This window comes from Actinoalloteichus sp. GBA129-24 (assembly GCF_001941645.1).
Taxonomy (GTDB): domain Bacteria; phylum Actinomycetota; class Actinomycetes; order Mycobacteriales; family Pseudonocardiaceae; genus Actinoalloteichus_A; species Actinoalloteichus_A fjordicus.
Genome location: NZ_CP016077.1, coordinates 2,238,380 through 2,353,722 on the forward strand (window position 1 = coordinate 2,238,380; position 115,343 = coordinate 2,353,722).

95 protein-coding genes, 1 tRNA gene and 1 CRISPR repeat array (1 of these 97 cut by a window edge) are annotated in these 115,343 nt (G+C 70.5%); of the genes, 49 read left to right on the top strand and 47 right to left on the bottom strand.

The genetic code is table 11. The annotated features are described in order from the left end of the window. On the top strand, window positions 1–140 hold the final stretch of the coding sequence (locus tag UA75_RS10150) for an Lrp/AsnC family transcriptional regulator (protein WP_075740023.1). 343 nt of this gene lie to the left of the window's left edge; only the last 140 of its 483 coding nucleotides appear in the window; its start codon lies beyond the left edge, outside the window; it ends in the stop codon at window positions 138–140. 92 nt (window positions 141–232) lie between these two features. Continuing rightward, window positions 233–844, top strand: coding sequence for a GNAT family N-acetyltransferase (locus UA75_RS10155; RefSeq protein ID WP_075740024.1), 612 nt, complete (start codon window positions 233–235; stop codon window positions 842–844). 174 nt (window positions 845–1,018) lie between these two features. Here the strand turns inward: UA75_RS10155 and UA75_RS31685 are convergent, their stop codons facing one another. Beyond that, window positions 1,019–1,903 carry a hypothetical protein gene (locus UA75_RS31685; protein ID WP_075740025.1) on the bottom strand — a complete coding sequence of 295 codons (885 nt, stop codon included), beginning with the start codon at window positions 1,901–1,903 and terminating at the stop codon, window positions 1,019–1,021. Between the two features lie 890 nt (window positions 1,904–2,793). Between UA75_RS31685 and UA75_RS10170 the strand changes: the two genes are divergently transcribed. From UA75_RS10170 to UA75_RS10180, 3 genes are read left to right on the top strand one after another with little or no spacing between them, the layout of a single operon-like run. Beyond that, complete coding sequence (locus tag UA75_RS10170; protein ID WP_083683084.1) at window positions 2,794–3,960, top strand: polyprenyl synthetase family protein; 1,167 nt, start codon at window positions 2,794–2,796, stop codon at window positions 3,958–3,960. Further along, the gene (crtI, locus tag UA75_RS10175; RefSeq protein WP_083683085.1) at window positions 3,953–5,527 is read left to right on the top strand and encodes a phytoene desaturase family protein; all 1,575 of its coding nucleotides are present in this window, start codon (window positions 3,953–3,955) and stop codon (window positions 5,525–5,527) included. Before UA75_RS10170 ends, crtI begins: the two co-directional genes overlap by 8 nt. Next, entirely contained in the window at window positions 5,524–6,519 is a 996-nt protein-coding gene (locus UA75_RS10180) for a phytoene/squalene synthase family protein (protein ID WP_075740027.1), read from the top strand. Before crtI ends, UA75_RS10180 begins: the two co-directional genes overlap by 4 nt. A 106-nt stretch (window positions 6,520–6,625) precedes the next feature. Here UA75_RS10180 and UA75_RS34905 read toward each other — a convergent pair whose 3' ends face one another. Further along, the gene (locus UA75_RS34905; protein WP_257787505.1) at window positions 6,626–6,760 is read right to left on the bottom strand and encodes a hypothetical protein; all 135 of its coding nucleotides are present in this window, start codon (window positions 6,758–6,760) and stop codon (window positions 6,626–6,628) included. A 186-nt stretch (window positions 6,761–6,946) separates the two neighbouring features. Between UA75_RS34905 and UA75_RS10185 the strand changes: the two genes are divergently transcribed. Together UA75_RS10185 and UA75_RS10190 are read left to right on the top strand one after the other, a co-directional pair. After that, window positions 6,947–8,248, top strand: coding sequence for an alpha/beta hydrolase (locus tag UA75_RS10185; protein ID WP_075740028.1), 1,302 nt, complete (start codon window positions 6,947–6,949; stop codon window positions 8,246–8,248). After that, a complete protein-coding gene (locus UA75_RS10190; protein WP_157434094.1) occupies window positions 8,235–9,791 on the top strand; it encodes an acyltransferase family protein in 1,557 nt (518 codons plus the stop codon). The genes UA75_RS10185 and UA75_RS10190 overlap by 14 nt, the downstream gene beginning before the upstream one ends. An 86-nt stretch (window positions 9,792–9,877) precedes the next feature. Here UA75_RS10190 and UA75_RS10195 read toward each other — a convergent pair whose 3' ends face one another. The 5 genes from UA75_RS10195 to UA75_RS10215 all read right to left on the bottom strand — a co-directional run bounded on the left by UA75_RS10195 (window position 9,878) and on the right by UA75_RS10215 (window position 14,729). Next, window positions 9,878–11,176: an L-fuconate dehydratase gene (locus UA75_RS10195; protein ID WP_075740030.1), complete on the bottom strand. Its 1,299-nt coding sequence runs from the start codon at window positions 11,174–11,176 to the stop codon at window positions 9,878–9,880. Further along, window positions 11,173–12,036 (bottom strand): fumarylacetoacetate hydrolase family protein, encoded by an 864-nt coding sequence (locus UA75_RS10200; protein ID WP_075740031.1) that lies wholly within the window; start codon window positions 12,034–12,036, stop codon window positions 11,173–11,175. Before UA75_RS10200 ends, UA75_RS10195 begins: the two co-directional genes overlap by 4 nt. 258 nt (window positions 12,037–12,294) lie before the next feature. Continuing rightward, a complete protein-coding gene (locus UA75_RS10205) occupies window positions 12,295–13,005 on the bottom strand; it encodes a GntR family transcriptional regulator (protein WP_075740032.1) in 711 nt (236 codons plus the stop codon). Window positions 13,006–13,242: 237 nt separating this feature from the next. Further along, a CRISPR array of direct repeats spans window positions 13,243–13,759; the repeat unit is 29 nt; unit sequence CGGCTCACCCCCGCTTGCGCGGGGCGGAC. Window positions 13,760–13,999: 240 nt separating this feature from the next. Further along, entirely contained in the window at window positions 14,000–14,305 is a 306-nt protein-coding gene (locus UA75_RS10210; protein WP_157434095.1) for a hypothetical protein, read from the bottom strand. After that, entirely contained in the window at window positions 14,298–14,729 is a 432-nt protein-coding gene (locus tag UA75_RS10215) for a hypothetical protein (protein ID WP_075740034.1), read from the bottom strand. The genes UA75_RS10210 and UA75_RS10215 overlap by 8 nt, the downstream gene beginning before the upstream one ends. A 374-nt stretch (window positions 14,730–15,103) precedes the next feature. Here UA75_RS10215 and UA75_RS10220 point away from each other — a divergent pair, with 374 nt between their 5' ends. Further along, complete coding sequence (locus UA75_RS10220) at window positions 15,104–15,778, top strand: CatB-related O-acetyltransferase (RefSeq protein ID WP_075740035.1); 675 nt, start codon at window positions 15,104–15,106, stop codon at window positions 15,776–15,778. Between the two features lie 91 nt (window positions 15,779–15,869). Here UA75_RS10220 and UA75_RS10225 read toward each other — a convergent pair whose 3' ends face one another. Next, window positions 15,870–16,631 carry a sulfite exporter TauE/SafE family protein gene (locus tag UA75_RS10225; protein WP_075740036.1) on the bottom strand — a complete coding sequence of 254 codons (762 nt, stop codon included), beginning with the start codon at window positions 16,629–16,631 and terminating at the stop codon, window positions 15,870–15,872. 82 nt (window positions 16,632–16,713) lie between these two features. Between UA75_RS10225 and UA75_RS10230 the strand changes: the two genes are divergently transcribed. Continuing rightward, window positions 16,714–17,655, top strand: a complete 942-nt coding sequence (locus UA75_RS10230) for a LysR family transcriptional regulator (protein WP_075740037.1) — start codon at window positions 16,714–16,716, stop codon at window positions 17,653–17,655. A gap of 333 nt (window positions 17,656–17,988) precedes the next feature. Continuing rightward, window positions 17,989–19,032 carry a ferric reductase-like transmembrane domain-containing protein gene (locus UA75_RS10240; protein ID WP_075740039.1) on the top strand — a complete coding sequence of 348 codons (1,044 nt, stop codon included), beginning with the start codon at window positions 17,989–17,991 and terminating at the stop codon, window positions 19,030–19,032. Between the two features lie 424 nt (window positions 19,033–19,456). On the opposite strand, the gene UA75_RS10245 is transcribed toward UA75_RS10240, so the two are convergent. Beyond that, a complete protein-coding gene (locus tag UA75_RS10245; protein WP_083683087.1) occupies window positions 19,457–21,172 on the bottom strand; it encodes a DUF6119 family protein in 1,716 nt (571 codons plus the stop codon). 258 nt (window positions 21,173–21,430) lie between these two features. Between UA75_RS10245 and UA75_RS10250 the strand changes: the two genes are divergently transcribed. The 8 genes from UA75_RS10250 to UA75_RS10285 all read left to right on the top strand — a co-directional run bounded on the left by UA75_RS10250 (window position 21,431) and on the right by UA75_RS10285 (window position 36,171). Further along, entirely contained in the window at window positions 21,431–23,149 is a 1,719-nt protein-coding gene (locus UA75_RS10250) for an N-6 DNA methylase (RefSeq protein WP_157434096.1), read from the top strand. A 28-nt stretch (window positions 23,150–23,177) separates the two neighbouring features. Continuing rightward, window positions 23,178–25,157: an N-6 DNA methylase gene (locus tag UA75_RS10255; RefSeq protein WP_404799971.1), complete on the top strand. Its 1,980-nt coding sequence runs from the start codon at window positions 23,178–23,180 to the stop codon at window positions 25,155–25,157. Then, the gene (locus tag UA75_RS10260; RefSeq protein ID WP_157434097.1) at window positions 25,154–26,431 is read left to right on the top strand and encodes a restriction endonuclease subunit S; all 1,278 of its coding nucleotides are present in this window, start codon (window positions 25,154–25,156) and stop codon (window positions 26,429–26,431) included. The genes UA75_RS10255 and UA75_RS10260 overlap by 4 nt, the downstream gene beginning before the upstream one ends. Continuing rightward, window positions 26,428–29,571, top strand: coding sequence for a type I restriction endonuclease subunit R (locus tag UA75_RS10265; RefSeq protein ID WP_075740043.1), 3,144 nt, complete (start codon window positions 26,428–26,430; stop codon window positions 29,569–29,571). The genes UA75_RS10260 and UA75_RS10265 overlap by 4 nt, the downstream gene beginning before the upstream one ends. 61 nt (window positions 29,572–29,632) lie before the next feature. Continuing rightward, window positions 29,633–31,249, top strand: a complete 1,617-nt coding sequence (locus tag UA75_RS10270; RefSeq protein ID WP_232237710.1) for a serine/threonine-protein kinase — start codon at window positions 29,633–29,635, stop codon at window positions 31,247–31,249. A gap of 157 nt (window positions 31,250–31,406) precedes the next feature. Next, window positions 31,407–33,554, top strand: coding sequence for an AIPR family protein (locus tag UA75_RS10275; RefSeq protein WP_075740044.1), 2,148 nt, complete (start codon window positions 31,407–31,409; stop codon window positions 33,552–33,554). A 498-nt stretch (window positions 33,555–34,052) separates the two neighbouring features. Further along, complete coding sequence (locus tag UA75_RS10280; RefSeq protein WP_075740045.1) at window positions 34,053–34,481, top strand: YciI family protein; 429 nt, start codon at window positions 34,053–34,055, stop codon at window positions 34,479–34,481. A gap of 346 nt (window positions 34,482–34,827) precedes the next feature. Further along, a complete protein-coding gene (locus UA75_RS10285) occupies window positions 34,828–36,171 on the top strand; it encodes an RNA polymerase sigma factor (protein WP_083690666.1) in 1,344 nt (447 codons plus the stop codon). A gap of 395 nt (window positions 36,172–36,566) precedes the next feature. On the opposite strand, the gene pcp is transcribed toward UA75_RS10285, so the two are convergent. Further along, window positions 36,567–37,229 (bottom strand): pyroglutamyl-peptidase I, encoded by a 663-nt coding sequence (gene pcp / locus UA75_RS10290; protein WP_075740046.1) that lies wholly within the window; start codon window positions 37,227–37,229, stop codon window positions 36,567–36,569. A gap of 137 nt (window positions 37,230–37,366) precedes the next feature. Beyond that, the gene (locus UA75_RS10295; RefSeq protein WP_075740047.1) at window positions 37,367–38,188 is read right to left on the bottom strand and encodes a DNA polymerase subunit beta; all 822 of its coding nucleotides are present in this window, start codon (window positions 38,186–38,188) and stop codon (window positions 37,367–37,369) included. Between the two features lie 381 nt (window positions 38,189–38,569). Between UA75_RS10295 and UA75_RS10300 the strand changes: the two genes are divergently transcribed. Then, window positions 38,570–39,853: a glycosyl hydrolase family 8 gene (locus UA75_RS10300; RefSeq protein ID WP_075740048.1), complete on the top strand. Its 1,284-nt coding sequence runs from the start codon at window positions 38,570–38,572 to the stop codon at window positions 39,851–39,853. 289 nt (window positions 39,854–40,142) lie between these two features. Here the strand turns inward: UA75_RS10300 and UA75_RS10305 are convergent, their stop codons facing one another. From UA75_RS10305 to UA75_RS10335, 7 genes are all read right to left on the bottom strand, one after another. After that, window positions 40,143–40,454 carry a winged helix-turn-helix transcriptional regulator gene (locus tag UA75_RS10305; protein WP_075740049.1) on the bottom strand — a complete coding sequence of 104 codons (312 nt, stop codon included), beginning with the start codon at window positions 40,452–40,454 and terminating at the stop codon, window positions 40,143–40,145. Between the two features lie 260 nt (window positions 40,455–40,714). Further along, window positions 40,715–42,169: a phosphatase PAP2 family protein gene (locus tag UA75_RS32700; RefSeq protein ID WP_075740050.1), complete on the bottom strand. Its 1,455-nt coding sequence runs from the start codon at window positions 42,167–42,169 to the stop codon at window positions 40,715–40,717. 666 nt (window positions 42,170–42,835) lie between these two features. Continuing rightward, on the bottom strand, window positions 42,836–43,159 hold the full coding sequence (locus UA75_RS10315) for a hypothetical protein (RefSeq protein WP_157434098.1): 324 nt from the start codon (window positions 43,157–43,159) through the stop codon (window positions 42,836–42,838). Window positions 43,160–43,380: 221 nt separating this feature from the next. Further along, window positions 43,381–44,235 (bottom strand): M23 family metallopeptidase, encoded by an 855-nt coding sequence (locus UA75_RS10320; RefSeq protein ID WP_075740052.1) that lies wholly within the window; start codon window positions 44,233–44,235, stop codon window positions 43,381–43,383. Between the two features lie 320 nt (window positions 44,236–44,555). Then, window positions 44,556–46,199, bottom strand: a complete 1,644-nt coding sequence (locus UA75_RS10325) for an amidase (RefSeq protein WP_083690667.1) — start codon at window positions 46,197–46,199, stop codon at window positions 44,556–44,558. A gap of 501 nt (window positions 46,200–46,700) precedes the next feature. Beyond that, complete coding sequence (locus UA75_RS10330; protein WP_075740053.1) at window positions 46,701–49,478, bottom strand: hypothetical protein; 2,778 nt, start codon at window positions 49,476–49,478, stop codon at window positions 46,701–46,703. Window positions 49,479–49,842: 364 nt separating this feature from the next. Beyond that, on the bottom strand, window positions 49,843–50,328 hold the full coding sequence (locus UA75_RS10335; RefSeq protein WP_075740054.1) for an Lrp/AsnC family transcriptional regulator: 486 nt from the start codon (window positions 50,326–50,328) through the stop codon (window positions 49,843–49,845). Window positions 50,329–50,446: 118 nt separating this feature from the next. Between UA75_RS10335 and UA75_RS10340 the strand changes: the two genes are divergently transcribed. Further along, on the top strand, window positions 50,447–51,067 hold the full coding sequence (locus UA75_RS10340) for a LysE family transporter (RefSeq protein ID WP_198042982.1): 621 nt from the start codon (window positions 50,447–50,449) through the stop codon (window positions 51,065–51,067). 201 nt (window positions 51,068–51,268) lie between these two features. On the opposite strand, the gene UA75_RS10345 is transcribed toward UA75_RS10340, so the two are convergent. Genes UA75_RS10345 through amrS form a run of 3 tightly spaced genes read right to left on the bottom strand, consistent with a single transcriptional unit; the run spans window position 51,269 to window position 54,299 of the window. Continuing rightward, complete coding sequence (locus tag UA75_RS10345; protein WP_157434100.1) at window positions 51,269–52,435, bottom strand: pyridoxal-phosphate-dependent aminotransferase family protein; 1,167 nt, start codon at window positions 52,433–52,435, stop codon at window positions 51,269–51,271. Beyond that, on the bottom strand, window positions 52,432–52,854 hold the full coding sequence (locus UA75_RS33775) for a cupin domain-containing protein (RefSeq protein WP_198044248.1): 423 nt from the start codon (window positions 52,852–52,854) through the stop codon (window positions 52,432–52,434). Before UA75_RS33775 ends, UA75_RS10345 begins: the two co-directional genes overlap by 4 nt. A 14-nt stretch (window positions 52,855–52,868) precedes the next feature. Continuing rightward, window positions 52,869–54,299, bottom strand: coding sequence for an AmmeMemoRadiSam system radical SAM enzyme (gene amrS, locus UA75_RS10355; RefSeq protein ID WP_075740057.1), 1,431 nt, complete (start codon window positions 54,297–54,299; stop codon window positions 52,869–52,871). Here amrS and UA75_RS10360 point away from each other — a divergent pair. The 3 genes from UA75_RS10360 to UA75_RS10375 all read left to right on the top strand — a co-directional run bounded on the left by UA75_RS10360 (window position 54,298) and on the right by UA75_RS10375 (window position 56,084). After that, window positions 54,298–54,669: a hypothetical protein gene (locus tag UA75_RS10360; protein ID WP_075740058.1), complete on the top strand. Its 372-nt coding sequence runs from the start codon at window positions 54,298–54,300 to the stop codon at window positions 54,667–54,669. The genes amrS and UA75_RS10360 overlap by 2 nt on opposite strands. Window positions 54,670–55,062: 393 nt before the next feature. Next, entirely contained in the window at window positions 55,063–55,416 is a 354-nt protein-coding gene (locus tag UA75_RS10370; protein WP_075740060.1) for a zf-TFIIB domain-containing protein, read from the top strand. Between the two features lie 8 nt (window positions 55,417–55,424). Continuing rightward, entirely contained in the window at window positions 55,425–56,084 is a 660-nt protein-coding gene (locus UA75_RS10375; RefSeq protein WP_075740061.1) for an AAA family ATPase, read from the top strand. 155 nt (window positions 56,085–56,239) lie between these two features. Here UA75_RS10375 and UA75_RS10380 read toward each other — a convergent pair whose 3' ends face one another. From UA75_RS10380 to UA75_RS10395, 4 genes are all read right to left on the bottom strand, one after another. Further along, on the bottom strand, window positions 56,240–57,532 hold the full coding sequence (locus UA75_RS10380; protein WP_075740062.1) for a hypothetical protein: 1,293 nt from the start codon (window positions 57,530–57,532) through the stop codon (window positions 56,240–56,242). Window positions 57,533–57,680: 148 nt separating this feature from the next. Continuing rightward, window positions 57,681–59,492: an ABC transporter ATP-binding protein gene (locus UA75_RS10385; protein ID WP_075740063.1), complete on the bottom strand. Its 1,812-nt coding sequence runs from the start codon at window positions 59,490–59,492 to the stop codon at window positions 57,681–57,683. After that, window positions 59,489–61,285: an ABC transporter ATP-binding protein gene (locus tag UA75_RS10390; protein WP_083683092.1), complete on the bottom strand. Its 1,797-nt coding sequence runs from the start codon at window positions 61,283–61,285 to the stop codon at window positions 59,489–59,491. Before UA75_RS10390 ends, UA75_RS10385 begins: the two co-directional genes overlap by 4 nt. A gap of 819 nt (window positions 61,286–62,104) precedes the next feature. Further along, window positions 62,105–62,962: an alpha/beta fold hydrolase gene (locus tag UA75_RS10395; protein ID WP_198042984.1), complete on the bottom strand. Its 858-nt coding sequence runs from the start codon at window positions 62,960–62,962 to the stop codon at window positions 62,105–62,107. Between the two features lie 198 nt (window positions 62,963–63,160). Here UA75_RS10395 and UA75_RS10400 point away from each other — a divergent pair, with 198 nt between their 5' ends. The 3 genes from UA75_RS10400 (at window position 63,161) to UA75_RS10410 (ending at window position 66,218) form a co-directional block, all read left to right on the top strand. Further along, on the top strand, window positions 63,161–63,505 hold the full coding sequence (locus UA75_RS10400) for an alpha/beta fold hydrolase (RefSeq protein ID WP_404799972.1): 345 nt from the start codon (window positions 63,161–63,163) through the stop codon (window positions 63,503–63,505). A gap of 473 nt (window positions 63,506–63,978) precedes the next feature. Beyond that, window positions 63,979–64,956 (top strand): glycosyltransferase, encoded by a 978-nt coding sequence (locus UA75_RS10405; protein WP_232237712.1) that lies wholly within the window; start codon window positions 63,979–63,981, stop codon window positions 64,954–64,956. Between the two features lie 32 nt (window positions 64,957–64,988). Continuing rightward, window positions 64,989–66,218, top strand: a complete 1,230-nt coding sequence (locus tag UA75_RS10410) for a glycosyltransferase (protein WP_075740064.1) — start codon at window positions 64,989–64,991, stop codon at window positions 66,216–66,218. A 20-nt stretch (window positions 66,219–66,238) separates the two neighbouring features. Here the strand turns inward: UA75_RS10410 and UA75_RS10415 are convergent, their stop codons facing one another. Next, on the bottom strand, window positions 66,239–67,135 hold the full coding sequence (locus UA75_RS10415) for a glycosyltransferase family 2 protein (protein ID WP_075740065.1): 897 nt from the start codon (window positions 67,133–67,135) through the stop codon (window positions 66,239–66,241). Further along, complete coding sequence (locus tag UA75_RS10420) at window positions 67,132–68,016, bottom strand: glycosyltransferase family 2 protein (protein ID WP_075740066.1); 885 nt, start codon at window positions 68,014–68,016, stop codon at window positions 67,132–67,134. Before UA75_RS10420 ends, UA75_RS10415 begins: the two co-directional genes overlap by 4 nt. A gap of 170 nt (window positions 68,017–68,186) precedes the next feature. On the opposite strand from UA75_RS10420, the gene UA75_RS10425 reads away from it, so the two are divergent. The 10 genes from UA75_RS10425 (at window position 68,187) to UA75_RS10470 (ending at window position 79,381) form a co-directional block, all read left to right on the top strand. Next, the gene (locus UA75_RS10425) at window positions 68,187–69,164 is read left to right on the top strand and encodes a UDP-glucuronic acid decarboxylase family protein (protein ID WP_075740067.1); all 978 of its coding nucleotides are present in this window, start codon (window positions 68,187–68,189) and stop codon (window positions 69,162–69,164) included. Between the two features lie 251 nt (window positions 69,165–69,415). Further along, a complete protein-coding gene (locus UA75_RS10430) occupies window positions 69,416–71,041 on the top strand; it encodes a carbamoyltransferase (protein WP_075740068.1) in 1,626 nt (541 codons plus the stop codon). Beyond that, window positions 71,038–72,693 carry an HAD-IIIA family hydrolase gene (locus UA75_RS34425; protein WP_075740069.1) on the top strand — a complete coding sequence of 552 codons (1,656 nt, stop codon included), beginning with the start codon at window positions 71,038–71,040 and terminating at the stop codon, window positions 72,691–72,693. Before UA75_RS10430 ends, UA75_RS34425 begins: the two co-directional genes overlap by 4 nt. Beyond that, window positions 72,690–73,760 carry a glycosyltransferase family 9 protein gene (locus UA75_RS10440; protein WP_075740070.1) on the top strand — a complete coding sequence of 357 codons (1,071 nt, stop codon included), beginning with the start codon at window positions 72,690–72,692 and terminating at the stop codon, window positions 73,758–73,760. The genes UA75_RS34425 and UA75_RS10440 overlap by 4 nt, the downstream gene beginning before the upstream one ends. Then, window positions 73,757–74,320, top strand: coding sequence for an SIS domain-containing protein (locus tag UA75_RS10445; protein WP_075740071.1), 564 nt, complete (start codon window positions 73,757–73,759; stop codon window positions 74,318–74,320). Before UA75_RS10440 ends, UA75_RS10445 begins: the two co-directional genes overlap by 4 nt. Beyond that, window positions 74,317–75,702 (top strand): PfkB family carbohydrate kinase, encoded by a 1,386-nt coding sequence (locus UA75_RS10450; RefSeq protein ID WP_075740072.1) that lies wholly within the window; start codon window positions 74,317–74,319, stop codon window positions 75,700–75,702. The genes UA75_RS10445 and UA75_RS10450 overlap by 4 nt, the downstream gene beginning before the upstream one ends. Before the next feature lie 23 nt (window positions 75,703–75,725). Then, complete coding sequence (locus UA75_RS10455) at window positions 75,726–76,415, top strand: SDR family oxidoreductase (protein WP_075740073.1); 690 nt, start codon at window positions 75,726–75,728, stop codon at window positions 76,413–76,415. After that, on the top strand, window positions 76,406–77,356 hold the full coding sequence (locus UA75_RS10460; protein ID WP_083690668.1) for a glycosyltransferase family 9 protein: 951 nt from the start codon (window positions 76,406–76,408) through the stop codon (window positions 77,354–77,356). Before UA75_RS10455 ends, UA75_RS10460 begins: the two co-directional genes overlap by 10 nt. After that, window positions 77,349–78,671, top strand: a complete 1,323-nt coding sequence (locus tag UA75_RS10465; RefSeq protein WP_075740074.1) for a UDP-glucose dehydrogenase family protein — start codon at window positions 77,349–77,351, stop codon at window positions 78,669–78,671. The genes UA75_RS10460 and UA75_RS10465 overlap by 8 nt, the downstream gene beginning before the upstream one ends. Window positions 78,672–78,928: 257 nt before the next feature. Beyond that, entirely contained in the window at window positions 78,929–79,381 is a 453-nt protein-coding gene (locus UA75_RS10470; protein ID WP_075740075.1) for a protein phosphatase, read from the top strand. Between the two features lie 281 nt (window positions 79,382–79,662). Here UA75_RS10470 and UA75_RS10475 read toward each other — a convergent pair whose 3' ends face one another. Together UA75_RS10475 and UA75_RS10480 are read right to left on the bottom strand one after the other, a co-directional pair. Beyond that, on the bottom strand, window positions 79,663–80,325 hold the full coding sequence (locus UA75_RS10475) for a histone deacetylase (RefSeq protein ID WP_075743648.1): 663 nt from the start codon (window positions 80,323–80,325) through the stop codon (window positions 79,663–79,665). Between the two features lie 97 nt (window positions 80,326–80,422). Beyond that, on the bottom strand, window positions 80,423–81,439 hold the full coding sequence (locus tag UA75_RS10480) for a tryptophan--tRNA ligase (protein WP_075740076.1): 1,017 nt from the start codon (window positions 81,437–81,439) through the stop codon (window positions 80,423–80,425). Window positions 81,440–81,682: 243 nt separating this feature from the next. Here UA75_RS10480 and UA75_RS10485 point away from each other — a divergent pair, with 243 nt between their 5' ends. Beyond that, a complete protein-coding gene (locus UA75_RS10485) occupies window positions 81,683–82,372 on the top strand; it encodes a RibD family protein (RefSeq protein ID WP_075740077.1) in 690 nt (229 codons plus the stop codon). A gap of 88 nt (window positions 82,373–82,460) precedes the next feature. Here the strand turns inward: UA75_RS10485 and UA75_RS10490 are convergent, their stop codons facing one another. Beyond that, window positions 82,461–82,880 (bottom strand): MerR family transcriptional regulator, encoded by a 420-nt coding sequence (locus tag UA75_RS10490; RefSeq protein WP_075740078.1) that lies wholly within the window; start codon window positions 82,878–82,880, stop codon window positions 82,461–82,463. A 364-nt stretch (window positions 82,881–83,244) separates the two neighbouring features. Between UA75_RS10490 and UA75_RS10495 the strand changes: the two genes are divergently transcribed. After that, entirely contained in the window at window positions 83,245–84,756 is a 1,512-nt protein-coding gene (locus UA75_RS10495; RefSeq protein ID WP_075740079.1) for a SulP family inorganic anion transporter, read from the top strand. Window positions 84,757–84,923: 167 nt separating this feature from the next. On the opposite strand, the gene UA75_RS10500 is transcribed toward UA75_RS10495, so the two are convergent. The 6 genes from UA75_RS10500 to UA75_RS10525 all read right to left on the bottom strand — a co-directional run bounded on the left by UA75_RS10500 (window position 84,924) and on the right by UA75_RS10525 (window position 89,620). Beyond that, window positions 84,924–85,328 (bottom strand): ArsR/SmtB family transcription factor, encoded by a 405-nt coding sequence (locus UA75_RS10500; RefSeq protein ID WP_075740080.1) that lies wholly within the window; start codon window positions 85,326–85,328, stop codon window positions 84,924–84,926. Then, window positions 85,325–85,771, bottom strand: a complete 447-nt coding sequence (locus UA75_RS10505; RefSeq protein WP_075740081.1) for an SRPBCC domain-containing protein — start codon at window positions 85,769–85,771, stop codon at window positions 85,325–85,327. Before UA75_RS10505 ends, UA75_RS10500 begins: the two co-directional genes overlap by 4 nt. A gap of 151 nt (window positions 85,772–85,922) precedes the next feature. Then, a complete protein-coding gene (locus UA75_RS10510; RefSeq protein ID WP_075743649.1) occupies window positions 85,923–86,906 on the bottom strand; it encodes an aldo/keto reductase in 984 nt (327 codons plus the stop codon). A gap of 211 nt (window positions 86,907–87,117) precedes the next feature. Continuing rightward, window positions 87,118–87,447: a hypothetical protein gene (locus tag UA75_RS10515; protein ID WP_075743650.1), complete on the bottom strand. Its 330-nt coding sequence runs from the start codon at window positions 87,445–87,447 to the stop codon at window positions 87,118–87,120. Then, window positions 87,447–88,139 (bottom strand): hypothetical protein, encoded by a 693-nt coding sequence (locus UA75_RS10520; RefSeq protein WP_157434101.1) that lies wholly within the window; start codon window positions 88,137–88,139, stop codon window positions 87,447–87,449. The genes UA75_RS10515 and UA75_RS10520 overlap by 1 nt, the downstream gene beginning before the upstream one ends. Window positions 88,140–88,492: 353 nt before the next feature. Beyond that, entirely contained in the window at window positions 88,493–89,620 is a 1,128-nt protein-coding gene (locus UA75_RS10525; RefSeq protein WP_075740083.1) for a S1 family peptidase, read from the bottom strand. Window positions 89,621–90,103: 483 nt separating this feature from the next. Here UA75_RS10525 and UA75_RS10530 point away from each other — a divergent pair, with 483 nt between their 5' ends. After that, window positions 90,104–90,772 (top strand): response regulator transcription factor, encoded by a 669-nt coding sequence (locus UA75_RS10530; RefSeq protein ID WP_075740084.1) that lies wholly within the window; start codon window positions 90,104–90,106, stop codon window positions 90,770–90,772. Between the two features lie 43 nt (window positions 90,773–90,815). Here the strand turns inward: UA75_RS10530 and UA75_RS10535 are convergent, their stop codons facing one another. Further along, a complete protein-coding gene (locus UA75_RS10535) occupies window positions 90,816–92,465 on the bottom strand; it encodes a histidine kinase (protein ID WP_075743651.1) in 1,650 nt (549 codons plus the stop codon). Window positions 92,466–92,776: 311 nt separating this feature from the next. Between UA75_RS10535 and UA75_RS10540 the strand changes: the two genes are divergently transcribed. From UA75_RS10540 to UA75_RS10555, 4 genes are all read left to right on the top strand, one after another. Continuing rightward, window positions 92,777–93,238, top strand: coding sequence for a universal stress protein (locus UA75_RS10540; RefSeq protein WP_075740085.1), 462 nt, complete (start codon window positions 92,777–92,779; stop codon window positions 93,236–93,238). 483 nt (window positions 93,239–93,721) lie between these two features. Further along, on the top strand, window positions 93,722–94,288 hold the full coding sequence (locus UA75_RS10545; RefSeq protein ID WP_198042986.1) for a universal stress protein: 567 nt from the start codon (window positions 93,722–93,724) through the stop codon (window positions 94,286–94,288). Window positions 94,289–94,537: 249 nt separating this feature from the next. Further along, window positions 94,538–94,945, top strand: a complete 408-nt coding sequence (locus UA75_RS10550; RefSeq protein WP_075740087.1) for a hypothetical protein — start codon at window positions 94,538–94,540, stop codon at window positions 94,943–94,945. Window positions 94,946–95,407: 462 nt separating this feature from the next. Continuing rightward, complete coding sequence (locus UA75_RS10555; protein WP_075740088.1) at window positions 95,408–95,977, top strand: TetR/AcrR family transcriptional regulator; 570 nt, start codon at window positions 95,408–95,410, stop codon at window positions 95,975–95,977. Window positions 95,978–96,082: 105 nt separating this feature from the next. Here UA75_RS10555 and recQ read toward each other — a convergent pair whose 3' ends face one another. After that, window positions 96,083–97,924 (bottom strand): DNA helicase RecQ, encoded by a 1,842-nt coding sequence (recQ, locus tag UA75_RS10560; protein WP_075740089.1) that lies wholly within the window; start codon window positions 97,922–97,924, stop codon window positions 96,083–96,085. Between the two features lie 81 nt (window positions 97,925–98,005). On the opposite strand from recQ, the gene UA75_RS32705 reads away from it, so the two are divergent. Next, the gene (locus UA75_RS32705) at window positions 98,006–98,179 is read left to right on the top strand and encodes a hypothetical protein (RefSeq protein ID WP_157434102.1); all 174 of its coding nucleotides are present in this window, start codon (window positions 98,006–98,008) and stop codon (window positions 98,177–98,179) included. 13 nt (window positions 98,180–98,192) lie between these two features. Further along, the gene (locus UA75_RS10565; protein WP_075740090.1) at window positions 98,193–98,480 is read left to right on the top strand and encodes a hypothetical protein; all 288 of its coding nucleotides are present in this window, start codon (window positions 98,193–98,195) and stop codon (window positions 98,478–98,480) included. Window positions 98,481–98,556: 76 nt separating this feature from the next. Here UA75_RS10565 and UA75_RS10570 read toward each other — a convergent pair whose 3' ends face one another. Then, entirely contained in the window at window positions 98,557–99,375 is an 819-nt protein-coding gene (locus UA75_RS10570; RefSeq protein ID WP_075740091.1) for a hypothetical protein, read from the bottom strand. Between the two features lie 165 nt (window positions 99,376–99,540). Between UA75_RS10570 and UA75_RS10575 the strand changes: the two genes are divergently transcribed. Genes UA75_RS10575 through UA75_RS10585 form a run of 3 tightly spaced genes read left to right on the top strand, consistent with a single transcriptional unit; the run spans window position 99,541 to window position 102,535 of the window. Then, window positions 99,541–101,343, top strand: a complete 1,803-nt coding sequence (locus UA75_RS10575) for a carbon starvation protein A (RefSeq protein WP_075740092.1) — start codon at window positions 99,541–99,543, stop codon at window positions 101,341–101,343. Further along, window positions 101,340–101,651, top strand: coding sequence for a cory-CC-star protein (locus tag UA75_RS10580; RefSeq protein WP_232237714.1), 312 nt, complete (start codon window positions 101,340–101,342; stop codon window positions 101,649–101,651). Before UA75_RS10575 ends, UA75_RS10580 begins: the two co-directional genes overlap by 4 nt. Further along, window positions 101,642–102,535, top strand: coding sequence for an ArsA family ATPase (locus tag UA75_RS10585; protein ID WP_075740093.1), 894 nt, complete (start codon window positions 101,642–101,644; stop codon window positions 102,533–102,535). Before UA75_RS10580 ends, UA75_RS10585 begins: the two co-directional genes overlap by 10 nt. A gap of 270 nt (window positions 102,536–102,805) precedes the next feature. On the opposite strand, the gene UA75_RS10590 is transcribed toward UA75_RS10585, so the two are convergent. The 3 genes from UA75_RS10590 to UA75_RS10600 are packed head-to-tail and all read right to left on the bottom strand — an operon-like array spanning window position 102,806 to window position 106,760. Continuing rightward, a complete protein-coding gene (locus UA75_RS10590; RefSeq protein WP_075740094.1) occupies window positions 102,806–104,914 on the bottom strand; it encodes an iron ABC transporter permease in 2,109 nt (702 codons plus the stop codon). 7 nt (window positions 104,915–104,921) lie between these two features. Next, window positions 104,922–105,893, bottom strand: coding sequence for an iron-siderophore ABC transporter substrate-binding protein (locus tag UA75_RS10595; RefSeq protein WP_075740095.1), 972 nt, complete (start codon window positions 105,891–105,893; stop codon window positions 104,922–104,924). A 27-nt stretch (window positions 105,894–105,920) separates the two neighbouring features. Further along, a complete protein-coding gene (locus UA75_RS10600; RefSeq protein WP_075743653.1) occupies window positions 105,921–106,760 on the bottom strand; it encodes an ATP-binding cassette domain-containing protein in 840 nt (279 codons plus the stop codon). A gap of 853 nt (window positions 106,761–107,613) precedes the next feature. On the opposite strand from UA75_RS10600, the gene UA75_RS10605 reads away from it, so the two are divergent. Continuing rightward, on the top strand, window positions 107,614–108,093 hold the full coding sequence (locus UA75_RS10605) for a hypothetical protein (RefSeq protein ID WP_075740096.1): 480 nt from the start codon (window positions 107,614–107,616) through the stop codon (window positions 108,091–108,093). 433 nt (window positions 108,094–108,526) lie between these two features. Here the strand turns inward: UA75_RS10605 and UA75_RS32710 are convergent, their stop codons facing one another. The 5 genes from UA75_RS32710 to UA75_RS10625 all read right to left on the bottom strand — a co-directional run bounded on the left by UA75_RS32710 (window position 108,527) and on the right by UA75_RS10625 (window position 114,976). After that, the gene (locus UA75_RS32710; RefSeq protein WP_075740097.1) at window positions 108,527–109,174 is read right to left on the bottom strand and encodes a cation:proton antiporter; all 648 of its coding nucleotides are present in this window, start codon (window positions 109,172–109,174) and stop codon (window positions 108,527–108,529) included. 390 nt (window positions 109,175–109,564) lie between these two features. Beyond that, window positions 109,565–112,297: a cation-transporting P-type ATPase gene (locus tag UA75_RS10615; protein WP_075740098.1), complete on the bottom strand. Its 2,733-nt coding sequence runs from the start codon at window positions 112,295–112,297 to the stop codon at window positions 109,565–109,567. Window positions 112,298–113,135: 838 nt separating this feature from the next. Continuing rightward, window positions 113,136–113,209 (bottom strand) — tRNA-OTHER (locus UA75_RS32715). Window positions 113,210–113,341: 132 nt separating this feature from the next. Continuing rightward, a complete protein-coding gene (locus tag UA75_RS10620; RefSeq protein ID WP_075740099.1) occupies window positions 113,342–114,142 on the bottom strand; it encodes a glycosyltransferase family 2 protein in 801 nt (266 codons plus the stop codon). A 21-nt stretch (window positions 114,143–114,163) separates the two neighbouring features. Further along, window positions 114,164–114,976, bottom strand: a complete 813-nt coding sequence (locus tag UA75_RS10625) for a GntR family transcriptional regulator (RefSeq protein WP_075743654.1) — start codon at window positions 114,974–114,976, stop codon at window positions 114,164–114,166. Between the last annotated feature and the right edge of the window lie 367 nt (window positions 114,977–115,343).

Genomic DNA, 115,343 nt, shown 5'->3' on the forward strand with positions numbered 1-115,343 from the left:
CCACGGCAGGCGCCGCCGACCTGCAACGCCTGGTGCTCGACGAGTTCGCCTCCCGTGACGAGGTCTCCCGCGTGCAGACCACCCTGATCTTTCAACAGTGGTCCGGCGGTCCGCTGCTGCCGCCTGCCGGATCGGCGTGACGCACCGCACCCCCCGGCGGGACCGGGATGTGGGGATCATGGCCTGACCCCGTCGTGACGGCCGTCGTGCCGTCCTCGTCAGAAGGAGCCGGATGAGCCGGATCGAGGTCGGACCGCCGCCGCTGCCGCAGCTCGACGCGCCATGGGAGGCCCGCTGGGCACGAGCCGAGGGACCCGACCTGGACCTGGTCCACGACTGGATGAACCGCGACCACGTGGCGGCGTTCTGGCACCAGGACTGGCCGAGGGAACGCTGGCGCGAGGAGTTGGCCGCGCAGTCTGCGGGTGACCACTCCCGCCCGGTGTTCCTGCTGTACGAGGGAAGTCCGCTGGCCTACCTGGAGGTCTACCGGGCGAGCCGAGATCGGCTGGCCGCGTGTTATCCGGTACAGCCCCACGACCTCGGGGTGCACGTCGCGATCGGCGACCGGCTCGCCACCGGGCGCGGACTGGGCCGGGCGCTGCTCGGCGCGGTCGCGCGCGGACTGCTGCGGGCCGACCCGGCCTGTGACCGAGTGGTCGCCGAACCCGACGTCGCCAACCCGGCCTCCGTTCGTGCCTTCCTCGCGGCGGGCTTCGTCGACCACGGCGAGATCACCCTGCCGGACAAGACGGCCGCCCTGCTGATTCACCCCCGCCGGCCCGAACCGCCCGCCGACCCCGACCGCGCCGAAGAGGCGACGGCCGCGCCGCCGGTCGCGTGACGCGCGGCGGCGCGGAACGGGCGTCGGAACGGGCGTCGGAACGGGCGTCGGAACGGGCGTCGGAACGGGCGTCGGAACGGGCGTCGGAACGGGCGTCGGAACGGGCGTCGGAACGGGCGTCGGAACGGGCGTCGGAACGGGCGTCGGAACGGGCGTCGGAACGGGCGTCGGCGATCAGTCGGGGAGATCGCCCGCTCGGAGCAACACCGAGGAGCGGGCGCCGATCCGAACGCGCTCCAGCGGCCGCAGCCCGGCGGGCAGTGCCACCCGGCGGGAACGGTCGACGAGGACGATCACGGCCGCCGGGGGCAGCGCAGGGCGCAGCGCGCGCAGCAGCGTCGTGACTCGAGCCGCCCTGGTCGCCTCCGCAGCGGCCGGATTCTCGGCGGTGCCGCCGGCGCGGTGCGGGCCGGGGCTGCGCGAGCCGGGGCTGTGCAGACCATGGGCGGCCGAGTCCTCGGAGGCAGGCCCCGCAGCCGTCGGGTCCGTCGCTTCGGCTCGCCCCTGCCAGTCGGTCTGCTCGCCGTAGGGCAGGTCCGTGATCACCAGGTCGACCGGGGGAAGTCCCGCCACTGCCGCCTGCGTCTCGGCCGGGTCCGTCGCGTCGGTGCGGCGGATGAGGGCGGGCAGGTCGCCGCCGCCCACCCGGAGCAGGCCGTCCAGCCTGCCTGCGGCCTCGGCGGCCTCGGCATAGGAGGGCTTGTCGAACTGCCCGGCCAGCTCCCGCAGCCGCGTCGCGCGGGCCCGCAGCCCCGCCGTGCTCAGCATGGCCAGGTTCTCGGTCGCCAGTTCGCAGGCTCGGGGATCGATATCGGAGGCGAGCACCGTGCCCAGTTCGCGGCGGTACAACAGCCCGAGGACGGTGAGCAGGTATCCGCTGCCGCACAACGGGTCCCACAGGGTCAGCTCGCGCCGATCCGGGAGCCACGCCCGTGCCCTGGCGAACAGCTCGACGGCCGGCCGGACCGGGAAGGCGGGAAAACCGGGCGCCGAGCGCAGCACCGATCCGCTCGCCAGGTCGGCGTGATCGGTCCGCTCGACGGCGAAACGGTAGGACACCGGGCACTCCCACTTCAGGCGGCCGACGACGAACCGGGCCGACGGCGTCGCGCCCAGCCTAGGACAGCGGCTCGACCTGCCTCCGGCTCGACCTGCCTCCGCCTCGACCCGATCCGACCGGGCCGATGCGACGCGGCGGGCTCCGGGTGCACCGCCTCGGGCCGAATCGTGCCGACCCCGGGCTTCTCGCCAAGATCACCGGGGCGGACCTAGACGACGATGCAGGCGATGGGCCCTGCTCGTCGTGCTGGCAGCCGTTGCGCCCCCCACAGCCGCCCGGCTGCCGCTCTGCCGCTGACGCACCCGCCGCACCCGCCGCACGTGCCGTCCCGGCCCGCCCGCGCGTGCCCGGCGGCGTGGCCGTCCGCGCACCAGACCGGAGGTGTCCCGGCCGACGAAGCGAATTCGTCCCGCATGATCCGCGACCACGTGCGCAAGCGCCGCAGCCGGACGTCGGTCCAGGCGGATCAGCATGGACACCGGCCGCGACGCAGTCAGCCCAGCCGGCGGCCGGAGGCCTTCGCCCGTCAGGCCAGCGGGCAGCGCCACATCATCAAGCGGTGCATGAACCGTCGCGAGCAGTGGCGCGGCATCGACACCTGCTACGCGAAGACCGGAACCAGCCGTCCCGCCGGGCTCCCCGTCGCCTCGCCTCCACCCGATCCGCTCGGTGATCCAGCCGAGAGTCCCTAGGACGCGGGCGGTCCGAGCCGGTGATTTCCCGGAACTACCCTGTGATGGTCCGGCTCGCCAGCCTCTCGGGCGGCGGCGCGCACCCCGAGAGCGGGGGCACGCTGCGTGGCCGTGTCACGGAGGCAGGCGTGCGACGGCGTCGGTCCGTGCCGCACGGCCCGTGCCGACACCACCCCCAGGTCACGAGGAGACGTGGCATGACTCGAACCGGTGACCACGCGGCCACGAGCGCCGAGCTGGGCGGACCCGAGGGCTCGACGACACCCGAGCCGGTGTTCCGGGCAGGCGACGCCGAGGTGGTCCGTGCCGTCGACGGCCATCTGGCTCGCTACCTGGCCGCCCGTCGAGCCGAGTCGCTCGCCCTCGACGACGACTTCACCGTGGAGCTGGTCGACCCGCTCGTCTCCTTCGTCCGCGACGGCGGCAAGCGAATCCGCCCGCTGTTCGCGTGGTGGGGCTGGCGGGCGGCAGGCGGCGCCGCGACCGGGGCCGAGGCCGACGCGGTGCTGCGCGCCGTCAGCGCGGTGGAGCTGGTGCACGCCTGCGCGCTGGTGCACGACGACGTGATGGACGGCTCCGACGTCCGCCGTGGGCGGCCCGCCGTGCACGTGGCCATGGAGTCGATGCACCGGGACGCCGGGATGCGCGGCGACGGTGCGAACTTCGGCCGGTCGGTGGCCGTCCTGGTCGGCGACCTGGCGCTGTGCTGGGCCGACGACATGCTGCACCAGTCCGGGGTGCCGCACGAACTGCTGCACCGCGCGGGCGCCGCGTGGCGGGCCATGCGCACCGAGATGATGGCGGGACAGTTCCTCGACCTGCGTACTCAGGCGGCGGGCAGCGAGTCGATCGAGGCCGCGCTGCGGGTGAACCTGCTCAAGACGGCGGGCTACACCGTGCAGCAGCCGCTGCGCCTCGGTGCGCTGCTGGGCGGCGCGGGCCACGACGTGACGACCGCGCTCCATGAGTACGGCGCCGATCTCGGCATCGCGTTCCAGCTCCGAGACGACCTGCTCGGCGTCTTCGGCGAGCCCGAGACCACCGGAAAGCCCGCAGGCGACGACATCCGCGAGGGCAAGCACACCGTGCTGGTCAACGAGGCGCTGCGGCTCGCCGATGCCGAGGGCCGTCCCGGCTCCGGTGCGACGCTGCGTGCCGCGCTCGGCGACGCCGACCTCTCGCCGCAACGACTTGTCGAGGTCAGGAGCCTGCTCGTCGAGTCGGGCGCGGTGGACCTCGTGGAGCGACGCATCGAGTCGCTCGCCGCCTCGGCGGTGGAGCGGCTGTCGACCGTCGACCTGCCGGAACCGGCCGCCGCCCGGCTGCGCACCCTGGCCGACGCGATGATCCGTCGTGATGTCTGAGCCTGCCCACCGTCGCCGCCGAGGCTGGGCAGGCACCCTGCGTCCGGAGCGTGGGATGAGCGGGCGGACCGACCATGTCGTGGTCGTCGGCGCCGGGCTCGCCGGGCTGTCCGCCGCGCTGCACCTGCTCGGCGCGGGCCGCCGGGTCACCGTCGTCGAGTCCGCGAGTCACCCGGGAGGCAGGGCGGGCCTGCTGGACGCGGCGGGCTATCGGGTGGACACCGGACCCACCGTGCTGACCATGCCCGAGGTCGTCGCCGACGCACTCGGCGCCGTGGGCGAGTCACTGGCCGACCGACTCGACCTGGTGCCACTGCACCCGGCCTACCAGGCACGCTTCGCCGACGGCAGCGCACTGGCCGTGCACTCCGACGCGGCGGCGATGGAGGCAGAGGTCCGCCGGTTCGCCGGGCCTCGGGAGGCGGCGGGCTACCGGCGACTGCGACGGTGGCTGACCGAACTCTACGAGGCGCAGTTCGACCGGTTCATCGCCGCGAACCTGGGCTCGCCGCTGGACCTGATGCACCCGGCGGCGGCCCGGCTCGTCGCGCTCGGCGGCCTCGGCAGGCTCGGACCTGCGGTGGGCAGGCACCTGCGGGATGAGCGGCTGCGGCGGGTGTTCTCCTTCCAGGCGCTGTACGCGGGTCTGTCGCCGCAGCGCGCCATGGCCGCCTACGGCGTGATCGCCTATCTGGACACCGTCGGCGGCGTGTGGTTCCCGAAGGGCGGCATGCGGGCCCTGCCCCGTGCCCTCGCCGACGCCGCCGCCGCACACGGCGCCGAGTTCCGCTACGACAGTCCGGTGCGTCGACTCGAGCGGGTCGGCGACCGGGTGCGTGCCGTGCACACCGATCAGGAGCGGATCGAGTGTGATGCGGTCGTGCTCACCCCCGACCTGCCCGTCGCCTACCGCCTGCTCGGCCGGACACCGCGTCGGCTCGTGCCGTTGCGTTGGTCGCCCTCCGCCGTCGTCCTGCACCTAGGGGTCGCGAGCGGGGCGCAGGCGGACCCCGCCCACCACGTCATCTCCTTCGGCGGGGCCTGGCGCCGAACCTTCCGCGAGATCATCGACGAGGGGCGGCTGATGTCGGACCCGTCGTTGCTGGTCACCCGGCCCACGGTGACCGATCCGACGCTGGCCCCGGACGGCCGTGAGCTGTTGTACCTGTTGGCGCCCGCCCCGAACCTGGCCGTCGGCCGCCAGGACTGGGCCAGGATCGGCCCGGCCTACCGTGACGAGCTGATCGCGGTGGCGACCCGGCGCGGCCTGCTCATCGGCGAGCCGGACATCGACCTGAACCATCTGGTCACCCCGCGCGACTGGGCCGAGGGCGGGCACGGCGCGGGCACGCCGTTCTCTCTCGCGCACACGCTGAGCCAGACCGGTCCGTTTCGGCCGGGCAATCGGGTGGCGGGCACGGTCAACGTGGCGCTGGCGGGCTCCGGGACGACCCCCGGCGTCGGCGTGCCGACCGCGCTGATCTCGGGCAAGCTCGCCGCCGCGCGCGTCACGGGCATCCCGGCGGGTCCCGGCCGCAGCAGGCAAGGACGGACGCACGGGCGATGAGCCGGGCCGAACTGGACGCGGCGGGAATCCGGGGCGCCGTGCTGCGGAACTCCTATGCACGGTGCCGGGCGCTCAACGCCCGCCACGGTCGCACCTACTTCCTTGCCACCCGGCTGCTGCGTCCCGACCAGCGGCCCGCCGTGCACGCCCTCTACGGCTTCGCCCGCTGGGTGGACGACATCGTCGACGAACCAGGAACGGTCGATCCCACGGCCCGGCTGCACCTGGTGGCCGACCAGACCGCCGCCGAGCTGGCCGCCGGACGCAGCGGCCATCCGATCCTGGCCGCGGTGGTCGACACCGTCACCCGTTACGGCATCGAGCACCACCTGATCACCGACTTCCTCGTCTCGATGCGCATGGACCTGACGGTCACCGAGTACGCCAGCGCCGCCGACCTGGCCGTGTACGTCCGGGGCTCCGCCGAGGTGATCGGCCTCCAACTGCTCCCGGTGTTCGGCACCGTCGGGGCGCGCGGCGCGGCGGCCCGCCATGCCGCCGCACTCGGCGAGGCGTTCCAACTGACCAACTTCCTCCGCGACGTCGGCGAGGACCTCGACCGGGGCAGGCTCTACCTGCCGCTGGACGAGCTGGCCGCCTTCGGCGTCGACCGAGACCGGCTCCTCTGGTGTAGGCGACTCGGGCGACCGGACCCGCGAGTGCGGCGGGCGCTGGCGCACTTCATCGCCCGCAATCGAGCGGTGTATCGGCGGGCGCTGCCGGGCATCCCGATGCTCGCGCCGGACGCACGGCCCTGTGTCGCCACCGCCGCCGTCCTCTACCAGGGCATCCTCGACGAGATCGAGGACTCCGACGTCGACGTCCTCCTGCATCGCGCCGTCGTCCCCCGCAGCAGACGACTCGCCGTGGTCGCACCGGCGGTCCTGCACAGCCTCGGCAGGCGGATGCGGTCCAAGGCAGCAGATCGCCTGCGCCGGACGCCGGGAACCGAGCGATCGGAGACGCCGCTGCCGGGAGCACGGCGGGCCTGACCACTCCGCGTTCTGCGCGGGCGTCGCCGACGGTCCGGGTGGGCTGGGCCGTCGCCTGTCGAGGCCTGTGCCGAGCCCGCGCGAGCTGCGTCCGCCGAAGACGGGCTCAGGCGCCCGCGCCCGCCTGACGATCCTGCCGGTACTCGGCCCGCCCGTCCTGGATGTCCGGAGCCGCCCACAAGTCCCCGCCGCCCACCAGCCCCGACCCGTGGTGGACCGCGTTCGGAGCGAGCCCCGCCACGTGTCCGCACCGCTGATCCGGCCGGCGACACCACCCCGTTACTACACCTGGCCCCACCCCGGCACGGGGGCAGGCCACCAGGGCTTCCGACTGGCTGTCGCCATGGTCATCGCACCGCGAGATTCCTAGATTTTCCCTTGTCAGAAGGTTGCGAATGCGGCACGGACGATCGGCACGGGGAAGATCATGAGAAACGCACGCGCTGGTGTGGTGACGCTGGTCCTCGCCCTGCTGCTGCCGTGGTGCGCGGGCTCGGCGACGGGGCCGGCACCGCTGCAGCCGCTGACGGGGGCAGCGGAATGGTCGCGACAGGTCGTCGACGGAGTGGCGACACCGGATCCCGAGTCGGCCGACCCGAGGGTCGTCGCCGAGTTCTTCGCGAGTCTGCGCCCGCAGCAGGCCGAGGAGCTCGCCGAGAGATTTCCCTTCGTCGTCGGCAATCTCGACGGCGCGCCCGCCACACTGCGGTACGCGGCGAATCGGCGGGCGCTCGCGCAGGAGCGAAGCAGGCTGCGTGCGGTCGCGGCCGATGTCGAGGAGTACGGGCCTGCCAGGGACTCGGCGCGGCACCTGGCGGCCGTCTACGGGCGTCTCGCCAGGGACGGCAGACCGATCCTCGTGTTCGACCCGCGCGGTCGGGGTCGCTATGCCGAGGTGCACGGTGACCTGGAACGCGCCGAGCACGTCGCCGTCATGGTCCCCGGCACGGGCATCACCCTGCGCTCCTTCGATCCCCGTTCCGACCACGTCGGCACGCCGGGGGAGATGGGCGCCGCCCTGTACGCGGCGCAGCGTGCGCTGACGACGGAACCGGCGACGGCGGTGATCGCCTGGGCGGGCTACGACACCCCGCAGGCCCTGGGCGTCGGCGCCGCGACCGCGACTCATGCCGAGGCCGGGGCGGTGCTGCTGAACAGGCTCGTCGAGGGTCTGCACGCCGCGCGGGCGGCGCTGGACGGGACGGCGGAGGGCGGCGAGGACAGCGCGTCGACGCCCGGCCGACCGGCCGCCCCGACAGCGTCTGCTCGCCCTTCTGCCGTTCGCCTCGCAGCAGACTCGGCGAACACGTCGGGGGCGGCCGCACCGCCCCTGCGGCTCGCACTGTTCTGCCACAGCTACGGATCGGTGGTGTGCGGCCGGGCCGCCGCAGGCCTCCCGGTGCAGGACGTCGTCTTCTTCGGCAGCCCCGGCGTCGGCGTGGACTCGGCGGACGAGTTGAACACCGACGCTCGCGTCTGGGCCGCGCGCGGGCCGCAGGACTGGATTCGACATGTCCCCAACGTCCGCCTGCTCGGCTTCGGACACGGTCGCGACCCGTCGTCGGCGGCCTTCGGCGCCCGGCGAGTCCCGGCCGCGCGCGTCGCGGGCCACGACGGCTACCTCCGGGGCGACAGCGACGCCGCCCGCTGGTTCACCCGCATCTCGCTCGGCCTCGCCGCCGAGCCGTACTCGCCGTCGAACAGGACGTGGACCGATGCCCAGATCTGATCAGACCGCCGCTTCGTTGCGGCCGTTGCGTTCCGATCGTCTCGCTTACTCGGCCGCGCCGCCGATCGCCCCGCCGCATCCGGCGGCGCGGCAGCGGTCCGGCTCGCACCCCGGCCGGGGACGGCCGCGCGGGCCGATGCTGCGCAGGAGGGCCGAGGCGATCGACGCCGCGACATCGCCGGAACGGGACCGCGTGATCGACGCCCTGCGCGCGCTGGCCATCGTCGGTGTCGTGCTCGGGCACTGGCTGGTCAGCGTGGTCGTGTTCGACGAGAACGGCCCGCACATCGCCAGCCCGTTGCAGCACATGCCCGCGCTCGCCCCGCTGACCTGGGTGTTCCAGCTGCTCGGCCTGTTCTTCTTCGCGGGCGGCTGGGCGAACGCGCGCAGTCTGCACCGAGCGGCGGGCCGCTCAGTGGGTACAGCGGCGGGCCGCTCGGTGGGTACAGCGGCGGGCCGCTCGGTGGGTACAGCGGCGGGCCGCTCGGTGGGTACAGCGGCGGGCCGCTCGGTGGGTACAGCGGCGGGCCGCTCAGTGGCTACAGCGGCGGGCCGCGCCGCGCCGCGCCACCGCGCCGCGAGGACTCGGGGACGGGCCTGCCTCGGCGGATGGGATCGAGTCGAGCCGGGATCGCCGCTCCGGAGCGCTTATCCGGGCTGGCTGCTCGGCCGCCTGCATCGGATGCTTCGACCCGTGGTGCTGTTGGCGGTGCTGGTGGCCGGTGGCCTCGGCGGGCTGGCGGCGGCGGGCTGGTCGGGCACGGACCTGTACACGGTCGGCCTGTTCGTGGTGAGCCCCTTGTGGTTCCTGCCGGTCTATCTGGGGTTGACCGCGCTCACCCCGCTCGCGGCGACGGCGGTCCGCCGCTGGGGCGCCTGGGCGGCGCTGGGCCCCGCCGTCGTGGTCCTGGTGCTGGACGTCCTGCGGTACGGGCCGTGGTGGGAGGTCCCCGCCTCGGTGGGGACCCCGAACCTGATCGCGGCGTGGCTGGTGCCCTATCTGCTCGGGATCGCGTTCGCCCAGGGCAGGCTGTCGACGGCGGCCGGACTGCGGATGCTGATCGCGGGCGTGCTGGCCTGCGCGGTGCTGATCCTGCTCGCGGACTATCCGGCGAGCATGACGGGCGTGACGGGCGCTGATCGGTCCAACATGGGGCCGCCGTCGCTGCTGGTGCCCGCCATGGCCGTGGCGCAGCTGGGTGTGGCCCTGCTGCTGTATGAGCGGCTTGCCCGACTGCTGCGGCGGCCGATGCTCTGGGCGTCGGTGGTCCTGCTGAATCTGGTGGCGATGACCGTCTACCTCTGGCACCAGACGGCCCTGCTGACGACCCAGCTCGGCACCCACGCGCTGGGCCTGCGCCTGCCCGCCCTCGACGGGGTGCCCGTCGACGCGGCGTGGCTGGCGGGCCGGATCGCCGTGTTCCCGGTGTGCGCGGCGGTGCTGGCGCTGTTGATCCTGCTGTTCCGCCGTTGGGAGCAGCGCAGCGCACCTCGCGTGCTGCACACCGAGCAGGCCGGAGCGTCCGTCCGCCCGGAGGCGTGAGTCTGCGCCGCGCCGTCGGATCGAGAGCGCGTGGTCACCGGGCCCGCCGGATGTGCGGTGCCGCACGGTGACCACGCGGCCTCGACTCAGCCCTCGGTGCGCCAGACCTCGCCGTCGGGGTGCGCGAATCGTCGGCGCGAGTCGGCGTGCATCTCCGCACCGGAACCGGGATCGACGGGCACCCGGTAGCGTCCGCGCTCCACCCGAACCGGGGTGACGAAGTGCTCGTGCAGGTGATCGACGTACTCGATCGCCCGCCCCTCCATCGAGCCGGACACCGCCACGAAGTCGAACATCGACAGATGCTGCACCAGTTCACACAGCCCGACGCCGCCCGCGTGCGGACACACCGGGACGCCGAACTTGGCCGCCAGCAGCAGGATCGCCACGTTCTCGTTGATCCCGCCCACCCTGGTGGCGTCGATCTGGAGGATGTCGACGGCCCCGGCTTGAAGAAGCTGTTTGAAGACCACCCTGTTCTGCACGTGCTCCCCGGTGGCGACCCGGATCGGCGCCGCGCCGGAGCGGATCGCCGCGTGACCGAGGATGTCGTCGGGCGAGGTCGGCTCCTCGATCCACCATGGACTGAACTCGCGGAGCCGACGCAGCCACGGCACCGCCTCGTCGACGCTCCACCGCTGATTCGCGTCGATGGCGATCCGCACGTCGGGCCCCACCGCCTCCCGCGCCACCCGCATCCGACGGACGTCGTCCGTCACCGAGGCTCCGACCTTCAGCTTGATCAGGTCGAAGCCGTCGGCCACCGCCTCGGCCGAGAGCCGCGCGAGCTTCTCGTCGTCGTAGCCGAGCCAGCCGGGAGAGGTCGTGTAGCCCGGATAGCCTGCCGCCTCGAGTTCGGCCAGCCGCTGCCCGCGACCGGGCTCGGCCGCCCGCAGGATCGCCAAGGCCTCCTCGCGGGTGAGCGCGTCGGTGAGGTAGCGGAAGTCGACGAGGTCGACGAGCTGTTCCGGGGTGAGCGAGGCGAGCAGCCGCCACACCGGCAGCCCGGCGCGCTTGGCGGCCAGGTCCCACGCGGCGTTGACCACCGCGCCGACCGCCATGTGCATGACGCCCTTCTCCGGCCCGAGCCAGCGCAGCTGCGAGTCCGAGACGAGCTCGCGAGACAGCCCGCCGAGATCGGCGCACAACTCCTCGACGTCCCGGCCGACGACATACGGCGCGAGCAGTGCGATCGCCGCGCACTGGACGTCGTTGCCCCGGCCGATGGTGAAGACGAAGCCGTGTCCGTCGGGCCCGTCGTCGGTGCGCAGCACCGCATAGGCGGCCGAGTAGTCCGGATCGGGATTCATCGCGTCCGAGCCGTCGAGTTCCCGCGAGGTGGGGAAGCGCACGTCAGAGACGTCGAGCGCGAGGACTCGGCTCATTCGGCGGTTCCCGATGTGACCATGACCTGGCGCTGTCGGCCCAGCCCGTCGATCTCGATCTCCACGACGTCCCCGGCGGCGAGATACGGGAAGCGACCGGACATGGCGACCCCCTCCGGGGTTCCGGTGTTGATGACGTCGCCGGGCTCCAGGGTCAGGAAGTGGCTCAGGTGCCAGACCAGGTGGGCGACGCTGAACACCATGTCCGAGGTGGAGGAGTCCTGCCGGGCCTCGCCGCCGACCCAGGACCGCAGGCGCAGATCCTGCGGGTCGGCGATCTCGTCGGCGGGTGCCAGCCACGGGCCGAGCGGGTTGAAGCCGGGACCGCACTTGCCCAGCGACCACTGGCCGCCGGACCGCTCCAGCTGCCACTCGCGCTCGGAGATGTCGTTGGACACCGTGTAGCCGGCGATGTGCGCGAGGGCGTCCTTCTCGCTGGCCAGCCTGCTGGCACGCCTGCCGATCACGACCGCCAGCTCCACCTCCCAGTCGGTGCGCGAGCTGTTCGGCGGGATCTCCACCGCGTCGTCCGGTCCGACGATCGTGTTGGGATGCTTGAAGAACAGGATGGGCTGGGCTGGCGGTTCGGCGCCGGACTCCCGCGCGTGGGCTGCGTAGTTCTGGCCGATGCACAGCACCGCCGTCGGCCGCGCCACGGGCGCGCCGACCCGCAGGCCCGTCGCGTCGAGCGCGGGCAGCGTCCCGGCGGCGAGCGCCTGCCTGGCGCGGGCGATGCCGTCGCCCGCGAGAAAGGCGCCGTCGATGTCGTCGGTGACCGGGGTCAGGTCGAAGACCGAGCCGTCGTCGGCTCGCAGGGCGGGACGTTCGGCCCCCACAGGACCGAGTCGAAGCAGCCGCACGGGTACTCCTCTCCTACCGCCGTGGCAGGCGGTCTGGACGATGTGGACGGTGTGTCTCTCGGCCTGGTGCCGGGCGATCTCCGCCCAGCGGCCGACGGACCCGCGCTCCTCGGCGGGGGCCAGGGCTCGGCGAGACGCGCCGGGACGCGGGTTCGTGGGACGGCGGGCGATCGGAGGCGGGCGCGGCGGCACGACTTCGGACGGGCTGTCGGTGCTCACCCGCCCGCTCCGATCCGGCGCGCGGGCGCCCGAGGCGCGTCACGGCGTGTCCCGACTCTCGACCAGCGGCCGCAGCCGGTCGTAGTAGGCCGCCTCCAGGTGGGCGCGCATGGCCGTCTCGGCCTCGGTCGGGTCGCCGCGCAGGATCGCCTCGGTCACCCTGCGGTGCTCCGCCACCGTCATCGTGCCCGCCCGGTGGTCGTAGTACAGCCGGAAGATGTGCAGGTGGCAGTGGGTCCGTTCGAAGGCCCGTCGGATCTGGCCGCTGCCTGCCAGCTCGGCGACGAGCAGGTGAAAGCGGGTGTCGTGCAGGGCGAGTTCCTGATAACGCGGGGAATCCGGCGTCGCGCAGGAGTCCATCTCGGCACGCAGCCGGGACTTCGGCCCCGTCCCGGCGGAGCGAGCCGCCTCCGAGGCCGCCCACGGTTCGATGAGCAGCCGGAAGCGGTAGAGGTCGTCCAACTGGTCGAGGGTGAGCAGCGACGTCGTCCGATAGCCGCGCAGCGGCTCCTTGACGAGGAGTTCGGCCGACTCCAGCCGGGCCAGCGCCTCGCGGACCGGGGTGGGGGAGACGGCAAGCGTGCGGGCGAGCCCGTCAATCGAGACCCTGGCGCCGGGGGCGATCGCGTGATCCATGATGAGGTTCTTGATCGTCTCGTAGACGTCGTCGACCAGGACGTTCCTGCGGCGACCCTGCGGCGCGGTCGTCGTCGCGGGACCGGGGTCGGTTTCTGCCGTGCCGACGGCCATCGTGCCTCCCGCGTCCGTGCGCCAGAGCCGCCTCGACGGCAACCCTTCGTCCTGCACCCTAGGCTGAGGCGGCCCGAAATCCTATAGGATTCGCCGACCGCCGGCCTCCTTCGGTCGAACTCGGAGCCTGGTGGGAGTCCCGCCCTCGGCGCACGGCCTGGAGTCCGAATCGGAGCCCGACGAGGATCGTCCTGCGGATCGGGCGGGATTCGGACGAGTCGGGACGGGCAGCGGTAACGGCGTACCCCGGCTTGCGCGGGGCGGACCACAGACACACCGAAGGCGCACCCGGCCTGGCCGGCTCACCCCCGCTTGCGCGGGGCGGACACTCGGGCGCTGTTCGCCGTGCCGCCGATCCCCGGCTCACCCCCGCTTGCGCGGGGCGGACATCACCGCGTGCGACAGACTCGGCATCCGCGACGGCTCACCCCCGCTTGCGCGGGGCGGACGGCGAGCCGAGCAGCACGGGCGTCCTGCACATCGGCTCACCCCCGCTTGCGCGGGGCGGACACCCGACGCCCGGACCCGCGCAGGAGTATGCCCGGCTCACCCCCGCTTGCGCGGGGCGGACTCGCGACGCGCGCGCAGCTTCGTCGGGCGGGTCGGCTCACCCCCGCTTGCGCGGGGCGGACACCTGCTCTACCTCCTGGACCACCTGCACCGGGGGCTCACCCCCGCTTGCGCGGGGCGGACCCACCGACCACGCCTGGGTCGTCACCACACCGGGGCTCACCCCCGCTTGCGCGGGGCGGACCCTTACCGACCTGCTCCTCTAGGAGGGCGTTATTGTTTTGTGATCATGGGGTGAGGCCTCCTGAGGGCACCTGGGGTCGCCGTGCCTGGGCGTCGGCCGGAGTCGCTCCGGCCGTGGTCGGCAGGTCATATGTCGCGCACCGGCGGGCATTCGGATGGCGAATCGCGCGTGGCGCTGTCAGGCGATCACGCGACGGCTCGACTCGCCGCTGGAGCGCGGGAGGGCTGAGCTTCGCCTGCCTCAGGCGGGCTTCGGTCGCGTCGTCGCCGGGACATGACCCGCGCGGGTCGCGGCCGCGCGCGGGAGGCCGCTGACCGAGGCGGCGGAATCGCGTTCCCGCCGGGTTCGCATCCGACTCCGGTCGGTGCGGCCCGCGAGATCCGTCGGCCCGCCGTCCGAAGTGGACGATCCAGGTCCGGCCGAGTTCCTGGCCAGCGCCGCGCGCAGGCCCGGCCTGCCGTCGGAGTGCTGCGCGCGCGGCGGATCGAACGCGGGGGTGTTCCTGGCCAGCGCGCGCACCAGGGCGCCTAGGAAACCTTCAGTCATCGTCGCCTCCAGTGCCTCGGTGAACGGTCAGTTCGCGGTGCGCCTCGGCTCGGACCCCGCTCAGGTCGGCGGTCTGCTGCTCGGATGATGTCGCCGCTTCCTCGGCGGCAGGCCCTGCCGGGACGGACGGCGGCGCGGCGGCGGGCAGTGCTCTGGTGATCTGCTCCACCAGCAGTGGAGCCGCCACCCCGATGGCCAGGGCGCCGAACGGGCCGCTGACCTGACCGGTGATCCCGGCGGCGGCGGCCAGCCCTGAGCCGACGCCCAGCCGGATCAGCACCGAGACCAGCAGCGGCAGCGGGCCCGGCTCGCCGGGAATCCGCCACGGCCAGTTCCCCGTCCGCCGGATCGCGCCCGAGAACTCCAGCCCTTCGACCGCGAAGCCGCCGAAGAGCCCCCAGACCGCGTACTCCCACCCACCCACCGTCCTAATGTAACGCTCGGTGTCCGATCATGAACCCGATACGTACCATGATAGGCCGCGATGTCGTCGGGACTGCCCTCCGTACGAGGGTCGTTTCTCCGGTGTGCGCAGCGATCGGATGATCTCCTCGCGCTCACGCAGCGTGGTCGTCACGGGAAGTGCGGACGTCCCGCGTCGTCTCGCCGCGCCGACTGCCTGTTCTTGCGGGCCTTGCGAGGTGCGGCAGCCGGTCTCGCCGGGTCCCTCGGCGGGTGGCGATCACTGACGCTAAACGCGAATTGAGTTGCATTTAACCGAGACGCCCTGCGACGCTGCGCATCAGCGGCGGAAGAGCCGTGTCGCCGGGGGCCGTGCCCGCAGAGAAGAGAGTCGCCATGCCCGCAATTCCCGACCCGACCGTGCTGCATCCGATGCCGGATCGGCCGAGCGTGGTGCTGCTGAAGCCGCTGATCGGCCCGAGCTATCGGATCGACGTCGGCGAGTTCACTTACTACCACCATCCGGAGCGCGCGCTGGACTTCGTGGAGCGCAACGTGCTCTACAGCCACGGCGCCGAGCGGCTGATCATCGGCCGATACTGCGCGATCGGCGCCGACACGCGATTCATCATGGCGGGTTCGGCCCACCCGGCCTCGGGGGTGTCGACCTTCCCGTTCACGATGTTCGGCGGCGAGTGGCTGGAACGGACCTTGGACGTGATCCTGGCGATGCCGCGCAAAGGCGACACCGTCGTCGGCAACGACGTGTGGTTCGGCTACCAGTCCACGGTGATGCCCGGCGTCCGCATCGGTGACGGCGCGATCATCGCCACCGGAGCCGTCGTCACCTCCGACGTGCCGCCCTATGCGATCGTCGGCGGGAACCCGGCCCGCGTCATCCGCCTGCGCTATGACGAGGCCGACGTGGCCCGGCTGACGGCGGCCGCCTGGTGGGACTGGCCGGTCGAACTGGTGACCGAGCACGCTCGCACGATCATGACGGGCACCCCCGCCGACATCGAGCGCATCGCGGCCGAGGCCGTGTCCTCTGCGCAGTCCGACGCGAGGTAGCCCGCCGGTCCGGCGACGGGCCGGGAACAGCGTGCTCGGCGTCGCGGCGTTGCCGGAGTCTCGGCGTGCTGGACGTTTCGGCGTGCTCCGCTCAGCCGCGCAGGAAGTACAGGATCGTCATGGTCACGGCGGTGACCAGGATGGTGCCGCGCAGGATGCCGGGCGGCAGCCTGCGGACGAGGTGCGCGCCGCCGTAGCCGCCCGCGACGCCGCCCACGAGCATCGCGAGCAGCGGGAGCGGATGGGCGAGGACGTCGGAGGCGACGAGGAAGAGCACCGTCGCGGTGGCGTAGACGGCGGAGAGCTGGCGGACCCGCATCGGATTGCTCTTCGCGACGTCCAGCCCCAGCCCGACACCCCACAGGGCCATCATCAGGATGCCTACGGCTCCGCCGAAGTATCCGCCGTACATCGCGAGGACGAACTGACCGATCAGGATCGGGCGCGGACCCAGGCGCAGCGTCCGTCCCGCCGCGTTCCGCAGCAGGGTCGACAGCCGACGGCCGAACGCCAAGACGACGGTCGCGAACGCCAGCAGCCACGGCACCGCGACGTCGAACGACTCCGACGGCAGCGCGAGCAGCAGCCCGGCGCCGATCGCACCGCCGACCATGCTCGTCACGGTGAGCGCGGTCGTGGAGGTGACACCGACGGGCACGACCTCCCGGCGATAGACCCAGGCACCGACGACGGCACCCGGCACGAGCGCGACGGTGGACGCGGCGTTCGCCGTGACGGGCGGCAGCCCGGCGGCGACGAGGGCGGGCAGTGCGAGGAAGGTCCCGCCGCCGCCTGCGGCGTTCAGCGCACCCGCCGCAATGCCCGCGAGCAGGAGGAAGACGATCTCGGCCACGCGCCGAGCATCACACCGCCGAGCGGGGCCCACAATGCGTCATCTCCGCAGTCAGGGTAAGGCTGTGCCATAGGCTGGGCTGGTGCGCTACGACCTGGGCGACCTCCGGCTCTTCGTCCACGTCGTGACGGAGGGCTCGATCACCGCTGGTGCCCGGCGGATGCCGTTGAGCCTGCCCTCGGCCAGCGCCAGGGTGCGCTCCCTGGAACGGCACGCCGGGGTCGAGCTGCTGATCCGGGAGCGCCGGGGCGTGCGTCCGACGCCCGCCGGGGCGACGCTGCTCCGACATGCCCGCGACGTGCTCGCCCAGACCGCGCTGTTGGAAGGTGCCGTCGCGGGCTACGCCCGGACCTCGGCCGCGCCGCTGGTGCTGCTGGCGGGCGGCTCCGCGATGCACCGCTTCGTGCCGCAGGCACTGGTCTCCTTCCTGCGTGCGCATCCGGACGTCGACGTCACGGTCTCGGAGTGCCCGACACCGCAGACCGTGCAGCGGCTCGCCGACGGTGCGGCGAACCTGGGCATCGTCCTGGACGACGAGGCCCGCGATCGAGGCCTGCGGACCGAACCGCTCGGCGACGACTCGCTGGTGGTGATCGGCCGGGCAGGCGGCGTCCTCGCCGGGCGCGGCACCCTCGCCTACCGCGAGGTCGCCGAGCATCCGCTCGTCGGGCTGGGCACGGACTCCTCGCTGCACCGCTGGATAGCGCAGCACGTCGGCCCGCCCGCGCCCGCCCCGCGCTACCGCACCCTCGTCGCCGACCTCGGCACCGTGATCGCCCTGGCCATGGCGGGAGTCGGACTCGCCGTCGTGCCGAGCCGGGCCGTCGCAGCAGGCACGCCGGTCGAGATGTGCGCGCTCCGGGACTCCTGGGCGCGACGCCGCCATCTGCTGTGCTGGGGAGCGGGCGCCAGTGCGTCGCCGGCTGCGGTGACGGCCCTCGCGGGCCACCTGCGCGCCGCGGCCAACGCAGGCGGGGACGAGCAGCCCGACCTCGGCGCGGCGGCGCGGTCCGCCGACCCGTGATCGCCGGGCTTGCCTGCGCCCCGGCCCCTCGCCGTCCTCGCGCCGGTCCACTCGATATGCCTGCCTTCGCCCCGTTCTCGTCGGTTCGGAAGCGCGTCGTCCGACCTGCCGGCGTCGACGGCATCCGGCGTCGGATCGACCGGCCCGACGCCGATCGCGGGCGCCTCGGCTCCCGCCTCGAATCGGGCCCGCCGTCGTCCGGGACCGCGTTTCAGTTCCCGACGATCGTGGCGCATCTCGGCCACCGAACCCGATGTCCTCGTCGTTGACGCAGCGCAGTGGCCTTGGCTAAGAAAGAAGTCCACTGGTCCAGGCCACTAAGGCGGTGCTGCGATGGTCGCCACGGAGGCGAAGACCGAGGAGAGACGACGGCCTGCGGGGTTGCGTGCCGACCTGCGCGCGGCGATCCCCGATGCCACCGCAGCGTTGGTGATCACCGGCCTGATCTTCTGGTTCCTGTTCGACCGGGTGCTGGCGGGCAGCTCGCCGACGCTCGAGGTGATGCCCTACCTCGACCCGCACGCCTACTGGATGTATTGGCTGTGCCAGGCCTTCGGCTGGTCCGCGTTGTTGTGGGCCTGGCTCACGACCATGCTCGGCCTGATCCGCTCCAGCGACCGGCCCGGCTGGCTGCGGATCTCCCCGGTGCGCGTCGAGCGTTGGCATCGCACCACCAGCCTCACCACGATCGCCCTGATGTTCGCGCACGCCTTCCTGTTCTTCCTCGAACTGGTGCGGACCAACGACAACGAACTCGGCGCCCTCGGCCGGGTGCTCAGCGCCTTCGTGGAGGGCTTCGTGCCCGGCGGCTATCCGTCCGGCACCGGCCGGGTGGCGATCCTGCTGGGGCTGCTCGCCCTCTATCTCGCCATTCCGCTCGGCCTCGTCTACTACCTGCGCAACCGCACCGGAGCCCGGCTGTGGCGGGGGCTGCACCGCTTCGTCATCGTGGTCTACGTGCTCAGCGTGTGGCACACCCTGCTGTACGGCACCAACGTCTGGTTCGAGGGCTGGCCGAGGACGACGCTGTGGTTGTTGCAGATCCCGGTCGCGGTGCTGCTGGTGCTGAGGCTGGTCGCCCCGGCCCGCCGAGGTGAACGCCTCGGCGGGGACAGGAGCCCACTGGCGATCGCCCGCAAGATCATCTCGCTGCTCGCCGTCGTGGCGACGATCGCGGTGATCATCGCGGTCGCGGTCAGCGGCCGCGACGGCGGCCGCATCCGTGACGAGGCGATGGGCGCCGAGCCGGTGGTGCTGCCCTGGATGGTCTGGGTCGGCTTCGCCGTCTTCTGCGTCGCGATCGCCGTGGCGGTCGCCGTGGTACGCCGCGCCGAGCGCAGGCGGCCGGAGCGCGCTGCGCGACGGTCCCGGGGCTGAGGCGCTTCGCCGCGCTCGGCACAGGTAGCTGCACCTGCATCGGTCGGCTCACCTGCCGCCCCGGGCCCGTCACGGGACGAACGACAATTGTCCCGTCGCCTGAAAAAGACGAATTGCTCGCCTCGCCGATCTCGGCGTCCCGGCCGTCTCACTATTCGGGCTGCTGGGACGCCGCACTTCGTCATCAGGTGGATATCGTCGCGCTTCCCGCTCGCGCGGGGCGCGCCGCGCCCTGCCGTAGCCGAGGCTGGGGGCGAACTAGCGCGAGGCAAGTTGACATGGTGGGAAATCAGATCAGATGTCTGGGACATCAATGGCGCAGGGTCTTGAAGGACCAGGGGACGTGCGCCACCAGCCAGCCTATGACCAACCGTGAGGAATCTCCCCGCCGCTGTGACGGGGTTCGTGATGCGGTGTCCTTCGACTATTCCTCAGAACCGGTCGCGTTCGTGCGAGAGATGGAGACCACCTGGAGATTCACTCCCATGCCTTGAAGCGCCGTTGCGGTCTGTAGTAGAGCGACCTTGGCGAAGGAGAACAGGGACTCCGAGGTCAGGGCCACGCCGTCTTTGAGCAGGATGCCGTAGACGAGGGTCGGGGAGCGAAATGACCGGTCCACCGGATGCCCGGGCGCAAGCGTATCGAGCTTCGCAACGAACTTGGTTCGGACTTCCGTGTCGTAGCGGAGGGTCTCGATGGCCGCCCGACCCTGTGCGAAGAGGTGGTTCAGCGCTGCCGTCCTGTCCGCCTTCTTGATGTAGACGAGCTCACCACGCGGGCCGAGGGCGTCGGCAATTTCAAGGCCGCCGCCGCGGAAGCGCTTCGTGTGCACCGTGTCCTTGTCGAGAAGGACATAACCGCGCTGAGCGGCGATCTGCCTGTTGTACCAGCCCTCATCGTGGCTCTCGCCTCGGCTCCACGGCGGCAGCGTGACACTGACCGGGCGGGCCAGGAGCTCGGTGATCCTCCGTTCGATGGCGGTGTGATAGTCGGCGCCGATCTCGTACCAGCAGCCCTGCCAGTAGAAGTAGTGGGCAATGCTGTCAGACACCTCGGCGGTCAGCCAGTGGTCTGCCCGGCTCCGCCCACTGATGCGGTCGGCGCCGTCGGTGTCGGCGAACACTTCGACGCGCCCTCGGCGCAGCGTCTTCAGCCTGCTGCCCGAGGGCAGGTGTCGTACCGGGGAGACGAGATCGTCGACATCCAGGTCGAAGTGCTGCCTGGTACGGCCAGGCATGGTCAGCCTGAAGGATTCGGCGAACTCGAATCGTGTCCGGCACTCGCTGGGCACCGCCAGCCCGATTCGGGTCTCCCCGGCCACGCCGAGCATCGCGTCGAGATGCGCATCGAGGCGCTGTGCCTGTTCGGACTTCGGGCCGAGTGGACGCACCTGAGCGATGAACTCGAACTCGGGTAGCGGCGAGGGACGGGCGCACACCTCTTCGATCTGGTGGAGGTCGTGGAGCAGGGCCGCAGGCGAGCTGCCGATGTGCAGCTTGATCGACCGGTCGTTGCCGGTGACATGTGCAGCCCGCTTACGGTCCCGGGTGAAGGTGAGCCCGACGCCGCTGATCTGGCCGGAGATCTGGCTGACGATCTCGCCGTACTGCTCGATGCCGTACTCGCGGATGTGCTCACCTCGCGTGGCCGAGTTCTCATCCGTACGACCTCGGGCGTCCATGAGCTGGCGGCGGACCTTGGTGATCCGGTCCTCGTTCAGACACCGTACGGCGAACGCGATCCCGAATCCCGGGTCGATGCGAGCCGGATCGATCATGAGATGCCCCATGCCGTAGGTGAGGCCGTAGACAGCGCTGTCGGTGCGTACCAGGAGCAGCCCGAAGGCGGTCCGGTTCTCTTCCGAGACGAGGCGGCCTGCCAGGGCGCTCAGGGGGTGACACCAGTCAGCTCGTCCCGGGGCGACTGTGCCCGAGACGAGGAGGCCGCGAACCCCTTCGTGATTCACCGGGACGGCGGCGAAGCCGTCGCGGTCCAGGTAGCGCGGCAGGACGAATGACCGGAGCGGCTCGTCGGCCACCGGGCCGTGGGTGCGCAGGCGGTAGAGGGACGTCTTGCGGGTGTCAGGCGGCGCTTTCTTGGGTTCGTCGGCGATGACGGGGGAGACGTTCGACGCGGTCATGGTCCGTGCCCTTCTTCGGGGTTGCGGGCGTGTCTGGCAAGGCGAGATGCCCGTCGACTGCGGCTTGGCGTCAGCACCGGTTCGTCGGCAGATTGGGAGGCCAGCCGGCTGGAGAGCGGCGGTACGAAGTCGATCGGGGCGACGAGACCATAGTTCAATTCCGTGAACACGGGCAACTCTGTACACAAGTTGTGAACCTAGGCATGGATGTTCACCCGGGTTCGTCGGCTCGGACGCGACCTTGTAACCTCACCGCTCGTGAGCCCTGACGAAACCGGCGAGATCACGGCTGCCGCCATCGCGCGGCTGGCCGGTGTCGGGCGTGCGGCCGTGTCGAACTGGCGTCGCCGCTATCCGCAGTTCCCTCAGCCCGTCGGGGGCACTCGATCGAGCCCGACCTTCTCGCGGATTGCGGTCGAGGCCTGGCTGGCGGCGACGGGCAAGGCCCATCAGTTGGCGACTGCCGGGCGCACCGAGACAGGTACCCAGTCTCTCGACGGCGCCTCGAGCTCAGACGACGAGCACTGCGAATCGTCGTGGCGATCCTCGGAGACGACGGCCGAGCGAGGCGTGGCGGACCTGACCGCCGGGCAGATGATGGCCAGGGCCATGGTGTCACTGCTGCCGAGATCGACATCGGCGTCAGCCGAGGACGCCGACGCTCCCGTCGTGCTCGATCCGGCCTGCGCCGATGCGACGCGACTCATGGCCGTCGCCGACCGGTTCGGCGATCACCTTCGACTTGTCGGCCAGGAGGCCGACGAGCCGACCGCTGCTACTGCCGCCCTCAACCTCCGCAGCGCTGCACATGACGTGTCGTATGAAATCCACGTCGGTGATTCCCTGCTCGACAACAGGCTGAGTAGATATCTCGGCACTGCGGCGGCCGTCGTCTGCGACCTGCCATCCGATCACTCGCGGTGGCCCTCGGCCGGGCTTGCCGCCGATCCACGGTGGAGATTCGGAACGCCGGAACGCCGTGACGGAGAACTTGCCTGGGTCCAGCACTGCTACGCCTTCCTGCGCCCGGGAGGCGTGGCCGTGGTCGCGATGTCGCTGCGGATGTGTGTCCAACCATCCGGCCGACATGTCCGGGCGGCCTTGGTTCAGTCCGGGGTCCTTCGTGAGGTGATCGCGCTGCCGAGGGGCTTCGGCTCGCTGTCGGATGCACAGCTGTGCCTCTGGGTGCTGCGCCGCAGCGGCGGCACCGTCGCGCCGCCGGCCGTGCGGATGATCGATGTCTCCGGCGTGGAGACCGGCGCCGAAGTCCCGCAGGATTTCGCCGCATGGCAGCAGCTGTTCGCCAACGCCGACGGGAGTTTCTCCCGATCCGTGCTGCGGGAGGATCTGCTCGACGGCGACACCGAGCTGTTGCCGTCCCGACATGTCACACCGGTCGAGGTTCGCGCCGAAGACCTCTCCGGTGTCACCGCTCGCCTGCAGGCCGTGTACGCCCGGATAGGCCGCGGCCTGCCGAGCTTCGTCTCACCCGCCGGGTCCGCCAGACACGACTATGTGACCGTCGCCGAGCTGGAACGGTCCGGAGCGCTGACCATCCTTTCGCGGGACGCGACACCCCGCGCGGGTGATCTGCTCCTGCGGACCATGGGACGCCCACCCGTCGTCGCGACCGGCACGGCCGCCGACGATTCCGGTGTCGCCCAGGTCGTCGAGCTGGATGCGAGTCTGCTGGACGGGGACGTCGTCGCGATGTTCCTGCGAGCCGAGCTCGCCGCACTGCCGGTGGCCAACACCCTCGGGGCGCCGAGCCGGGAGGACCTGCGCCGCTGCCGCCTCCCACGGATGTCTCGGGCCGAACAGCGTCGTTACGGTGAGGAGTTCCGTCGGCTGCGAGAACTGGCCGATGCGCTTCAGACGTTGGCGACCGTGAGCGAGAACGTGATCGAGAAGACCGTGCACGGCCTGATCTCGGGTGTCCTGTCGCCGGGAGCCGCACACGATGAAGAAACCGACTGACGCCGACCGAAGGCGAGACGAGAGACCCGTGACCTCACCCCCCACCCATTCCGCGATGGCGAGCAACATCTGGTCGGTGGCCGACCTGCTCCGAGGCGACTACAAGCGCCACGAATACGGACAGGTGATCCTGCCGCTCACCCTGCTGCGGCGTCTCGACGCGGTGATGGCACCCACCCGCGACGCCGTCCGCGAGCGGGACGCGGCCCTCGACATGCAGAACAAGGAACTCCTGCTCGAACGCGCAGCGAAGCTGCCGTTCTACAACACCTCCGGGCAGGACTTCACGACGATCGCCGCCGACGCACAGAGCGTGGCGAAGAATCTGCGCGACTACATCAACGGCTTCTCGCTGAACGTCCGGAAGATCCTGGCGCGCTTCGACCTGGACAACGAGATCACCAGGCTCGCAGGGGCGAAACTCCTGTACCGGGTGGTCGGCAGGTTCGCCGAGATGCGGGATCTCGACAAGCTCTCGAATCACGACATGGGATATGTCTTCGAGCACTTGATCCGCAAGTTCGCTGAAGACTCCAACGAGACCGCCGGTGAGCACTTCACCCCGCGCGAGGTCATCAAGCTGATGGTCAACCTGCTGATCGCCCCGGACGCCGACACGGTGGCGGGCGACGGTCAGGTGATCAACATCCTCGACCCGGCCTGCGGTACCGGCGGCATGCTGACCGCAGCCGAGGATCACCTCAAGTCGATCAATCCGGATGCTCGCGTGTACCTGTTCGGCCAGGAGATCAATGCCGAGTCCTGGGCCATCTGCGAGTCCGACATGCTCATGCGGCGCCAGCGCGGGGAGAACATCCGCTTCGGCAACTCCTTCAGCGAGGACGGCCACAGCGGTCGGAAGTTCGACTACATGCTGGCCAATCCGCCGTTCGGCGTGGAGTGGAAGAAGGTCAAGGACGAGGTCGAGGCCGAGGCCGAACTCGGGTTCGCTGGGCGCTTCGGTGCGGGACTGCCGAGGATCAACGACGGCTCCTTCCTGTTTCTCCAACACATGATCTCGAAGATGGAGCCGGTCGAGGGCAAGGGCTCGCGGGTGGCGATCGTCTTCAACGGGTCCCCGCTGTTCACCGGCGCGGCGGAGTCCGGCGAGTCCAGAATTCGGCAGTGGATCCTGGAGAACGACCTGCTGGAGGGCATCGTGGCGCTGCCAGACCAGTTGTTCTACAACACCGGCATCTCCACGTACTTCTGGATTCTCTCCAACCGCAAGGACGCCCGGCTGCGGGAGAAGGTGATCCTGCTGGACGCCCGCGACCAGTGGGAGAAGATGCGCAAGTCGCTGGGCGACAAGCGCAAGCAGATCAGCGAGGCGCAGATCAAGCACATCACCGAGCTCTACGGCGACGCCGTCGCCGTCGCCGCCGACAGCGAACACCCGGACCACGCGAAGGTGAAGATCTTCGGCACCCGCGACTTCGGTTATCATCGCATCACCGTCGAACGCCCGCTGAAGCTGCGCTTCGAGATCACCGAGGACACCCTCGCGGCGCTGGCGACGGCCAAGGGACTGGCCAGGTGGGATGGCCGGGAGGCGCTGGCCCCGGCCCTGCGCGGGCTGATCGGCTCGGTGTGGTGGACGAAGCAGGACGCGGCCGACGCCATGAACAAGGCCGTCGCCGAGGCCGGTGCCCTGTGGCCGAAGACCGCCTCGCTGCTCAAGGCCTTCTGGGGCGCGGTCTCGGTCGCGGACCCCGAGGGGGAGGTGCAGCGCGACAAGGACGGCGCGATCCTGCCGGACCCCGACCTCCGGGACAACGAGAACATCCCGCTGGACGAGGACATCGAGGCCTACTTCGCCCGCGAGGTCGTCCCGCACGTCCCGGACGCCTGGATCGACCACGACAAGACCAAGGTGGGCTACGAGATCCCCTTCACCCGTCACTTCTACGTCTACACCCCGCCTCGGCCGCTGGCGGAGATCGATGCGGAACTGCGGGAGCTTGAGGCTCAGATCCAGAAGCTGCTTGGTGAGGTGACGGGGTCGTGACCAGTGCTGATTCGACTCCTCGTCTCTTCGGCGCAGCCGAAGTCCGCCTCGGTCGTCAACGGAGCCCGCAGCACGAGTCGGGGCCCAACATGGTCCCGTACCTGCGAGCAGCGAACGTCAAAGACGGACAACTTGTCTTGTCCGATGTCAAGATGATGAATTTCAGCCCGGCTGAGCAGGCGATCTTCAAGCTGCGGGCAGGTGACGTTCTGGTTACCGAAGGTAGTGGAAGTCTCGGCGCCGTTGGGGCCTCTGCGGTGTGGAACGAAGAGATTCCGGGAACGATCTGCTTTCAGAACACCCTGGTGCGGCTCCGCCCGAGGCCGGAGATCACCGATGCCCGGTACCTCGGCTGGTGGGCTCGAGGGGCCTACTTGAGTGGGGATTTCGCGTCGATTGCGTCCGGTGCAAACATCTACCATCTAAGTGCGGACAGGATCAAGGGCTTGGCGGCGCCACTGCCGCCCATTGGCGAGCAGCGTCGCATCGCCGATTTCCTTGACGTCGAATTGGCGCGGATTGATCAATTGGCCGCCTTGCAAGGTGCTGTTCGTGAATCCGTGATTGCGCGAATTACGGCGGCCCTTGATGCCAGGATTGGCGAACTCGTTCACCGTTTCGGCGAGCATCCGTTTCGTCGATCAATTCGTTCTATTGAGCAGGGAGTCAGTCCGCAAGGCTTTAACTATGCGGCTGATTCTGGGGCGTGGGGCGTGCTAAAGGTGAGTGCGGTTAAGGATGGTTCATTCTTTGAGGATGAGAACAAGAGTCTGCCTGGTGAATTTAATCCGGTCAGGCGTTATGAGATAAGGCATGGTGATCTGCTGATCACCCGTGCGAATACGCCAAGACTCGTCGGTGCTGCTGCGGTCGCCAACTTCCCTCGTCGGAAGCTCATGCTGTGCGATAAGATATTTCGTATAGCAACTACGCCGGACCTGCTGTCGGAATTCCTTGTGGTAGTTTCGACTTCTACCAAGATTCGCACATTTTGTGCCGAGGTATCGCATGGCACCTCGCACTCGATGGCGAATCTAAAGGCGGGCGATGTTAAGTCCTGGCCTATACCTAGTGTGCCCATTTCTGTTCAATTGGATGTGATTGCAGAAATGTCTGAGATGCGTAGCCGTGCAACGAAACTGCTTAACGCCATCGATCGGCAGGCAGGACGCCTCGCCGAACGCCGCCAAGCCCTGATCACCGCCGCCGTCACCGGCCAGATCGACGTCACCACCGCACGCGGGTTCTCCGCGTCAGGGGGCCTCGCCGGATGAGCCCGGGAGCCCACACCGAGCACGCCTTCGAGAGCCGTGTCGAGGCCGAGCTGATCGTGCAAGGCTGGGTGCCCTCGGAAGGCACCTACCAAGCCGAACTGGGCATCGACGTCGCCGAGGTCTACCGGTTCGTCGGTGCCACCCAGCGGAAGAACTGGGAACGACTCGTCGAGCTCTACGGTGGCGATCACGCCGTCGCGGAACGCCGGTTCGCGCAGCGCGTCGCCGCCGAGATCGACGCACGAGGGGTGCTCGACGTGTTGCGGCAGGGCATCCGGGATCGTGGCGTGCAGATCGATCTGGCCTACTTCCGGCCCGGTCACACCCTGGCCGCCGACGCCCTCGCCGAGTATCGCCAGAACGCGCTGACGTTCTCGCGTCAGCTGCACTACAGCGTGCGAGACCCGGCAAAGTCGGTTGACATGGCGTTCTTCCTCAACGGGCTGCCGGTGGCGACCGTCGAGCTGAAGAACCCGAACACCGGGCAGAATGCCGACCACGCCATCGCGCAGTACCGGCGTCGCGACCCGAATGAGATCTTCTTCGCCAAGCGGGCCTTGGTGCACTTCGCCGTCGATCCCGATCGAGCCTTCATCGCCACCCGGCTGCGCGGCCGGGACACCCAGTTCCTGCCCTTCAACACGGGCACCCATGGCCCCGGGGTGTCCGGCGGGGCAGGTAATCCGGCTGCTGCACCCGGCTCCTACAGTGTGGGCTACCTGTGGGAAGAGATCTGGCAGCGGGACAACTGGCTGGAGATCCTCCAACGTTTCATCCATGTCACGGCGCCGGACAAGAAGGGGGTGAAGACCAGTCCGCACACCGCGCCTCGGATCTTTCCGCGCTATCACCAGTGGGACGCGGTGCGGAAGATGGTGTCCCATGCTCAGCAGGCCGGGGCGGGGAGCCACTATCTGATCCAGCATTCGGCAGGCTCGGGCAAGTCGAACACGATCGCGTGGCTGGCACACCGGCTGTCGAACCTGTTCGACGCCGACAACCAGCCGGTCTTCCACAAGACCATCGTGATCACCGACCGGGTCGTGCTCGACCGGCAGCTCCAGAAGACCATCTACCAGTTCGACCACACGGCGGGTGTCGTCAAGAGAATCGACGTCGACTCGACACAGCTTGCGGGTGCGCTCGACGACGCCACCTCGAAGATCGTCATCAGCACCCTGCAGATGTATCCCTATGTGCTGAAGAAGATCGTGGCGATGGGGCTGACAGGCAAGCGATACGCGGTGATCATCGACGAGGTGCACTCCTCCCAGAGCGGCGATGCGGCGACACGGCTCAAACAGGCGCTCGGATCGAATGCGGTGCGGCTGGAGGATGAGGACGAGGCCGAATACATGACGCGCGTACGCGGCAGGCATCCCAACCTGTCGTACTTCGGCTTCACCGCCACGCCGAAGTCCCCGACGCTCAAGCTGTTCGGCACCCTCGACCCGGATCGGATCAATCCGCGCACCGGAGAGCAGGGCATGCACGTGCCGTTCCACGTGTACTCGATGCGGCAGGCGATCGAAGAGGGCTACATCCTCGACGTGCTGGCCAACTATCTCACTTACGACACCAAGTGGCGCCTGCGGGAAGCCGCCGTAGAGCAGGCCGAGTCGCGGATCACCAACCCTGAGGTCGACGCGGCCAGGACGAGGGCGAAACTGGTCCGCTTCGCCGAACAGCATCCGAAATCTCTGGCGCAGAAGGCGAAGCTGATCGTCGAGGATTTCCGGGAGAACATCGCCGGGAGACTGGGCGGCCGAGCCAAGGCCATGGTGGTCACCGGCAGCAGACAGCACGCCCTGGACCTGTACCAGGCGATGCGCAGCCACATCGAACTACGCGGGTACACCGACTGCGGGACGCTCGTGGCGTTCTCCGGCCGGTTGACCGACGAGAAGACCGAACTGGACTTCACCGAGGCGCAGCTCAACGGCTTCCCCGAGAGCAGGCTGCCGGAACGATTCGCCTACACCAAGGCCGACGACCCGCAGGCCGCCGCGCGCGATCAGGACGAGTACCGCCTGCTGGTCGTGGCGGAGAAGTATCAGACGGGGTTCGACCAGCCGCTGCTGTGCGGGATGTATGTCGACAAGCCGCTGACCGGAGTCGCGGCCGTGCAGACCCTTTCGCGGCTCAACCGCATCCACCCGCTGAAGTCTCAGGACGACGTGCACATCCTGGACTTCGTCAACGCCGCCGCCGACATCCAGGCCGCGTTCGAGGACTGGTTCGAGACGACGATCACCGAACCGAGCGACCCGAACCTGCTGTACACCAGACAGCGCGAGGTGATGGAGTACGCCCTGCTCGTGGCGTCCGAGATGGAGGCCTTCATCCGGGTGCTCGCCTCGGCAGGCCCTGGCAGGCTGCCCGGGCCTGCCGAGCACCGGCTGCACGCCGAACTGCACGAGTACCTCAAGCCCGCACTCGACCGCTTCGACGCGCTGGAGACCGACGACGGACGGGAAGGCTTTCGCAGCGCGCTACAGGACTACGTGCGCGCCTACAGCCTCCTCGCGCAGATCGTCGACTGGGGCGACCGAGACCTGGAACGCCTCTACCAGTACGGCCGGGTCCTGCTGATCCGGCTGCCGGGTCGGCCCGCGACCTCGGTCGACATCGGTGACGCCGACCTGAGCCACTTCCGGCTGGAGTTCACCGGGCGGCACAACGTGTCCCTCTCCGCCGTCGGCGATCGAGACGTACGCGGCCACGCCGCCGACGGCGGCGGCTACCGGGAACCGGACCTCAAGCCGCTGTCGGAGGTCATCGACGAACTCAACAACCGGTTCGGCCTCGACCTGGGCACCGCCGATCAGATCCTGGTCCATCAGCAGGTGGTCGGGCTCGTCGAGGACACGGGAATGCAGCAGATCGCGCTGATGAACGACGAATCTCGGTTCGGGCAGGTCGCCGATGACCGGCTCGACGACATCGTCGCCGAGAACTCTGAACGCAATACCGACTTCATGAAGCTGTACTTCGACAACAACGAATTCCGCACTGCGATCAAGGAGGCGGCACGCAGGCGCGCGTATCGAATCATCACCGAACCTGCCCGCGATGAGGCACTGGCGCGATTGCGAGCCGAGATGGCCAGGGAGACCGGCGGACACGCGGCCGAGGAATGACACTCCGTGCGCGCCGTCCTCATGGCAGGCTTGGATCGGGGGCCGGCGTGGAGGTGGGAGCGTGGCGGGGGAGACGGGCGGGCCGTCGGAGAGACGGTTACTCGCGGGGCGTTACCGGATAGACGGGCTGCTCGGCCGGGGCGGCATGAGCGAGGTCTTCCACGGCTACGACGAACGTCTGGATCGACAGGTCGCGATCAAAGTGCTGCGTCCGTCGTCGGCCGGGTCGGTGCCTGCCGCGCCGGATAGCCCCGCAGCGGTGGAGATCCTCGACGCGCTGGAGCGGGACCGCAGACGATTCCTTCGGGAGATCCGCACCACCGCTCAGCTCGAACACCCCGGCACGCCTGCCGTCTACGACACCGGCATCGAGACCATGGCTGACGGCAGTTCGCAACTGTGGCTCGTCATGCAGCTCCTCCGCGGTTCGACCTTGGAGGCCGTGCTCGACCATACGGACTACGCCTCGTCGTCACCGGACGTGGCCTGGTCGGCGGCGATCGGAGCCCAGATCGCCGCAGTACTGGCCGATGTTCACCGGGTCGACGTCGTCCACCGCGACATCAAGCCTGCCAATGTCATGTTGGTGGACGGTGGACTGGTCAAGGTGCTCGACTTCGGCATCGCCATCCTGCGCGGCGCCGGGGCACTGCCGAGGCTCACCCAGGTCGACAAGACCGTGGGCACGCCCGTGTACATGTCCCCGGAGCAGTATCGGGGCAGGATCGTCACCTCCGCGTCCGACATCTATTCACTGGGCTGTCTGCTCTGTGAGCTGCTCACCGGGGATGTGCCGTTTCACGAGACGGTCGGCTCCTCGCTGCGTGACCAGCATCTGTCGTCCGCTCCGCCGTCCGTGCGAGCGCGTCGGGCCGCCTTGTCGGGGGAGGTCGATGAGCTGGTGAAGTCGATGCTCGCCAAGGAACCGTCGGCCCGGCCGTCCGCGACTGAGGTCTACGCGGCACTCGTGCCGTTGATATCTGACGCACGGTCTACCCCGGTGGATGGCCACCGCGATCCGACCGACCCCTTTCGGCGACCGCTGCTGGCTGCACCTCGTCCGCGTTCATCCGGCGGTGACCGGGGGAGCTTCACCGACGCCGAGTTCGATCGACTGAATGCCAACGTGCAGGTGTTATTGGATGACGACAGGCCGTCGCAGGCGGTCAGACTGATCGAGGACGCCATCGAGCGCGCAGGCGACGACCGGGCACTGTCGCTGTTGCTGCGGGAACTCCACGGCGCCGCCCTGTTCAACGCGGGGGAGTACACGCGTGCCGCCAGAGTCCTCGAGGTCGTCGTAGATGATTACCTCGAGTTCCGGCAGGCGGACGATGCTCGGGCGCTGAACGCTGCCTATCAGGCCGGCCATGCGTACGCGGAGATCGGCAAGCCGGACAAGGCCTTGCCCCAACTGCGATTCTACGTGCAGAACGCGGTCAACAGCGATGACAGTGACGAGTCGGCCAGGATCTTCGAGTCACGATTCGTCATCGCCCAGATGCTTGCCGTCGCGGGGTACGTCGATGAGGCACTGACGGAGCTGGATGGCATCCGCCCGATGCTCATCGACGCGTTCGGCTCCGACTCGGCTCAGGTACGCAACCTCGCCCGACAGCGACAACGACTGGGACTGCCGGAAGCTGAGCCGGACGGGCGCCTGCCGCTCGAAAAGTGATTTCGGCGGCTGCGATGGACGGCCGGACGACTCGCCTGCTCTGAATCTTGCGTCGAGTCAGCCGGCGCTGGGCGTTGATTCGGCGGGGAATGATATGACTTGTGGACGATCACGGGGCCTGGTGCGTGCCCGGATTCAGCCGGCGTAGGAGTTGAGCATGAGCAGCGTTCGCGGCAGCCACGGCGATGTGACCCTGCAAGTCCGTCAGATCGAGAAGGCGCTGCGCCGGGTGTACCTGGACTCGGGTCTGCTCGACGTCAGCGATCTCGACGGTAAGGCAGAGGAAGAGCGCAGCCCGCGCCTGCTGTCGAGGGCATTGACCGCGCAGGCCGTTCGCCTCGTCACCGGCTTCAGCCCGCAGGACGCCGCACAGACGGTCATCGACGGCGCAGGTGACCAGGGAATCGACGCGATCGCGGTCGTCGAAGGCCCCGATCCGCACGTCTACCTGGTGCAGGCAAAGTGGAGCAGGAAGGGTCGGGCTAGTAGCGATCGATCTGCCGTCCAGGAGCTGCTTGCCGGGCTGCGACTCATCGATGACGAGGACTTCGCCGAGTTCAATCCCCGTGGTCGACTTCTCGCCGAGGCAGCCAAGGCCGTCATGGTCGGGGATGCGGTTCCGATCACCCAGGTCATCGTTCTGATGCGGGCCGACGACGTGACCGAAGGGTTTCTGCACGCGCTTGCCATGGGGGAGAAGGAGTTCAATCGCGACGGGGACGTCCTCAGTCACCGCATCATCCTGGCTGCGGAGGTCTGGGATTCGGTGCGCAAGGACCTCACGCCCGAGCCGATCATGCTGAGTGCCGAGCTGTTCCCCTGGTTCATGGTCGGCGAACCCTACGAGTCTTATCAGGGTGTGGTCCTGGCCGAGCAGGTCGCCGAGTGGGTCAGCCATGGATCGAACCTCTTCAACCTCAATATTCGCAACCCGCTCGGCAGAACCCCGATCAACAACGAACTGGTGAACACACTCACTCAGGAGCCCGGTCACTTCTGGTACTTCAACAACGGGATAACGATTCTCTGCGAGTCGGTGGACAAGCCTCGAACCTCGCTCCGTACACCGCACGCGCGTCCACTCGGGCTGACACTGCGCAATGCCAGCGTCGTCAACGGAGCTCAGACGGTTCGGTCCGTGGCCGAGGCCGTCGCCGCCGACGAGGCAGCGGCCTCGGCGCAGGTCGGTGTGCGCATCATCGTGACGGGTCAGGCCGAGGAGTTCGCCAAGCAGACCACACAGGCGACCAACCGGCAGAATCGTGTCGAGGCCCGCGATTTCATCGCGCTCGATCCGGTGCAGGCAGAGATCCTTCAGGAGATGCGTGCCGAGCTGGAATTGGAGTACAGCGTCCGGCGCAGCGAACTGGAACCGCAACCCGACACGGGATGCTCGGTCGTCGAAGCCGCGTGTGCGCTGGCCTGCGCTCACCCCGACAGCCAGTACGCGGCGCGGATCGCGACCACCCTCGACGGACTGTGGGAGAGGGGATCGCAGGGCATCTATGACACCCTCTTCCGGCCACGGCCGGGCGCCTATCTGATCTGGAACGCCGTACGAGTCCTTCGCGAGGTGCGCCGCAGTCTGCACGCGGTGCGTGGCCGATACGAACGACGCGGGGTCGCGTTGATCGATCACGGAACCTTCCTGATCGCGCACCTCGTCTTCCGGCGACTGGACACCGAAGCCATCGACGAGCCGGACGAAAAGCTGGAATGGGCCGAGCACGCTGTCCAGCGCACCTCGACTCTGGTGAAGGAACTAATACCAGAGGTGCTGACCGCGATCGATGAGCTCTTCAACGAGCGCTCCCAGATCAGTGCGGTCTGCTCGGACGTCGCGCGGTGCCGTGAGGTCGTCGGCAGGCTGCTCTCCTCGTCCGAGGAGCCGGCGAATCAGGCGCGGACGGACAAGTACCGCCGTGCCTCGACCCAGCGGAAACGTCGTAGGCCCAACGCCGTCTCGGTGTTGATCGACAAGGGTGTCCTCCACGAGGGAGACGCACTCACCCTCAGCGCCGGATACCCCCTGGAAGCGGCGGCATTGCGGGACTGGCTCACCGAGGACCCGCAGCGTGCTCGCGCGACCTGGATTCCGCACCGCACCAAACCGATCCTCTGGGCGGCCGACGGCCGACAGTACTCGCCCTCCGGCTTGATCTCGCACATCTGGGAACTCGCCGAGTGGAAGGAACGACCGGTGGCGAATCAGGGCACCGCGCGGTGGGTGCTGAGCTCGGGCGAAAGTCTCGCCGATCTGGCCTGGCGGGTGCTCAGCGACATCGAGGCGGCGGAGGAAGTCTAGAGATCGTCGTGTCGCTGCGATGATGTGCCGACTGCCACGCCCCTTCTTGCGCTCTGCACTGTGCCGAGGCCGCTGACGCATGGGCGTAGGGAAGCGAGTGAGCCTGCCTAGATCGACGACTGGCCCACGCTCGCGACGATCACCGAGGGAGCGGCGGTCGGACACTCGGCCGCCGCCATCAACAGGCTGCGGCGGCGCGGCCTTGGACCCGGTTCGTACTGGCTCGTCCTCCTCTTCGCCCCTGCCCGGTTCTTTACCACGACCGTCATGGCGGGTTCTCGGACCACGACCCGGCTCTGAACTGGTCAGATTCTGTGGTCACGGACGCGATCACGGCGCGGCCATGAAGACGATCTCCGAGAAAGCTCCGAGGAAAGTCCTCCCGCGCGTCGATCCCGCCCCACCCGTTCGACGCCCAGCTGAGAGCCGGGTTTGCCTCCCCGCACGGTGGGGGCAGCCTGCCACTGACGACTCGAGGGCGATGAGGGAGAACTGACGATGCGATTCATGATTCTGATCAAGGCGAACGCCGAGACCGAGGCAGGCGTCCTGCCGAGCGAGGAGATGCTCGCGGCGATGGGGCGTTACAACGAGGAGCTGGCCAAGGCGGGCGTGATGCTCGCGGGCGAGGGCCTCCAGCCGAGCGCCAAGGGTGCGCGGGTGCGCTTCGCCGACGGCGGGACCACCGTGATCGACGGTCCCTTCACCGAGGCCAAGGAGTTGGTCGCCGGATTCTGGCTGATCCAGGTGAAGTCGAAGGACGAGGCGATCGAGTGGGCCAAGCGCATTCCCGCCACCCCGGACAGCATGCAGGAGGTCGAGATCCGGCAGGTGTTTGAGGCTGAGGACTTCGGTGCGGAGTTCACGCCTGAGCTGCGCGACGCCGAGGAGCGGTTGCGTGCCGAGGTGGCGTCGCAGCAGAGCTGACCTCGCCGCCCCGCCCACGGCAGCTGCGCCGGGCCGGCGTGTTCGGCGAGCTGCCTGCGCCGACCGGCCCTGAGCCGCCAGACGTACGACGGCCTGCGCCTGCCGGGCCTTCGCCTGCCGACGGGCTGCGGCCCGGAGCGGTCGGCAACGGGAGCGGTCGGCAAGCGGTCGGCAACCAGCCCCCGGCACCGGCCCGGCGGTGATCGACGCAGCCGAGCGCAACCGGGCCTGCCCAGGCCGGGGCGCCTCGCCTGCCGCAGGCAGCGCTCACCGGAACAGCCTGCCGACTGGAACAGATCGGCAGTCTCCCGCCCGCGCGTCGGGGACATGTGCTTCAGTCGGCGCCATGACGGCTTCTGACACCCGGCGCGCGATCGACGCGGTCTGGCGTATCGAGTCGGCGCGGCTCATCGCGGGTCTCGCCCGGTTCCTGCATGATGTGGGGCTCGCCGAGGAGTTCGCGCAGGACGCGTTGGTCGCCGCGTTGGAACAGTGGCCTGCGGAAGGAATTCCCCGTAATCCGGGCGCTTGGCTGATGACCACGGCGAAGCGGCGTGCCATCGACCATCTGCGTCGCAGGGAGCGCAACGCCCGCAACCTCGAGGAGCTGGGCCGCGATCTCGACTCCGGGGGCGGTGCGATCGCGCCGGACGCCGCCGCAGGCCTGGACGGCGAGGACATCCAGGACGACATCCTGCGACTGCTGTTCGTCGCGTGTCACCCGGTGCTGTCCGCCGACGCCAGGGTGGCGCTCACCCTTCGGCTGCTCGGCGGTCTGACCACCGAGGAGATCGCGCGGGCCTTCCTCGTACCGGAATCGACGATCGCCCAGCGGATCGTGCGGGCGAAGCGGACCCTCACCACGGCGGGCGTCCCGTTCGCCATCCCGGCCGAGGCGGACCGCGCCGAGCGGCTGTCCTCGGTGCTCGGGGTGATCTACCTGGTGTTCAACGAGGGCTATTCCGCCACGTCCGGGGAGCACTGGACGCGGCCTGCGCTGTGTGAGGACGCACTACGCCTCGGCCGGATGCTCGCAGGCCTCGCGCCCAGGGACGCCGAAGTGCACGGCCTGATCGCCCTGATGGAGATCCAGGCCTCGCGGCTGCGGGCGCGCATCTCCCGCTCGGGAGAGCCCGTCCTGCTGCTCGACCAGAATCGGGCGCACTGGGATCAGCTCCTCATCCGGCGCGGCCTGGCGGCGCTGGATGAGGCCGAGGCGCTGGCTCAGCCGCGCGGGCCCTACACCATGCAGGCCGCCATCGCCGCCTGTCACGCCAGAGCCAGGACGTCGGAGGAGACCGACTGGGTGCGCATCGCGGCGCTCTATCAGGGGCTCGCCCTGCTCACGTCCTCGCCGGTGGTGGAGCTGAACCGCGCGGTGGCGTTGTCGATGGCCTTCGGCCCGGCGGTCGGGCTGGAACTCGCCGACACGCTGGTGGGGGAGAAGGCGCTGGCCGGTTATCACCTGCTGCCGAGTGTGCGCGGCGATCTGCTGCATCGGCTGGGCCGGTTCGCCGACGCCCGTACGGAGTTCGAGCGGGCCGCCGCACTCACCGGCAACGCGCGGGAACGTCGTCTGCTGCTCGATCGCGCGGCTGAGTGCGGGCCCGCCGGGGACGGCGAGCGCGCTGCCGAGGAGGGCGGTGACGTCAGCAGTCGCTCCGCACCGGCCACGATCGACGCGAGCTAGGCCGGGCCGGGAGGCGCTCGACGACATCGTCGTTCCTCGGGCAGCGACCACCCCACCCGAGTTCCTCGGCGGCGACCGCGTGGCGTCCCTGGGCTCCGACGCCAGGACCGGATCTCCCGGCGCGTTGATCGAGCCACGCCGTCGCTGATCAGCCCCGGTCGACCTCTGCGGCGGTCGCACCACCCAACCGGCCGACGGGCCACCCTGCTGCACATTCCGTCGCCGCCGAAACAGCCCCGGCGGCACTCTGCCCGGCGGGCGTGGACCAGGCCCGCTCGTCGTTCCGCCGCTCCCAGGGCCTCAGGCTCTCGCGGCACCGCGTCCCGGCTGCCCCCAAGGCGTGCCGCTGCTCCGAGACTCCGATCGCCTCGGCCCTGCCCGCCCCAGCCGACCGGTTAATGCGTGGCACCGCCGGGAAGGCGCGTGTCGACCCGCACGGCCAGGCTCGTTCGGACGATCGTGAGCAGCGCCGCCGCGATGACCGACACCGGCATGCTGGGCTGTGTGCCGTCGGTGACCTGCTCCGGGGCGAACGGGACGTGGACGAAGCCGCCTCGGGCGCCGGGGCCGTCGTCACCCACGCCTCGGGCGCCTGCCAGCTCGTGCATGAGTCGGTAGAACACGTGATTGCAGGTGAAGGTCCCCGCCGTCTGCGACACCGAGGCGGGCACGCCCGTCCTGCGCAGCTCCGCCACGCAGGACTTGACCGGCAGGGTGCTGAAGTACGCGGCCGGACCGTCAGCCACGACGGGGACGTCCACCGGCTGATCGCCTGCGTTGTCGGGAATCCGGGCGTCGTCGATGTTGATCGCGATCCGCTCCAGGGCGATTGCCGGCCTGCCGCCCGCCTGCCCGACCGCGACGACGAGGTCCGGTCTGCTGCGTTCCAGCGCCGCCGCCAGCGCGGGTCCGCAGCGGGCGAACTCCACGGGAAGCTCCGCCACGTGCAGCTCGGCGGTGCCGTCCCAGTCCCGTCGTGCCTGCGACACCGCCTGCCACGACGGGTTCACCGACGCCCCGTCGAAGGGCTCGAAGCCGGTCAGCAGGACGGTGGTCATGGGCGCGCTCCTCGGCGGGGTCGGCGGGGTCGGCGGGGACGGCACCGATGGTGCGGCATCGACTCGGCGTGGCGGGCGGCGGGGCCACCAGCGGGATCTGGTTCGCGCCTGCCGTTCCGGGGCACGTACCCGGCGGTTCAGCCCTTCCGGAGCAGCTCGGTGATGTCCTGGTGCAGCTGCTCGGCGGGCGCGAGTCCCCATCGCGCCGCCGCCTCGTCCGCCAGCTCCCGACTCCACCGCCAGCTCTCCCGGACCGCCGCCCGCACCGAGGCCGGGTCCAGCGTCGAGGTCGTCGCGGCATAGCGGGCGACGTCCTCGGCGGGCAGGTCCGCCTCCAGCGCCCGGCTCGGCGTGAGCCAGTGCTCGGTGGAGCCGCGCAGCAGCCTGCACAGCTTGAGCTGGTGGGGCGCGACCATCGAGGCCAGCCCGGCGTGCGCGCGGGCCGTCTCGCCCCTGGCGAGCACCTGCGTCACCATCAGCGTCCAGTTCGTCAGCTCGTCGACGAGCTGACGCGCCGTGACGGCCTCGTCCGGCGCGGGGACGTCGGCCAGCTCCTTCGCGACCGGACCGAGCAGCCCACGGCGATCCAGCAGGACGGCGCGGTCCGGTTCCGGCAGCCGCACCAGGCCCCGCCAGCCCGCGAGCTGTTCGGCGCTGCCGCTTGCGGGCTCGACATGGAACTCGCCCCGCATCAGGTCGTCGAAGACCACGGCGAGGATGCCGAACATGTTGGTGTAGGCGAGCGCGAGCGGGGCCAGCCGGGAGACGAACTCCGCGCCGTCGAACTCGTCGAGATGCTCGTCCAGGACGAAGACGTAGGCCTCGATGTCGGAGTGGGCGTCGGCCTCGCCGAGCGTCCACGACCCGTACAGCACGACACCGTCCAGTCGGGGATCGGCGTGGGCGACCTGCCGCAGCCGGTGCACTCGGGCGTCGAGCAGGGGGGAGGAAGAGGACATGAAAGGTGCCTCCTGCGGGCTGGTTCTGACTGGCGGAGCAGAGAGTGCGCCGCGCCCGCTCAGGTCGGGAGACGGCGATCCGACCATCCTGGCGGTGCCGGTGTCAGGCGCTCGAACCGGCCCGCACGGGCGCAGCCGAAGGCGACTGCCGCCGCCAGACCCGCCGGACCGGCCCTCGGCAACGCGTCTGCCGGTCCCGGAGGTGAGGCAGGCGGCTCGGCGGCCGCAGGCCGAACCGACGTCCCCGATTCCACCGCCCGACGGCATCGGTTGGCACGGACGCACCAATCACGGGCGCCGGCCTTGACCGGGTCGTGACCTGCCTGCCACCGTCTCAATCGGTCACTGGGGACCCGACGAGGAACTTCGAGGTGCGGCGTGATGCGCGGTGTTCGAGCAGCAACGGCGTTACCGGTGGCCGTCGCCGCCGTCCTGGCCCTGGTCGTGACGACGGGGATCGCCCATTCGGGGCAGCCCGCCCCGCCTGTCGCCGCCGACGCGGGTTCGCCTGCTCCGCCGTCGACCTCGAAGGCGGAGCCGGTACGGCCGGGAGCGGTGATCGCCCCGTCCGCCGCCCGCGCCGAGCAGGAGGCGGCCGTGGCCGAGGTCTACGCGGCGTGGAAGGCGGCCTTCGTTCGGGACGACTGTCGGGACGACTGGTACCAGGTGTACTCGCCGGACGCGTACGAGCCCTACGTCGCCGAGGGCCAGGGTTACGGCCTGGTGATCACCGCCCAGATGGCCGACGTCGACCCGGACGCCCAGGAGATCTTCGACGGCATCCTGCGTTACGTGCTCGACCACCCGTCCGCGCTGGACCCCGATCTGATGGCGGGCGCGCAGGATCTGTCCTGCAACACCACGGGCGGACAGGACTCCGCCACCGACGGGGACATGGACATCGCCTACGGGCTGCTGCTCGCCGACGCGGCCTGGGGCAGTGCAGGCGCGGTCGACTACCACGCGCTGGCCGTGACGCGGATCAACGCCATCAAGCGCAGCGAGGTGCATCCCGAGACGAACCTGATGGAGCTGGGGGACTGGGCTCACCCGGAGTGGACTCCGCAGCTCTACTGGGGAAGTCGCACGTCAGACTGGATGTTAGATCATTTTCGGGTGTTCCGAGCGGCCACCGGTGACGCGGACTGGGACACGATCCGCCTCGCCCACCAGGACCTGATCGAGACGCTGCAGGACGACTACGCGCCCGACACCGGGCTGCTGCCCGACTTCGTCCAGGACACCGGTACCAACCCCAGGCCCGCCCAGGGACAGTTCCTGGAGAGCGAGACCGACGGCTACTTCAGCTGGAATGCCTGCCGCACGCCGTGGCGGATCGGCGTGGACGCGCTGAACTCCGGCGACCCGCGCTCGGTGGCCGCCGCCCAGCGGCTCGACGACTGGATCCAGGAGTCCACCGGGGGCGATCCCGACCAGATCGGCACCGGTTACCGGCTCGACGGCACCCGGTACGGCACCGGCTCCGATGCCGCGTTCTTCGCGCCCTTCGCGGTCGCCGCCCTGAGCGACCCGGACAGCCAGGAATGGCTGGACGCCCTGTGGGCGAAGATCCTGGCCACCGACGTCGACCCGCAGCGGTATTACGCCGCGAGCATCCAGCTCCAGGTGATGCTGATCGTCAGCGGCACCGGCCTGACACTGTGACGGCCCGCCCGGGGCGGGTGCCTGCGATCGGGTACCCGGCTGCCGGGCGGCCCGGCGGAGCACGGCGCTGCGGGCGGCTCGCCGCGACGAGCCTGCGGTGCACGGCTCCGCCCGCGAGCGAGGCTGCGGGCACACCGCCCGGCCGGGCCGGGGCGCTCATGCTCGGGGAACGACGTCGTTCGTGCGACTCGGCGGTGGCCCGTCGGCACCGTCCGACGAGGCGAGCCTCGTGGCGAGACCGCAGCACGCCCGCCCTCCACGGCGTGCGGACCTCCCCGGCAGCCTCATGTCACGATCGCCGATCCCTGCCGTCCGCCGCCTCCTGAGCCGTGGCGATCTCGGCGCCGTGTTCGTCCGCCCACCCGGAGAGGGCGTCCAGGGCAGGCAGCAGGCTTCGGCCGAGCTCGGTGAGTGCATAGTCGACACCGGGTGGCCGGTCGTGGGCCTCCCGGCGGAGCAGCGCGTCCCGGTTCAGACGTTGCAGCGTCTCCAGGAGCACCTTGGTGCTGACCCCGCCGATCGTCGCCCGCAACTCGACGGGCCTGCGCGGCCCGTCGCGCAGCGCGTGCAGCACCACGATCGTCCAGGTGTTGCGGAGCAGATCGGCCGCTGTCCTGGCCGGACAGTCGGCAGGAGGCCGCGCTCACCGGAAGGGCTCGTCCTCCCGGCCTGCCCGCCGGGCTGAGCGAGCCGGCCCTCGGCGGCGTCCGGGAGACCCGGTCTCCACCGGCCCGTTCCGCGGGCCAGCGGCGGGCCTCGACGCCCGCGACGCGCCCCGCACCAGGTCGGACCGGCCCGGAACGACGGGCCGGTCCGGCGACCAAACTCGAATGATCGACGTGTCCGACGGTTCGAGGAGACTCAGCGGGGTCGACGCACCGGGGTGATGTGCTCGCCGCCCTCGGCCTCCGGCCTCGGCTCGGGCCTGGTCGGCGGACGGCCGTCGGGTCCCCGCCTGGCGGGCTGCCCGGCGGCGTGGGGCTGGGCGGACGGCGGCCGGGAGGCGGGTCGCCTCGGCGCCGCGCCTGGGGGAGCCGCTCGGCCGGGGGCCTGCGGCGTGAGACGTCCCGTCGGCTGGGGCGCGGGCAGCTGCTCGGTCGCCCCCAGCTCGGTCGTTCCCTGACCAGCCTGCGCCCGCTCGGTCGGGCCTCGGTCGGTCGTCGGCCGCCCGGTCTGCGCCTGCCCGACGGCCGCCTGAATCGTGGCCGGTTCGGGGACCGCGCCGGCCCTGGGCGCCGCCCCGGCTCCGGCGACGTCGGCCTCGGCAGGTCCGGAGCGGTGCGATGCCGGCCGTCGGCTCGCCGAGCCGGGGGGCCGTCTGCGGTGCTGTGTCGCGCCGAGGACCGCCGTCGCCTGCGGATCGCTGCCGACCGCCGCCGTCCCAGCCCTGGGGTGCACGGTCGTCGGGGCCTCGGCACCCGTCGAGGCAGGCCCGGGTCGGGCACCGGACATCGCCGGGCTGCGATCACCGGGGCCGCCCGGTGCCGGGCCTCGGGCGGGCACGGGCAGCCGTACGGTCGCCGAGTCGGCAGGCGAGGTTACCACGGCCGGGCCCCGCCGCATCGGCGGCGATGCGTGGTCCTCGGAGCGTTCGTCCTCGTCGGAGTCCCGGCCGCTGGGGATCAGCGGCCCCTCGGCCACCGCCCAGCGCAGCGCGGGCACGCCCTCCGCCCACTCCACCAGCCTGGTCGTCGGCCGCAGGCCCGCGATCAGGATCACGGCGGCGACGGCCGCACCGAGGAGCAGCCCGACGGCGACGTCGTGCGGGTAGTGCGCGCCGACGAAGACTCGGGAGAAGGCGGTGAGCACTGCCGCGACCAGTACCCAGAGCGCGGTGCGACGCCAGGCGATCGCCAGCCCGACGGCAGCGGCCGCCGCGAAGGTCGTGTGGTTGCTCGGGAACGACCAGTCGCCCATCGGCGGGCATGGCGAGATCGGCAGCACCTCGATCGCCTGGCACGGCCGGTCCTGGTGGATGATCGACTTGGCGACGTTGCTGATGAGGTACGACGTCGCCGTGGCGAACGGGGCCAGGAAGGCCTGCGCCGTCGTCGCCGCGTCCAGTCCTCGCGACCGCCACCAGTTCACCGCCAGCACCACGACCAGCAGGATCGGCAGCGCCTCGGTGCCGATCTCTGCTAACCAGTGCACCCAGCCGGGGGTGCCGTGGGCGAAGTCGACGAGGTCCCGGTACCAGGTCGCGCTCATGCCTGGAATGCCCTCGACCTCGACCGTGGTCGGGCGTCCGGCGGGGAAGCGCGCGACGGCCCCGACCTCGGCCTGCCACGGGCCGGTCGGTGTCAGCCAGCGGAACACGGCACCTCCATAGCTTTGTCGATCATGAACCAGGAGTGTATGGAGTCTGACATTCCGGTCACTGCGACGCCTGTCCTCCAGACGTCTGGCACCCTGGTCAGGTTGATCGCCACCTCGGATGCCGTCGGTCGAGGGTGTTCTCGGCGGTGTGAGCAGGCTCGGCGAAGATCCTGCTCCGACGGCCGGTCTCTGGTCCTTCCCATCGGAGACCCTGCGCCCTCGGTGAATCCGCCGTTCGGGGATCGCCGGTCTGGGGGACACCTGTCGCGTCCAGGGGACCGCGGCTCGGTGGCCGCAGATCACGTCTGGCGCCGCCCCTGCCTCCGGGGCGCACGCCTGCCCGGGGCGACGTCGCCGATGCCGACCAGCCCGCTCGCAGTCGGGTCGCGACGCTCGGATCGGCGATGTCCGCCTGCTGGTCGCCGAGCACATCGACTGCGTGGGGCGTCGGCGCGGGGTCGTCCTGGTCGCCTCCTTGATTGAAAGCTCTATTGCTTCAGGATGAATCGAAACTATCACCGGCGGCCCGGGCTGCTCAGCACTTCGCATCGGAATCGCATCGACCACTGCGCGGCCAGATCAGCCGGGAAGCGCGACACCCGGTCGCCTGCCCGCCGGGGTGGGACCGGTCGCGGAGTCGGGATCGGACCTCGCGCCCGTCGGACCTCAGTCCACCGGGCCGAGGTCGAGTGCGAGTTGTGCCGCGTGGTCGAGCCGGTCCTCGTCCTGCCGCGAGGCCGGATCACGGCGACAGCGGGAGCAGGTGATCGGTTCGGCGGTGGGCAGCAGTCGAGACCAGTCCCAGCCGCCCACGGCGGTGCCACAGCCGAGGCCGGGCACACTCCGCCCGAGGAACCGGGCCGGGCGCATGGCGTGCACGACGGACGAACCGGGAACCCGCGCGTTGCGATCGGCGAACCGGTCGAGCGCGAAGGCCGCGGTCTCGGCGGAGATCACGCCGATCGGCTCGGCGACCTCATCGATGTTCACCAGCACACCGTAGTGCGCCCCGGCGGCCCTCGTCGCGAACCGCGCCACGGCCCGGCGACGGCCCCGCTGCGGTCCCGGCGGCCCTGGCCCGTCCGCAGGAGAAGACCGCCGAGCGCCAGAAGGCCTCGCTCCGAACGGAGCGAGGCCTTCTGCATCCGGCGCCCTTGACTCGTGCGACGCGAGCCGCCCGACCCGGCGGCGTCGGATGGTGGATCAACTGATCAACCGCAGTGTTCGAACGGGCTGGTATAGGACTGTCCGCCCGCTGAACCGCCCCACTTCACGCAGGTGGCTCCCGCCGCCCGGCGCACCGGACCCGCGTAATAGGAGAAGGACCCGGAGTCGGTGACCCGAGTCTGTCCCTGCACCTCGAGAAACGCCGTGGTCGCGGTCGGGGTGCCCAGCGAGGCGGACTTGAGGGTCACGACGCAGTTGTTTCGGTTGGCGGAGTTGTACGTCAGGTACACGGTGCCCGCATTGCCGAGCGCCCGCTGATTGATGACCTGGTAACCGCTGCCGCAGACCTGGCCGGGGGAATAGGGATTGCCGTTGTCGGAGCAGCGGTTGTTGCTGGTGAAGCTCGTGTTGCCGTAGTAAGGGACTGCGACTCCGTCCAGCGTGGCTCGCACCGGCGAACCCCCAGAACGCTGCTCGTAGTGCAGATGCGGTCCGGTGGAACCGCCGGTCGATCCGACATTGCCGATCCGCTGCCCCAGCCGCACCTGCGTGCCGACCGTGACGGCCTGGCTCGACAGATGCGCGTAGCGGGTCGTGAAGCCGGAGCCGTGGTCGATCTCGATCCATCGGCCGTAGCTGGTGCTTCCGGTGTTCTCGACGCGGGCGACCCGACCCGCGGCAGAGGCGACGACCGGAAGATTGTTGATGTTCGAGCGCTGGAAGTCGACGCCCTGCGCGGGGCTGTGATTCGATCGCGTGTTGGCGTTGACCGTCTCATTGCATTCGAACGGCACCTGGTAGTTCGGCGCGGCCAGCGCCGTTCCCTGGCCGGCCACCAGGCCGAGCAGGGAGATGGCGAAGGCCGTCGTCACTGCGCCTAATCGTCTCGTGAACGTCATACGCTGTCCTCCATGCACTGGAGCGGCGGCCGATCGGCCCGCCGCCGGTAGCACGAACCAGCTGATCTGACCACACGATCCGATCAAGGGGAATGCGTCCGGGGAATCTTTCGGTGAAAGATTCCCGTCGTCCTCGTTATTGTTCGGCGCGTCTTGTCGAGTCGATGATCCGCCCGGTAATCTGCCCGACCGGGTATGCGAACGTGTCGATCTCGATACCCGATGACGGCGCGGACGAGTCATCGACGTCTGCACTGCGGAATACCCCGCAGACCGTGCGACATCGTTTTCAGCCGGTCTCCGTCTGGGCGTCGAAGGACTCAGGCCGGTGTCAGCTCCGGTGTGCTCGCGGGCGGAATCCGGTGTCGGGTCGCCTGTTCGTAGGCGTGCCCGATGCCCAGCAGCGTCGGCTCGTCGAAGGCCCGCCCCAGCAACTCCACGCCCACCGGCAGTCCGTCGGCGGTCAGACCCGCCGGGACGGTCAACGCGGGCAGTCCGCTGTACGCGGCCAGCCGACAGTTCGCGTAGGACTGGCTGGTGCCCACCGGGGTCGCGGGGGCGGTGATCGTCGGATAGAGGATCACGTCCAGGTCGTGCGCCGTCATCAACGCGGTGATCCGTGCGTGCAGCACCTCGCGCTGCCGCAGCCGCTCCTCGTACTCCGGATGCGGCAGTTCCGGGCTGTCCACCCAGTTCCGCAGGGTCGACAGGACACTGGGCGTCACCAGACCCGAGGTCGCGATGTCGGCCAGGGTCACGAGATTCCTCGGCGGCTCGAGTCGTGCGAGGCTGCGGGGAGCACGTGTCCCCGGTGCGGCGAGATAGGCGTCGAGGTCCCGCTCGAACTCGTCGCGGACCACGTTCGCCGCGCCCGCCGCCGCCAGGATCTCCGGCTGCGGCCCCAGTTCCACCGTCTCGGCGCCTCGCGCGGCCATGTCCCGTGCCGCCGCGCGGACGAGATCGGTCGTGGGCTGTTCCTCCGGGGTGACGCCGAAGTAGTCGGTGAACAGGCCGATCCTGGCGCCCGCGAGCGCGCGGTCGTCCAAGGTGGACAGATAGGTGTCCGGTACGCGGCCGACGGCGGCCTCGGTCACCGGGTCGTCCGGGTCGTGGCCTGCCGTCGCGTCCAGCACCAGTGCGACGTCGCGCACCGACAGGCCGAGCGGCCCGACGGTGTCCTGGGTGCTCGACAGCGGGGCCACTCCCGCGCGGCTGGACAGGCCCAGCGTCGGCCGCAGTCCGACCAGCGCGTTGTGCGCGGCGGGGATGCGAATCGACCCGCAGGTGTCCGAACCCATGCCCACCGGGGCGAACGCCGCCGCCACCGCCGCGCCGGTCCCCCCGCTGGAACCGCCGGGATGCCGTTGCTGGTCATAGGGATTGCGGGTCTGACCGCCCAGCGAGCTGACGGTGGTGATGTTCATGGCGAACTCGTGCAGGTTCGTCTTGGCCAGGATGATCGCCCCTGCCTCGCGCAGCAGGCGCACCTGGGTGGCGTCGTCGGGCGGTCGCAGCTCGCGCAGCGCGAGCGAGCCGTTGGAGGTCGGCAGGTCGCCCGTGTCGTGGTTGTCCTTGATCACGATCGGGATGCCGTGCAAGGGACCGCGAATCCGGCCGCTGCGTCGCTCGGCGTCCAGCCTGCGGGCCTGCGCCGTCGCCCTCGGATTGACGGTGATCACCGCGTGCAGGCCGGGCTGGTCGTCGTAGGCCTCTTCGTAGGCGTCGATCCGGCGCAGGTACGCCTCGACCAGCGCGGCCGAGGTGGTCTGTCGCTCCGCGAGCATCGTGGACAACTCGTGCACACCGACGCCGACGACCTCGGGCGCCGGGTTCCGCGGCGGCCCGGGCGGATGCGTCTCGGCCTGGGCGGCGGCCGGGAGCGTCATGCCGACGGCCAGGGCGATCGCCGTCGCAGCCCGCCACCGTCGACCTCGACGGGTTGACGGTCGGTCTGATCCGAGCATCGCCATCCACCTCTCGCCGGAGCCTCGGACCGTAGCGGTCTCCGGTTTCGGCTGAACTGCACCCGGTTTGCCGTGATGTTTCACTTCTACCGGTGCGCGGGGGCGGGCGACAGGGGTCGTGCGACCGACTGGGAGACCGAGCAAGCGCCTCGACAGTCCATAGCGGACGGATTTCTCTTCTCCGGCGGAGCCTCGGTCGTCGCCCTTCGGCGGCCGGCCTCTCGGTGAGCCGCACCGCAGGCCAGGCCCGCCGCGGGCGGAAGTCCCCGTCGATCTGACGCCTCGTCGGGCCCGACCGTCCACCGCATCGTGGACGGTTCCTCCTTACCGGTCCCTCGACCTCCGCCGCGTGGCTCAGCCGCGACGATCATCGGGGCAGGCTGGCGCCCGGCGGCTCCCGCAGCCTCCGATCACCGTGCGCGCCGAGAACCCGCACGACTCGGCGACGGAGCGACGACCGAGCACCGACCCGCACTCACCTGCCGGACCTCCGCCGAGGACTCACGGCGTCTCGCACCATCCCTCGGGGTCCCGGTTCTGATGCGCGCCGCAGAGTCCCTGGAGCTCCGGCACACCCGAGCCCTGGGACACCAGCACCGCGACCACCTTGTCCTCCGGTACCTGCTGGTCCACGCTGCCGCCGAAGTTGATCCGGCCCGTCTCGCCGCTGAGCGAGCCCTCACCGTGGATTCGGCTCAGCTCGTGCTGCACCATGCCGGGCCGGACCGGGATCCGCAGGTTGTTGCGCTGCAGGTTGGTGATCGCCGTGGCGAAGACGTCGAATGCGTCGTAGGCCAGGGCGGCGTGACCGTCCAACGAGGGGTCGATCGTGGCGTTGCAGACGTCCTCGAAGAGCTCCCGCATCGTGGTGTAGAGGTTGCTCGGGGAGTTGCAGGACGGCGAGCCCACCGCGAAGGAGAGGTAGTGGAACGGCACCGTCGGCCATCGGCCCCGATCCTCGCGGTCAGCGGCGAACCGGGAGATGTCGTCACCGCCCAGGATGGTCGGCGGATCGTCCTGACACCGGCCGCTGACCCCGCTGAGAAACGAGTTGAACTCGTCGGGCCTCCCTGCGAAGAAGATCAGGCCGGGATAGTCGCAGGACTGCCTGCCGAGTTCGTTGGCGCGCAGCGCGTCCGGCGGCGCGGTGTCGGAGTCCTCCCTCGGCAGGTAGCGAAACCGATTGCTCCCGGCGTCGTCCCCGACGGCGGCGCCCTCGACGTGGAAGCCCTGGGCCGCGAAGGCGTCGCCGACCTTCGCCGTCAGGTCGGTGGCGTAGAGGTCGTTCTCATCGGCGGGGGAGAGGATCCGGATCTCGCGGGTGATCTCGGCGGGCTCCGCATCGGCGGCGGCCAGGACGTTCGAGGCGAAGGCGGCGGCCACCTCGGCCTCCCTGGCGTTGTCGGGGGAGACCTGCCGGTACAGCGGGGATGCGGCGGGCATCTGCGCGGCGGAGAGCGTGGCGGCGACCATCGGCAGCCCCTCGTTGCTCAGCGCGCGGATCGTGCGACGGGTGGCCTCGCGACTCTGGTCCAGTCCGACCACGCCGACGAGCGTGTCGTCCTCGTCCGCCAGCCGCCCCACCTGCTGCGCGACCCATTCGCCGTGCTGCATGCGAGATCCGGCATTGGCGACGTGCACCCGGATCAGTGGCGACTCGGGTCCGCCGTCGAGCAGCCTCCGCTGCGCGGCGGCGATGCCCATCAGGCCCTCGTGCGTCGAGTTCAGCTCCGTGGTCTCGCCGGTGTCCATCGCGACCAGGTAGACGATGGTCGCGTACGGCCGGTTCGCGTTCTCCTCCTGCCGGTGCGCCGCCTCCACATCGCGATTCGTCGTCAGGATCTGCCTCTCGATCGCACTGATCGCGGGCGACCCGCCGTCCAGGAACACGTGCGAGTCACCGCTCACCCCGACGCACTCGCCGTCATCCCGCAGGGCGATGGTGGCCGCGTCCCGATCCCACGGCAGGATTCCGCACGCCTGATAGGTCTGTACGGAGCCGATGGTCAACTGGCCGGTGCCCGCGGCGACGGCGGCGGCGAGCAGAACCGCGACGGTGCGGGTGTAGCGTCTGCGGGCCCACCACGGCGGCGATCGGAAGGCGAACCGCCTGATCCCGTCGAGCTGACGGCGGTGGCGCTGCGGCTCGTCGGGCGGCGGTGGGACCTCCAGCGGCAGGTACCAGGCGGTGTGGTGGCGGGTCCGGCTGTAGTGGGCGAAGAGGGTCAGCCAGTGTTCGTAGGCGTCCTCGGCCTCGACGGCAGGCCGGGTCTCGAGCGCTCTGGTCTGTCCTTCGTCGTCCGCTGCGCCCAACTCGGCCGGGTCGGGCGGAATCACGGTGCTGCCGCTGACCACGACCAGCGGGTCGAAGGCGCCGATGTCGTTGCGGACGTCGTTGATCAGCCGTAACAGTCGGTTGCCCCCGTTGGCCGGGGTGATCCTGTCCAGCAGCAGCACGGTGTAGGTGGTGCGGCGGAAGGCCCGTAGGAAGCGGGGAAACGGTCGGTGGGCCGCGCGCACGTCCTCCAGGAAGGCGTTGACGATCAGCCGTTGGAGCTGGCCCTGATCCTCGTAGACGTTGAGGTTCCTGGTCAGGCGTTCGGCGAACCCGATGAAGGTGCCGGGGTCCTGCGGTGCCAGGTACGGCTGCCGGAGCAGCCAGCGGTACTCGTTCCCGACGCCGGGAATACGACCGCGTAACCGGACGGCGAACCGGATCGCGCCCACGGCACGCAGCAGCACGGCCCAGCGGGAGTCGAAGGCCTCGGCGGCGGGCTCGCCGTCGCGGCTGAGTCGGTCGCGTCGCCGAGAGCGCAGCGAGAGCCGGGCGCGAAGATCGACGTCGTCGGCCTCGGAGAATTCCTGTCGGAGCAGCCAGTCGACCAGATGAAAACGACTGAACCGCATCCTTCCGTACTTGGTGTTCGCGCCGGTGGACAGTTGCACGGCCAGGTCGCGCAGTGCCACGAGAATGAGTTCGGTCTGGTCGGCGGAATCGTCTGCTTCGGCGGTGAACGAGTGTCGGGCATGCGGCACCCGTCGCGGCGTGGCGTTCTTGAGTTGATCAGCGAGCGCGGTGAGCAGCTCGGCCTGTTCCTCCCCCCGGGACAGGCACAGCATCGGAATACCGCGTCTGCCGCGCTGGTCGACCGGCACTTCGCCGAGCAGCGGCCGGGTCACCAGCTTCCGCAGCAGCTTGAGCACCTGCGGAGCGCCCTCGAACGCGGGCATGGCGGTGCCCGGCCGCCCGGTCGGATGAATTCGATCGGTGGTCGTCACAGTTGATTCCCCCTGTCCCCGAATCACCACGGTTCTGCGTCGTGGCACCGGCGAATGGTCGCCGTCAGCTGCCTCCGCTCCTTATCGGAGGAGTCGTTCTCCGACGCACCGCGATAATCATCCCGCAGCGGCCCGACAGTTCGACGTCGGGATTTCGGCGCCGGTCGACGTTCGTTCGACTCGAATGGGTGAAGATCGCGACACTGAGTTCGCCAGACTAGTCCAGCATGCCTGCCGGATCCACCAGCATTCTGCAATCACACTGAATCGCAATCTCCGGCCGTCGTCGAATCGATTCGACGACGGCGTGTCGGCCGAACTCGGGATCGGTGTGCCTGCCGATGCCGCCGCCCGCCGCAGCCTGCTAGGTCCCCGTTCGACGCCGCGCCACGCCTGCGTCGAGCCCGCGCCCGCGCGGACCCGGCACGACCGACATCGGGCGCAGGATCAGCCGAGTCGCGGTGGCGGCGACGCCCGCCCGCTCCTTGAGATCGCGCAGCAGGGCGTCCAGCGCCGCGACGTCCGGCGGCTCGGCCCGCACCACGTAGTCGAACTCGCCGGTCACGTGATGAACCTCCACGATGTCGGCGAACGAGGCCACCGTCGCCTCGAATCCCGCATTGTCCTGCCCGGGCCGCAGCCGGAGGTCGATGAGCACCTGGAGGGCCTCGCGCCCGGTCGCGACGGGATCGATGAGGACCTTGAGCCGGACGACTCCCCGGGTGGTGAGTCTGCGCAGCCGCTCGGCCGCCGCATTGGCGCTCAGGCCCACGGCCGCGCCGAGGCTGCTGTAGGAGATCCGAGGATCTCGCTGCATTTCACGGAGGATTGCCCTGTTGATCTCGTCCATACCGCCATGGTCTCGCCAGATCGCCGGGTTCGACCTGCATTCGATGATTCCGGCGGTCGATACTCCCCCTTCGGCGGCGATGTTCCGCCGAACGGGGGATCACAGGGGGACGGCGGAGATGGTGACGGCGTTGGCGAGCGGATTCGGCTTCGGGCTGTTGGTGGCCGCTCAGGTGGGACCGATCTGGCTGCTCTGCGTGCGCGGCGTGCTGCACGGCGGGGTGGCGATCGGCCTGGCCCTCGGGCTGGGCGCGGCCATCGTGGACGTGGCGTACGCGGCGTTGGGCGTCGCGGGAGTCGCGACGGTCCTCCAGTTGGGGGGCGTCCGAATCGTCTTCGGCGCACTCGGCGTCGCCGTGCTGCTCGTCCTCGGCATCCGCGCCCTGCGCTCCGCCCTGCGGGACGGCCCGGCGGACCCGGCCGTGGACGGCGTGTCCGGAGTGCGGCCCGCCTTCCTGACCGGGCTCGCGGCCACGGCGGCCAATCCGCTGACCATCCTGTCCTGGGCGGCGGTCTTCGCCGCCGTCTCTGCGGCAGGCACCGCCGACGGCTCTGGCAGCTCGCCGATCCTGCTGGTGGGCGTCGGCATCGGGACCTTCTGCTGGTTCGCGCTGCTCTCGGTCCTGGTGGCCGGGCTGGGCCGCTTCCTCGGGCCCCGGCTGCGCCGAACGATCGACCTGGTTGCGGCCTGCGGTCTGCTGGTGTTCGCCGTGGTGCTGGCCTGGCGGATTCTGGCCTGAGACGGCACCGGCAGGCAACGCGGGTCCGGCGAGGACTGCGCGGCAGCCGAAGCCGCCTCGGCGTCGGGCGGCACGTCGGGGGTTCTCACGACGCCCCGCCGGGCGGGGCTCGCCGGGGAGGCGTCTCGGACGTCCGTGCTGCGCGGCGAACCGGACGTGCGGCGCGAACCAGACGGCCCCGGCGGAGCGGCCGAGCGAGGCTCAGCCGTCGGGCACGTCGAACTCGGCCAACGCAGCCCCGAGCGCGGCCAGCGTCCGGTCCACGTCGTCAGCCGTGTGATTGCCGAGATGGCCGATGCGCACGGTGTGCTTCGCGGCAGTCGGATGGGTGCCCGCCTGAAGCACGACGCCGTGTCGTTCGACGGCGGCCACCAGCTCCGCCGCGCCGATGCCCGTCGGGGTGCGGAACACGGTGACGCCGTGGGCGCGGTCGGCGGCCGCGGTGAACAGCCGCAGGCCCGTCGTGGCGAGTCCGTTCCGCAGTCGGGCCGCCAACGCCGTATGGCGGCGGGTCCGCTCCCCGCCTTCGGCGACGATCAGTCGCAGGCTCTCGGCCAGCGCACTCACCAGACTGCCCGGCGGAGTCTGGAAATAGGCGAAGCCGCCCGCCGCCAGCGCGCGCATCACCGGCAGCCAGCGCCCCAGATCGAGGCTGTAACCGCGCGGCGACCACGTTCGTTCGATCAGGACCCGCAACGCCCTGGTCCGGAGTGAGACGAGGAACAGGCCGCCGGGTCCGCTCAGCGCCTTGGGCGGCGAGGTGAGGTAGGCGTCCACATCCCAGTCGTCCTGCCGGACCTCCTCCGCGCCCGCTGCGGCGATGCCGTCGACCAGGCTGAGCGCGCCGTGCCTGCGGGCGAGCGCGGTCAAGGCCGCGACGTCGGCGCGAACGCCGCTGCTGGAGTCGACGTCGGTGAGCAGCACCGCCTGATACGACTCGTCTCGCAGCCGCGACGCCACCTCGTCGAGATCGAGACCGCGACCCGGCTCGGCCCGCAGCACTCGGCTCGACAGGCCGAGACTCGAGCACAGCTCCTGCCAGCGCTCGCCCCACATCCCGGTGGAGAGCACGAGTGCGGGCCGTCCGGGGTCGAGCAGGCTCACCGCGAGGCTCTCCATTCCCGCCGTCCCCGACCCCGGCACGATGAACACCTCGCCCTCGGCCGTGCCGAGCACCGGTCGCAGCAGCTGCATCGTCTCCCGGACCTCGGCAAGGAACCGGTGGTCGGTGATCGGCGGCGCCTGGTCGGCGAGCCTGCCGCGCACCGAGGGCGCCAGCCTGGTCGGGCCGACCACCATCGCCAGCGGCGCGGGCCGGGATGCGCGCTCCTCGGTCGTCCCGGCGCCGTCGCCGCTTCGCGTGGTCATCGGCCGTCGGCCCACTCGACGTAGTCCTCGCGGTGCGGGGTGAACACGTCGAGCGCGACCGAGCGCTCCAATGCCCACACCTGGTGCTCGATCCCGCCGCGCACCACGAAGCTGTCGCCCGGCCCCGCCTCGAAGGTCTCGTCCCCGGCCTGGACCCGCACCCGACCGGAGACGAGATAGGCGAGCTGCTCATGCGGATGGCTGTGACGGGGGAACACCGAACCCTTCTCCATCACGTGCTCGACGAGCATGAGCCGGTCGTTGTAGGCCAGGACCCGGCGCAGCAGCCCTGGATAGGCGTCGGCACCGTCCACCGTGGCGGCGGGCACGATGACGACGTCGCGGTCGAGTCGGGACGCGTCGGTCCCGTCCGCCGCCGGTCGGGTTCCGGCGTTCGCGGGCTGGGAGTCGTTCGGCACGGCGTTCCTCGCCTTCACCTGGTCGGACGGACGTAAAGCGGCAGCGGGGTGACGTCGGCGTTCACGGTCCCCGCCTCGGCCTCGGTGGTGGGGAAGTGCGCCCGGTCGAAGACCTGATGCAGGCTGGAGACGCAGCCGGGGGGAACGGCGACGACGACGCCGGTCTCGTCCGTAAGCGACTGCGCGGCGATGAACCGATAGCTCTCGCCGCCCCGCAGGTCGACGCGGGTCCACTCGGTGGGCGTCCCGCCGGAGCGCAGCCGTCGGTGGTAGACGCTCCTCGGCTCGTCGACGTCGTTGCGCACCCGGATGTGCACGGCGCGGATGTCGCCCTCCCAGTCGAAGCCCGCGATGTCGTGGGGTTCGCTCGTGGGCAGATCGGGGACGGTGGGCAGGGCGGGCACCTGGTCGGGAATCCGCCGGATTCGGGCGTGGGTGCCGCATCGGGTGCAGTTCCCCTCGGCGGTCAGACCGAGCAGCCGGGCGTTCAGCCCGTAGCGGGTGATCTGGAGCGCCCCGCAGCTGCGGCACCAGGTGTTGGCGGCCTCGGTGTCGTACACGTTGCCCAGGTAGACGTGGTCCAGCCCCATGTCCAGGGCCACCTGCCTGGCGCGTTCCAGCCGGTCCACCGGCGTGCGGATGGTGTTCGTCATCTTGTAGTCGGGGTGGAAGCGGACGAAGTGCGTCGGCACCTCCGGCCCGAGCCGCTCCCCGACGAAGCGCGCCATGTCGCGCGCGTTGTCCTCACTGTCGCTGAGGTCGGTGACCATCAGCGTGGAGACCTCCAGGTGCCTGCCGGACCGGTACACCTGCTCGGTCGCGGCCAGGACCGGCTCGATCCAGCCCTTGGTGATCTTCCGGTAGTACTTCGGGTCCATGGACTTGATCGAGACGGAGAAGATGTCGACCACCGGAATCAGTTCCTCGACGGCCTTCTCGGAGATGAAGAACGCCGACTTGTAGAGGTTCAGGATGCCTTTCTGGCGAGCGAGGGTCGCCGTCTCGGTGACGAACTCGTGCCAGACGACCGGATCGTTGTACGTCCAGGAGATGACCTTGATTCCGTGCCGGACCGCGATGTCGACGACTTCCTGCGGCGTGTAGTAGAAGACGTCGGAGTCGGCGACGAAACGGGCCTGTGACGTCTTCCAGTTGTGGCAGTAGTCGCAGTTCAGCATGCAGCCGATGTTCCCCATGGACAGGATGCGGGCGCCGGGCTCGAAATGGAAGACGGCCTCGGTCTCGATCGTCTCCTCCGTGGCGTGCACCGATCGGCCGTAATTGAGGCTCACCAGCGTGCCGTCTCGATTCGCCCTGACCATGCAGAATCCGTGTTGACCTGGCCTTATTCGGCAGTTCCTCGGGCTCAGCCTGCATTGGACCACGCCGTCCCCGAGGTCGTCCTGCAGTCGGGCGGGGTAGCCTTCTTCCTGCCATTTCTTCATGATCACGGCCTCGTTCCGGCGGTGGGTCACGACGCCGACGGCCGATTTCTTCGATCAGCGATCGGTCGCCGTCGTCCGAATTGTCTTTCGATCGGCATTCCGCCTCGGCTGCCGCATACGGTCGTCGGCGATCAGTCGGCTTCGACGACGGTATCCCAGCACGAACGACGGTGGGCCGGTCGGATGGCTTGGCGTGGTGGGGAGAAAGCGGTGCTTCCGTGGCTTGAGCATCAACGATATCGAGGAGGAATTCGATGACGCGGTGTCCGCTGTGGACGATCCGTCGTCGCTCGCCGCCGGGGCGGTGCTGATCGACTGCGGCGAAATTCGACCCGAGTGTGATGCCGGTTACAGAAAAGCAGGGCGGTGACGCGCTGTCAAGGGTCGTCACCCCGAGTCTGCATGACGTCGGAGGTGCGGGCTCCGGCGTTCGCGGCGTCCGCCGTGCGGCGGCATCGGCCGCCTGCCGCATCGACCGCGCGCCCTCGGGCGATCGTCGCGGCTGCGCCGTCGACCGCCTGCCCGATGACGCCCTCGACTGATCGGCGGCGCGGTCGACGCTCTCCGCCGGACGGGTCGGACGACGGGACCACGAACCGATGCGGGGCCTCGCTCGCGCTGACCTCGTCGAGCGGATCGGCTTGCGATCTGCTCCCGCCCCGGGTGCGTGAGGTTCAGGTAAGGGCGCCGTGAAATGCCCGTGAGCTGCGAAGACTCCTTTTTCGAGAAAGATCGACATGTGCCGTCGTATGCGTATGCTTGCATGGTGGTTTGTCCCAAGTGTCAGAACTTGATGCGCACCTATGAGCGCAACGGCGTCCATCTGGAACAGTGCGAAGGCTGTCGCGGAATCTTCCTCGACAGAGGCGAGCTGGAGCAGATGACCAACGCGGAGCAGAGCTTCTACGGCTCGGCACCCCCCTTCCAGCCTGACGGCGGCCATCGGCATCACGGCGGCCACTCGGACTCGCCTCGTCCGTATCAGGGCCACCGTCCCGACTCGCCCGGCCCCTACCGGGGTGGCCACGGCGGCGGACACTACGAGGACTCGCCTCGGCCCTACGGCCAGCGGCGGGATCGCGGCCCCGGCGGGTTTCTTCGGAACCTGTTCGACTAGTCGCGAAGATGAATCTGCTCGTCTGCCCCGGCTGCGGCGATCGCACCGACACTCCCGTCGTCGCGCCCGCCCAGCCGGTGCTCACCTGTACGACCTGCGGCCATGAGCGACGATTCGCCCGCCGTCCGTTGTTCGCCCTCGTCGGGCCCAGCGGCACCGGCAAGTCGACGGTCGCCAGGCTGCTCGCCGAGCGGCTGCAGGACCGTGCCGTCGTGTTGGAACAGGACGTCCTCTGGCTCGCCGGACTGCGCGATCCCGCCGAGGACCACCGGCTCTTCCGGTCTACCTGGCTGCGGCTCGCGGCGATGATCCACCAGAGTGGTCGTCCCGCCGTGCTCTGCGGAACCGTGGTGCCGATCGAGTTCGAACACCTGCCGGAACGCGCCCTGTTCAGCGAGATCCGCTACCTCGGGCTGGTCACCGACCGCGAGACGCTCGCCGAGCGGCTTCGCGCCCGTCCGGCGTGGCGGCAGTGGTCGGAGCCGAGGATCACCGAGACGCTGGAGTTCACCGACTGGCTGGTGGCCAACGCCGCCTCGATGTCGCCGCCGGTCCGCCTGCTGGACACCACCGGGGTGCCCACGTCGGACACCGCCGACGAGGTCGCCAGGTGGATCCACGACGAACTGGACCGCGATGCCGCGGGCGACGCCCCGGCCGAGGACTGACGCCGTAGCGCCGAATCGGCCTGCGCATTCCGGCTCCCCCGCCTGCGGGCGCGGCCGAACGACGACGAGAACGCCTGCCCACCCCGCCGCTCCCGCCGCACCGGTCTCGTCGGCCTGCCGGACACCGCCGCCGACCAGCGACGACGCGCTGTCGATCACAACTCCGCGAGCCGCCGCTCCAGTGCCTCGGCACGCACGTCACTGAGCCGCAGGGCCACGGTCAGCGCCGTCTCCCACGCACGACGAGCCTCGGCATCTCGACCGGCGGCGTGGTGGGCGGTGCCCTCGGTCGTGCGGGCGTTGACCACACACCACAGCCAGCCGATCCGCCGGGCCAGATCGGCTGCGGCGTCCGCCATGGTGACCGCGTCGTCCCAGTCGCCGAGGGCGAGGCGCATCTCCGCCAGCCTGGCCAGGGTGAACGCGGACAGGACGGGGGAGTCGACCTGGTCGGCCAGCTCGGCGGCCCGTAGTTGGGCGCTCACCGCGTCGTCTTCTCGGCCGAGGTGATGCAGGGCCTGGGCCCGATAGGACCACACGTTGGACAGGCCGTCGATGCAGTCCACCGAGGTGAACGCCCGCTCCGCCTCGGCGACCCGGTCGAGCACCCGACTCGCGTCGAGCGGCGCATCCTCGATGCTGTTGCGATCCAGGGCCGCCCTGGACAGCGCCGTCAGCGTCCAGCCCAGCTCGCGCTCCTGGCCCAGCTCGGTGCGGATGCGCAAGGCCTCGTCGAGATAGGCCGCCGCCCGGTCCCAGTCGGTTTCCTCGATGGCGATGACGCCGAGCGCATGGAGCATCCAGCCCTGGCCCAGCAGGTCCTCCGCTGCCCGCGCCGTCCGCAGCGCTGCCTTGGACGCCGTCCGCCAGATCACCCACGGCTTGGTCAGGGAGAGGTACTCCCACCAGACGACGGGCAGTTCCCAGGCCCGCCTGGTCAGGCCCGCGGCCGTCGCGAAGCGGACCCAGGACACCAGGTCGCGAGACCAGGTCTCGCACCAGGCGCGCCCCGCCTCGGCGGAGTCGAAGACCTCCGGTGTCACGCCGTCGGCCGGGGCACCGGGGGTCACTGCGGGGCCGCTCACGTGCGTGACGGCCTCATTCGCGTTGACGGCCGAGTGCACGAACCAGTCAGTCGCGCGCCGGGCCAGCAGCGCCCGCTCCACGTCCTCGACCTCCCCGAGTTCCTCGGCCAGCGCCCGCTGCGTGTCGTCGTAGTCGTATCGCTCCTGCTCACGGACCAGCAGCGCCCGGTCCACGAGGTCCTCGAGCAGCCGTCGTGCGTCGTCGACCTCGGCGGCGAGCACGGCGGCGGCGAGTCCGGGGGTGATCGGAGTGGGCAGCAGGGCGAGTCGCCGCCACGCTTCCCACCGTGCCCGCCCCAGCCCCTCGACGGCCCTCCGTCTCGTCTCGCCCTGTGCCGTCGCGCCGTTTCGATCGTCACTCATGACTCGGATGCTCGGCTGCTCTCGGTCGTTCGGCCACTCGAGAGCAGCCGAGCAGACGAGGCCGCCGGGGCCCGGTCCGCGCCCCGGATCGGCCCACCCGGCCTGCGGCGACCTCCCCTGCGGCCCCGGCAGGAGTCAGCCGATCGGATCAGGCCGTCTCCACCGTCGCGTCGGTGAACTGGGCGGCGTACAGCCTGGCGTAGGCCCCGCCCGAGGCCAGCAGCGCAACGTGGTCGCCCTGCTCGACGATCCGGCCGGACTCCATCACCAGGATCACGTCGGCGTCGCGGATCGTCGACAGTCGATGGGCGATGACGAAGCTGGTGCGGCCCTCCCGCAGCGAGGCCATGGCGTGCTGGATGAGCACCTCGGTGCGGGTGTCCACCGAGCTGGTCGCCTCGTCGAGGATGAGGATCGCCGGTTCGGTGAGGAAGGCCCGCGCGATCGTGATGAGCTGCTTCTCGCCCGCGCTGACGCCCTCGCCCTCGTGGTCCATCACCGTGTCGTAGCCCTCGGGCAGGGTGCGGACGAAGCGGTCGACGTGGGTGGCCATCGCCGCCTCGACGACCTTCTCCCGCGTCGCGCCGTCGACCCCGTAGGCGATGTTCTCGGCGATCGTCCCGCCGACCAGCCAGGTGTCCTGTAGGACCATGCCGATCGGGCGGCGCAGCTCGGCGCGCGACATCGTCGCGATGTCCACGCCGTCCACGGTGATCCGGCCGCCGGTGACCTCGTAGAAGCGCATCAGCAGGTTGATCAGGGTGGTCTTGCCCGCCCCGGTCGGGCCCACGATCGCGACCGTCTGACCGGGCTCGACGGCCAGCGACAGGTCCTCGATCAGCGGCGTGTCCTCCTGGTAGCGGAAGGAGACCTCCTCGAACGCCACCCGTCCCGTGACCCGATCGGCCCGAGGCGCCGTCGCGGGATCGCGCTCCTGCTCCTCGGCGTCGAGCAGTGCGAAGACCCGCTCGGCGGAGGCCACGCCGGACTGGAGCAGGTTCGCCATCGACGCGATCTGGCTGATCGGCTGATTGAACTGCTGGGAGTACTGGATGAACGCCTGGACGTCGCCGATGGTCATCGAGCCGGAGATGATCCGCAGGCCGCCGATGACCGCGATCAGCACGTAGCCGAGGTTCCCGATGAAGCGCAGGGCGGGCTCGATGACGCCGGAGACGAACTGCGCGCGGAAGCTGGAGGCGAACAGCGCCTGATTGTGCTTCTCGAAGGTGTCCGCCGCCTGCTGCTGCCTGCCGAACGCCTGGACGAGGGCGTGACCCGTGTACATCTCCTCGATGTGGCCGTTGAGCTTCCCGGTGGCGGTCCACTGCCGGACGAACTGCGGCTGGGCCCGCTTGCCGATGGCCATCGTGACCAGGATCGACAGCGGCACGCTGATCAGCGCCACCAGAGTGAGCACCGGTGAGATCCAGAACATCATCACCAGCACGCCGATCAGCGTGAGCACCGAGGTCACGATGCGGTTGAGCGCCTGCTGGAGCGTCTGGGAGATGTTGTCGACGTCATTGGTGATGCGGGACAGGACCTCGCCGCGCGGCTGCTGATCGAAGTAGCCGAGGGGCAGCCGGGTGAGCTTCGTGGCGGCCTGTTCCCGCATGCGGTACGCGGTGGACAGCGCGATGCGGGCCGTCAACCGTCCTCGGATGAGGGTGAAGCCCGCCGAGGCCACGACGATCGCGATCGCGACGAGCAGCACCCGGCCGATCGCGGTGAAGTCGACGCCGGAGCCGGCCAGGCCGGTCACGACCAAATCGGTGACTCGGCCGAGCAGGGCGGGGACCACCACCGACAGTGCGACGCTGACGGCGGCGAGTACCAGGATGACGATGATCAGCACGAGATCGGGGCGCATCGAGCCGATCAGCCTGCGGGCGGAGCCCGCGAAGTCCATCGGCTTCTTGCTCGCCGCCGTGTTCCGATCCGCGGCAGCCGTACTCATGACGCCTCCTGCTCGGTGAGCTGGGAGAGCACGATCTCCCGGTAGGTCTGATTGCCCGCCATCAGCTCGGTGTGGGTGCCGGTGCCGACGACGCGGCCCTCGTCCAGGACGACGATGCGATCGGCGTCGCGGATGGTCGAGACCCGTTGGGCGACGATCACGAGGGTGGCGTCCTGGATCTCTCTGGCGAGTGCGGCGCGCAACGCCGCGTCGGTGGCGTAGTCGAGAGCCGAGAACGAGTCGTCGAAGAGGTAGATCTCCGGCCGCGCCACCAGGACCCTGGCGATGGCCAGTCGTTGCCGCTGTCCGCCGGAGACGTTGTTGCCGCCCTGTCCGATCGGACCGTCGAGTCCCTCCGGGAGCGCGGCGACGAACTCGGCTGCCTGTGCCACCTCTAACGCGTGCCACAGGTCGGCGTCGGTGGCGTCGGGTCTGCCGTATCGCAGGTTGGTCGCGATGGTGCCGGAGAACAGATAGGGCTTCTGCGGCACCAGCCCGACGATGCCCGGCAGCGTCGCCCGGTCCAGCTCCCGGACGTCGACGCCGTTGATGACGACGGCTCCGCCGGTCGTGTCGGCCAGTCGGGGGATCAGGTTCAGCAGCGTCGTCTTCCCGCTCCCGGTGGAGCCGATGACGGCCGTGGTCTGGCCTGGACGTGCGATCAGGTTCACGTCCCGCAGGACCTGTTCCTCGGCGCCGGGATAGCCGAAGTCGACGCCCCGGAGTTCGAGCAGGCCGTGACCGGCGTCCGCGGTCCTCGGGCTCGGCGGGCGGGTGAGGCTGGTGGTGGTGTCGAGCACCTCCTGGACGCGTTCGGCGCAGACCCGCGCCCTGGGCGTCATCATGAAGGCGAAGGTCGCCATCATGACCGCCATCAGGATCTGCATGAGGTAGCTGAGGAAGGCGATCAGCGCACCGAACTGCATCGACCCGCCTGCGATGCGGTGGCTGCCGAACCACATGACGGCCACGCTGGAGAACTCCATGATCAGCATCACCGCAGGCATCATCACGGCCATCAGCCTGCCGAAGCGCAGGGAGACGCTCATCAGCTCGGTGTTCGCGCCTGCGAACCGCTGACGTTCATGCTCGTCGCGGACGAAGGCGCGGATGACGCGGATTCCGGTGATCTGCTCGCGAGCCACCCGGTTGACGTCGTCGATGCGCTCCTGCATCTGGCGGGCCAGCGGACCCATCCGCCCCACGATCGCCAACATCACGATGATCAACGCGGGCAGGATGAACAGCAGCAGCCCGGACAGCGGCACATCCTGGTTCAGGGCCATCAGCGCGCCGCCGATGCCCATGATCGGCGCGGGCACCATGAGGACGAACCCCATGAGCACCAGCATCTGCACCTGCTCGACGTCGTTCGTGGTGCGGGTGATGAGCGAGGGCGCCCCGAACCGGCCGACCTCGCGGACGGAGAACTCCTGGACTCGGCTGAAGACGGCCGCCCGGATGTCCCGGCCCACCGCCATCGCGGTGCGGGCGGCGAAGAACACCCCCGCCGCGGCGCAGGCGATCTGCAGGAGCGTCACGCCGAGCATCACGGCGCCGCTGCGCAGGATGTAGGCGGTGTCACCACGGATGACGCCGTTGTCGATGATGTCGGCGTTGAGGGCGGGCAGCCAGAGCATCGCGAGCATCTGGCCGAACTGGAAGAGGATCACCAGCGCGACAGAACGGCGATGCGGACGCAGGTGCACGCGCAGCAGCCTGCGCAGCGAGCCCGGCGTCCGGCGACCGGCTCGCGGACCCGCCTCGGAGGTGGCCGAGTCGGTCGAGGTCATCGGAGATCTCCGCTCTCGTGGGACGGGGAGTGGCGAAGACCGCCGAGCGCGGGTGTCGTGAGACGCCACGGGACTGAGCCTTCAATACCACCTGTCGAGCGAGAATCGACGGGGAGGACGGTCACGATGGAGACCGTCGGCCTGGACCGCCGAGGGACAGGCGCGTCGGACGTGGGGCCGCGTGATCGGGCGGCGGCGTGGGCTGCCGAGTGGTGAATTGCGGCGTGGTGGGCGCAGTCATGCTCTCATCCTGGTACCTGAACAATACTTGAGGTCAAATCGAGCGCGGGTATCGCGCCTGATCGTGGCGGGTGGGACCGGGAACGCGGAACGCGCGGACCAGTCGGACCGGCCTGATGGCAACGGACGGAGGCGGGTGCGGAGTTCCCCGCCGGAGTCGCCCGGCCGACGCGAGGACTCCCGCCCGTTCGGCCCGGCGGCTGCGGCGGACGGCGGCCTGCCCTGCGCAGGCGCTCACCACATCGGGTGATGGTCGCCGAACCCGGTCGTGAAGTGTGTTCGAGGCCGATGCCGGGGAGACGTGGGGTGTCGTGCATCACCACGGCTTCTCGGACACGACGCCTCCGATTCCGTGCGAGCCGCCGCAGGCGCGACGGGCGGCCACCGCGTGAGACAGCCGGGGCGGGTTCGGCCCGCGCCCGGTCGAGGATGACTCCTCCGACGGCCGCCGGGCAAGCGGATTTCCCGATGCACGCCGGGCCTGCGGAGCGGCGGAACCAGGCAGAGTGGTGCCGGACAGCTTCACCGTTCGGCCGGATGGCGTGCGCGGGTGTCACGAGACCGGGGTGTGCGAACCGATCAGGTGCCGGACAGGAACTCCCGCAGCAGCGCCCGGAACTCGGCGGGCCGCTCGCGCCATGGCTGGTGTCCGGCACCCGCGACCACCGAGGACTCGGCGTCCGGCAGCGCCGAGACCAGTGCGTCGACGCCCTCGCGGGGACGGGGATCCTCGGCGCCGTGGACGACCAGGACCGGCGCTCTCACCCGCGCGCACGCCGCGCGCTCGGCCTCGCCCGCCCAGCGGTCGCACTCGGCGTTGAGCGCGGTGTTGGCGGCCGAGTTCAGCGGCAGCGGGGTGACGGCGTCGGCTCCGGCCATCGCCGCCGCGCGCGTGGGATCGGCGAAGTCGGGCTGCCAGCACAGCGTGCGCCACTCCACCTCCTCCGCGTGGGAACGAGTCTGCCGGGCCAGTTCGTCTCGGCGGCGGAGCTGTGCGGTGGTGAGCCGCGCCGCCGCGCGGGAACGGTAGGCGGCCCGGTGCCGGGGCCAGTCGAGGCCGACCCCGTCGCAGTACACGAGACCGATCACGCGGTCGCGGAAGACGCTCGCGTATCTCAGCCCGAGCGTCGCGCCGAAGGAGTGACCGACGACGAACCACCGCTCGTGGCCGAAGTGCGTGCGCAACTCGTCGAGGTCGGCGACGAGGCGGTCCAGGCGGTGATCACCGTTCGGTGCCGAACGGCCGCAGCCGCGTTGGTCGAAGCGATGGGTGCTGAACCGGTCGGCCACCGCCTCGGCCGGAGCGGCGAGGTAGTCCCACATTCCCGGCCCGCCGTGCACGAAGACGACGGCGGGCGTGCCTGTGCGTCGGAGGGATCGGGTCCAGAGCACGGCGCCGTCCGACAGCGACACGGACTCGATCGTCTCGGCGGGCACGAGATCGACCGTAGTCCGTGCGGTGCGGGCCGGTCGACGTCCTGCCCGCCCGCCCGCTCGGTCCGCGTCCGGCGGGTCGGGTCGCGCCGCTCGGCCGCCGCGCCGGGCGGGCATACTGATCATTCCGCCGCGTCGACGACCGCCCGGCGTCGCCGGTGACCGTCGAGGACCGGATTCGCCCGTCGCCGGGCGGGACGCGTGCCCGTGCCGTCCTTCGGCGTCCCGACGCTCGGCGGCCCGACCGACGGGCCCATCTCCCGCGAAGGCAACGACGAGGTCCAGTTGGCGCTGTTCCGCGACTACCAGAACAATCGCCCGCTCTACCCGTTGCTGCACGAATTCCTCCGCACCAGCGGGGTTCCGGTGCTCGCCGTGTGGGGGCGCAACGACGAGATCTTCGGCCCGGAAGGCGCACAGGCCTTCGCTTGCGACGCCGAGGACGCGGAGGTGCGCTTGATCAACAGCGGGCACTTCCTGCTGGAGAGCCACCTGGACGTCGTCGCGGGTTACCTGCGCGGCTTCCTCGGGCGCGTGCTGCGCTAGCGGTGCCACGGCGCACGGGTGCGTGGACGGTCGCGTCGTTCGCGCAGCGGTGTCCGCCTGCGCCGTGGATCGCCGCCCGGGACCGCTGCCTGCGTGCATCAGACCTCGATTCTGCGGGGCCGAGCAGACGGATCGAGGAACCGCCCGCAACGCGGGACCAGGCCCCACCGGGCCGGACCAGCACCGGGCCCGGCCCGACGCGCCGGGGTACGCCCGCCTTGCCCGGTCGATGTCGACTGCTGGTTCAGGAGGTTCGGCAGCGGCGAACGGGTCCCCTGAGACGCGAGACGGCAGGCGGGCTCACCGTGTCATGAGGTCGGTCCGTCGACGAGAAGCGGCGGGCCCGCCGAGCGGCCGAGGGCCTGCCGCCCACGCCGTACCTGGCGCGGGGGCGCAGCCTCGGGAAGTGGAAGTGGCACGCCGCAGCCCCGCCGGGAGTTTCGCGGGCCCGGCGAACGGGGAACTGCTAGGGCGTGACGGCGCAGGCCGGCGGGCGGAACGTGCTTCTGTGGCACGTGCACGGGTCGTGGACGGACTCCTTCGTCCGGGGCCCGCACCACTGTGTGCTGCCCACGCTGGCCGAGGGCGGCCCCTGGGGACGCGGCCGCTGCGGCCGCGCCTGGGAGTCGGCGACGGAGGTGCCGCTGGCCGAACTCCGGGACGCCGAGGTCGACGTGGTGATCCTGCAACGCCCGGAGGAGATCGACCTCGTCGAGCAGTGGCTCGGCAGGCGGCCGGGCCGGGACATCCCCGCCGTCTATCTCGAACACAACGTGCCGCGATCGGACCCGGCGTCGGCACGGCATCCGCTGGCGGATCGCACGGACATCCCGATCGTGCACGTCACCCACTTCAACGACCTGATGTGGGACAACGGCCGGGCGCCCACCCACGTCATCCAGCACGGCATCGTCGACCCCGGCGAGCAGTACACCGGCGAGCTGCCGCACGGCGTCGCGCTCATCAACGAGCCGTCCCGCCGAGCCCGCGTCACGGGGAGCGACCTGCTGGCGGTCTTCGCCGACGCGGGCCCGGTCGATCTCTTCGGCATCGGAGCGGCCGACTTCGTCCCGGCCTCCTCGACCGCCCATCCGGTGCGCGGCATCGACGATCTCGACCATGCCGCGCTGCACCCCGAGATGGCCCGTCGACGGGTGTATCTGCACACCGCCCGCTGGACCTCGCTCGGCCTGTCGCTCCTGGAGGCGATGCAGCTCGGGATGCCCGTCGTTGTGCTCGCCGCCACCGAGACGACGATGGCGGTCCCCTCGGAGGCGGGCGCGGTCTCCACCGACGTGTCGGTACTGGTGCGGGCCTTCCGCGAACTGCTGCACGAACCCGATCTCGCGGTGCTCGCGGGCCGGGCAGGCCGGGACTACGCGGTGACGAGATACGGACTCGATCGCTTTCATCGCGACTGGACCGCCCTGCTCGCCGAGGTCACTCGGTGAACCGCCGCGCAGCGGCTCCGAGAGGAGGCCCGATGAGAATCGCGATGGTGTCCGAGCACGCCAGTCCGCTGGCCGCGCTGGGCGGTGTCGATGCAGGCGGCCAGAACGTCCACGTCGCCGAGCTGTCCTCCGCGCTGTGTCGGCAGGGCCACCAGGTGACCGTGTACACGCGGCGTGAGAGTCTCGTCGTGCCCGAGACGATCATCACCGACGGCGGCCTTCGCGTCGTGCACGTGCCCGCGGGTCCGCCGGTCCCGCTGCCGAAGGACCGGCTCCTGGCGCACATGGGGGAGTTCGGCGCGTTCCTGCGCCGACGCTGGGCCGCAGAGCGTCCCGACGTGGTGCACGCGCACTTCTGGATGTCCGGTCTCGCCGCCATGCTGGCCGTCGAGGGGACGGGCATCCCGGTGGTGCAGACCTTCCACGCCCTCGGCGCGGTCAAGCGTCGGCACCAGGGCGCGGCGGACACCAGCCCGCCGGAGCGGATCCGGCTGGAGGAGGAGATCGCCAGACGGGCCGACCGGGTCATCGCCACCTGCTCCGACGAGGTGTTCGAGCTGGCCAGGATGCGCATGACGCGGGCGAAGGCCTCGGTCGTGCCCTGCGGCGTAGACCTGGAGCGCTTCCAACCTGCTGGCCCGCCCGCGCCGCCCTCGGGGCGACATCGGATTCTCAGCGTCGGCAGGCTGGTGCCCCGCAAGGGGTTCGACGTCGCCGTCACGGCACTGACCGCCCTACCGGAGACCGAGCTGCTCCTCGCGGGCGGGCCCGAGGACGGCAGGCTCGACGAGGACCCTGAGGCGCAACGCCTGCTGCGACTCGCGGAGCAGCTCGGCGTGCGAGACCGACTCGTCCTGCTCGGACAGGTGCCCACTGCGGAGATGCCCGCGCTGCTGCGGTCGGCCGACGTCGTCGTGTGCACCCCGTGGTACGAGCCCTTCGGCATCACACCGCTGGAGGCGATGGCGTGCGGAGTCCCGGTGGTGTCGGCCGCGGTGGGCGGACTGATCGACACGGTCGTCGACGGATCGACCGGAACACTGGTGGCTCCGAACGATCCCGCTGCCCTCGCCGCCGCGGTGCGCGCCCTGCTGGCGCGGCCGGGGACTCGGCGGCGCTACGGCCTGGCGGGCAGAAGGCGGATGCAGCTGCGCTACTCCTGGGACCGGATCGCCGTGGACACGCTGCGGGTCTACCAACGCGCGTGCTCACCGACGGAGCTGTCCACCGAGGACGCGAGCGGGGGCAGGGCGGTGTTGTGAGCCTGCCGGTGTCCGGCGGGTCAACCGACGTAGCGGCGAGCCGTCGACCGTCGCTGCGACTCCTCGAGCAGCAGCAGCCCCGCCTCGACGCGCGTCGGCACCACCCGTCTCTCCCGCAGGACCCAGGGCAGCCCGCGCAGGGCGGCCGCCACCGCCCCCGCCGTCGCCAGATCGGCGGGTGCCGAGCGCAGCACGGCCGCGCTCCGACGGAGCGCGCTGCGCAGCGGACGGCGCAGCCACAGCGTCCACAGGGTGTTGCGGATGCCGAGCTGTCGCCGACGCCGCGCATCACGCGTCCGGGACGGGGCATGGTGAATCACCATGTCCTCGACCCAGCACATCCACCAGCCCAGCGCGGCGAGGTCCAGGGCGAGCAGCTCCTCCTCACCGCCGAGCCACATCCGCGAGGAGAAGCCGCCGACCTGGGTGAACGCCGAGACGCGGAAGGCGGACAGGCCTGCCATCACTCCGAGCAGCGCCGGGCCCGGCAGCCAGCCGGGGCCTGTCACGGGGGAGTCCCGCAGCTCCGGCGTGATCGGGTCCTCCGCGAGGTCCGGCTCGACCAGGCACCTGCCGGTGACCGAGGCCAGACCCGGCCACCGGTCGAGCAGTGTGACAGCACGGGTCAGCACGCCCGGCTGCCAGCGGGTGTCGTCGTCGCAGAACGCCACATACGGGGTGCGCGCCCGGCGCACCGCGAGGTTGCGTCCGATCGCACCGAGGTTGCGCGTCGACCGGATCAGCTCCACCTCGGGATACTCCGCCGCGACCGCGTCCGCCGTGCCGTCCGTGGAGGCGTTGTCCACCAGGATGATCGGTGCCGCGTCGGGCAGCGCGGTCATCTTCGCGAGCGTCTCCAGGAGTTGATCACGCCGATCGCGGGTGATGATCACCACGGTGATGCGGTGCGCCGTCATGGGCTCGACTCCCCCTCGTCGGCGTGCTCCAGAATCCGGACGCGCCGTTCGACCTCGCTCGGCAGTCGGCTCCGTCGGACGAGCGCGGCAGGCAGTCGGCGCAGCAGTCCCGCCACGACCCGCCGGGTCTCGCGGTCTCGTGGCACGGCGTGCAGCAGGTCGGCCGTCTCGACGGCGCATCGGTGCCATGGACGTCGCATCCAGGTGATGAGGGCGTTGTTCCGCCGCTCGGCCCGCAGCCGCCAGGACGCGGGCGGTCGGGCGCTGGAGGGATGGTGGTGGGCCAGGACCCGGTCGGCGTAGCACAGCGCCCAGCCGTGCGCCGCGAGGTCGAGCGCGAGGAGCCGCTCCTCCGCACCGAAGTGCAGCAGCCGGGAGAAGCCGCCGACCTCCAGGAACGCCGTCCGCCGGACGATCGCCGCGCACGCGAGGAAGCCGAGGACCGACGGGCCCGGCAGGCCGGTCGGGTGTCCCAGCGGGCTGGCCGCCATCCGTTGATTGAGGGGGTCGTCGGAGTCCGTCGGGCCGACCAGGGTCCGCGCCGCCAACAGCGCGACCCTCGGGTGGGCGGTCAGGATGCGCTCTGCCGAGGGGAGGGCGTCGTGGGCCCACCACGAGTCGTCGTCGGAGAACGCGACGAACGGGGTCGCGGCCCTGGTCACGCCCAGATTGCGGGCCGCAGCCCCGAGGTTGCGGCGGAGCCGGATCACCTGCACCCCCGCGATCCGTGCGGCGCCCGCCGCCGTGTCGTCGGAGGAGGCGTTGTCCACCACGATGATCGGCGGCGCCGGACGCAGCGCCCGCAGCCTCGTCAGGGTGCGGTGCAGCTCGGCGGCCCGATCGCGCGTGGCGATGACCACCGTGGTCTGCGGCGTGCTCACCAGGCTGCCCCGTTCCCCCTGCGACGGGGGCCGAGGCGCCTGCGAAGTACTCGCATGCAGGCCGCATACCCGCAGGCGTCCCGGCCCAACCCGGCGCGGGAGAACAGGGCGCCGGGGACCTGCGGCCCGGACCGCACGTGTGAGGCGCGGACGGCCGGGTAGCCGAAGACGTGACGCGACGCATCGAACGTGCGCTGGTGACCGGGGGTGCGGGTTTCGTCGGATCGCACCTCGCCGAACTGCTGCTGGCCGAGGGCAGCGAGGTCCTCGTGCTCGACGACTTCTCGACTGCTGCGGCCGACACGGTCGCCGAGCTGCGGGAACGTCCCGGAGTCGAGTTGGTCCGACACGACGTCACTCGACCGATCACCGTGCCCGGCCGCGTCGACGTCGTCTTCCACCTGGCCTCACCCGCCTCACCGCCGGACTACCTGCGACTGCCGATCGAGACGCTCCGGGCGGGGTCGCTGGGCACCGCGCACGCGCTCGACGTGGCCGTGCGTGCCGACGCCCGCTTCGTACTGGCCTCGACCAGCGAGGTCTACGGCGACCCGGAGGTGCATCCGCAGCCGGAGAGCTATCGAGGTCGCGTGAACCCGGTCGGCCCGCGCAGCGTGTACGACGAGGCGAAGCGGTATGCCGAGGCGCTGACCGCCGCCTACCGGCGCGAGTGCGGCGCGAACACCGGCATCGCTCGGCTCTTCAACACCTACGGCCCTCGGATGCGGGCACACGACGGTCGGGCGGTGCCGACGTTCATTCGGCAGGCGCTGGCCGGGGAACCGTTGACCGTGGCCGGTTCCGGCACGCAGACCCGGTCGCTCTGCTACGTCGACGACACCGTGCGCGGCCTGCTCGCCCTGGCCAAGGCGGATCTGCCCGGCCCGGTGAATCTGGGCAACCCCGAGGAGCTCACGGTGCGTGAGCTGGCCGAGGAGATCCGCGCGGCCGCAGGCGGCAGCGCGGGCCTGACCTTCGCCGACGCCGCCGAGGACGACCCGAGGCGACGCTGTCCGGACATCACCCTGGCTCGGCGTGAGCTGGGCTGGTGGCCTCGGGTGAGCCTGGCCGAGGGACTGGCTCGGACGATTCGGTGGTTCGAGCCCCGCCGGGAGCCGACGCCGGAGCCGTCGTCGGTCTTCTGGTGAGCCGACGTTCTGGTGAGTCACGACGTGCCGGGGCGCGCCCGAACGGTTTACCGCCGTCGTCGTCGGGCATCGCTATAGGGCTGACCCGGCCCCGGCTGGGCGACGGCCGGTCGGGTGACACGACACCGGCGAGGCCACGATGCGGCGCTACCGAGCGGGCCGATGCGAGCAGGGCGACACGGAAGGGCCGACACGACAGGACCGACACGGCGGGGCGGGCGGCACATGCCCCCGAGCGGAGGAGTGGCTCGATGCGCGTTCTCGGCATCAATGCGATCTTCCACGATCCGGCTGCCGCGCTCGTCGTGGACGGCGAGATCGTCGCCGCCGCCGAGGAGGAGCGGTTCAGCCGACGCAAGCACGGGAAGCGCCCGGTGCCGTTCTCCGCCTGGGAACTGCCGGAACAGGCCGCTGCCTGGTGCCTGCGCCGGGCGGGCATCCGGGCCGATCAGCTCGACGCCGTCGGCTACTCCTACGACCCGGAGCTGGTGGACCACTCGCTCGGCGGGCTGGACGCGGGCAGCGAGGAAGTGCGCACCGACTACGCACGACGGGCGCCTGCCTTCCTGCGCACCGCACTGCCGGGCCTGGACCCCTCGGTGGTCCGGTTCGTCCGACACCACGTGGCGCACGCCGCCTCGGCCGCGCTGGCGGCGCCCTTCGACGACTGCGCCGTGCTGGTCGCGGACGGACGCGGCGAGAGCACCTCCTACCTGGCAGGTGAGTACCGCGACGGCAAGTTCATCGAGTTCGACGCCCAACGGCTGCCGCACTCGCTCGGCCTGCTGTACGAGGACCTCACCGAACACCTCGGCTTTGCCCGGTCCAGCGACGAGTACAAGGTCATGGCGCTCGCCTCCTACGGGGAACCGAGGTTCCTGGGCGCACTGACGGAATTCGTCCACACCACCGCCGACGGCGGGTTCCGCACCGAACCGGTGCCCTGGAACGACTTCGCTCCTCGGGCCGGGGACGGGGTCGCACTGGACTCGACGCACGCCGATCTCGCGGCCAGTGTGCAACGACGCGTGGAGGACGTGCTGTTGGAGCTGGTCCGCCGCCTGCACGCGCAGACCGGACAGTCCGACCTGGCGATGGCGGGCGGCATCGCCTTGAACTGCGTGGCCAACACACGCCTGTACGCCGAGGGTCCGTTCGACCGGATCTGGGTGCAGCCCGCGGCGGGTGACGCGGGGACCGCGCTGGGGGCGGCCCTGCAGCTCTCCGCCGAGCTGGGCGAGCGGGCCGCGCCGATGACCGGTGCCGACCTCGGCCGCGACTGGACGGAGGACGAGCTGGCGACGGTGCTGCGCACGGCGAACCTCCGGTACGACCGGCCTGCGGACGTCGCCGCAGCGGTGGCCGATGCGCTGGCCGCCGATCAGGTGGTGGCCTGGTTCCAAGGCAGAGCCGAGTTCGGCCCTCGGGCGCTCGGGCATCGGTCCCTGCTCGCGCATCCGGGACCGCAGCGCAACCTGGAACGGCTCAACGAGGTGAAGGGTCGGGAGCAGTTCCGGCCGGTCGCCCCGATGGTCCTCGCCGACCGCGCGGCCGAGTTGTTCGGGCGAGGTCCGCTGCCCAGCCCGTACATGTTGTTCGTCCACGACGTCGCCGAATCGTGGCGGGAGCGCCTCGGCGCGGTGACCCATGTCGACGGCACGGCGCGGGTGCAGACGGTCGACCCGGCGCATGCACCGCTGACGGCTCGCATGCTGGCGGAGTTCGAAGCTCGCACCGGGCTGCCGGTGGTGGTCAACACGAGCCTCAACACGGCGGGCCGGCCGATGGTCGACTCGCCGAGGGATGCCCTGGAGTGCTTCGGTTCCGCACCGGTCGACCTGCTTGCGATCGGCCCGTTCCTGGTGCGGCGATCATGATCGACTACAGCGTGGTGATCCCGACTACGGGACGCGACAGTCTCTGGCGGCTGCTGGCCGCCCTGGACGCCGCCGTCGGCCCGCCGCCCAGGGAGATCCTGGTCGTCGATGACCGGCCAGGGGGCGAGGAGCTGCGCCTGCCGCCGTCGATCCGACTGCTGCGCTCCGGCGGGCGGGGACCGGCGGCGGCCCGCAACACCGGCTGGCGGCAGGCGGGCGGGGAGTGGATCGCCTTCCTGGACGACGACGTGATCACCGACGCGGACTGGCCCGCGCGGCTGGCGGGGGACCTGACGGGACTCGACGATCTGGTGGGGGCATCGGAGGCCGAGATCGTGGTTCCGCTGCCTGCCGACCGACGGCCCACCGACGACGAGCGCGGCACCGCAGGACTGGCCCGCGCGCGCTGGATCACCGCCGACATGGCCTATCGACGGTCTGCGCTGGCGGCCGTCGGCGGCTTCGACGAGCGGTTCCCCCGCGCCTATCGGGAGGATGCGGACCTCGCGATGCGCGTCCGCCTGGCCGGTTACGAGATCGTCCGAGGTGATCGGGCGACCACGCATCCGGTGCGCCGGGCGAGCCTGCTGGCCAGTGTCCGCGCCCAGCGCGGCAACGCCGACGACGTGCTGATGCGACGCACGCACGGAGCCCGATGGCGGGAGCGGATCGGAGAGGGACCCGGCAGGCTGCGCCTGCATGTGCTGACCATCGGCGCCGCGGCGCTGGGCGGGCTGTTCGCGGTGACCGGGCGACGAAGGGCGGCGGCGGGCTGCGCGGCGATCTGGGCCGCGCTGACCGGCGAGTTCGCCGCGCGACGAATCGGGCCGGGTCCGCGCACGGCGGCGGAGGTCGGTCGGATGCTGGTCACCAGCGTGCTGATCCCGCCAGCTGCCTGTCTGCACCGGCTGCGTGGGGAGATCCGACATCGGCGGCGGCACAGCGGCGGGCCGCTGCATGGCTCCAGCGGCGGGCCGCTCGATGCATACAGCGGCGGGCCGCTAGACGGCTCCGGCGGCGGGCCGCTGCATGGCTCCGGCGGCGGGCCGCTCAATGCATACAGCGGCAGGCCGCCGCATGGCCACAGCGGCGGACCCCGCGAGGCACATCGAGGCAGGTCCCGCCCGCCGCAGGCCCTGCTGTTCGACCGGGACGACACGCTCATCGGTGATGTCCCCGGTCTGACCGACCCGGCTGGCGTGCACCCGATGCCGGGGGCCGTGGAGGCGCTGCGGATGTCGCGGGAGGCGGGCATCCGAGTCGGGGTGGTGAGCAACCAGGCCGGGGTCGCGGGCGGACTGATCAGCGCCGACCAGCTCGCCGAGGTGAACTCGCGAGTCGAGGCCCTGCTCGGGCCGTTCCAGACCTGGCAGGTCTGCGTCCACGGTCCGCAGGACGGCTGCGACTGCCGGAAGCCCGCGCCCGGCATGGTGTATCGCGCGGCGGCGGCACTGGGCGTGGACGTCGAGGGCTGTGTGGTCATCGGCGACACGGGCGCGGACGTCGCCGCTGCGGCTGCGGCGGGCGCACGCGGAATCCTGGTCCCCACGGCCAGGACTCGGCGGGCGGAGATCGCCAAGGCGCGCGCGGAGGCGGCGGTGGCCGAGGACATCGTGGCGGCCGTCGCACTGGCCCTGGCGGGTGTGCGGTGACCGGCCGGGTACTCGTCGCGCGCATGGACAGCGCAGGCGACGTCCTGTTGGCGGGCCCGTGCATCCGGGCCGTGGCCGCCTGCGCGGACTCCGTCACCCTGTTGGCCGGGCCGAGAGGTGCCGCCGCAGGCGAGCTGCTGCCCGGCGTGGCCGAGGTGCTGACGTGGTGCGCACCGTGGATCGACCCGGAACCGCCCGCGCTGGTCTCGGCCGAGGTGCTCGCCCTCGTCGAACAGATCCGGGAGCACGGTGTCGACCGTGCCCTCGTCCTCACGTCGTTCCACCAGTCGCCGTTGCCGCTCGCCCTGCTGCTGCGGATGGCCGGGGTGCCCTGGATCGGGGCGATCTCGGACGACTATCCGGGCTCGCTGCTGGACCTGCGGCACCGCGTCGACGGCGATCCGCCGGAGAGCGAACGGGCGCTGTCGCTGGCCGAGTCGGCCGGGTTCCGGCTGCCTCCCGGCGATGACGGCACCCTCGCCGTCCGAGGACCGCTGCCCGACCTGCGCACGGCGACGGGACCGCCGGGCTATGTCGTGGTGCATCCCGGCGCCTCCACCCCGGCCCGTCAGATGTCCGCGTCCCGTTCGGCCGCCGTCGTCGCGGCGCTCGCCGCCGCCGGACGCCGGGTGGTCGTCACGGGAACACCCGTCGATCGGGCGCTCACCGCGACGGTGGCGCGGGGCGGTGGTCCCGACCTCGGCGGCCTCGACCTCGGCGGCAGGACGACGCTGCCGGAACTCGCCGCCGTGCTCGCACACGCGAGCGTCGTGGTGGCGCCCAACACCGGTCCGGCGCATCTGGCGGCCGCGGTGGGAACGCCGGTCGTCTCCCTGTTCGCCCCGGTCGTGCCCGCCGCACGGTGGGCCCCCTACGGGGTGCCGACCGCCGTGCTGGGCGATCAGGACGCGCCGTGTCGGGGCAGTCGTGCGCGGAAGTGCCCCGTCGGCGGGCATCCCTGTCTGGAGTCGATCGATCCCGACGAGGTCGTCGCCGCGACCGAGCGACTCGCCGCCGTGACCGCTGATCGGCCGCAGCGCCGCCTAACGACCGGAGGTGTGTCGTGATCGAAGAACATTTCACGGCCTTGAGCCAGGCGCTGGGACGGATCGGTTCTGCCGCGCCGACCCTGCGACAGTGGGGCCTCGAGTTGTCTCGAGTCCTCGTCGACGGCGGCCGACTGCTCGTGTGCGGCAACGGCGGCAGCGCCGCCGAGGCGCAGCATCTGACCGGGGAGCTGGTCGGCCGCTTCCGGAACGAGCGACGGCCCTTGGCGGCCATTCCGCTGCACGCCGACGCCTCCTCGTGCACCGCGATCGTCAACGACTACGGCGCCGCCGAGGTGTACGCCCGCCAGGTGCGCGCCCACGGCCGAGCCGGTGACGTCCTGATCCTGCTGTCCACCAGCGGAAGCAGCGAGAACGTCGTCGCCGCCGCGAAGGCGGCTCAGGACATCGGCGTCACCACGTGGGCGATGACGGGGGCCTCCCCGAATCCGCTGGCCGCGCTGTGCGACGACGCGATCATCGTCGACGCACCCGACGTCGCCACGGTGCAGGAGGTGCACCTCGTGCTCGTGCACGCCCTGTGCCTCGCGCTGGACGAGGCCTTGGGGGTGCCGGTGTGAAGCCGCTGGTGGTGCTCGGTGACGCGATGCTCGACGTGGACGTCGAGGGCACCGTCGACCGGTTGTGCCCCGGCACTCCGGCCGCCGTCGTCGACGTGTGTCGAGAACTGCGCAGGCCCGGCGGCGCCGGCCTGGCCGCGCTGCTGGCCGCGCGGTCCACCGACTCGGTGCTGCTGATCACCGCCGTGGCCGACGACGAGGCGGGGCGGGCGCTGCGCGGGCTGCTCGACGAGGAACTCACGGTGCTGTCCGTTCCGCTGCGCGGCACGACGGTCCGCAAGGCCCGCGTGCGGGTCGCGGGCCAGTCCCTGCTGCGGCTGGACACCGGAGACGGCACGGCGGACCAGGGGCCCTTGGCCGCCGAGATCGAACGGGCGTTGCGGAGTGCGGGCGCGATCCTGGTCGCCGACTACGGCGGCGGGGTCGCCGGACATCCCGACATCAGACGGCTGCTCGCCGCACTCGCGCCGACCGTGCCGATCGTGTGGGACCCGCATCCGCGTGGGCCGGCGCCGACACCGGGCGCCCGGCTGATCTCGCCGAACCTCAGCGAGGCACGCCGGTTTCACCAGTCCGGGCTCGAACCCGCCGAACTGGCAATGATCCTGCGGGACGACTGGGCCGCGCACGCGGTCGCCGTGACGACCGGTGCGGCAGGCGCGGCACTGGCCGACGGGCGACGGGTCCGCACGGTGCCGGTGCCCGCCGACGCTCGGGTCACGGCCTCGGCGGAACCCGACGCCTGCGGCGCGGGCGACTGCTTCGCCTCCACCGCCGCGGCGAGCCTGCTCGCCGGAGCCACCATGGCCGAGGCCGTGTCGGGCGCGGTCGAGGCGGCGGCGCGGTTCATCGGAGCGGGCGGGGCCTGCGCACTGTCCGTCCGCGTCGAACCCTCGACCCCGGCACAGCCGCCGCTGCCCCCGAACCTCGGCTCGGCGTTCGACGTCGCGGCCAGGGTCCGAGCCGCAGGTGGTCGCCTCGTCGCCACCGGCGGCTGCTTCGACCTGCTGCATCCCGGCCATCTGAGCCTGTTGCAGCAGTCGCGGGCTCTGGGCGACGCCTTGATCGTCTGTCTGAACTCCGACGACTCGGTCCGACGGCTGAAAGGTCTCGGTCGTCCCATCCTCCAGGCCCGCGACCGGGCCAGGCTGCTCACCGAGCTGGCCTCGGTGGACGCGGTCGCGATCTTCGACGAGCCGTCGCCCGCCGCGCTGCTGGAGCGGCTCTGCCCGGACGTCTGGGTCAAGGGCGGCGACTACACCGGGACCCAGCTGCCGGAGAGCGAGATCGTGCAGCGGCACGGCGGCGAGACCGTGCTGATCCCGACGGTCCACGGCTACTCGACATCGCAGCTGGTGGCCGCCGCACAAGGCAGGAGCTGAAAACCGACAGCGGAGGAGCTTCCATGGCAGGCCTCGGCAACATCCTGATCACCGGCGGCGCGTCCGGTCTCGGCGCGGCGACGGCAGCCGTCGTCCAGGAGAACGGCGGCACCCCCTTCGTGATCGACCGGACGAGACCCGCTGCAGGCATCGAGTTCGTCGAGGCCGACCTCGCTGACACCGCCTCGGCCGAAGCGGCGGTGCGGGAACTCGTCGGACGGGCGGGCGGCAGGCTCGACGGTGTCTTCACCGCCGCCGGGACCGATGCCTGCGGCGCGCTGGACGCGGTCTCCGTGCGGGACTGGGAGCGCGTCGTGCACGTCAATCTGCTCGGCACGGTCGCCGTCGTCCGGGCGGCGCTGCCCTTCTTGAAGGAGAGCCGAGGCACGGTGGTGACCTGCGGCTCCACTCTCGGCATCAAGGCCGTCGGCGACGCGACCGCCTACTGCGCCGCCAAGTTCGGCGTCGTCGGGTTCACCAGGGCGCTGGCCGCCGAGACCGCCGGGTCGGTCGGTGTGACTCTGTTGATCCCCGGCGGGATGCACACCGCCTTCTTCGACGACCGCGCCGAGCAGTACAAGCCGCCGCCGGACGCCCGGCTGAACCAACCGGAGGACGTGGCCAGGACGGTCGCGTTCGTGCTGAGTCAGCCCCCCGGCTGCGAGATCAGGGAACTCGTCGTCTGCTCGTCGGAAGAGGGATCGTGGCCCTGACCGAGTCGATCCTGGTCCTGCGTGCGCTGGGTCTCGGCGATCTGCTGACGGGAGTCCCGACGCTGCGGTCCCTGCACCGTGCGCGCCCCGAGGCACGTCTCGTGCTCGCGGCGCCGGGCGGGCTGCGCGCCGTCGTCGATCTCGTCGACGCGGTCGACGAGCTGTTGCCGACCGAGGGACTGGGTGCCTTGAGCTGGCCGGGTGCACCGCCGAGTCTCGCGGTCAACCTGCACGGCAGGGGACCGCAGAGCATCCGTGATCTGCGTGCCCAGCGGCCGCACGACCTGCTCACCCACCGCCACCCCGACGTCGGCGGCCAGCCGGGCCTGGAGTGGCGGGACGACGTGCACGAGGTGGACCGCTGGTGCAGGCTGCTGGACTTCGCGGGCATCGACGCGCGGCGGGACGATCTCGGCCTGCCCGCCCCGCCGGTGCCCAGCCCGCACCCGCACGCGATCGTCGTTCATCCCGGCGCCGCCTCAGCGGCCCGACGGTGGCCGCCGGGCCGCTACGCCGAGGTGGCTCGCGCGCTGCGCGCCGATGGCCATCACCTCGTGGTCACCGGCACCCCGGCCGAGCGGGACCTGGCGGCCCGGGTCGCCGAGGAGGCAGGACTGCCCGCCTCGACGGTCCTCGCAGGCCGCACCGGGCTCGCCGAACTGGCGGCCGTCGTCGCCGAGGCGAGGCTGGTGATCTGCGGGGACACCGGAGTCGGTCATCTGGCCACGGCGTTCGCCACCCCGTCCGTGCTGTTGTTCGGCCCGACGCCGCCGAAGCTGTGGGGGCCGCCGCCCGGCGCCGCGCAGCACGTCGCCCTCTGGGTCGGCGACCTCGGAGATCCGCACGCCGACCATCCCGACGCCGGACTGCTGATGCTGCTGCCCGACCGGGTGCTGGCCGCCGTCCACGGGCTGCTGCGCGAACAGGTCGACCATGGCTAGCCGGGTCGGTGTCGTCGGAGCAGGCTACGTCGGGCTGACCAGCGCGGCCTGCCTCGCCCGGCTCGGTCGGCACGTGACCTGTGTGGACAACGACCGGCACAAGATCGACCGGTTGCACGACGGCGAGGTGACGCTCGTCGAGCCGGGACTGTCGGAGCTGGTCGCCGAGGGCATCGCCGGGCGACGACTCCGGTTCACCACCGATCTCGCCGCGCTCGCCGACGTCGAGGTGGCCCTGCTCTGCCTGCCGACCCCGATGGGGCCGGGCGGCGTCGCCGATCTCGGCGCCTTCGAGACGGTCCTCGCCGATCTCGGCCGGGTGCTGCGGCCCGGCTGCGTCGTCGTCACGAAGTCCACCGTTCCGATGGGCACGGCGCGGCGGATTCCCGGCCTGCTCGGCCGATCGGACCTGCCGGTGGTGGGCAATCCCGAGTTCCTGCGCGAGGGCCACGCCGTCGCGGACTTCCTGCGTCCCGACCGCATCGTGATCGGCGCCGACGCGGGACAGCGCGCCGCCGCCGATCGAGTGGCCGCCCTCTACGCGGCCACGGGAGCACCGGTGCTGCACACCGATCCCGCGACCGCCGAAGTGACCAAGTACGCCAGCAACGCCTTCCTGGCGGTGAAGGCCTCCTACGCCAACGTCCTCGCGGATCTGTGCGAGCGGGTCGGCGCCGACGTCACGCAGGTCACCCGAGCCATGGGCTTCGACGACCGGATCGGGCCCGACTTCCTCGCGGCCGGACCGGGCTGGGGCGGCTCCTGCCTGCCGAAGGACGCGGGGGCGCTGCTGTGGGCGGCGGAGGCGGCCGGTGTGGACTTCGCCCTGGTGCGGGACGCGGTCAAGACCAACACCCGCCAGCATTCGATGGTCGTGCGGAAGGTGCGCTGCGCGGTCACCGGTTCGGCGGCGGGATCGCTCGTCGGGGTTCGGATCGGGGTGCTCGGCCTGGCCTTCAAGGCGGGAACCGGTGACCTGCGGGCTTCTCCCGCCGTCGCCGTCGTCGAGGCGCTCGCCAGACAGGGCGCACTGATCTCCGCGCACGATCCCGGCGTCAGCGCAGACGACCGCGTCGGTATCGGGGCAGGCGTGCGGGTGGTGGACGACCCGTACCGGGTCGCCGAGAAGGCGATGGCGCTGGTCGTGCTCACCGAGTGGCCGGAGTTCCGGGACCTGGACTGGCGAATGCTGGCCGCCGCCGCTGAACAGCTCGTCGTCGTGGACACGCGCAACCTGCTCGACCAGGAGATCCTCGCCCAGGCGGGCTTCCGACATATCGGAATCGGAACCGGCGGCGGCCGACCCGAGGGATGACGGCCCCGCCGCTGCCCCGGGGGCGGCCCGGCGGGCGTGGTCCTGCCGGGCCTTCGTGCGCCGTCGAGTCGTGCCGTCCTTAGAGCCTGTTTTTGATCCCCCTGGAGCCGTGAGCGGGGATCAGCGCGGCTGAGCTGCCAGGCGGAGGAAAGAGACATAACCGGAGTCATGTCGACTGACGACAACGCCGCAGATCGCCGCGCCTGCCCCGCGCAACAGGAAAGTGGGGATCAAAAACAGGCTTTTAGAGTGTTCGCATGGTCGACTGCTGGCCGTCGGATGCTCCGGGTGTGCTTCGGCTGCCTTCCGGACGGCTCGTCCGGGGGCGCGGGCTGCGCAGGCCGCTGCCGCCGGGACCGACGCCGACCTTCGCCGTCCACCTGCTGGGCGGGACGCCGCCGTCCGTTCCGTGGGAGAGCCGCCTGCTGCCGTGGCCCGACTTCCTCCTGCCCCGCGATCGAACCCTGGCCCGCGAGGTCCTGCACGAGGCCTGGCGGCGAGCCGCGACCGAGCGGGTGGAGATCGCCTGCGGCGGCGGCCGAGGGCGGACCGGCACCGCCCTGGCCTGCCTCGCGGTGCTCGACGGAGTGCCGCCCGCCGAGGCCGTCGGTTTCGTGCGGCGCCACTACGATCGCCACGCCGTGGAGACTCCCTGGCAGCGCCGCTACGTCACCCGGTTCGCCGCCGGCAGGCAGACGGACACCTTTTGAGCAGCTCTTCCCTGCCGAAGCCTGCCTGTGGGGCACTGCGGGCGGGTCGACGTCCGGGCGGACGCGGTGACCCGTCGGCGGTCGAGGCCCGTGCCGGTTCGGCGGCCTCTTGCACCGACGGTGTCGGCTCCGCCGCAGCGACGGCACGTGCCTGCTGACGATCTGTTCGACGAGGGTGTCGTACCCGCAGGGTCGGTGTGGACGAGGCGAAGCGGCCGTGCGGTCCGGCAGACCGCGTGCGGCGTCCCGTGCCGGGTTCGCCGAGTCGGTTTGCCCGCCCCTCAGAGGCTGCTGATCGCGGCTGCCGTCCAGCGGCCCTGCGCGCCGGGCAGCGTGGCCAGATAACGGCCTGCTCGGCCGGCGTCCCAGCCGTGTGCCTCGCCGAGACCGGCCCGGAGCACCCGCAGGTAGCCTGCCGAGGGCGCCACCCAGTCGACCTGCGCGGCCTGCCACGGGGCAGTGAAGGTCAGCATCGGCGATCCCTCGCGGTCGCCGACGTGCAGCAGGGTCTCGTAGCGGCCGGGCCCGAGTTCGTGTCGCCCGGCGGCCAGCACGGGGCGCATATCCAGGTCGGCGCCGGGCTCGCGGTACATCTCCTGCGCGGTCAGGTCGGCGAACTGGCCCGCACTGATCAGGTGGGCGCATGCGGCGGCGGGTCCCGGCAGCTCGGGATCGTAGAACGCCCGCCCGCCGCCCCACACCGAGGACTCGGTGGCGAAGTACACGCCGCCCGTCAGCAGACAACCCACGCTGCGGTGTAGTGGGCGGGGGTCCCGGCAGCCCGGATAGGCGTGCGTCGTCCCCGGCGGGGTGCCGCCCGCCAGATAGAGACGCAGGCGTTCGGCACACATGTTGCTGCCGTAACTGACGTACCAGACCAGCTCCGGCGACGGCGATGTCGAGGGACGCGGGACCGCAGGCGGGGGGCTCGGCGATCCGGTCACGGCGGCGGGCCGCCCGTCAGACACGGCGGCGGGCCGCCCATCAGACACGGCGGCGGGCCCGTCATCGTGCGGCCGGGTCGGGTCGCCGTCGCCTGCCTTAGATCCCGACGGCCGCGCGAACCTGGCGCAGGACCGGCACCGCCTTGGCCCGTGCCTTCTCGGCACCCGCCGCCAGGATCGCGTCCAGCTCGCTGTCCGGCGCCGTCAACGCCTCATAGCGCTCTCGCATCGGCGCAAGCTGCTCGTCGAGCACCTCGAAGAGCTGGTTCTTCAGCTCGCCCCAGCCGACCCCGCCCGCCGCGAGTCGCGCGCGGGTGTCGTTCACGACGTCCTCGCTCGCGAACTGCTGAAGGATCTGGAACACCGAGGACTCGTCGGCGTTCTTCGGCGCCTCGACCGGTGTGCTGTCGGTCGGCATCCGGCGGACCAGCTTCTTCAGCTTCCCCGCCGGCAGGAACAGCGGAATGGTGTTGTCGTAGGACTTGCTCATCTTGCGGCCGTCGATGCCGGGCAGCGTCCGGCCGTTGTCGGCCTCCGGGATCAGCACGCGGGGCACGGTGAACCGATAGCCCGATCCGTAGGCGTGGTTGAACGAGCCCGCGATGTCGGCGGCGATCTCGACGTGCTGCGCCTGATCCTTGCCGACCGGCACCACGTCGGCGTTCATGATCAGGATGTCGACGGCCATCAGCACGGGGTAGTTGAACAGGCCCATGTTGACCCCGGCATCGAGGTCGCTGCGGCCCGCCTCCTCGTTGCGATCCCGCACGGCCTTGTAGGCGTGTGCGCGGTTCATCAGGCCCTTGCCCGTCAGGCAGGACATGACCCAGTTCAGCTCGAAGATCTCCGGCACGTCGGACTGCCGGTAGAGCAGTGTGCGCTCGGGGTCGAGTCCCGCCGCGATCCAGGTGGCCGCCACCGACCGCGTGTACCGCCGCAGCAGTTCCGGATCGCGCAGCGTGGTGAGGGCGTGGTAGTCGGCGATGAAGTACATCGACTCGTAGTCGGCGGCCAGCTCCAGGGCCGGGCGGATCGCACCGATGTAGTTGCCGAGATGCGGCTCGCCGGTGGGCTTGATGCCGGTCAGCGATACCTTCTTCGCGGGCGATGCCATGGTCGGGCAGTCTACCGGGCGGCGTCGTGGCCTTCCGTCGACTTTCCCTGTCCGGCTGCTGCCCGGACGTGCGGCGCAGGCGGCGATGGAGCAGCCTGTTGCACGAAGGCGAGGACCGTCGTGCCCGCACAGCGCCGCCGCCTGCGGTGCGGCTCCCGCCGCCCGTGCAGCGGGAGCCCCCGATCACACCAGGCGCTCGTGCAGTGTTCGAGGCAGCATCCGTACCCGGTGAAGGAGTGACCAGTGCCATCTCGCCCCTATGTGCTGGCCTCGGCGGCCTGCTCGGTCGACGGCTATCTCGACGACGCGAGCGAGGAACGCCTGCTGCTGTCCGGCGCGGCCGACTTCGATCGGGTGGACGAGGTGCGGGCCGGGGTGGACGCGATCCTGGTGGGGGCCAACACGATCCGTCGGGACGATCCCCGTCTGTTGGTGCGTTCCGACCACCGGCGCGCCGAACGGGTGCGGCGTGGGTTGTCGCCGAGCCCGCTGCGCGTGACCATGACCGCCTCGGGCGAGCTGGACCCGAGTGCCCGTTTCTTCACCAGCGGTGACGCGCAGCGGCTCGTGTACGTCCCGACCAGCGGAGTCGAAGCGGTCACCGCCGGGTTGGGGGCGGCGGCCTCGGTGATCGGCGCGGGCGATCCGCTGGACCTGGACGTCCTGCTCACCGACCTCGCGGGGCGCGGGGTGGCGCGGCTGATGGTGGAGGGCGGTGGCCGCGTGCACACCCGGTTCCTGGCCGCCGGGCTCGTCGACGAGCTGCACCTGGTCGTCGCGCCCTTCCTCATCGGTGACCCCGCCGCGCCACGCTTCGTCGGCCCGGCCGCGTTCCCCCAGGATGCGGCGCATCGGATGACCCTGATCGAGACCCGCATGGTCGGCGACTGCGCACTGCTGCGGTACCGCATCGGCGGTGTCAGCACGGGCTGAGCCTGCGAGTGCGAGGGCGGGCAGCAGACAGGGACGTCGTACCGGTGAGAGCGGCAGCACGCCCCGAACTCGAAGAGTGGGGGCAGGCTCACGACCGGGTGGTGCCGGGGGTGAGTCGGGTGCGCAGAGTGGCGGCGAAGTCTTCGGCGCGACCCAACTGGACTCGCAGTCTGTCGATCTGCTCGGCTGCGTCGCGTTCGTATCCCCGGATGCGCTCCAGCAGGGCTTCGTGGCCCTCGGCGTTCAGCTCGCCGTCGGCGTCGAGGCGGTCGGTGGCGTCCAGCAGGTCGCGCATCTGATCAAGAGTGAAGCCCAGCGGTTTCATCCGGCGGATCACCATCAGACGGTCGACGTCCGCCTCGGTATAGAGACGGAAACCCCCTGGGGAGCGGGCCGACGGGACGACCAGACCGGTCTCGTCATAGTGCCGGATCGTGCGCAGAGACAACTCGGTGCGCGCGGCGACCTCACCGATCTGCATGTGCTCGTCGTCCACCTGTGTCCTCATCCGCCGAGGGGATATTCGGATCACCCCGATGAAACTACCCTAACGTCAAGGTAGAGTTGCGTCAGCGCGAGCGAGATCGTCCGCCGCCGCGCCGTCGTGTCGGGGTCGATGCCGCCTCCGTTGAGCAGTCGAGTCCCGGCAGGAGACGAGTGTGAGCGAGTCCGCGACAGCCTGCGCTGCGGCCTGTCCGCCGTGACATCTCGCCCGCAGTGGTGAGCCCCGGCGCCATTCGCGCCTGCCCGCCCGGCTTCCCGTAGGCGGTTCTCCTCGTCTCGCCGGTTGCCGCGCGGTGCCTGCCGGGCATCGCCAAGTCCCGCCTGCACGCCACGTGAGGCGTGCCCGAACACGACAGGTGTCTCTTTCTGTGGCTTCTCCCGATACCACCCTGCCCCCGTCCGGACGGCTGCGCGCCCTCGCACCCGACTGGCTGCGTGATCCCAGCGTCTGGCGCACCGAGATCCTGGCCGGTCTCGTCGTCGCCTTGGCGTTGATCCCCGAGGCGATCTCGTTCTCGATCATCGCAGGCGTCGACCCCGCAGTGGGGCTGTTCGCCTCGTTCACCATGGCCGTGGTGATCTCCGTGGTCGGTGGTCGTCGGGCCATGATCTCCGCCGCCACCGGCGCCGTCGCCCTCGTCATCGCTCCGTTGAACCACGTCTACGGGTTGGGCTACCTGATCGCCGCGGTCATCCTCGCGGGCGTGTTCCAGATCGTGCTGGGCGCGCTCGGCGTGGCCAGGCTGATGCGCTTCATCCCTCGGTCGGTGATGGTCGGCTTCGTCAACTCGCTCGCCATCCTCATCTTCCTGGCCCAGGTGCCGGAGCTGCGTGACGTCCCCTGGGCCGTCTACCCGCTGCTCCTCGGCGGCCTCGCCCTGATGGTGTTCCTCCCGAAGATCACCACTGTGGTCCCTGCACCACTGGTCTCGATCGTGGTGCTCACCGTCGTCACGATCGGGGCGGGCATCGCAGTGCCGACTGTCGGTGACAAGGGTGAGCTGCCGTCTGCTCTGCCGACACCGGGTCTGCCGGACATCCCCTTCACCCTGGACACCCTCGCCGTCATCGCGCCCTACGCCTTCGCGATGGCGCTCGTCGGGCTGATGGAGTCGCTGATGACCGCCAAGCTGGTCGACGACATCACCGACAGTCATTCCTCCAAGACCCGCGAGTCGATCGGTCAGGGCATCGCCAACATCGTCACCGGATTCTTCGGCGGCATGGGCGGCTGCGCGATGATCGGCCAGACGATGATCAACGTGAAGGTGTCCGGTGCTCGCACCCGACTGTCGACGTTCCTCGCGGGGTCGTTCCTCATGGTGCTGTGCATCGTGTTCGGACCCGTCGTCTCCGATATCCCGATGGCCGCGCTGGTCGCCGTCATGATCATGGTGTCGTTCGCGACGTTCGACTGGCGCTCGGTCAGCCCGAGGACTCTGCGCAGGATGCCGCCAGGGGAGATCACCGTCATGCTGACGACCATCGCCTGCGTGGTGATCACCCACAATCTCGCGATCGGCGTCGTCGTCGGTTCGATCACCGCGGTGGTCATCTTCGCGAAGCGCGTCGCGCACCTCGCCGACGTCACCGCCGTGGTCGATCCGGACGGCACGATCGTGGTCTACCGGGTCACCGGCGAGCTGTTCTTCGCTTCCTCCAATGACCTGATCGGTCGTTTCGACTACGGGGGCGACCCGACGAACGTCGTCATCGACCTCACCGCGGCGCACGTCTGGGACGCCTCCTCTGTCGCCGCGCTCGACGCGATCGAGACGAAGTACGCGCAGCGCGGCAAGACCGTCGAGATCATCGGGCTCAACCCGCCCAGCGCCCGCCTCCACCGCAGACTCACGGGCGAGCTCAGCGCAAGCCACTGACCGGGGGCGGACGAGGCCACTGCTGCCGGAGACGCAGGTCGCGTCCCCGGAGCGAACCGGTCCTGCCCTGCCGGGCGGCAGGCTGTTGACTCCGTCGGGTAGAACCGAACGAACCGACAGTCTGTCCGCCCGGCCCTGCCCGGGCGATTGGTAGATCGACTGCTTGATCAGCTCATGTTTTCGACGTCTGCCTCGTCGTCGACGTCCTTCTTCTCTGACACCTCGTCGGCCGTCGGGGCAGCGGCCTCTGCCGACGCCTCTGCCCCGCCCTCGGCGAGCCGCTTGATCGCGGCAAGCCTGCCGTCCCACCGCTCGGCGAGCCGGGTGAGCCAGCTCGCGGTGCTGGTCAGCGCCTCAGACCGCACGCTGAACCGGACCTCGCGGCCCTGACGGCGCCCGCTGACCAGGCCCGCCCGTTCCAGGACGGCCAGGTGTTGCACGACGGCCTGCCTGCTCACCGGCAGCGGGGCGGCCAGCGCGGTGGCGCTGGCCTCGCCGAGCGCGGCGAGTTCGTCGAGGATGCGACGACGGGTCGGGTCGGCCAGCGCCGCGAGGGTCTCCTCCTCCGTCATGCCGTCAACGAGTCGACGTGGTCGCGCAGGCTCGTCAACCCGCCCTCCCACCCCTGTTCGTTGTCCCGGACGTGCTGGGAACGCTCGTCGTCAGAGCCCGCGAGCTCGCGAAACCCCCGCTCGGCGACCTGCACGAGCGTGCCCTCGCCGTCAGGGGAGAGGGTGAACTCGACGAGGGTGGCGTTGCCCTCGGCGGGGGGCACGTCCGGCAGCAGGGCCCAGCGGAAGGCCAGTCTGCGCGGCGGCTCGACCACCTCGACGATCCCGTGGAACGCGCCGTGCTCCTTCCATCGCAGTACCAGCGCGCCGCCCGGCCGCAGATCGATCTCGGCGCCGTCGAAGGCGAACCAGGCGGCGAGCTGGTCGGCCTCGGTCAGCACCGTCCACACTCGGTCCTGCGACGCGGCGATGTGGATCTCACGGCGGATCAGGTCGGGAGTCATTCGTGGCCTCCGGTTCGTCGGCTCAGTGCGCACGCCGATTGACGTGCAAGAGCAGACTTGCACAAGGGTGACTCTCGTGCAAGTCATTGCTTGCGCCTGACGTGGCTTCCTCGGCGAGCCCGCAGGTCGGCGAGCCTCGTCGAGCAGGGCGTCACCAGCGGGTGTGCACCGACGATCGGATGCGAGTGTCGTAGATCGTCCGCATGCCGTCCGACACCGTCGCGGACAGTGGGGGTCGCCCGGCCGCCGAGGCGTTGGACCGGGCATGTTCCGGGGTGCGTGCGCCGGGGATCACGGTCGTCACGCCAGGCTGGTCGATCACCCACCGCAGCGCGGCCTCGGCAGGCGTGCGGCCCTCGGGCAGCAGGGCGGCGAACTCCTGTGCCGCCGCCACCCCCGTGGCGAAGTCGACGCCGGAGAACGTCTCGCCGACGTCGAACGCCGAGCCGTCCCGGTTGAAGGCGCGATGGTCGTCCGGCCCGAATGCGGTGTCCACGGTGTACCGACCGGAGAGCAGTCCGGAGGCCAGCGGAACGCGCGCGATGATGCCGACCCCGGCCGCCTGCGCGGCGGGCAGGACCTCCTCCAACGGCTTGCGGCGGAAGGCGTTGAGAATGATCTGCACGCTGGCCACGCCGGGCCTGGCGATGGCGGTCAACGCCTCCGCGCACGTCTCCACACTCATGCCGTAGGCGGCGATCCGCTCCTCGGTCACCAGGGTGTCCAGCGCGTCGAAGACGCCGTCCGAGTGGTAGACGGCCGTGGGCGGGCAGTGCAACTGCACTAGGTCGAGCCGGTCGACGCCCAGGTTCGACCGAGAACGGTCCACCCAGGAACGCAGATTGTCCACGGTGTACTGCGCGGGGTCTAGCGGCGCCCGACGCCCCGCCTTGGTGGCCACGACCAGGTCGACACCGGGATTGTCGGCGAGGAAGCGGCCGATCAGCCGCTCGCTGCGGCCGTCGCCGTAGACGTCGGCCGTGTCGAACATCGTGACGCCCGACTCCACCGCGGCCGCCAGCACGGCCAGCGCCGCGTCGTCCTCCACCTGCCCCCAGTCCGCGCCCAACTGCCAGGTGCCCAACCCCACGACCGACACCGGCCGACCCGTCCTGCCCAGAACCCGCTGCTCCATGCGCGCGACCATAGCCGCCTGCGCAGGCCGATCGAAGCGGTGTGCGTCGGGCCGTGCGCACTTCGGCAGGTCGCGGCCGACTGCCTGGTGCACCGGGCCGGGACCTCGTTCGCCCGGCGCGGCTCGATCTCGCCACGCGTCCACCGGCTCCTGATCCGCCACCGTGTGGCAGACCCCGAGACGCCCGGGTCGGGACCGCAGCCTGCGTGAATCAGGCCGGGGATTCGGTGGGGACGTCGAACCAGCAGATCTGGCCGGGCCGTGGGTCGATGCGGTCCCGGAGCAGGACGTCGACCTCTTGTCTGACCCGGTCGGCCGATTCGGCGGGGGAGGTGAACCAGGGCACGAATCCTTCGGCCTCGGTGAGGGTTCCGGGGATGATCACGCCTTCGCGGACGAACTGGACGGCGGCTTCTCCTGCCTGCCGGAGCAGGTCGTCGGAGGCACCGTCGATCTCGAGGATCATGCTCTCGATCTCGGCGAAGTAGACCCAGTCGTCCTCCGCGGCGTCGAGCAGTCTGGCGCGCAGTTCGTCCAGCATCAGGTGCTCCACTTCTGCGTGTTCACCTGAATCTTCAGTGATCGACCACCGGGGATCTTCATATCGACCGTGGGCTCGACGGTGGTCTTGGACTTGGTGCGGTAGCCGATCGTCGTGCCGTCCGGGCGCCGGAGCAGCCGTCCGATGTAGGAGGGCATCGGCGCGTCTCGGCCGCCGGCCGCCAGCGCGGTGAACAGTTCGTCGAGCTCTTCGACCGAGCGTACTTCTCTGATCAGGTCCTTCTTTCGTCGCGCGGGGGCTCGACCGATGGCATTGCCCTCATCGAGGACGTGCTCGGTGGCAGTGCGATCTCGCCACCGGCCGAGAGGAGAAGCGTCGTCCCCACCCGGTTGGCTACGCCGAGTGTTCGCGGGTGTCCTCGATGAAGATTCCTGCGCCACCGCCTCCCGAGCTCCGCCCGGTGGCTCCGTGATCGCGGAGTCGCCCACGACGAGCGCGGCGTGGAAGCCGAGGACGATGCGTTCAGCCTGTTCGATGCGGTGCAGTTCCTCGGCGATCGTCTCGCGCGTGTGCCGAAGCAGCGCGAGTCCGTGTTCGGCGCTCGCGGCCCGGGCTCCGGCGAGTGCGGCGGTCGCGACGGCCAGTGCCTCGTCGAGGTGTGCGGCCGCCACCGACAGCGCGTGTCGCGCCTGCGCGGTGCGATCCGAGGCGAGTAAGACCTGCTGTGCCACCTGCTGAAGTGAAGACATCCCGACCCCGATGATCACGTCAGAAGATCAGGCGATCGCCGTGCGTGATCATTGTCGGTCTTCACTCGATCGGGGGCTGCGGTGCAGAGGGTCCTCGTCGTCGCCACGGTCCACCGCCAAGCCGTTCGCCGCGAGGTCTCCCACCGCAGCTGTGCCACAGACCCGGCCTTGGTGCGGGACCCGTGATCGGCCACGACCGCCCCGCCGCGCCCGGCACCCGGCGGCGGCGTCCCGCCACGACGAGACCGGGGCGTCGCCATGGTGCTCGGCGACGCCCCGGTCTCGTGCTGGTTCGTTCCCGCCTGCGGTCGAGCCTCGGTGCGGGACAGATCAGGTCAGGCCGTGACCAGGCGTAACCCGTAGACGGACAGGATCTCGTTCAGCGGCTGGAAGAAGGTCCGACCGCCGGTGGAGCAGTTGCCGGAACCGCCGGAGGTGACGCCCTGCGCCTGGTCGCCGGTGATGTACGAACCGCCCGAGTCGCCCGGCTCGGCGCAGACGCTGGTCTGCGTCATCTGGTGTACGGCGCCCTGGCTGTAGTTCACCGTGACGTTGAACGCCTGGACGGTGCCGCAGTGCCAGCCGGTGGTCGAACCGGACCGGCAGATCGAGGAGCCGACCGGGGCGACGTTGGAGCCTCGGACGAGCACGTCGCTGACGGTGCCCCAGCCGAGGACGACCGGTTCGGTCCACCAGCCGTTGCCGATCCGCACCCAGCCGTAGTCGTTGCCGGGGAACGACGAGCCCGCGAAGGAGCCCATCGCCGTGCCGTCCCAGCCCCGGACCGAGCTGCCGGTGGTGCCACAGTGGCCTGCGGTGACGAAGCCGCCCTGCACGGAGAAGCCGATCGAGCAGCGGGTGTTGCCGTTGATGATGTACGGGTCGCCGCCGACGGTGCCCGCCGCGAACGTCTCCGGGCCCTCGGCGACCTCGGCGATCGTCACGGGGCCGGTCGCGGTCGCGGCCTCGAGGAACGCGTCGACCTCGGGGCCCTCGGCGCCCGCGACGACGTCGACCACGACACGGTTGGATTCGAGGTCGACCCGCCAGCCCGCGATTCCCAGCGGCGCGGCCTCGGTGCGCGACAGCGCGTCGATCTCGTTCTTGGCCGCGTCGAGCGTCGCCAGGCTGTGCTCGACCGGCACGGTGCGGACTCCCGCCGTCCGGACCTCGGCGGCCTGACTCGGATCGCTCAGTCCGACGATCAGATCACCGGAGGCCGGATCGAACCACGAACCGCCGAACGCGGCGCCCGCCGCCTCCTCCACCACCGGGGCGGCCGTCATCGCGGCGGCCTCCTGAGCGAGGCGCACCTCGGCCTGCTGCTCGTCGATGCCGAACTCGGCGGCCATGGCCGTCACCAGTCCGGGAGACAGGGCCGCGTCGTCGGTGGTGGAGTCTGCTGCTGCGGCGGTGCCCAGGCCTGCGGTGGTGCCTGCGGCCAGCAGCACCACCGCGCTCATTCTCGCGAGATTCCGGTAGCTCATATCGGTCGACTCCTTCTCGTCATGCAGGGGGACGCGGTGTGTCGTCGATCGGGTCGTTCGGTGACGGGGCAGCTTTGTCTCTCCTCGGAGTGTGGTCCGAAGAGGGCTGTTCAGGGCAGGGGAAGACCCGAGGAATGCGCCGCGAGACATCCTGTTCGATTGCGGAAGAACCCCATTCCTCGTGATGCAGACGTTATTCGTTCGGCGGCCCGGGGGTACCCCCAAAAGAAGTATCTCGACGGTCGTTCACCAGAAGCAGGCGCAGCGTGTCGAGTGGTGGCGGAGCGGAGTCTGTGCAGGCACGCGCCCGGTTCGTTCTGGTTTCTCCGGTCTGGTCGGGCCTGCGGCTGCGGGCGCACCGGAATCGCGAGTTCGGCGGTGGCATCACCGCTCCGCCTGGGGCACGGTGGCAGAGGACACCAGGAGACGGGGACCGAGGAGAACGGACGGTGACCACCGGTGCGAACGAGCGTGTTCCTGGTCGACGACCACGATGTCGTCCGGCTCGGCCTGGCTCGCCTCTTGGAGGATCAGGACGATCTGGAGGTGGTCGGCGAGGCCTCCTCGGTCGCTGAGGCGCTGGTCCGCATCCCGGCGGCCAGGCCGGACGTCGCGGTCCTGGACGTCCGTCTCGGGGACGGCAACGGCGTCGAGCTGTGTCGGGAGCTGCGTTCGACGATGCCCGAGCTGAACTGCCTCATGCTCACCTCCTACTCCGACGACGAGGCGCTGTTCGACGCGGTCATGGCGGGTGCGGCAGGCTTCGTCCTCAAGGAGGTCCGAGGCAGTGACCTGGTCACCGCCGTCCGCGTGGTCGGGGCGGGCGGTTCGCTGCTCGACCCGCACACCACGACGGCACTGCTCAACCGGCTGCGCCGGGAGCGGGAGGAGACCGACCCGCTGCATGCGCTGAGCCACCAGGAGCGCACGGTGCTGGAGCTCATCGGCGAGGGGCTGACCAACCGGGAGATCGCCCAGCGCATGTTTCTTGCGGAGAAGACCGCGAAGAACTACGTCTCGCATCTGTTGGCGAAGCTCGGCATGCAACGTCGGACCCAGGCCGCCGTCCTGGCCACCCGGCTCCATCGCGCGTCACCACCTGATCAGGAGCCGGATCAGCCGCAGTGACCGCAGGCCCGCCCCGGCAGGACATCGCCGGGGTGCGGGTGCCTCAGTCGTGGCGCCGGGCCGACCGCGTCCGCAGGGGCGCCCGCCAGGACAGCCGAGTGCCGTGCGGTCGTGCGGCGCCGACGATGAGCGAGCCGCCCGTCTCGGTCGCGCGTTCGGCGAGGTTGCGCAGGCCGCTGCGGGCCACCGTGTCGGGCAGTCCCACACCGTCGTCGAGCACGTCGATCAACAGGTGATCGGTGACCTCGACGGTGACCGTCACCCGTCGGGCCTCCGCGTGCCGCACCACGTTGGTGACGGCCTCGCGCAGGACCGCCTCGGCCTGCCCGGCCAGCTCGGCGGGCACCAGGGCGTCCACCGCACCCGACATCCGGACCACTGAGGACACCGCCGTGTCCCTGGTCAACTCGGAGACCGCATCGAAGAGTCGTCGCCGCAGACCTGCCTCGTCGCCCGCTTCGGCGTGCAGGTCGAAGATGGAGGTGCGGATCTCCCGAACCGTCTCGTCGAGCGCGTCGAGTACCTCGTGAATCCGCTCGGCGACCAGCGGATCGGCGTTGCGGGCCACGGTGCGCTGTAGTGCGAGCCCGATGGCGAAGAGTCGTTGGATCACCTGATCGTGTAGCTCGCGGGCGATCCGCTCCCGATCGGCCAGCAGATCGAGCTGCCTGCGGGTGCGTTGCCGCTCGACAAGTTGCAGTGTCAACGACACCTGGTCGGCGAAGGCGGCCATGGCCGGAATCCGGCCGACGGGCAGCGGCGCCCGATGCGCCGCCCTGGCCACCAACAGCGCCCCGGTGGGCTCGACCACGCCGCCCAGCGGCACGACGACCGCGGAGCCGAGGCGCAGCCCGGCCGCGATCCGGCCCAGGACGGGCGTCGCGGCCAGGTCTGCCGCGTCCAGTACGGTCGCCCCGCCGGACGTCGGGTCCGCCGAGAGCAGGGCCGTCCGGTCGACGCGTTCGGCGGGGGTGCCCGCCGCCGCCCCGGCCGCCCCGGCCACCGTCAGCATCGAGGAGTCTCGTTCCGTCAGCAGCACCAGCGCGAGGTCGGCCTCGGCCGATTCGAGACTGCGCCGTGCCAGCAGGTCGAACGCGTCCTCGGTGCAGGCGCCCGCGATCAGTTCGGTGGTGATCTCTCCCTCGATGGCCGACCAGCGGCGCTGATCGCGTTCCTCCTCCACCAGCCGTGCGTCGGCCACCGCGATCCCGGCCGCCGAGGCCAGTCCGGTCAGCACCTCCTCATCGCTCTTGGTGAACCCGCCGCGCTTTCCGGCGAGCCCCAGACTTCCGTAGACCTCGGCACGCACGCCGACCGGGACGACGAGCACCGCAGCCGTCGGCGCTCCGCCGCCCTGGTGGTCCTCGCCGCCGGAGCGGCGTGACACGGTGCCGTCGGCAGCAGGCAGGTCGGAGCTGGTCAGCCGGTGCCACCTCGGCTCGTCGACCCCGACGTAGACCGAGTCACCGGGTCGGCCCGCCTCCGCCGCCGTGAACGCCCCGCAGTCCGCGTCGACCAGCTCCAGGGCCGAGCGCAGAATCCGCCGCAGCGTCGATTCGAGGTCGGCGCCCGCCGCGACGGCCAGCACGGCTTCCACCAGGGCCCGGTCGGCAGGCCCTCCTGCTCGGCCTGCCGGTGCGGGCGACGTGGTCTCGGCGGACTCCGTGGGCGGTGTGGGCGGTGTGGCTGGCATCGACGGACTCCGCTGGCGGCGAGCGATGGCGTGCATCGGACCACGATTCTATCGACGAGAAGCGCATCAGTGCAGGTCCGTGCCCCCTTTGTCCGCTCTGCCCCGGCCTGCCTCTCCGACGTCGGCGCGGTCCCGGGGTCCTTGTCCCCTGTGCGGCCCGCCGCGTACCGGGGGAGGCTGGCAGGCGACGGTGCCTCGGCCGGGTCCGGCGGGCGCGCAGCCGCAGGCGAGAGCACCCGCCTGCGGACGGACACGGCGGGCGTCGGGTGCGTCCCGCTGCGACGCACCGTGACGGGAGGGAGTGCAGCGACATGAGCGAGATGCGAACGGACATCGTCGTCGGCGTCGACGACTCCGAGGCGAGCGTCGCGGCCGTGATCTGGGCGATCCGGGAGGCGCGGATCAGAGGCAGTCGAGTCCACGCGCTGCATGCCTGGCGACACGAGCCTCTTGCCGAGTTCGCGTTCACCGAGCCGGAGGAGGCGGCCAGGGAGAGCACCGCTCTGCTGGACAGACAGATCGCCAAGGCCAGAGCACGGGAGGGCGACGACGTCGAGGTGCTGCCGCGCGTCGTGCCCGGCACGCCCGCCGCGGCTCTGCTCGGCGCGGTCGCCGACGGCGAGCTGCTCGTGGTCGGCTCCCACCGTGGCGGATTCCTCCGGGAGATGCTGCTGGGCTCCTGCAGTGCGGCCTGCGTGCGACACGCCCACACGCCGGTGGTGGTGATCCCGCCGCCCGAGCGAGGCCCGCAGACGGAGCCGAACACGATGTAGGAGCACGCCCCGGGTCGTGAGCCGCCAGGCGGCGGACTGCCTGCTGTGGCATCGGCGAGCCAGCCCGGTCCTAGCTGCCCCGCAGCGTCGGTTCCGTGACTCCGTCGACTGCGGTCTTGGCCGCCTGCGGTCCGCCCTGCCGACCGACGTGACGCCTGTGCCGGGTGTGCTGGGAGTGGTGGGTGTGGCTCGGAGCTCGTGTCACGCCGAACCTGTCCTTCGTCGATCGTCCTCGGCGTGCGCCTGGCCGGACGTGCTTGTCGAGCCGGGTCGGACCGGGAAGCCGGGTCGGACCGGAGAGCAGGGTCGAAAGACTCGGCGATGACGGGGCGGGCGCCCGTGGTCGCGGGCACTCGGCGGCGCGAGGGTGGAGAGGGAGACAGCGCACACGTCCGCAGGATCGGACCAGCCGATGAGACGGGAGCGGACGGCGCCGGAGCGGTCTCGATCGTCGAGTCGAGACCTCCGAGGAAGGAGCCGACGATGAGTGAACAGGCGTCTGACCGGTTCGAAGGGAACAGGCCGATCGTCGTCGGCGTGGACGGCTCGCCGACCAGCGTCGCCGCCCTCGCCTGGGTGCTGGCCCAGAACGAGGCGCACCGTCGGCCGATCCACGCCGTCAGCGCCTGGCACTTCGTGCCGATGGCCGCGGGCCCGGCGACGGTGCTGGTGGACCCCGGCGACGTCCGACAGGACCACGTCGAGCGACTGCGTCAGGTGGTGGCCGAGGCGACGGAGACCGTGACGAGCGCTGGGGGCTCGGGCTCCTCGGCTGCGGGCCCGTCGCCGGGCTCGGCCGTCGCACTCGACGACGTCGACATCCGGCAGGAGGTCATCGAGGGCCCGCCCGCCACCGTCCTGCTGGAGGCGGCCCGCGACGCGGCGGTGCTGGTCCTGGGCAGCCACGGCCACGGCCGAGCCTATGCGTCGCTCGTCGGGTCGGTGAGTGCGGCGTGCATCCGGCATGCGCACTGCCCGGTGATCGTCATCCCGCCCGGCATGGCGGAGGACACGACCGGCTCGCAGCTCGTGGCGGAGGCGAACCGGTGATCGACGCCGACCCGCCCGGCTTCGTACCCGGCCGATCAGCGCCCTGGGACTGACGATCGGCGATCTCCGGCCCGGCGTCGGAACGATCAGGGTCTTCCGGCGCCTGAGCAAGGGCTTTCGGCCCTGTCCGGCTGATCGAGATCGGACGCACTCTGATCAAGGACGGCGGCGCGCCGCCTGGCGAGAGCCGATCCAGCGCGATCACCACCCCGTGTCACGGCGCGGGTTCGACAGACGGGGGATCACATCATGAGTGAACTCGACGACTTCAGGGCCTCACTCGAGGCCCGTCGGGAGGCGACCCGGCCGGGCAGGCACTACGACCCGGGGGCGTACCTCGCCGAGCAGCGGATTCGCGAGAGCATTCTGCTCGCGGGCCGGGACCGGCGGAAGGCAGCCGAGGCCGCAGGGGCGAAGGAGGCGACCGAGCAACGCGGACAGCAGAAGGCGGGGCCCGCACGAGCGGCCTCGACGCAGGCGAGCTCGGCCGCAGAACGTCCGGCGGAACCGCATGCCGCCGGGCAGTCCGCCGGAATGGATGCGGGAGCAGGCGTCGACAGCGGATTGCGGTCGCGGCGTGCGCGACGGGCGCATGCCATGCCGGTGGAGCGACCCGTCAGACGACACTGGTACTCCCTGCGCCGGGGGCATGCCTGACCTGACGAGCCCGCCCGCCCAAGCAGATCGGCGGGCGGGTCTGGTGCAGGCGACACGGACCGACGTCCTCGCGGGTCTCCCCGTCCGCCCGGTAGACGATCAGGTCGACGACCAGGTGCGGTGATCGGGCTGAATCTGCCTGGTCGTGAAGGCTGTCGACGAATTCATTGCCAGTGGGATTGGAGTGAATGTCGAATAAGTGAATGACTACTTCCTCAACATTCGCCCTGCGGCTCGGAAGAATCGGCGGGACTGCCGAATCGACCGGGTCTCGTCGAGCCCCCGACGCGGCGCCCCGGACCCTGACATGGCGGATGACCGTGCTGGTCGGACGGCCCTGCAGGCAGATACCATGGCCGAATGCCTCTTGAGCGATCATCCCGTCGGTCGAGCCGGGCGACCGCTGCTCCATTCGAGCGAGGCGACCGTCGAGAACGTGCGATCCTGGCCAGCCTCACCGGATTGCTGGTCAATGCCTCGCTGCGTTCGATCAGCATCGGCGACATCGCGAAAGGTGCGGGGATCTCGCGGCCGAGCCTGTATTTCTACTTCGATTCCAAGGCACAGATCTTCTGCGCGTTGTTGGCGCGGACTCGATACCACTGTCCGGACGACTTCCCGCTTCTCGCGAGCGTGGAGGCCTCGGCGATCACCGCGGAGGTGCGATCGATCGTGGACCAGACGGTCCGGTCTTGGCAGGAGAACACGGTCGTCCTGCGTCGGGGCTTCGAGGCGGCGGAGGATCTCGACGTCCAACGGCAGTGGCAGCAGACGATGAGCGGACTCATCGGTTTCATCGCGGAGTGGATCGATCGTCGGCGCTCAGCAGGGCTGCTCGTGACGACCGAGGAGACATCGGCCGAACTGGCCGAGTCGTTGATCTGGTTGATTGAGAAGAGCTGTTACCGGCTGTTCGCCTCCCGTGCCACGACGCAGGCGGAGCAGGATCGTCGCGCGGCCGTGCTGGCCGGGGTCGGCCTGCGCATCCTCGGCGAGACTCCGGCGCACGTGCTCCCCGACCGTCGGCCGTGACCCGGCCCGCCGTCGGGCCGGACGAGTCGCGGCGGTCGTGCTCGCGTGCGACCGCCGCGACGTCGGACCCGTGGCTCGGACTTCGGCGGCACGGCCGCCTGCGGCTCACGATGTGAGCGTGTCCAGGATCTGCTGGCCGTACTTCGCCAGCTTGTTCTCGCCGACGCCGCTGACCGTGCCCAGCTCGCCCAGGGTCGACGGCTCGCGGGAGGCGATCTCGCGGAGCGTCGCGTCGTGGAAGATCACATAGGCCGGTACACCCTGTTCCTTCGCAGCGGCCGACCGCCAGGCCCGCAGCCGCTCGAAGACCGGGACCGCCTCGGCGGCGAGGTCGGCCGCGGGCGCCCCCTTGCGACTCCTGGCCGGCTTGGCGGCGCGCGCGGCCCGCTCCGGCTCGCGGCGGAGCCGGACCTCGCGCTGCCGGGCCAGCACCGCGTCGCTGGCCTCGGTGAGCACCAGCACGTGATAGTCGCCGGTCACCGTCAGCAGTCCCTGGGCCAGGAGTTGGCGCACCACGCCGCTCCACTCGGTGTCCCGCAGTTCGGTGCCGACGCCGAAGACCTTCAGCGAGTCGTGGCCGTGCTGTTCGACCTTGGGCGTCCGCCTGCCCAGCAGGATGTCGATGACGTGGCCCGCGCCGAAGCGCTGATCACGTTCGCGGTCCAGCCGGTACACCGTGGAGAGGACCTTCTGCGCGGGGATCGTGCCGTCCCAGGACTCCGGCGGCGTCAGGCAGGTGTCGCAGTTGCCGCAGGGCGCGCTCTGCTGGCCGAAGTAGGCGAGCAGTTGGACCCGGCGACAGGCCACCGTCTCGCAGAGCGCCAGCATCGCGTCCAGGTGGGTGGCGAGCTTGCGGCGATGGGCCGCGTCGCCCTCCGAGGAGTCGATCATGCTGCGCTGCTGCATGACGTCCTGGAGTCCATAGGCCATCCACGCCGTGGACGGCAGCCCGTCCCGCCCGGCCCGGCCGGTCTCCTGGTAGTAGCCCTCGACGGACTTCGGCAGATCGAGGTGGGCGACGAACCGCACGTCCGGCTTGTCGATGCCCATGCCGAAGGCGATGGTGGCGACCACGATCACCCCGTCCTCCCGCAGGAACCGCGCCTGGTTCGCCGCGCGGACCGCCGGATCGAGCTTCGCGTGATAGGGCACGGCCGAAAACCCGTTGTCCACCAGGAACTGGGCCGTCTTCTCGACGGAGTTGCGCGACAGGCAGTAGACGATGCCCGCATCATCGGCGTGTTCGGTGCGCAGCAGTTCGAGCAGCTGCTGCTGGGCCCGGTTCTTCAACCCGATGCGGTACTGGATGTTGGGGCGGTCGAAGCTGGCGACGAAGTGCCGGGCCTCGCCGAGGTTCAGTCGCGCGGCGATCTCGGTGTGCGTGGCCTCCGTCGCCGTCGCGGTCAACGCGATCCTGGGCACGTCCGGCCAGCGCTCGTGCAGCATCGACAGTTCGAGGTAGTGCGGGCGGAAGTCGTGCCCCCACTGCGCGACGCAGTGCGCCTCGTCGATGGCGAACAGCGAGATCGTGCCCCGGTCGAGCAGCCGCAGCGTCGACTCGACGGTGAGCCGCTCCGGCGCCAGATACAGCAGGTCCAGTTCACCCGCGAGGAAGGCCGACTCGACCTCGCGTCGCTCGTCGAAGTCCTGGCTGGAGTTGAGGAAGCCCGCGCGCACCCCGAGCGCCCGCAGCGCGTCGACCTGGTCCTGCATCAGCGCGATGAGGGGGGAGACGACGATGCCCACACCCTCGCGGACCAGCGCCGGGATCTGATAGCAGAGCGACTTGCCGCCGCCGGTAGGCATCAGCACGAGGGCGTCGCCGCCGCCCACGACGTGATCGATGATCTCCGCCTGGTCGCCTCGGAAGGAGTCGTAGCCGAAGACCCGGCGCAGCACCTGCAGCGCCTCGCTCACCTCAGGATCGGTCGTCACCGGGGAAGCCATCGGGGGATCCTATCGGGGACCGAGAAGGCCGGGGACGCTCGGTGAACGGCCGGAGAGCCTGTCTGTGATCCCCCTGGAGTCGTGAGCGGGGATCAGGTCGAGTGGACGCACCTGTGGCCCGCCGACTTCATGGAGAACTTCACCATGTGGGTCGACCAGATCCGTCTCACCGGGGAGATCCGCGACGCGTATCCGTCCGCCGCCAGTTCGCCGATCGCGATGGCGGACGTGGCCCGGTCGCGGCAGCCGCCCTGACCAGGACGACCTCGTGGGGTCCGCGCTCAGCTTGACCGGACCGGAGACCCTCACCCGAGCGGACGCGGCGGCACGACTCGCCACAGCCCTCGGCCGCGACATCCCCTACCGCACCGTGACCCGCGCCGAGGCCGTCGAGCAGCTCACGCCGTCGATGGGCGATTCCGCCGAGTGGTACCTGGACATCCTCGCCGACGGCGTCGACGCACCGCAGGAGGCCGCCTCCACCGTCATCGACGTCGTCGGCTCGGCGACCACCTTCATGCAGTGGGCCCGAGCGCACGCCGACGAGTTCCGCTGAGCCACCGCCGAGGCGGGCCGGTTCCGAGCGAGCGGGGCCGAGCCCGGCCGGCGGCGGACGGCCGCATCGAGGACCCTCAACCCGACACGCCGAGTCTGCTCTCCAATTCCGCCACGCCCGCCCGGCAGTCCCGCGCCAGCGCGCGGTGACTCTGGAAGCGGCCCAGGATGCCGTGGGGGCGCACCGTCTCGGCGGGCGCGCCCGCCGCGTGCTCCACCCGCAGCCGGCGGCCGGTCAACGGCCCGGACCGATGCCAGCGCTCCCACCGTTCGTAGTCGGGGCTGTGCCGGTGGCCGAATGCGTACGCCTGTTCGCCCGATCCCGGCGGGCAGTTCTCGGGCAGCAGCAGTGCGACGCCGTCGCCCGCCCTTGTCGACCAGTCTCGCGCGGACACGACGTCCACCCTGGGCGCCCGCCCCTCGGCATCGGCCTCGCGCACCAGCACGGCGTCGTCCGGGGTGAGCCGGGGCGGCAGCTCGCGCACCTCGACGTCGCCGTCGAGGCCGACGATCGCCCGCGCCACCCACCACCAGTTCTCCCGGCGGGAGAGCATGCTGTCCGCCCGCAGCCGCGTCGGCGGGTATTTGACCAGCTCCTGGTGCAACAGCTGTTCCTGATAGACGGAGCCTGCCAGATCATGGTCGACGCGCACTCGCCCGACCGCGACCATCCCCGGCCCTGCTCGGCCGTCCTGGTCGGGTCGGCCGGGAACGCAGAACGCGGCGAACCGGCCTTCGACGTCGTCCACTTCGGATAGTCGAGAGAGCGGGAACGCGACGCAGGGCCGGCCCTCCCGCGTCAACGGCACCACCGGGACACCCGTGGGACCGTCCGCTCCGAGCCAGCAGAGTTCGCCGGTCGCCGCGCGTTCCCATCGCCGAGCGAAATCCTTCATGCCACGCCTCCCAGTGTCCCACCGTCCACGGCGAGCGTGTCCGGTGTCAACGATCCTGCCGTTTGCTCCTTATCAAGCGGCCGATCGTTAGGTAGCTTCTGGTACGCCTGTCGGGCGGGCAACGGAGTTCTCCCGGCGACGGTACGGAGAAGGGGGTCGCTGCGGATGCCCGCGATCGTGGTCATGCTCGCCGTCATCGCGATATTCGTGGTGGCCTACCGCTATTACTCGGCGTATCTCGCCCGCCGCGTCTACGTGCTCGATCCCCTGTACGTGACACCGGCCCACCGCTTCAACGACGGAATCGACTTCGTCCCCACCAACCGGCACATCGTCTTCAGTCATCACTTCATCTCGGTGGCAGGCGCCGCCCCGATCGTCGGCCCCGCCGTCGCCGTCTACTGGGGCTGGGGACCCGCGCTGATCTGGGTCGTGGTCGGTTCCGTCTTCGCCGCAGGTGTGCACGACTTCGGCGCGCTGGTGATCTCCGTGCGACACCGCGCCCGCAGTATCGGGGCGCTCGCAGGGGAGGTGATCAGCAAACGCGCCAGAGGGCTGTTCCTGCTGATCATCTTCTTCCTGCTCACCCTGGTGAACGCGGTCTTCTCCGTGGTCATGGCGAATCTGTTCATCGCCAACCCTGCCTCGGTGCTGCCGGTCCTGGTGCAGATCCCGTTGGCGATCGGGGTCGGCCAGTACATCTACCGGACCAGGACCGCCGCGCTCGTGCCCTCGATCATCGCGTTGGTGGTGCTCTATGCGACCATCCCGCTCGGGCTGCTGGTTCCGATCTCTCTCGACCCGCTGGCCTCGGCACTGGGCACGGACCCGCGCACCCTGTGGATCATTCTGATCTTCCTGTACGCCTTCGCCGCGTCCCGGCTCCCGGTGTGGATGCTGCTTCAACCTCGTGACTACATCAACCAGCACCAGATGCTGCTGGCCCTGGCGGTCATCCTGGTGGGCATGGGCGTCGGCCTGAACCGCATCGTCGCCCCGGTGGTCAACGACGTGCCCGCCGACTCGCCGTCGTGGTTCCCGCTGCTGTTCGTGACGATCGCCTGCGGCGCGATCTCCGGATTCCACAGTCTCGTCGCGTCCGGCACGACGGCGAAACAGATTGACAAGGAGACCGACGCCCGGTTCGTCGGATACACCTCGGCACTCGGCGAGGGCGGCCTCGCGGTCTGTTCGATCCTGGCCTGCACCGCCGGGATCGCCGCCACGACGGCGGACTGGAACGTGCTGTTCTCCGACTTCTCGACCGCCTCCGGCGGTGCCACCGGCAACTTCGTCAACGGCGTCGCCAACTTCGCCGCCAACCTCGGCATCCCGCTGGAGGTCGGCGTCGTCTTCGCTGCCGTCGTGGTGATCAGCTTCGCCGCGACCACCATGGACACCGGGGTCCGTCTCCAGCGCTACATCGTGCAGGAGATCGCCGAGGTCGTCCGGTTCCGTCCGCTGGCCCGCAGCCTCACCTGGTCCTCGATGATCGCCGTCGTGGTGCCGCTGACCCTGGCGCTGGCGCCCGGCGATTTAGCCTTCGGCACGCTGTGGCAGCTGTTCGGCACTACCAACCAGCTCACCGCCGGGCTCGCGCTCGCCGTCATCGCCGTCTGGGTCACCAAACGACGACGCAACCCGGTGGCCGTCCTCATACCGCTGGTGTTCCTGCTGGTCATGACGTCCTGGGCGTTGATCATCAACCTCATCGAGTTCGTCCGCGCCGGGGAGTGGCTGCTCGCGCCGCTCGACGCGATCATCTTCGTGCTGGCGCTCTGGTTGATCGTGGAGGCCACCCTGGCCCTGCGGGCGGCCTGGGCCGAGCGCGACCTTCCCGACACCGACACCGACACCGACACCGATGCTGCCGAGGGACTCGGAGACGGGACCGCGCCCACTGCCACCGGTGGAGCGACCGAGACCGGATCGACCCGGCGCGTCGCAGGGGAGACCGACGAACCGTGACGGATGCCGCGTCGCCAGATCCGAGCCGACCGGTGCCCAAGCCGGTCGGCCGGATCAGGGCGGGGCTCCGGGCGGCGGCCGAGTTCCACGAGGCCTGGTTCACCGCCCGGTGGCGGTCGACGTTGCGGCGGGAGGCGCGGGACCAGCAGGACACGCTGCGGGCCCTGATGCTGCTCGACACGCTCGGCGTGGACAGCCCGGTCGCCTACGAGACGCTCGAGCTGGTGCCGTTCGTGCTGGCGGATCTGCATGAGTGGCACCGTCGGATGGGACGGGACGAGTACGACGGACCGGGAGGATGCTGTTGACCCGCCCGATCACCTTCTTCGCGGGGAAGGGGGGAGTGGGCAAGACGACGATGGCCGCCGCGCACGCGCTGGCCGCCGCCGACGCGGGGCACCGCACCCTCGTCGTGTCCACCGACCCCGCCCACTCGTTGGGCGACGCCTTCGAGACGCGCCTCGCCGACCGGCCACGACGGATCGCCGAGGGCCTCTGGGCCGCCGAACCCGACGCGGACGCGGCGGTGCGTCGCCGCGTGCGTCAGGTCGAGGACGACGCGGCGGCGGCGCTGCCGCGCGCGATCATGCCCGCCGTGCGGCGGCACCTCGACCATGCCTCGGCGGGGCCGGGGATGACCGAATCGGCACTGATCGACCTGCTGACCGGGTATCTGGCGGAGGTGCCCGCGAAGTGGGATCGGCTGATCGTGGACAGCGCCCCCACCGGACACCTGCTCCGGATGATCGCCCTGCCGTCGCTGCTGGCACCGTGGATTCACGGCCTGACGCGCCGACGAGAGCGGGTGGTGGCCGCCGATCGCTTCGCGGAGGCCGTCGTCGGCGGGCCGGAGTCCGAGCCGGACCCGTTGCTGGAGCGCCTGCACCGGCGGCGTCGTCGCCTGACGGAGGCCGCCGACCGACTGCGCGACGATGCCGAGGTCAGACTGGTACTGGTCCCGCGACGCATGGTGCTCGCGGAGACGGAGCGGGCCGCCGACGCGCTCGACGAGGGCGGCTTCACCCTCGGCCGCGTGGTGCTCAACCAGATCGCGGTCGACGCCGATCCCGTGCTGCTCGCCAGGATCGCGCAACGGTTCGCCCGCCCCGGCATCGTGCGATACGGGGCGGCCTCGGCGGAGCCCACCGGCTTCGCCCGGCTCCGCGAACTGGTGGCGAGGGTGCCGGAGTGACGTCCGGACGGACGTGACCATCGAGACTGCTCGGGACCGGTCGTCCGCACACGGGTTGATCGGCGGTCGGTGTCCGCGCAGGCGATCTCGTACTGTTCCGGACGGTCGAGAAGGTGTGATCGGGTGTACGCCGCCGCCGACGGCACCGGGTGCTCATCCGTTTCAGTCACGCGGGCGAGCGGCAGGAGTCAGCGTGATCAACCCTGTCTCCCGCCGCGGTCCGGCGAAGGCGACCGTGCGGAAGCCGCCAGAGGAAGCCGAATTCCCGGCCTACCCCGCCCGCACCCGGCTTCGATACAGCAGCCAGATGAAATAGGGCGCGCCGATGATCGCCGTCATCAGGCCAGCCGGGAGCTGCCCCGGAGCGATGACGGTGCGCCCGATGGTGTCGGCCGCGCACACCAGGATGCCGCCGAGCAGTGCCGCCACCGGGAGCGCTCTGGCATGTCGACGACCCACGATGGCGCGGGTCGCGTGCGGCGCGACCAGTCCGACGAAGGCGATCACGCCCACGCCCGCGACCGCCGCACCGGTGAGCAGCACCCCGCCCACCATCAGCAGCAGCCGGGAGCGGGAGACGGGCACGCCCAGCACCCGAGGGGTCTCGTCGTCGAGAGACAGCAGGTCCAGTTCGCCTCGGGCCCGGATCAGCAGCGGGACCACCAGCAGCACGGCCAGCACCATCGGCACGAGGTGCTCGAACGACCGGCCGTAGGTCGAGCCTGCCAGCCACGTCAGCGCCTTGGTCTCGTTCCACGGGTCGGTCAGGGTGATCAGCAGGGTGATCAGCGCCTGGGTGACCGCCTGCACGCCGAAGCCGATCAACACGAGACGTTCGCTGGCGAAGCCGCCCTTCGCCGCCATCACGAACACCACGGTCGTCGCCAGGGCGGCGCCCGCGCCCGCGGCGCCCGCCTGGGCCCAGAATCCGACGGCGGGCACGAGCGTGATCATGGTGATCGCGCCGAGCCCCGCGCCGCCCGCGACGCCGATGATGCCGGGCTCCGCCAGCGGATTTCGGGCCACCGCCTGGATGACCGCTCCCGCCAGCGCCAGCGACGCGCCCGCCAGGAACGCGGCCGCCACCCTCGGCGCCCGGTTCTCCATCACGTTCGTGACGATCGGACCCGCCTGGCCGGTCACCCAGTTGACCACGTCACCGAGCAGCAGATTTGTGTCGCCCAACAGGACCGACCCCGCCAGCACGCCGATGCCCCCGACCACCAACGCCCCGAGGATCAGCCGGAAGCGACCTGCCTGCACCCCTCCTCGGGCACCGGCCGCAGGCGGTTCGGTCGCCCTGCCCGTGATCCGGACGCCTCGGGCCAGGATCACCAGGAAGATCCCGCCGAGCACCGTCGTCACCACGCCCGTCGGCACCTCGAGCGCGCTCTGGGAACCGATCACCGCGCGCAGCAGCACATCGGCGCCCAACAGCAGCACGACGCCCATCGCGGCGGAGACCGGGATCAGCGCCGCATGCCGATGCAGGCCGGGCACCACGTTCACCAGGAGTCGGACCAGCGCGGGGGCGGCCAGCCCGACGAAGCCGATCGGGCCCGTCAGCGTCACCGCCGAGGCCGACAGCACCACCGCCAGCGTGATCGCCGCGAAGCGGATCCGCCCCACGTTCACGCCCAGGCTGCGCGCGTGGTCGTCGCCGAGGTGCACCAGGTCCAGCCGTCGGGACATCGCGAGGAGCAGCAGCAGCGTCCCGCCGACCACCGGCCCGAGCGTCTGGACGCCGCCGAGCCCGTTCTGCCCCAGTGATCCCGCCCCCCAGGCGAACAGGCCGCGCGTCTCCTGTGCGAACAACAGCAGAAGAATGCGGGTCACGGCGGCCATCGCGAGTGCGGCGGCGGTACCCGCCAGGACCAGCCGCACGATCCCGGTGCCGCCGGTTCCGGACAGGGCGAGCACGAGCGCCGCAGCGGCGAGGCCGCCCGCGAACGCGATGCCCGCCGCGCCGAGCAGCGGCACCGAGAGGCCGAACGCCGAGACGGCGACGAGCGCGAGATGCGCGCCCGCGTTGACGGCCAGCGTGTCCGGCGACGCCATGATGTTGCGCGCCACCGACTGGAGCACCGCCCCCGCCACACCCAGGGCGACGCCCACGACGATCGCCGCGAGCAGCCGGGGGAGCCGCGACTCGACGATGACCGCGGCGGCGTCGTCGCTGCCGCCGCCGAACATCAATCGCAGCACGTCGAGCGTGTCCAGGCTCGACGTGCCCTGCGTGAGGTGCACCGCCGAACCCAGCACGATGATCGCGCCGAGGCCGCCGATCAGCAGCGCGAGCCTGCCGCGCCGTCGGTTCGGGGCCCTCGGCGGCGCAGGCGGACGAGCGAGCGTCGCGGCGCCGGATGCGGAGGTGCTCACTGGGGCGTTATTCCTCGATCGCGTCGACGGCCGCGTCGACGTACTGCGCCATGGACAGGGGACCGCCGAACATCCACAGCGAGTCGGGGAAGCGCTGCACCTTGCCGCTGGTGACGAACGGGAGGCTCTGCCAGATCGCGTTGTCCGCAAGCTCCTCGTACGGGTCGCCGAGCGTGTCGTTCGCCATGTACCAGAAGTGCACGTCCGGCAGCTCGGTCAGGCCCTCGACGTCGGCCTGTCCGAGGCCGAACGCCGGATCGCCCTCCATCGGCCACGCGTTCTCCAGCCCGATCTGTTCGAGCACCTCCGGCACGAGGGCACCGTCGGTGAACGGGCGGATGCTGACCGTGCCGGAGTCCACGTAGGCGTCGGAGAAGGCGAACTGGTCACCTGCGGCGCCCAGCTCCGCCACCGCGGCCGTGCCCTCGGCGATCTTCTCGTCGAAGCCGGCCCGCAGCTGCGCGGCCTCGTATTCGGTGCCGGTGGCCGCCGCGACCATGTCCAGGCTCTCGAACATGGATCCGATGGGGTCCGCCGCCGTGCTGCCCGCGATCACGATCACCGGGGTCGTCGCCTCGATCTGCGCGATAGCGCCTTCGTTGAGGCTGTCGGTGACGACCACGAGGTCCAGATTCAGCGTCCCGAGCGTGTCGATGCTCGGCTCGCCACGGGTGCCGATGTCGGTCGGGGTGTCGTCCAGCGGCGCCGCGCTCACCCACTGGCCGTAGCCCTCGACGTCGGACACCGCGACCGGCATGACGCCGAGCGACACGAGGTGTTCGACGCCGTTCCACTCGGTGGCGGCGACCCGCTCGGCGGGGCCGTCGAGCGTCACCTCCTGGCCACGCGAGTCGACCACCGTGACCGGATCGCCGCTGCTGGGTGCCGGGTCGGCACCGACCTCCTCGGTGGTGCCGCAGCCCGCCGCGAACAACGCGGCGGCCAGGGACAGGCCGATGATCACACGGGTGGTGCGCATCTCTCTCCTACTTGCTGTGAGGCGCGGTCAGACCGAGGCGGCACGGGCGTGCGCGCAGTTGAAGCGGCCGACCGCTCTGGTGTGAATGCGCCCGTCGATCGGGTCGACGTCGACGTCGACCCGGATTCCGTATGCGCGGGTGAGATTCGTGGTGGTGAGCACGTCGCCAGGGGTGCCGTCGGCCGTGATCCGGCCTTCTTCGAGCAGGACGAGCCGATCTGCGATGGCGCCCGCCTGATCGAGGTCGTGCAGCACGACGCCGACTCCGACGCCGTGCTCGTCGGCGAGGTCGCGGACCACGTCGAGGATCTCCACCTGATAACGCAGGTCGAGGAAGGTCGTCGGCTCGTCGAGGAGCAGCAGGGCGGTGTCCTGAGCGAGGCAGCTGGCCAGCCACACCCGCTGGGCCTGCCCGCCGGACAGCGCCTGCACCGGGCGGTCGGCGATCGAGGTGAGCCCGGTCAGCGCCATCGCCCGCTCGACCGCCGCCGGGCCCGCGTCGTCCCGCCCGCCCCAGCGAGACCGATGCGGATGGCGCCCGAAGTCGACCAACTCGCGCACGCACAGCCCGCCGGGCGCCGTCCGGTGCTGCGAGAGCAGGGTGATCCGCCGGGCGAGGTCCTTGCCCGACAGCGCACGCAGCTCGGCTCCGTCGGCGAACGTGACGTCGCCTGCGACCGGCGGGTGCAGCCGGGCGAGCGCGCGCAGCAGGGTGGACTTGCCGCTGCCGTTCGGCCCGATCAACGCGGTGACGGTGCCCGCGTCGAGGGAGATCGACGCGGCGTGCACGACGACGTCGCGACCGTAGGCGACGTCGAGGTCGCGCGCCGACACGCCGACCGGGGAGGCTGCTGGGGTTGCGGACACGGCCACACACTAAAGACAGGCTTGCCTAATAAACAACTGGTGTGGTTGTCGGCACACTGATCGCGGGTTCGGGCGGGACCGACTGGCGCCCACCCTCGGGGACGCGAGCAGGCGGGATGGTGCGCACCGCAGGCTGATCCGGTCCGCGCCGGTCACCGGCGCGGTGCTCGGTCCCGACGACTCGTCCGCCGCCCACGCTCCGGCCGGCGACGTCGGGCAGCAGAAGGATCCGAGATCGTGTCATTCCAGAATCGCGACGCCGCCGTTCGTGATGCATCGTTCGGCGTGTGTCGAATGCCGTCGTCGAACCCGAAAGGCGCCCCGCGCGATATCCGTTCAACGGGCTGCTGGAAATGGTCGAGCACCACGATTTCACCGGCCGGTGCGGTTCGGCGGGGCCGTCGACGGGAGCGACTATGACATACGCCACGTCCGGGTGCGGGTGGCGGCGCTTGACCGTGCCGCAGCGTCACGGTTTTCCATGGCCATTGTCAGCGCAGCTCGTGCCTGCTCACCCGAATCCGAGAGGAGCACGTCATGTCGTGGCGCAACAGTCAGCTCACCGAAGCCCGACCGGCCGAACTACGGCCGCGACGGCGACAACGCCGTCCTCCCGGTAGGTGAGCCGCAGTTCAAGCCGTTGGCACGCGCCAGCTGTGTCGCCTGCGGCGACGGCGAGGCGCCTACAGGCAACCGCACCGGGCGAACTCGCGCCGCCGACTCGAACAGATCAGCTCCGATCGCTGGAGCACCGCTGGTGAATCCCGTCTTCCGGTGCACCTGTGCGTGCTCGCTGCGTGATTATTCGATCACTCTGCTCTGCCTTGATTTACCTCTGGAATAAAGGACCGACATGGACAACGTGACCACATTCCTGACCGAGTTCGTGAGCGGACTGCACCCGCTGGTGCAATTCGTTGCCGTGTTCGCCATCGGTATCGTCCCCTTTCTCGAATCACAGATCGGCTCGTTCATCGGGGTGTTCACCGGAGTGCCGATCGTACTCGCCGTACTCGCCGCGATCGCCGGAAACCTCCTCGCCCTCGCCATCGCGGCCAAGCTGGGCAGCGCCGCCGCCCGAAAGGTCGCGGTCCGGCGCGATCCCGCCAAGAGCAGGGGCCGGGACAAGGTGATGGCCAAGGTCAACCAGTTCGGCGTCCCCGTGGCCAGCCTCCTCGGTCCCTTCGTACTGGCCACCGCCCTGTCCACCTTCATCATGATCGGCGCAGGACTCAACCGGAAGAAGGTCCTGATCTGGCAGGTCATCGCCGTCATTGCCTGGGGCCTCATCTTCACCGTCCTCGGCCTGGCCGCCCGCGCCGCGTTGACCTGATCCGACGGTCTGGGGCCGGATCGATCAACACAACAGGCGCGCCTGCTGCGCCGCACGAGCGGACGACCCACCGCCCAGCCTGCCCGGGCCCCCGCGGCCACCGCCCCACCATGCCCCTCTCGGCGTCCACCTGCTCGCGACCGTACGCAGGCGGACGCCCGCCGTTTCCGAACCCGGCGGGGGTTCAGCACGCACGACGCGCGACGGGTCCGGAACCGCCCGCTGGACGCGGAGGTCGGCCCGGCTCGCCCGAGCTCCCGGGAGGCGGCGGCGGGTGCCGTCGCCTCGACTGGCGAAGCCGGCGGCCTCGACACCGACAGACGAAGACCATCGGCCCCTGCTGGCCCGGCCTGTTGCCTGCACCGGGCAACACGCAGCCGACCAGATCAGAGCCGTCTCCCGCGCTGCGATTGAGCGAAGCCCTGCCGCCCGATCACGCTCGGGATGGTCCTGGGACGACCCGCTGCCGTGACAGGTCAGGTCGTGTACCGGGCCGTCCTGTACTGGTCCGCGTCCACGCGCCGCACCGCTTCGCGGCTCCAGGTGTTGGGGGGAACCAGCCCCCACCTCTCCCGCAGGGCCGCGTGTTCATCGCGGTTGTCGGTGACGTACCACTCGCCATGCTCGGCGATCTTCGTCCCCGGCTCGATGCGGAGTCGGCATCCCGACCCGAGACCTGTTGACCATCTGACGCGAGCAGCTTGAGGATGATGATCGTCGACGAGAAGGTGAGGGCAATCACGACGTCGAACGCAGTGCCGCTGTCCATGCCGAGCGCGATCAGATAGCCGAACACCGAGGTGAAGACGACCTGGCCGAGCCCGGTGGCCAAGGCGACGGGTCCCGTGCTGCGGATCGGATGCGGGTCCTGGCGTGGTCCGACGAGGAACAACAGGACGGCGATGCCCATCCGGGCAGGCAGTTCGATGGTGCCGTCAGCTTCGACCCAGCCGGTGCCGACCGGGATACCGACGCCGATGAACACGACGATCAACGGTCGCCGTGGCCGGACGGCCACCAGCCCGGCGGCAGCGTCGATGGCCAGGACGATCGCGACGAGCGGGCACGCCTGCAGCTCCACGATCAGCCCTTCCCTGCCCGGACGACGAGCAGATCCGTCGCTGCCTCTGCAGACCCTGCCGGGCGGCGCCACCGAACAGTGCCCGGCCGGGAGAAGAGCGGCATCTGGTGACCGAGGAACCACGCAGCCTGCATGGCTGCAGCACAACGTTCGCAGCCACGTCTGTGGACGCTGGACCTCCGAGTGCAGGCGATCCGCCACCGCGAGCCGCTCCCGGCGGATGCGGGCGCGTCCGGGCCGGGCGTTCTCGAGCAGCCTGCGCAGGGGCGCCCGGGTGTCAGCTGGGGTGCACCCCCTGCCGCACCTGGGACACGAGCGCCGGGCCGTCGTCCGTGCACACGGCGAACGGCAGCCGGTTCGACGGAGACGTCATGAGCAGCTTCTCGGGCGTCACATGCGCCCCCGCCGCAGCCGCTTGTCCGCCGCGACGATCAGGCTGGCCGCCACGGCAATGGTCAGGATCCGCAGCCACACATCTCCGCTGATCGGGGCGGTGTCGAAGATCGTGTTCATGACGGGGAGATAGGTGATGGCGAGCTGTCCGATCGCCTGCACGATCACACCGACGATGATCCATCGGTTGGACAGCAGGCCGAGGCGCCATGCCGACCGGGTCGATGAACGGCAACTGAACAGGTAGAACGCCTCAACGACGACGAAGAGGTTCAGGGCCGCAGTCCGTGCCTCGGGCAGGCTCGCCCCATTGGAGAGCTCCCACTGGAACATCCACCACGAACCAATGACCAGCAGCGTAGACACCAGTAGCACTTGTATTATCAACGCACGGGTGATCAGTGGCTGGTCCGGATCGCGCGGTGGCCGGGTCATGATCCCGGCTTCTTTGGGCTCGAAGGCGAGCGTCAGTCCGAGTGCAACCGCAGTGGTCATGTTGATCCACAGAATCTGCGTCGGCAGGATCGGCAACGTTGCCCCGAACACGATCGCGGCGAGAATGACCAGCCCCTCGCCAATGTTGGTCGGCAGGGTCCAGGCGATGAACTTGGAGAGGTTGTCGAACACTCCGCGGCCCTCTTCGACGGCGGCCTCGATAGTGGCGAAGTCGTCGTCGGTGAGCACCATGTCAGCGGCGTCCTTGGCCACTTCGGTTCCGCTCTCGCCCATGGCTATCCCGATGCCTGCCTGCCGTAGGGCGGGGGCGTCGTTGATCCCGTCGCCGGTCATGGCGACCACGTGCCTGCGGGCCTGTAGCGCCTCGACCAGCCGCAGCTTCTGCTCGGGTGAGACTCTCGCGAACACCGCCGCGCGGTCCACTGCGTCGGGGAGTTCCTCGGCAGGCAGCGCAGAGAGGTCAGTGCCGGTCAGCACCACGGCCTGGTCGTGTTCACGGCCTTCAAACAGGCCGACTTGCTCTGCGATCGCGGTAGCCGTCGCCGCGTGATCACCGGTGATCATCTTCACCGCAATGCCCGCCGTGTGACAGGCGGCCACCGCAGTGCCGGCGTAGGCACGGGGCGGGTCGAGCATGGCGTGCAACCCGGTCAGCACCATGCTGCCTGGCAGCATCGTCTCGCCGAATGAGTCGGGGTCGAACCTGTCCAGGTCTGCCGTTCGCACTGCGGTAGCCAGGACTCGCAACCCTCGGCCTGCCAGGTCGTCGGCCGACTGCAGCGCTGTGGCGCGGTCCAGCGGTCGGACGGTGGTGTCGGCGTCCATCTGCCCGTCGCACAGGTCGAGCATCCGCTCGACAGCGCCCTTGACCAGCACGACACGCCCTTCCTGCTGCCCGGTGGCGTCGCGGTGCAGGGTGGCCATGTACCGGCGTTCCGAGCTGAACGGAAGCGTCGCCAGACGGGGAAGCAGGTCCGCGACCCGATCGGCGCCCCAACCCGCCTTGGCTGCGGCCACCACCATCGCGCCTTCGGTGGGATCACCGACTATGTCCCACCGTCCGTCCTGCTCAGTCAGTGCGGCGTCGTTGCAGGCCGCACCGGCCAGCAGCGACCAGCGCAACGCCGCATCGGTGTCCACGGACGCCGATGCTCCCGTGGCGTCGTGCAGGATTCCGTCCGGGGCGTATCCCGAGCCGGTGACCTCGTATCTGCCGCCGGGGGTCCATACGGTGCGCACCGTCATCTGGTTCTCGGTGAGTGTGCCCGTCTTGTCCGAGCAGATCACCGTGGTGCTGCCCAGCGTCTCCACTGCAGGCAGCCTGCGGATCACCGCGCGCCGCCGTGCCATTCGAACCACCCCGATGGCCAGGGTGATCGTGACGGCCGCCGGGAGCCCTTCGGGGATCGCACCGACGGCGAGCGCGACCGCGGACGTGAATACCTCCACCGCGTCCTGCCCCCTCAGCAGCCCGATTCCGAAGGTGACCGCGGCCAGAGCGAGGATGCCTATAGTGAGGATCTTGCTGAACTCGGCCAGCTTCTGCGTCAGGGGTGTCGCCAGAGTCTTTGCTTCCCCGACCAGCCGGTGGATCTCACCAAGCTCGGTCTGAGCTCCGGTGGCGACCACGATTCCGGCGCCGCTGCCCGTGGTGACCATGGTGCCGGAGTAGGTCATGTTGCGGCGGTCTGCCACCGGAAGCACGGCAGACAACACCGCCTCGTCCTTGGCGGCAGGGACGGACTCACCGGTCAACGCCGACTCGTTCACGCGCAGCTCGACCAGTCGGGTCAGCCGTAGATCGGCGGGTACCTTGTCGCCCGCGTCGAGCAGGACGAGATCTCCGGGCACGAGCTCGTCAGACGGCACGGTCTGTTCCCGGCCGTCGCGCACCACCCTGGCGTGGGTGCGAACCAACGCCCGCAGACTCTCGAGCGCGGTCTCGGCCTTGGATTCCTGAACGAAGCCGACGGTCGCGTTGATCAGCACCACCCCGAAGATCACCGCGGAATCGACGTACTCGCCCAACCAGGCGGTGAGCGTCCCCGCCGCGAGCAGTACGTAGATCAACGGGTTATGGAACTGCCGCAGGATCCGCATCAGCAGTCCGGTGCCCTTCGGCGGGGGCAGGGTGTTCGGCCCGAACCGCGTCAGCCGCTCGACGACCTCGCTACCGGTCAGTCCGCGTCGCGGGTCGGTCTCCAGGATCTGCGCCACTTCGTGGACGGCCAGCCCGTGGTACGCGGTAGCCGACGAAGGACTGGACGTGATCATCACGTCACCTGTCTCGCGCGACCGCCCGATCCTGCCTGCCCCGCCGCTGTTCTGTCGCGGCGTGAATGAGTACGGCCGGGTCTGTACCGGGTGCGGTGTCCTCTGAAAGAGCTGCTGTCCGTACCGGCCCGGTGGTGGTGTTCACAGGAGCCCATCACGAGCACGTCGGCGTCGGGGCTGCACTGCACCAGTGCCTCGGTGGCGTGGCCGTTCTCGACGGCGGGCGTGCCGGTGGCTCCCCTCGCGGCAGGTTCTGCGGAGCAGAGGGTGCGGCCCTGTTTACAGAACTGCCCGACTGGTGATTCCGCCCGCTGTCTGCCGATGCCGGTCCCGTACGCGGCCCGCACCAGGGCCGCGGGTGCGTCGTGCAGCCGCGCTTGCCCAATCGCCCAGGTACGAATCGGCGCAGCAGTGGGTGATCCGCCGACCCCGACCCCGACCCCGACCCCGACCCCGACAACGACGCGATGAGCCATGCCCCGACCCTTCCTGACGAGGTCAGAGCCCGCCGAACCCGCGATGCTCTGTAGGGTCGCGAGATCTGTGGTACCGCCGGGCTCTGTGAACCAGGACGGGTGTCGGAAGAGCGCTTGATGTCCCCATAGCCTCAGTGCTTGCGACATCGAGGTGGGCGCCACGCACGGGCGTGCCCTTTGAGACGTCCCTCGGGGCCCGCGACTTCGATCTCAAGGGCGCGGCGGCAGCGGGTCTACGCTCGGCGTCGTGGCGCGGGCAGCCGTCGAAGCGTGCGCAGCGGCCCTGGTGGCATCCGCACCCGAAGCCGCATCTGAAGATCAACCAGCGATCGATGTCCTCGATTGTCTCCGCTGCTCAGCGGTGGTGCCCCCGGTCAGACTCGAACTGACACTGGACGGATTTTGAGGGGACACACCTTCCCGCCGCCGCACGGCTGCTGACCAGGGCGGCAGCAACGTCTGGAGTCGCCGTGAAGGCATTTTCGGCGCGTATTCGGCGTGAGCTTTCGGGCGCGCCGAGGTTGGGTGCAGCCAGCCCCGGACATCGGCGTCCGGGGCTCTGGCGTTGCTAACCCTTCACTGGCGGTCCCACCTCTGCGTCGGCAGGAGAACTGTCCTGCAACGGACCTAGGCTGATCCGAAGACCCGCTGATCTCGCAGCAGCCGCGCGTTGCAGAGCGATGCGCCGACCCGCCGTGCTACGGGCACGCCATTCGGGGGTCCGACTCGTCTGGCGATCGTGCTTGCGGTATAGCCAGGTGACCTCTTCTTCAGACCAGCCATCCGCGATCTCTGATAGTGCAGCCATCATCGAGACGTCGTCGTCAGCAGGACTACCAGCCCAGCCCCCTATGGCCCGCAGGACATCTGAGCGAATCAATAGTCCGGCGCAGTGGATTGGCCAGTTAGCGTGGTGTTGTAGAGCCCAGGTATTGACTGTTCCTGCTGGCACGATGCCGTGTGGGAAGGCAGGCGGGTATGCTTCCCTTGACCCGTCAGGCATCAGATCATCTGCCTGCCCAATTGCCCAGCCGATCTTGTTCTGGATAAATCTAGGGGCGACCGTAGCGATGGCATTATCGAGCAGTACGTCATCATGATCTAGCGCTTGGATGAGTGATCCGCTTGCGCGTGATAGTGCGAGGTTGCGCGTGAAGGGCAGACCGAGCTGTACGCCATTGGGTTCATACTTGCAGTTCGGAATGTGATCGAAGAGGCTGGCCAGGGTCGGCTCGGGGCCATCTTCCTGCACGATCCATTCAAGATCCCACCCCGTTGGGAGTTCCTGCCTTGTGACGCTCGATATTGTCTCTGCGAGATGCTGAGCGGAGGGCGCATATGCTGCGGTGAGTATTGAGATCAAAGGCATGTCTTCTCCATTGTATATTGACTACCAGCGAGTCAGATTAGTTACAAATGTCAGCTCTACGCGGTCGGCGGGGAAGACCGTATGGGATACTTCAACGATCTTGTCTTGTGTATCCACGGATTTGCGAGTGACTCTGATCATAGGCACACCGTCTTCAATTCCCCACTCCTGTTGTTCGACTGTCGTGGGCATTCGGGCGGAAACATCCTCGATAAACTTTCCGAGTTCTATCCCGACTGTCCAGAGTTGATGCTGGGTTCCCCCCGGCCAGGGTTCCTCCGTTGAGTCAAATAGTTTCTCGTTCTGCTCAATGAGCTTTTTGGGGATATATGACTCACTCCATGCGCAGTAGTGGCCACTGTCTGGATACTTTGTCTCATAGATTCTCCTAAGGACGCTCTCGCCTTCCTTGATTGAAAGGAGTTGAGCCAGGGTCTCATTTGCCTTCGTGAGGTCGTACGTTGTGGAGAATTTGAGATCGTCGATCGATACGCCGTTATCAGTCTCACTGACTCCAACAGCGGCGCGGTCTGGCTCTGGAAGTAGGACGCGATCTTTCTCTTCTTGGTGTCGTTCTGAGGTACGTCGCGTCCGCTCAGGCTTCGCTCGCACTCTGGATGGCCTGCCACGGCCCGAGGTGATCAGCCCTTGCTGACGGAGCAGGTCGATGGCGTGGCGTGCGACCGTCGACGAGCAGCGCCACGTCGCCTGTAGGTCAAGTCGCGTTGGCAGTTCAGCGTCGGGCTGAAGGTCCCCACGCTCGATCTTGATTCGGATGTCATCGGCGATCTGCACTGCGAGGGTGGCCGTCGCCGGGGTCTGTTTTGGCTGCATGGGAGCCATCTTAGCAAGTTGGCGCGCCAACCTCTTGCGCGCCGGTCGCCGATGGGCTAGCTTGATCTCAGTCGGTTGGAGCGCCAACGCACCAACTTGCTGTATGTCTCGCAAGTGCTGAGCGAAGGTTCGAACGGTTCCCCTCACCCGGAACGCGCGAATTCGCCATGTTCTTTGACAATTTCAGAGGGGTAGTGGAGCTTGCACCCCCGGCAGCGTCTTGTTTATGCGATGACCCGCGTGAATGCGGCGAGCTAGGCGTGGCATTGGAAGTCAATGCTGGTAGATCAACAGCCGAGGCTACCCCCGTGTTTAACCGATTCTCGGTGCCGTTTCCCGGCACCGGTAACCGCGTTGACCAGCGAAG

Excerpts from the sequence above, each read along its gene's own strand:
- UA75_RS10155 (WP_075740024.1), top strand. The coding sequence starts at position 233 with ATGAGCCGGATCGAGGTCGGACCGCCGCCGCTGCCGCAGCTCGACGCG.
- UA75_RS10170 (WP_083683084.1), top strand. The coding sequence starts at position 2,794 with ATGACTCGAACCGGTGACCACGCGGCCACGAGCGCCGAGCTGGGCGGA.
- crtI (WP_083683085.1), top strand. The coding sequence starts at position 3,953 with ATGTCTGAGCCTGCCCACCGTCGCCGCCGAGGCTGGGCAGGCACCCTG.
- UA75_RS10180 (WP_075740027.1), top strand. The coding sequence starts at position 5,524 with ATGAGCCGGGCCGAACTGGACGCGGCGGGAATCCGGGGCGCCGTGCTG.
- UA75_RS10185 (WP_075740028.1), top strand. The coding sequence starts at position 6,947 with ATGAGAAACGCACGCGCTGGTGTGGTGACGCTGGTCCTCGCCCTGCTG.
- UA75_RS10190 (WP_157434094.1), top strand. The coding sequence starts at position 8,235 with ATGCCCAGATCTGATCAGACCGCCGCTTCGTTGCGGCCGTTGCGTTCC.
- UA75_RS10195 (WP_075740030.1), bottom strand. The coding sequence starts at position 11,176 with ATGAGCCGAGTCCTCGCGCTCGACGTCTCTGACGTGCGCTTCCCCACC.
- UA75_RS10205 (WP_075740032.1), bottom strand. The coding sequence starts at position 13,005 with ATGGCCGTCGGCACGGCAGAAACCGACCCCGGTCCCGCGACGACGACC.
- UA75_RS10210 (WP_157434095.1), bottom strand. The coding sequence starts at position 14,305 with ATGACTGAAGGTTTCCTAGGCGCCCTGGTGCGCGCGCTGGCCAGGAAC.
- UA75_RS10220 (WP_075740035.1), top strand. The coding sequence starts at position 15,104 with ATGCCCGCAATTCCCGACCCGACCGTGCTGCATCCGATGCCGGATCGG.
- UA75_RS10240 (WP_075740039.1), top strand. The coding sequence starts at position 17,989 with ATGGTCGCCACGGAGGCGAAGACCGAGGAGAGACGACGGCCTGCGGGG.
- UA75_RS10245 (WP_083683087.1), bottom strand. The coding sequence starts at position 21,172 with ATGACCGCGTCGAACGTCTCCCCCGTCATCGCCGACGAACCCAAGAAA.
- UA75_RS10265 (WP_075740043.1), top strand. The coding sequence starts at position 26,428 with ATGAGCCCGGGAGCCCACACCGAGCACGCCTTCGAGAGCCGTGTCGAG.
- UA75_RS10275 (WP_075740044.1), top strand. The coding sequence starts at position 31,407 with ATGAGCAGCGTTCGCGGCAGCCACGGCGATGTGACCCTGCAAGTCCGT.
- UA75_RS10280 (WP_075740045.1), top strand. The coding sequence starts at position 34,053 with ATGCGATTCATGATTCTGATCAAGGCGAACGCCGAGACCGAGGCAGGC.
- UA75_RS10285 (WP_083690666.1), top strand. The coding sequence starts at position 34,828 with ATGACGGCTTCTGACACCCGGCGCGCGATCGACGCGGTCTGGCGTATC.
- pcp (WP_075740046.1), bottom strand. The coding sequence starts at position 37,229 with ATGACCACCGTCCTGCTGACCGGCTTCGAGCCCTTCGACGGGGCGTCG.
- UA75_RS10295 (WP_075740047.1), bottom strand. The coding sequence starts at position 38,188 with ATGTCCTCTTCCTCCCCCCTGCTCGACGCCCGAGTGCACCGGCTGCGG.
- UA75_RS10300 (WP_075740048.1), top strand. The coding sequence starts at position 38,570 with ATGCGCGGTGTTCGAGCAGCAACGGCGTTACCGGTGGCCGTCGCCGCC.
- UA75_RS10320 (WP_075740052.1), bottom strand. The coding sequence starts at position 44,235 with ATGACGTTCACGAGACGATTAGGCGCAGTGACGACGGCCTTCGCCATC.
- UA75_RS10325 (WP_083690667.1), bottom strand. The coding sequence starts at position 46,199 with ATGCTCGGATCAGACCGACCGTCAACCCGTCGAGGTCGACGGTGGCGG.
- UA75_RS10335 (WP_075740054.1), bottom strand. The coding sequence starts at position 50,328 with ATGGACGAGATCAACAGGGCAATCCTCCGTGAAATGCAGCGAGATCCT.
- UA75_RS10340 (WP_198042982.1), top strand. The coding sequence starts at position 50,447 with ATGGTGACGGCGTTGGCGAGCGGATTCGGCTTCGGGCTGTTGGTGGCC.
- UA75_RS10345 (WP_157434100.1), bottom strand. The coding sequence starts at position 52,435 with ATGACCACGCGAAGCGGCGACGGCGCCGGGACGACCGAGGAGCGCGCA.
- UA75_RS10360 (WP_075740058.1), top strand. The coding sequence starts at position 54,298 with ATGATCACGGCCTCGTTCCGGCGGTGGGTCACGACGCCGACGGCCGAT.
- amrS (WP_075740057.1), bottom strand. The coding sequence starts at position 54,299 with ATGAAGAAATGGCAGGAAGAAGGCTACCCCGCCCGACTGCAGGACGAC.
- UA75_RS10370 (WP_075740060.1), top strand. The coding sequence starts at position 55,063 with ATGGTGGTTTGTCCCAAGTGTCAGAACTTGATGCGCACCTATGAGCGC.
- UA75_RS10375 (WP_075740061.1), top strand. The coding sequence starts at position 55,425 with ATGAATCTGCTCGTCTGCCCCGGCTGCGGCGATCGCACCGACACTCCC.
- UA75_RS10380 (WP_075740062.1), bottom strand. The coding sequence starts at position 57,532 with ATGAGTGACGATCGAAACGGCGCGACGGCACAGGGCGAGACGAGACGG.
- UA75_RS10385 (WP_075740063.1), bottom strand. The coding sequence starts at position 59,492 with ATGAGTACGGCTGCCGCGGATCGGAACACGGCGGCGAGCAAGAAGCCG.
- UA75_RS10390 (WP_083683092.1), bottom strand. The coding sequence starts at position 61,285 with ATGACCTCGACCGACTCGGCCACCTCCGAGGCGGGTCCGCGAGCCGGT.
- UA75_RS10410 (WP_075740064.1), top strand. The coding sequence starts at position 64,989 with ATGAGAATCGCGATGGTGTCCGAGCACGCCAGTCCGCTGGCCGCGCTG.
- UA75_RS10415 (WP_075740065.1), bottom strand. The coding sequence starts at position 67,135 with ATGACGGCGCACCGCATCACCGTGGTGATCATCACCCGCGATCGGCGT.
- UA75_RS10430 (WP_075740068.1), top strand. The coding sequence starts at position 69,416 with ATGCGCGTTCTCGGCATCAATGCGATCTTCCACGATCCGGCTGCCGCG.
- UA75_RS34425 (WP_075740069.1), top strand. The coding sequence starts at position 71,038 with ATGATCGACTACAGCGTGGTGATCCCGACTACGGGACGCGACAGTCTC.
- UA75_RS10455 (WP_075740073.1), top strand. The coding sequence starts at position 75,726 with ATGGCAGGCCTCGGCAACATCCTGATCACCGGCGGCGCGTCCGGTCTC.
- UA75_RS10465 (WP_075740074.1), top strand. The coding sequence starts at position 77,349 with ATGGCTAGCCGGGTCGGTGTCGTCGGAGCAGGCTACGTCGGGCTGACC.
- UA75_RS10470 (WP_075740075.1), top strand. The coding sequence starts at position 78,929 with ATGGTCGACTGCTGGCCGTCGGATGCTCCGGGTGTGCTTCGGCTGCCT.
- UA75_RS10480 (WP_075740076.1), bottom strand. The coding sequence starts at position 81,439 with ATGGCATCGCCCGCGAAGAAGGTATCGCTGACCGGCATCAAGCCCACC.
- UA75_RS10490 (WP_075740078.1), bottom strand. The coding sequence starts at position 82,880 with ATGAGGACACAGGTGGACGACGAGCACATGCAGATCGGTGAGGTCGCC.
- UA75_RS10500 (WP_075740080.1), bottom strand. The coding sequence starts at position 85,328 with ATGACGGAGGAGGAGACCCTCGCGGCGCTGGCCGACCCGACCCGTCGT.
- UA75_RS10505 (WP_075740081.1), bottom strand. The coding sequence starts at position 85,771 with ATGACTCCCGACCTGATCCGCCGTGAGATCCACATCGCCGCGTCGCAG.
- UA75_RS10510 (WP_075743649.1), bottom strand. The coding sequence starts at position 86,906 with ATGGAGCAGCGGGTTCTGGGCAGGACGGGTCGGCCGGTGTCGGTCGTG.
- UA75_RS10515 (WP_075743650.1), bottom strand. The coding sequence starts at position 87,447 with ATGCTGGACGAACTGCGCGCCAGACTGCTCGACGCCGCGGAGGACGAC.
- UA75_RS10525 (WP_075740083.1), bottom strand. The coding sequence starts at position 89,620 with ATGAGCGCGGTGGTGCTGCTGGCCGCAGGCACCACCGCAGGCCTGGGC.
- UA75_RS10535 (WP_075743651.1), bottom strand. The coding sequence starts at position 92,465 with ATGCCAGCCACACCGCCCACACCGCCCACGGAGTCCGCCGAGACCACG.
- UA75_RS10540 (WP_075740085.1), top strand. The coding sequence starts at position 92,777 with ATGAGCGAGATGCGAACGGACATCGTCGTCGGCGTCGACGACTCCGAG.
- UA75_RS10545 (WP_198042986.1), top strand. The coding sequence starts at position 93,722 with ATGAGTGAACAGGCGTCTGACCGGTTCGAAGGGAACAGGCCGATCGTC.
- UA75_RS10550 (WP_075740087.1), top strand. The coding sequence starts at position 94,538 with ATGAGTGAACTCGACGACTTCAGGGCCTCACTCGAGGCCCGTCGGGAG.
- recQ (WP_075740089.1), bottom strand. The coding sequence starts at position 97,924 with ATGGCTTCCCCGGTGACGACCGATCCTGAGGTGAGCGAGGCGCTGCAG.
- UA75_RS10570 (WP_075740091.1), bottom strand. The coding sequence starts at position 99,375 with ATGAAGGATTTCGCTCGGCGATGGGAACGCGCGGCGACCGGCGAACTC.
- UA75_RS10575 (WP_075740092.1), top strand. The coding sequence starts at position 99,541 with ATGCCCGCGATCGTGGTCATGCTCGCCGTCATCGCGATATTCGTGGTG.
- UA75_RS10585 (WP_075740093.1), top strand. The coding sequence starts at position 101,642 with ATGCTGTTGACCCGCCCGATCACCTTCTTCGCGGGGAAGGGGGGAGTG.
- UA75_RS10595 (WP_075740095.1), bottom strand. The coding sequence starts at position 105,893 with ATGCGCACCACCCGTGTGATCATCGGCCTGTCCCTGGCCGCCGCGTTG.
- UA75_RS10605 (WP_075740096.1), top strand. The coding sequence starts at position 107,614 with ATGGACAACGTGACCACATTCCTGACCGAGTTCGTGAGCGGACTGCAC.
- UA75_RS10615 (WP_075740098.1), bottom strand. The coding sequence starts at position 112,297 with ATGATCACGTCCAGTCCTTCGTCGGCTACCGCGTACCACGGGCTGGCC.
- UA75_RS10620 (WP_075740099.1), bottom strand. The coding sequence starts at position 114,142 with ATGCCTTTGATCTCAATACTCACCGCAGCATATGCGCCCTCCGCTCAG.
- UA75_RS10625 (WP_075743654.1), bottom strand. The coding sequence starts at position 114,976 with ATGCAGCCAAAACAGACCCCGGCGACGGCCACCCTCGCAGTGCAGATC.